Source organism: Mesorhizobium sp. ESP7-2, assembly GCF_020164715.1.
Taxonomy (GTDB): Bacteria; Pseudomonadota; Alphaproteobacteria; order Rhizobiales; family Rhizobiaceae; genus Mesorhizobium.
Genome location: NZ_JAIUGQ010000010.1, coordinates 1 through 112,949, shown reverse-complemented (window position 1 = coordinate 112,949; position 112,949 = coordinate 1). Strand labels below are relative to the sequence as shown.

Here is a 112,949-nt window from a genome sequence, read left to right as displayed (position 1 = left end):
GCGCAGACCTCGGCGATGCCGACCACGTTCAGCCCCTCGTTGGAATGGTAGAAGAAGCCGAGATCGCCGATCTGCATTGCCTTCATGTTGTTGCGGGCGGCGTAGTTGCGCACGCCGTCCCATTGCGTGCCTGCCTTGCCCTTGGCCTTCAACGCCTCGAAGGAGAAGACCGAGGGTTCGGATTTGAACAGCCAGTAGTTCATTTTCTCTCCTCCTTGCGGCCCAGTCGCCGGCGACCGGAAATTAACTAGCCGCCGGCTTGTTGAACGTCCAGTTCCACTGGCGGATTTCGACGCTTTCGAAAAGGCCGGCCTTGGCATAGGGGTCGGCGGCCGACAGAGCCTGCGCGCCCGCCAGATCGGGCGCCTCGACCACCACGAGGCTGCCATCGGACTTGCCGTCGGCGTCGAGGAACGGACCGGCGAAGGCCAATTTCTTGTCGCCGTTCAGCCCGTCGAGAAAGGCGACGTGCTCAGGCCGCGTGTCGAGGCGCACCTGCAGGCTCCCGGGCTTGTCCTTGCAAATCAGAGCAAACAGCATGGTCATTCTCCTCGGGTGGTTGGATCAGAGTGTGGGGATCAATCGTTGGTTTCGGTCTTCAGCGGCCGCGTCATCAGGGCCGTCACTGCCTGGCCGATGGTGATGGTGCCGTCCAGTATGGCGGCCACGGCGGCGATGATCGGCGCATCGATGTTGCGCTCGGCGGCGATGCGGGCGGCGATGGCCGCGGTCGGCACGCCCTCGGCCAGCGGTAGCCCGGAAAGCGCCTTGCCTTGCCCCAGCGCCAGCCCATAGGCGAAGTTGCGCGATTGCGTCGACGAGCAGGTAAGCAGCAGGTCGCCAAGGCCGGAAAGCCCCATCAGGGTCTCAGGCCTGGCGCCGAAGGCGGCACCGATGCGGCGCAATTCGACGAAGCCGCGCGTGACCATGGCGGCCTGGGCGCTGGCGCCGAGGCCGGCGCCGGTAACGGCACCGGCGGCGATGGCGAAGACGTTCTTCAAGGCGCCGCCGATTTCGACGCCGATCAGGTCGTCGCTCGAATAGCAGCGCAGGTTTTCAGCCGAAAAACGGGCGGCAAGGTTGGCCGCACGCGCCTCGTCGCCGGCGGCCACCACCACCGCCGTCGGCAGGCCGCGGGCGACATCGCTGGCGAAGCTCGGCCCGGACAGGGCGGCGACCGGGTTTTGCGGCAGGATTTCCGTAGCGATTGCCGACAGCAAGGCGCCGGTGTCGCGCTCGATCCCCTTGGCGCAGAGCACGAGCGGAATGCCGGCCGGCATATAATCTTTCGCGGCCGCCAGTGTCGCTCGCAACGCCTGCGCCGGCGTCACCGCCAGCACGCAATCGGCCCCAGTGAGCGCTGCCTCGATGTCGCTCGTCGCCGCGATGCCGGGCTCGATTGCGATGCCCGGGAGATAGCGCGGGTTCTCGCCACGACCGATCGAGGCCACGGTTTCAGGGTCGCGCGCGAACAGCCGTACCGAGTGGCCTGCGCGCAGCATGGCCAGCGCCAGGGCCGTGCCCCAGGCGCCACCGCCGAGCACGGCGACATGCCAACCGCTTTTGCCCAGGCCCTCGCTCTTCGTGGCTCGACCGGTCATGCCTTGGCTCCGCGCCGGCCCGAGCCGACCATTGGCGTCGAGACGCTGTCCAGCGGCCAGCGCGAGCGCGGCACGAAATCGAAACCGTTCTCCTGCGCCATGCCTTCGCGCAGCCGCTCGATGCCGGCCCAGGCAATCATCGCGGCATTGTCGGTACACAATTTCAGCGGCGGCGCGACGAAGGTGAAACCAGCCTCGGTGCAGAGTCGCTCCAGCGTCGCCTTGATGGCGCGGTTGGCGGCGACTCCGCCGGCGACGACCAGCGCCGGTTTCTTCGTGCCAGGGAATGTTTGGCTGAATCGTGCCAGCGCGCGCGAAACGCGGTCGGCGAGCGCATCGGCGACCGCCGCCTGGAACGAGGCGCAGATGTCGGCGACATCCTGGTCGCTCAAGGGCTCGATCGCGGTCGCCGCTTGGCGAACGGCGGTTTTCAAACCGGAGAAGGAGAAATCGGGCTGTGCCGAGCCTTTCATCGGCCGCGGGAAGGCAAAGCGAGAGGCATTGCCCGACAGCGCCGCCTTCTCGACGTTGGGACCGCCGGGATAGGGCAGGCCGAGCATCTTGGCCGTCTTGTCGAAGGCTTCGCCGAGCGCGTCGTCGATGGTTGTGGCCCAGCGCTGGTAGTCGCCGACGCCGCGCACGGCGAGAATCTGCGTGTGGCCGCCGGAAACCAGCAGCAAGAGATAGGGGAATTCCAGGCCGTCGGTCAGCCGCGCGGTCAAGGCGTGGCCTTCGAGGTGATTGACGGCGATCAGCGGCTTGCCGGCCGCGGCCGCGATCGCCTTGGCCGTCATCAGGCCGACGATCAGGCCGCCAACGAGGCCTGGCCCGGCAGTGGCGGCGATCGCGTCGATATCGGCAAGAGCCACGCCAGAATCGGCGAGCGCCGCCTCGACGATGCCGTCCAACGCCTCGACATGGGCGCGCGCGGCGATCTCGGGCACGACGCCGCCGAAGGCGGCATGCTCCTCGATCTGGGAGAGCACGATATTGGACAGGATTTTCGGCGCGGCGTCGCCCTCCAGCGCCACGACGCTGGCGGCAGTCTCGTCGCAACTCGTCTCGATGCCCAGAACGCGGATCAATTCGTCGCTATCCCAAGAGATTGTCTATGGGGCTATTCCCCATTAGGAAAAGGCCGGCAAGACCTCGACTTCGCTCGGGGGTTATCACGGACCGCGCGCCATGCAAACTTTGAAAATCGAAACACGGAAAATCGGAACGCGCGGCAGTCCGCTGGCGCTCGCCCAGGCGCATGAGACGCGTGTGCGGCTGATGAAGGCGCATGGCCTTCCCGAGCAGGCGTTCGAAGTGGTGCCCATCTCGACCAGCGGCGACCGTATCCAGGACCGGCCATTGTCGGAGGCCGGCGGCAAGGGCCTGTTCACCAAGGAAATCGAGGAAGCGCTGCTCGACGGGCGTATCGACATCGCCGTGCATTCGTCGAAGGACATGCCGACGGTGCTTCCCGATGGACTGGAGCTCTCCACTTTCCTGCCGCGCGAGGACGCGCGCGACGCTTTCATAGGCAAGGCGGTCAAGCGGATCGCCGATCTGCCGCATGGCGCCAAGGTCGGATCCTCATCGCTCCGCCGCCAGGCGCTGATCCGCCGGATGCGGCCGGATTTCGAGGTGGTGATGTTCCGCGGCAATGTGCAGACGAGGCTGCGCAAGCTGGATGAAGGCATCGCCGAGGGTACCATCCTCGCCCATGCAGGGCTGAAGCGGCTCGGGCTCGAAGGCGTAATCACCGACCTGATGCCGCTGGAGGATTTTCCACCGGCGCCGGGACAAGGCGCGATCGGCATCGAGACGCGGGTCGGCGACCGTGAAATCGAGAACATGCTTGCGGCGATCCATCATGTGCCGACGGGCCAGGCCTTGGCCTGCGAGCGCGCGTTTCTCGCCGCGCTCGACGGTTCGTGCCGCACACCGATCGCCGGCCATGCGACCGTATCGGGCGGCAAACTGTCCTTTGCCGGACTGATCATCTCGCCCGACGGCACGGAATGGCATGACGTCCGGCTGGAAGGCGAGGCCGCGGACGCGGCGGAAATAGGCGCGAACGCCGCGCGGACAGTTCGCGCCAGGGCCGGCGAAAAGTTCTTCGACGGCTGGCTCTGAAAATGCTCCGCGTCCTGGTCACCAGACCGGAGCCCGGTGCGTCGCGCACGGCGCGAAAGCTGGAAGAGATGGGTTTCGAGCCTCTTCTCCTGCCATTGACGGAGACGATGGTACTGCCGGTCGATGCCAAGGCGGTTCCGGACGACGTGGCGGCCGTCGCCATCACCAGCGCCAATGCCGTGCGCCATGCCCCGAGAGATCTGATAGCGGCGCTTTCCAACCTGCCTTGCCATGCTGTCGGCAACAGGACCGCCGCGGCCGCGCGTAAAGCCGGCTTTCTCTCGGTCGTCGAGGGGCCCGGCGATGCCGAGGCGCTGGCCGACCGCATGGCGATCGCGTTTTCCGGTAAAACGATCGTTTACCTCTGTGGGCGCGTGCGGTTTCCCGCCTTCGAACAGAAGCTGGAAGCAGCTCATGTCGGGGTCCATGCCGTCGAGACTTACGACACGCTTGCGGTAAGCCATTCGGACGAAGCGATCCTTTCGCTGATATCAGGCCAAGCCGTCGACGTGGTGCTGCTCTATTCGGCCAAGGCGGCTGCCGCGATGCGGGTCCTGACCAGCCGGCCTGCCCTGCAAAAGGCCTTTGAAGAGACACGGTTTTTTGTCCTTTCCGCGCGCATCGCCGCCGCCTTCGGCGGCAGCGCCGGCAAGGCAATCCGCGTCGCCGCACGACCCGACGAGGAGGCGCTGCTGGCACTTTTGCGGGAACGGCCCTGACCCGCGTCATCACACCGCCCCTTTTCACCGCTTGGTGATGTGCTAGACCCTTCTGAACCATCACGCGCCGCCCGGCGTTGAGACGAAGCGAATTTTGCGGAGCCCATGCATGGTCAAGACGCCGAAGATGCGACACTCGAAGAGCCGCCGCGAGCCGGTGACCATCGATCTCGATCCGGGCGCCGTCTCACGCGTCGTCGACGAGGATGCCGCCAAGGATACCGCCCAGACCGACGAGGCGAAGGCCGAGGAAGCTGCGAACGCCTCGCAGCCGGAGGCTCCGGAAGAGCCGGTGCATGCCGATCAGACCGACCTCGAACCCTGGGAGCATGACGATGCCGCCGCGGGGCAGGTCGGGACAGATGCGCCTGAGGCCAAATCCACTGAGCCGGAAATGCCTTATCCCGGTTCGGATACACCCCCCAACCGCGCCACGGCTTCCGACTACAATTTTGAGGATGCGACCGCCAAAACCGCCGAGACCAAGGCGGCTGCCGGAAAAACCGACGCGAGGAGCGAACCGATGACAGCACAGCCGAAGCGGGGCGGCCTCAACGGCATCGCCGCCGGCATCATCGGCGGCGTCATCGCGCTGGTCGGCGCCGGTGGCCTGCAATTTGCCGGCCTGCTCGGCGCGCCGGGCTCCGCTCCCGGCGCCTCGCTCGATGGCGTCAATGGCGAGATCGCCTCGCTGAAGAGCGAAATCGCGGACATGAGGGAAGCCGGCAACAACAATGGCGCATCGGCCAAGGTAGATGGCCTGTCGTCGGCGCTCGACCAGGTCAAGAGCGATGTCGCGGCGCTGAAATCGGCGGTCGAAAAGGGCGGCGCCGGCGACAATGCCGGGCTCGCCGCACTGGGAGACAAGGTCAAGCAGATCGAAACCACGGTGGCGGCCCTCGGCAAGGCCGGCAGCGCGGCGCCCGTCGATCTCGGGCCGCTCAACGAAAAAATGGCGGCTCTCGATGCGCTGGTGAAGTCGACAGGCGAGGCAGCGAAGGCGCAGGAGGGCCGTCTCTCCGCGCTGGAGCAGTCGGTGTCGCAGCTTTCCGGCAAGGTCGATGCGCAGGCTTCGCAGCCGAAGATCGCGCTCGCCATTGCGGCTTCGGCGCTGAAGTCCGCGCTCGACCGTGGCGCGCCGTTTTCGGCCGAACTCGATACGCTGGCCGCGATTTCGCCTGATGCGCCACAGCTGGCGACATTGCGCCCCTACGCCGAAAAGGGCGTGCCGACCCGCACCGAGATTGCCTCGCAGATGGATGCCGCCGCGAACGCCATGGTGGCAGCGGCCACGCCGGACGACCAGAATGCCGGCTTCCTGCAGAACCTGATGTCGAGCGCCGAATCGCTGGTCAAGGTCCGGCCGATCGGCGCCGTCGAAGGCACTGGGGCACCAGAAACCGTGGCGCGCATGGAGGTTGCGGTCACTCAGGGCGACTATGCCAAGGCGCTCAGCGAATATGACAAGCTGCCGCAAGCCGTGAAGGCCGCGGGCGCCGACTTTGCCGGCAAACTGAAGGCACGCATCGAGGTCGAAACCCAGGTCGACGCGTTGATCTCCGGCGCTATGAAGGCATGAGGACAACACGATGATCCGCCTGCTCGCCTTCCTCATCGTCGTCTTCGCGCTCGGGCTGGGCTTTGCCTGGCTGGCCGACCGGCCCGGCGACATGGTCGTCACCTTCAATGGCTACCAGTACCAAGTCAGCCTGATGGTGGCGGCGGTGGCCGTCGTCGCCGTCGTCGCGGCGGTGATGATCGTCTGGTGGCTCATCAAGTCGCTGTGGAACAGCCCCTACACCATCTCGCGCTATTTCCGCGTGCGGCGCCGCGACCGTGGCTATCAGGCACTGTCGACCGGCATGATCGCCGCCGGCGCCGGCGACGGGGCGCTCGCCCGCAAGAAAACCAAGGAAGCGGCCAAGCTGATCCGTTCCGACCAGGAGCCGCTGATCCATCTGCTCGAAGCGCAGGCATCGCTGCTAGAAGGCGATCATGACGGCGCGCGCCAAAAGTTCGAGAGCATGCTCGACGACCCCGAAATGCGGCTGCTTGGCCTGCGCGGGCTTTATCTGGAAGCCGAGCGGCTGGGCGACCGCAATGCCGCCCGGCACTATGCCGGCCGCGCCGCCGCAGTGGCGCCGCAACTGGCCTGGGCGGCCGAATCGACGCTGGAGGAGCTGACCGCGCGCGGCGACTGGGACGGCGCGCTGAAGCTGGTAGACGCGCAGAAGTCGACGCGGCAGATCGAGCGCGACGCCGCCAACCGCCGCCGCGCGGTGCTGTTGACCGCCAAGGCGCAGTCGCTCGCCGACAGCGATCCCGCGGCCGCCAGGACAGCGGCGGTCGAGGCCAACAGGCTGCAGCCGGACTTCGCCCCCGCCGCAATTGCCGCCGCGGCGGCGCTGTTCAAGCAGAACGACGTGCGCAAGGGCTCGAAGATCCTCGAAGCAGCATGGAAGGCCGAGCCGCATCCCGAAATTGCCGAGCTCTACACCCATGCAAGGCCGGGTGACGCCGTGCTTGATCGGCTCAACCGCGCAAAGAAGCTGCAGGAGATGAAGAAGAACCACGCCGAATCGTCGATGACGGTGGCGCGTGCCGCGCTCGACGCACAGGATTTGTCGACCGCTCGCCGCGAGGCCGAAGCCGCGATCCGCATTGACCGCCGCGAGGGCGCCTATCTGCTCCTGGCCGACATCGAGGAGGCGGAGACCGGCGACCAGGGCAAGGTGCGGCAGCTCCTCTCCAAGGCGGTTCGGGCGCCGCGCGATCCGGCCTGGGTCGCCGACGGGGTCGTCTCCGAGCGCTGGGCGCCGGTCTCGCCGGTCACCGGCCGGCTCGACGCCTTCGAATGGCGCGCGCCGATGGAGCGGCTTGGCCAACTGATCGACAGCCGCGATGAGCTGGATGCCCCGGTAGTGGCCATCGAGGCGCCGGGCAGGCCGGAAAAGCCGGTCGACGTGATCGATCATGCCGCCCCGGGCAACGAGGCGACGAGCAGGGGTGCCGAGAGCCGCGAGGATCATGTCACCCCGGTCACGGCCGCCGCCTTTGCCGCGGTGCCGGCCGATGCCGAGGCCGTCGAGCCGGCGGAAGAACTGGCGCGTCTGCCGGACGATCCAGGCGTCGATCCGGACGACGAGGCGGAAAAGTCGACACGCCGGTTCCGGCTGTTTTGATATGGGCCGGCCATCGGGCCGTTTGGGAATGAATTGATGTTCGAGCGCGTTCTGTCGTTTCTCAGGGATTTGCCGGCCGGCTCCGGCAGCCATGCCAGCACGGACGATCCGCGCGTCGCGGCTTCGGCGCTGCTCTACCATGTGATGAACGCCGACGGCGTGCGTCAGGATGTCGAATGGGAGCGGTTCAAGGCGGTACTGTCGCAGAGCTATTCGATCAACGGTGCCGAACTCGAAGCGCTCGCCGCCGCCGGCGAGCGCGCCGACAACGAGGCGATCGACCTCTACGCCTTCACCAGCGTGCTCAAGCGCCATCTCGACGCGGAGGGGCGCAAGGCCTTCATCGGCCTGATGTGGGAGATCGTCTATGCCGATGGCGAGCTGCATGAGCTCGAGGACAACACGGTGTGGCGGGTCGCCGAACTGATCGGCGTCGAGCGCCGCGACCGGGTCGAGGCGCGCCGCAAGGCTGCGGCCGAGGTACCGGGCGCCACCGGAACATCGAGCGACGAGTAGGATTTTCGCCTTTCCATGCCGCCCAGAACGAGCCCGAAGCCAAAGATCCTGATCATTCTACATCAGGAGAATTCGAGCCCCGGGCGCGTCGGCCACATGCTGCTGGAAGAAGGCTTCGATCTCGACATCCGCCGCCCTCCGCTAGGCGACGCCTTGCCGGAAACGCTGGATGGTCATGCCGGCGCGGTGGTGTTCGGCGGGCCGATGAGCGCCAATGACGAGGACGAGTTCGTCCGCCGCGAGACCAAATGGCTGGAAATTCCGCTCAGGGAAAACCGGCCGCTGCTCGGCATCTGCCTGGGCGCGCAGATGCTGGCCAACCATCTCGGCGGCAAGGTCGAGGGCCATGGTGAAGGACTGGTCGAGATCGGGTGGTATCCGCTGAAGGCGACCGAGGCCGGCAAGAAACTGATGCATTGGCCCGAAATGGTCTACCAGTTCCATCGCGAGGGCTTTTCGCTGCCGGGCGACGCGATGCTGCTGGCCACGAACGAGACCTATCCCAACCAGGCCTTCCGCTATGGCGACAATGCCTGGGGCATCCAGTTCCATGGCGAACTCACCCGGGTGATGATGCAACGCTGGGTGGTGCGCGGCGCCCATCGCTTCGAACTCCCCGGCGCCCAGCCCGGCCGCGACCATCTCGGCGGCCGGTTGATCTGGGATATGCACCTGAAGCGCTGGCTGGACGAATTCTTGCGGATGATTTTTGGCGGGCCGGTGGCGCGGTAGAGTCGGACCAGTGGTCGGAATGGCCAAATCTGGCCGAACGTCGGCTTTCGGAGCGTAAAAACTAGTCCGAAAAGCTCACGCTCACGCCGCGCTGCCGAAAGTAGGCCTGCATCAACTTGCGGCCCGAGCGGTTGTTCTGCGCCAATTTGGTGGGATCGAACACCGCCTGTTTTATCCCCTCTCGTGCCAGCGCTGCCTTGAGCGTCGCGATATGTGCGTCGATGTCGGCATTGTCCGCCCGGAGCGATGCATAGATATTCTCGGTCGCCTCGGCCACGGTCGGTTCGCTCATGAGTGTCGTCCTTGGTTGATTGGGCGGCGGCTTAGCACAGATTCGCGGCTCCGCCGATACCGATGAAGCCGTCAGTTTCGCCCATTGAGGTGGCGAACCCTGCGCAGTTGCGGGAACAGGTAGGCCCACAGGCCGGCAACCGCGATGGCGCCGACGCCGCCGATGACGACCGCCGGAACCGTGCCGATCAGCGCCGCCATGGTGCCGGCGCGGAATTCGCCGACTTCGTTGGAGGCGCCGACGAAGACCTGGTTGACGGCGTTGACGCGGCCGCGCACTTCGTCCGGCGTCCACAACTGGATCAGCGTTTCCCTGATGTAGACGCTGAACATGTCGGTGGCGCCGAGGAAGACCAGAGCAACGATCGACAGCCAGGTGAGGGTCGACAGACCGAACAGCACGGTGAAGGCGCCGAACGCCGCGACGAAGCTCAGCATGATCTTGCCGGCACGGTCGCGGATCGGGTGCCCGGCGAGCCAGACCGCGACGCAGACGGCGCCGATGCCCGGTGCAGAGCGCAGCAGGCCGAGGCCCCAGGGGCCGAGTTGCAGGATGTCGCGCGCATAGACCGGCAGCAGTGCCGAGGCGCCGGACAGGAGCACGGCGAAGAGATCGAGCGAGATGGCGCCGAGCACGATCTTCTCGCTCCAGATGTAGCGGAAGCCGGCAAACAGTGTTTCCATCGTCGGCTTGTCGGTGGCGCTTTGCTGGGCGGGTTTGGGAATGGTGAAGATCAGCAGACCGGCCACCAGCATCAGCACAGAGGCGACAGCGTATGCGGCTTCGGCCGAGACGCCATAGAGCAGGCCGCCCGCGACCGGACCGATGATCGTCGCCGTCTGCCAGGCAGACGAGTTCCACGCAATCGCGTTGCCGAAATCTTCAGGCGGCACCAGATTGGCGAACAGTGACGACGAGGCCGGTCCGTAAAAGGCGCGCGCCATGCCGAACAGCGCCAGAACGGCGAAGATCGGCAGCGGGCTGACGAGGCCGCGCAGCGTGAAGTAGAGGAGAACGAGCGCACAGCCTGCCTCGACCACCGTTGCCAGCGCCATGATCAGGCGGCGGCCGAAGCGGTCGGCGACGACGCCAGTGACCAGCACCAGCAACAGCGAAGGCAGGAACTGGACGATGCCGACAATGCCGAGGTCGAAGGGATCTCGCGTCAGATCATAGATCTGCCAGCCGACGGCGACGGAAACGATCATGGTCGCGAAGGTGGTGAGAAAGCGCGCCGTCCAGTAGCTGAGGAAGGCTTTGTGCCGGAAAGCCGCATAGCGCTGCTCCGGTAAAGTTTGTTCAGGTTTCATGGAGTGAGGCCCCGCTGCTATGCCGGCGGGGCACTTCCCGAATGGGCGCTGGTCCGACCAATGGAACTTGGTAAAGTTCGGCGCGCATATGCTTCAAAATCAGGTCTGGATCAAGGGACTTTCGAGCCGCGCTCTCGGTAGCACGCGGAAGTTACTGCCGCAGCGCGGCCGAAATCGCGTCCAATCCGCCTTTCAACTCGGCCTCCGTCGGCCAGCCGAAGCCGACGCGGAAGAAGCGCTTTTCCATCTCGAACCAGTGGCCAGGCCCGACATAGGTGCCGTGGTCCTCCAGCAGCCTGACATAGAACCGGTCGAGGTCGAAGCCGGGCTCGACATCGAGGCGCGGGAAACCGACGACACCGCCCTCAGGCCGCACCCAGTCGACCAGCGGCTCGCGGTCGATCCAAGCCTGGACGATATCACGGCGCTTGGCCATCTCGGGCAGCAGCTTTGCCAGAAACACGTCCCGGCGCTCCAGCACGCCGCGCGCAATGCCTTCGTCGATGACGCTGCCGCAGATGCCGATCTGCTCCTTGGCGGCGAGGAATTTTTCCTGGAGGGCGGCATCCCTTGCAGTCAGCCAGCCGATGCGGATGCCGGGAATGCCGAAGGCCTTGGACAGCGACGAGACGCTGATGGCCTTTTTGCTCAGCGAGGCCGCCGAAGGCAGGCGCCTGCCATAGGAGAGGTCGCGATAGGTTTCGTCGACCAGCAGATGGCAGCCGCTGGCCTCGGCGAGCGCCACCAGCGCGTCGAGTTCGGCACGGCTCATCATGGTGCCGGTTGGATTGTGCGGGCAAGTGACGCTGATCAACTTCGTATTCGGCCGCATCGCTGCCTTGACGCGCTCAATATCGACGGCAAAGCCTTCCTCGAAGGCGAGGTCGACGAAGCTGATGGCGCAGCCGATCGCCCGCGGCGTTTCGATGTTGGTGGCGTAGTTGGGCCTGATGACGACGAGGTGATCGCTGGCCGACAGCAGCGAGGTCGAGATGATGAACAGCGCACCGGCCGCACCGGCGGTGACCAGCACATCGTCGGGCGAGATGCCGGCATCCTGTGCTGCGATCAGGTCGCGCAGCGCCTTGTCGCCGCGATGTTCGCCGTAAAAGAGCGTCAGGTCCGGCAGCGAGAGGCCGATGTCGGAGAGCTTCTGGTCGGCAATTGAGCTTTCGGAGAGATTGTAGCGGATACGGTCATAGCCGTATTCCTCCGGCGCTTCTTTCTCGATCACCATCCTGGTGTAGTTCATGGCTTCCCCCCCCGGAGCGGTTCACCGTTTCACGGAAACGGCAAACAGCTCCATCCCCTTTGTCTAGGCGCAATTCCGGACGGAAAACCGTTTCACACTTTTCCTGGAATTGCTCAAAGCTTGTCCGGTTCATCCAAGCCACAAAAACATGAAGCCTGCCAAGGCAGTTTCGCCGGCAGGCTTCTGTTCCAGTCGTCCCAAGTATTGGCTCAGGACTGAATTGCTCAGGCCGGGACTTTGGCCTTTCGGCCTTTGCCCTTGGCAGGCGGGGGGGCGACGGCCTTGCGGCCGAGCCCGATCGACTTCGCCAGTTCCGAGCGCGAAGCGGCGTAGTTGGGGGCAACCATCGGATAGTCCGACGGCAGGCCCCATTTGGCGCGGTAGGCATCCGGCGTCAGGCCGAAATGCACGCCGAGGTGACGCTTCAGCGATTTGAACTTCTTGCCATCCTCGAGGCAGATGATGAAATCCGGGGTCACCGACTTCTTCGGGTTGACGGCCGGGACCAGCGGTGCCGCCACCGGGGCGACCGGCTGGCCGAGCCCACTGATCGAGGCGCTGACGCTGGCGATCAGCTCGGGAAGGCCGGACGCGGGCAGGCGATTCTTCTCGACATAGGCCGATACGATGTGGGCTGTCAGTTCGAGAAGGTCGAGGGTCTTGCTGGCGTGGCTGTTTTCGTCGGTCAATCTATTTCCTCCATCCATGGCGCATGACCTCGAAAATGGGGCCGTTTTCAAAAAGGATGATGCGCAAAATTAAAGTGCGTCGTCTTTGTGCGTCGCGCGCGACGCGATGTAGTGGGGCTGACTTCCTAGTCGGCAAACCTGCACAATGCAATCTATCGGCGCGACATCACACGCCATTTTGAACAACTATACTAAACTGTAATAATATCAGACGATCAGGGCCTTGTCGCGCCACAGACGAAATCCGCCTTCGAAAGCGCGTGTGTTGTCACCGCGCCTGCAGTTGGCGGGCAATTCGTCGAGCTTGTCGACATTGCCGCCGCCGATGACGACATAGTCTGGCTGCAGGGCGGCGCGCAGCCGGTTGACGACGTCGAAGACATAGCCGCGCCACTTCTTCTTGCCGCGCTTTTCCAGGCCGCTTTCGCCGACATAGTCCTCGAAACTCTGGCCTTTTCTATAGGGGAGATGGGCGAGTTCCATCGGCTGGCCGACATTATCGAGGATCATCGCCGCACCGAGGCCGGTTCCGAGGCCGAGGAACAGCATGCGCCCGCCCTCATAGCTGCCGAGGGCCTGCATCAGCGCGTCGTTGACCACCTTGACCGGCTTGCCGAACTCAGCGGTGAAATCGAAGCCGACCCAGCCCTTGCCGAGATTCATCGGGTCGAGCACCGGCTTGTTGTGACGCACCGGGCCCGGATAACCCATCGAGATGACGTCATAGGACAGTCCCTCGGCGAGCTTTTTCACCTTGTCGATCATCTGCCGTGGCGTCAGGTCAGGCCCGGAATCCGTCCGGCGCTCGGTGCCACCGTCGCTGGTCAGGATCTTAACGTGCGACCCGCCGATGTCGATCGAAAGGACGACCTGCCCAGTGTTCGACGCAGCCTGCTTATTCACCTTGGCCATCTGGTCCCCTCCGCTCATGTTACCGGGTCGATCCAGCCATTGGGCGGTCCGAAGCCGGCCATGGCGTCCATCGGCCCCCATGTCTTCGGCTCGTAAAGATGCGGCGGCGTGGTATCGCCGAGCACCGGACCGACGATGCGCCAGGCCAGTTCGGCCGCGTCCTGGCGGGTGAAGAGCTGGCCATTGCCGTTCATGGCGTCGCCGATCAGCCGCTCATAGGGCGGCATGTCGCCCTTCGAATCGTCGAGCGCGGCGAGTTCCACCTGCTCGCCGATCATGTCGTCGCCGGGCGCCTTGCGCTGGGCGCCGATGGCGATCATCACCTGCGGGTCGATGCGGAAACGGACGTAATTCTGGTCGGCGGGTTTGATCGGGTCGAAGACGTCCAGCGGCGGCCGCTTCAGCCGCACCACCACCTCGGTGACATGCACCGGCATGTTCTTGCCGGCGCGGATGAAGAACGGCACGTCCTGCCAGCGCCAGGTGTCGACGAAGAAGCGCACCGCCGCGAAGGTCTCGACCGGCGAGTTCGGCGCCACACCGGGCTCGGCCAGATAGCCTGTGAACTGGCCGCGCACGACATCGTTCTTGGTCAAGGTGCGGATGGCGCGCAGCACCTGCACCTTCTCGTCGATCAGGTCGTCGGCGGAGCGGCCGACCGGTGGCTCCATGGCCAGGAGCAGCAGGATGTTGAGCAGATGGTTCTCGATGACGTCCCGGATGCAACCGACATCGTCGTAGAACCGCCCCCGCCCTTCGATGCCGAAATCCTCGGCCATGGTGATCTGCACGCTCTCGACGTAATTGCGGTTCCAGATCGGCTCGAGCAGGGAATTGGCGAAGCGGAAATAAAGCAGGTTCTGGATCGCTTCCTTGCCGAGATAGTGGTCGATGCGGAAGATCGACTGTTCGTCGAACACCAAGTGTAGCACCCGGTTCAGCCAGCGCGCCGATTGCAGATCGTGGCCGAAGGGCTTTTCCACCATCAGCCGCGCGCCATGCGCGGTGCCCGACTGCTCCAGCCCTTGCACGACAGTCTCGAACATGGTCGGCGGCACCGCCATGTAGTGCAGCGGCCGCTGGGCGCTGCCAAGTGCCGTCTTCAGCTTCTCGAAAGTGGCCGGATCGCGGTAGTCGCCGCTGACATAGCGCAGCAGCGACGCCAGCTTGGCGAACACCTTCTCGTCGATCTTGCCGAGCGCGTCGACGATGCCGTCGCGGGCGCGGTCCTGCAATTGCTTCAAATCCCAGGCGTCGAAGGCGACGCCGATCACCGGTTCGGTGAGCGTGCCCTTGGCGACCATCTGGTAAAGGGCTGGAAATATCTTCTTGTGGGCGAGGTCGCCGGTCGCTCCGAAGAGCACCAGCGTGTCGGACCGTTCCTGGCTCATGCGTGCGTCTCCCCTGTCGCCGTCACTTGCCGTCCTTCGGTTTTTCGATGTGGCCGCCGAAGGCATAGCGCATGGCGGACAACAGCTTGTCGGAGAATTCGGATTCGCCTTGCGAGGAGAAGCGGTCGAACAGGGCCGAGGACAGGACCGGCGCCGGCACGCCGGTGTCGATCGCCGCCTTGAGTGTCCAGCGACCCTCGCCGGAATCCGAGACCCGGCCGCCGAATTGCGCCAGGCCCGGATCGCTCTTAAGCGCGCCGGCGGTGAGATCGAGCAGCCAGGAGCCAATGACGCTGCCGTGCCGCCACACCTCGGCCACCTGCGGAAGGTCGACATCGAACTGGTAGTATTGCGGGTTTTCAAGCGGGCTTGTCTCGGCGTCCGCCGTCCGTTGCCGCTTGCCGGCATTGGCCGACTTCAGGATGTTCATGCCTTCGGCATAGGCGGCCATGACGCCGTATTCGATGCCGTTGTGCACCATCTTGACGAAATGGCCGGCGCCGCTCGGTCCGCAATGCAGGTAGCCATAGGGCGCCGTGCCCGCGGTCTTGTCCGGGGTTGGCGCGCCGGTATCGAGACCAGGCGCCAGCGTGGCAAAGACCGAATCGAGGTGCTGCACCGCCACGTCGGGGCCGCCGATCATCAGGCAGTAGCCGCGTTCCAGCCCCCAGACACCGCCGCTGGTGCCGACATCGACAAGATGGATGCCCTTGCCAGCCAGTTTCGCGGCCTCGTCGACGGCGGCGTGATAATAGGAATTGCCGCCGTCGATGACGATGTCGCCGGGCTCCATCAGCGCCGCGACCTGATCGATGATCTTGCCGGTGATCGCCGCCGGCAGCATCAGCCACACGCAGCGCGGCTTGGCGAGCTTGCCGACGAATTCCGCCATCGAAGCCGCCCCCAGCGCGCCGTCGCTCACCAGCGCGGCGACGCTGGCCGGGTTGATGTCGTAGACGACGCATTCGTGGCCGTCGCGCATCAGGCGTCGCACCATGTTGGCGCCCATCCGGCCCAGTCCCATCATTCCGATCTGCATGGTTTCGTCCTGTTTCCTAGAGATTTGCTGGGTTTGTCGAGGAAGGATCTACTGGCTGTCCTGAGCGCCTGACATGACGGAGAAGTCGACATTCTCCCAATCGCCGGTTCCGGGCCAGAAAAAAGTGAAGATCAGCGTGCGTCCGCTGGGGAGGTTGGCCGTGGGCAGATCGACAAGGTGGATGCCGAAAGCGTTTTCCGCCGTCTGGCTATCGTGGGCGGTTGCCCAGTTGTCGGCGCTCCAGTGGACGGTGGCTGCCGCCAGAAGCTCGACGCGCAATGTCTTGCCCTCGGGCAGCGTGCGGATCTTGTTGTTGAAGCGCCATGTCCTGAAGGGCGACACGGTCTTGTCCTCGATGTAGCGCTTCACGCCTTGCGGCGGCATGTCGAAGACGGCGCCGTCGCGCAGGGAGCGCAGCAGCTTGACATGTTCGGAATGCGCCCAGACCAGCGGCATGGCGCTGCCCGACGGCTTGCCATGCAGCAGCTCGCGGCCCGGAATATCGGCGCCGTCCCAGACCTGTTCCGGCAGCAGGCCGCCGGTACCGGCCGAGCGTTCCAGCGTGTCGAGCAGGCTGGCCGCCTTGTCCTTGCGCCCGGCCGCGAGCTCGTAATGGGCGCGTTCGCCGGCGAGCAGGGGCCAGGGCCGGCCCTGACCGGTGCCGTCGAAAGGCGCGCCATCCTCATGCTCGCCATAGCCGTCGCTGTCATAGCGGTACCAGAGCGGCCCTTGCGGCAGCTCGCAGCGCAAATGCGCGTCGATGACTTTGACCGTGTCGACGACGCGCGGATCGTCCGCGGCTCTCAGGCCAAAGCGCACCAGCGCCAGCGCATCCGGGCTGACGATTTCCTCGGCCGACCGGTCCGTGTCGCCGGGTGGGCGGTTCTTGATCGGGACATAGCCGTCCTTCGGCGAGCTGGCATCGGCGCTGTCCGGCGGCGCGATGCGGACGTAGTAGCCGGCGACACCGGCCGCCTTGCAGATGGCGGTGCCGGTGACATAGGTCCAGCGCTCGACTTGGTCGTTCCAGCAGTCGGCGGTCTCGCGCAGATAGCTTGCCGCGGCCGGCTTGCCGCAGGCATCGAGCAGGTCGGCCGCGGCCAGCAGTGCGGCTGTCTCGACGGCCAGCGTGAACGGGCTGTAACCGGCGTCTTCTTCCCAGCGGTCCTCGCCGGTGACGGGTCCATTGCGCACGACATAAGAAGCGGCACTCTCGATCATCTGCAGGAAGGTCTTGAGCCTGGCACTCGGCAAGCGGCCAGCGCGATGCAGGGCATCGGCCAGCAGCAGGGGGAAGGCGCATTCGTCCATCTGGATGCCGGGCCAATAGGCCGTGCCGTCGAGCCAGGCGTTCTGCGGCCAATGGCCGTCCGGCTGCTGAATGGAGCGGAGGTATTCCAGGATCCAAAGGGCCGAAGCGGCATCGCCGGCGGCGAGAAAGCCGCCCGCCGTTTCGACCAGGTCGCGTGGCCAGACCAGGTGATAGCCCCCGAGATCATCGTCGCCCTTGTCGAACCCCCACGGGATCGACAGGCTGGCCACCGCCGCGCCCGGCATGACCGATGACCGGTGGGTGGCCAGCACCGCGGTGGAGACGCGGTAGCCGTTCACTCCCGGCACTCCGGGCGTCCGGTCGCGGTCCAGTGGCAGCAGCCCGGCCTGCCATTCGCGCCATTTTTCGACATAGGATTTCGCCGCCGGTTCAAATCCCCGCTTCAGGCTGGCGAAGGCGTTTTCGGCTGCTTCGTCCGGCGTCGTCCCAAAACCCAGCGCCAGCACGGCTTTTGTGTTGGTGGCGGTGAAGCCGATCTCGCCGGTCAGCGCGACATTGCCGTCCTCGGCGCGACAGCATGCCGGATCGAGCTTGCCGGCATGGTTCAATTGCTGCCAACCATCGGAGACGCCGACATAGCCGGCCGAACAATCCCGCCAGGGCAGCGACGAGGCCAGCGCCAGGCAGGTGCCGCGCCCCGAGGCAAAAAGGACGGGCTTTCCCTGGTATTCGCCGACCCAGGCGGTGTTGCCCATGCCGGCATTGACCAGATGCGGCGCCAGAAGCGCGTAGACGCGGTAATCGGCCGGGACGCCCTCGAGCGGGGTGAAGGTGATCTCCTGCAGCAAGGTCGGGCGAGCCGGATCGGCCAGAATGCGTTTCTCGATCCGGTAGGCGCCGTCATCAGCCGTATTGGCCAGCCTGTAGGCGGGCACGCCGTCCTCGAACGGCTCGATGCCGTGCGTGGCATCGCGTTTTTCCTCGGAGAAATATCCATCCTTGCCGGTGACGATCAGGCCGAGGTCGCGCGTGCAGGCGCTGTCGACGCCGGGATAATAGATCTCATTCAGGATGCCGTGGCTGATCGTGAACCAGACAGGGCCGGCCGACGAGAGAGAAGTTCCGACGCCGCTTTTGGCGCTCGACGTCCAGCGCGCCGGAATTCCCGGGGCTCCAGGGGGAACGATCGGCGTCACCGCCATGCTTTTCAGCCTCATGAGCCATGCCTAGCCCATTCACCGAAGCGCTTTCAATCATTGCACCGCAAGTTGATCGCCGGCCTTTCGCGGATTGCAGTTGACAGCCCGCCGGCCCTGCTGCACTTTTGTCTGATAATAGATAAAAAACAGGTACGCAATCGCGACGCTCATCAGTAGCAGACCAGCAACACTCGGGAGGAGTATGACATGAAGAAACTGTTCGTTCTGGGCACCCTCGCAGCAGTGCTCGCAGCCGGCACGGCACTCGCCGACACCAGCGGCAAGAAAATCGCATTCTCGAACAATTACGCCGGCAATTCGTGGCGGCAGGCGATGCTCGACAGCTACGCCATCGTCACCAAGAAGGCGGTCGACGACAAGATCGTCGCCGCGGCCGATGTCTTCACCACCGCCGACAAGGAGGTGCCGACGCAGGCAGCGCAGGTACAAAACCTAATCCTGCAGGGCTATGACGCCATCGTCATCAACGCCGCCTCGCCGGATGCGCTCAACGGCGCCATCAAGCAGGCCTGCGACGCCGGCATCACCGTCGTTTCCTTCGACGGCACGGTGACCGAGCCTTGCGCCTACCGCGTGGTCGTCGACTTCAAGGACATGGGCAAGCAGGAAGTCGAGCATATGGCCAAGTTCCAGCCCAAGGGCGGCAATCTGCTTGAAATCCGGGGCCTGGCCGGAACCTCGATCGACGACGCCATCCATGCCGGCATCCTCGAGGGTGTGGCCGCGCATCCCGAGTTCAAGATCGTCGGCTCGGTCACCGGCGACTGGGACCAGACCACAGCGCAGAAAGCGGTCGCGACCATCCTGCCGTCGCTGCCCGACGTCGTCGGCGTCGTCGACCAGGGCGGCGACGGCTATGGCGCCGCGCAAGCCTTCGCCGCCGCCAACAAGCCGCGGCCGACCATCATTATGGGCAACCGGCAGGACGAATTGAAGTGGTGGAAGGAACAGAAGGAGAAGGACGGCTACCAGACCTGGTCGGCCTCGATCGCGCCCGGCGTGTCGACGCTCGCCTTCTGGGTGGCGCAGCAGGTGCTCGATGGCCGCAAGGACATCCCGCACGACCTGCTGGTGCCGTATCTCGCCTTCACCCAGGACGATTTCGAGGCGGCCCTGCCGAAGATCAAGGAGGGTGGTGTCGCCACCCACGAATACACGCAGGAAGATGCCATCGCGGCGATCAAAGCCAACATCAAGTGAACGTCGCACACGCGTTGCCCGGGCATCACTGAGCGGATATCGTTGAGCATGGCCGCAGGCAACACGGACATCAGACTTGGCGGCGCCGAAAAACATTTCGGCGCCGCCAATATTGACATCGTAAGACTGAACGGTGCCGAAAAACATTTCGGCGCCGTCCGCGCGCTGGGCGGGGTGGATTTCCATGTCGGACCCGGCGAATGCGTCGGCCTCGTTGGCCATAACGGCGCCGGCAAGTCGACGCTGATGCACATGGTGGCCGGCACCTCGAAGCCCGACAGCGGGACGATCGGCGTGCATGGCGGCATCGAGGACAATTATTCCGTATCGCGGGCACAGCAGCTCGGCATACGCTGCGTGTTCCAGGAACTGTCGCTGTGTCCCAATCTCAGCGTCGCCGAGAACACGCGCATCAACCATGCGTCGCTCTCCGGCTTCGGCTGGCGGCGCAAGGCCGCCGAGCTGATCGCCGCCAAGCTCGATGAGATCTTCCCGGACCATGGCATCTCGGCCTGGGACATTGTCGGCGATCTGTCGATCGGCCGGCGGCAGATGGTCGAGGTGGCGCGCGCCTTTACCGTGACGCAGGACCGGCTCGACCTGGTCATCCTCGACGAGCCGACCTCGTCGCTCGACGCGCACACGGCCGGCCAGCTGCTGGCCTTCGTGCGCCGCTTCGTCGCCGGTGGGAAAAGCTGCATCCTGATCTCACACGTGCTGGGTGAAGTGTTGCGGAACGCTGACCGGATCGTGGTGATGCGCGACGGCAAGATGGTGGCGTCGGACCCGGCTGGTGCCTTCGATCGCGACCGGCTGGTGACGGTGATGGGTGGGGCGGCGGCGCGCGAGAAGACCGCCGCACAGGCCGCTGCCGCCAAGGCAGGCGCCAGACCGCTGCGCGTCCGGGCGCGGCCCGCCGGGCAGACCGACGGCAAGGACCTTGTCGCCTGCGGGGGCGAGATCATCGGCCTTGCCGGGCTGGCCGGCCACGGACAGACCGACTTGCTGCTGCGGATCTTCGACGCCGCCGCACGCGCCAAGGCCGGCATCGAGGTCACGGCGCCGGTGGCGCTGGTGGCGGGGGACCGCCAGTCGGACGGTATTTTCCCGCAATGGTCGATTGCACAGAATATCGGCATCCGTTCGCTGGCGCGTCTGCGTAACGGGTTGCTGATCTCGCCGCGCCGCGAGGCGGAGCTCGCCGATGCCTGGAAGAAGAAGATCGGCATCCGCACGCCCGACATGAACAACAACATCTTCTCGCTATCGGGCGGCAACCAGCAGAAGGCCCTGTTTGCCCGTGCGCTGGGCTCCGATGCCGAAATCGTGCTGATGGACGATCCGATGCGCGGCGTCGACATCGGCACCAAGCTGGAGGTCTACGACCTCGTGCGCGAGGAGGCGGGTCGCGGCCGTACTTTCCTCTGGTACACGACCGAAACCGAAGAGCTCGACAATTGCGACCACATCTATGTCTTCAAGAACGGCCGCATCGTTGCCAATCTGACGCGCGACGAACTGACCGAAGAGAAGATCATCCAATCCTCCTTCGGCGATGCGGCCTGAAATGACGGCGACGCCAATCGACAATGGCTTCAAAGGATCGGCGGCACGCAATGCGGCGGCGCGGGCGCGGCTGTTGCGCGGCCTGCTGCCGGCGCTGTCGCTGGCGCTGGTGTTGGCGGCAATCGCCTGGCTCAATCCGCGCGCCATCAGCTATTTCGGCTTCAGCCTGATGCTGAACCTGGCGATTCCGATCGCGCTGGCGACGATCGCGCAGATGTTCGTCATCGCCGGCAACGAGCTCGACCTCTCGATCGGCACTTTCGTCGGCTTTGTCGGCTGCGTCACCGCGACATGGTTGAAGGACGCGCCGGTCGTCGGCGTCCTCATTCTCGCCGGGTCGATCGGCATCTATGCGCTGCTCGGCGCGCTGATCCATCTGCGCAACCTGCCTTCCATCGTGGTGACGCTCGGCATGAGTTTCGTCTGGCAGGGGCTGGCCATCCTCGTCCTGCCCAAACCCGGCGGCAAGGCGCCCGACTGGCTGCTGGCGATCATGTCGTTTAAGCCGCCCTTCATTCCGTTCCCGATCATCGCCGCGCTGCTGATTGCGGCGGTCGTGCATTTCGGCCTGATGCGCACCTCGTACGGCGTGATCCTGCGCGGCTCCGGCGGCAATCCGGCGGCGCTGCGGCGGGCCGGCTGGTCGCTGCTCAAGACCAAGATCGTGCTGTTTGCGCTTGCCGGCCTCTTCGGCGTGCTGTCGGGCATGGCGCTGATCGGCATCACCACCTCCGCGGATGCCAATATCGGCAATGGTTACACGCTGCTGGCCATCGCCGGCGTCATCCTCGGTGGCGGCGAGTTCGTCGGCGGCCGGGTCTCGCCGATCGGCGCGGTCATTGGCGCGCTGACGCTGGCGCTGGCCGCCTCGCCGTTGCTCACCTTCATGCACATTCCGCCCGACTGGCAGGTGGCGGCCAACGGCGCCATCCTGATCATCGTGCTGGCGGCGCGGGTGCTGATCAGCCGCAGGGAAAGGTGAGCGATGGCTTCGCTGAAAACGCTGCTCACAAAACCCTGGATCTGGTCGTTTGTCGGCGCGCTGCTGGTGTGGCTGGCGACGATCGCCTTCACCGGCGGCTATGGCGGCGGCGGCATGGTCACGGCGGCATTGTCGCTTGCCGTGTTCACCGTCATCGTCGGCGTCGGCCAGATGTTCGTCATCACGCTCGGACCCGGCAATGTCGACTTGTCGCTGCCGGCCAATATCGGCCTGGCAAGCGCGGTTGCGATGAAGGTGATGGGCGGCAGCGATGCCATGATCGTGGTCGGATTGCTGGCGGCGCTCGCCTGCGGTGCCGCGATCGGCGCCATCAACTATTTGCTGATCTGGGCGCTGCGCATCCCGCCAATCATCGCGACGCTGTCGGCGAGCTTCATCATCCAGTCGGTCGATATCAGCTATGGGCGCGGTCTGCAGATCAAGCCGCCGCCGGGCTTCGCCGATTTCACCAACTGGCAGGTGATGGGCATTCCGGTGCTGGCGATCCTCACCGTGCTGTTCACCATCGGCGCGGCCATCGCCCTGCAGCGCATGATCTATGGCCGCTCAGTGCTGGCGATCGGCCAGAACATCCGCGCCGCCTGGCTCGCCGGCGTCAAGGTCGGGCGCATCCGCTTCCTCACCTACACGCTGTCGGGGGCGCTCGGCGGCATCGACGGCGCGCTGCTCGCCGGCTATTTCCGCGGCGCCAATGTCGATATCGGCAATGAATATTTGCTCGCTTCGATCGCCGTCGTCGTCATCGGCGGCACATCGGTGGCCGGCGGCAAGGCCAATGTGCCCGGCGTCTGGGGCGCGGCGCTGTTCCTGGTGCTGCTTTTGACCATGCTCAACACATTCGGCGTCAGCGCCGGCGTGCGGCTTTTGCTGACCGGGCTGATCATCGTAGGGGTGATCACGGCGGCGGGTGGGGAGAAGGCGGTGCGCTGATCGCAACGTCTACGGCGCGACCGCGGCCTGTCGGGCCAACAATTGGACCAGCCGGTTCCCATTTGTAACGTGGCCTAGTAAACCGGTCCGCGATCTCAGTCGGTCTCGGGAGGGCTCCGCTTGTCCAATTCTGTCAGCGTCGCGAATGAGGATGGCGTCGCCATCGTCACCATCGACAATCCGCCGGTCAACGCGCTGGGTTTTCACGTCCGCGAGCCGCTGATGCGGGCGCTGGTCGCTCTGCGCGACGACGCATCGGTCGCGGCAATCGTCATTGCGTGCGCCGGGCGGACCTTTGTCGCGGGCGCCGACATCACCGAATTCGGCAAACCGGTACAACAGCCCGATTTGCGTGCCATCGTGGCGGTGCTGGAAGCCATCGCCAAGCCGACGGTCGCCGCCATCCACGGCACCGCGTTCGGCGGCGGGCTGGAACTGGCGCTTGGCTGCCATTTCCGCGTTGCCGATCAAGGGGCGAAGCTCGGCCTGCCCGAGGTGAAGCTCGGCATCCTGCCCGGTGGCGGCGGAACGGTGCGGCTGCCGCGCCTGGTGGGCGCCGTCAAGGCGCTGAAGATGATCGTTTCAGGCGCACCGATCGGCGCGGATGAGGCGCATGGGGCCGGCCTGGTGGATGCCGTCTTCGAAGGCGATCTGATCACCCACGCCGTGAACTTTGTCTGCGAAATGGCCCGCAAGGGTGGTCCCTTCACGCCGGTGCGTGATCGCGATGAGGGACTTAGGGAAACCGATCTGGCGGCCTTCGATGCCGAGGCGACGGATTTGGCCAGGAAGGCGCGCGGCCTCGACGCGCCGATCGCTTGTGCACAGGCGGTCCGCAATGCCGTCACGCTGCCCTTCGACGAGGCGCTGGCAGCGGAGCGGGCGCTGTTCGTGAAGCTCGTCGCCAGCGACCAGTCGCGCGCGCAGCGGCATCTGTTTTTCGCCGAACGCGAGGCGGCCAAGCTTCCCGGCAAGGATGTCGTCAAGCGCAGGATCGCCCGTGTCGGCGTCATCGGCGCCGGCACGATGGGCGGCGGCATCGCCATGGCTTTCGCCAATGGCGGCTTTCCCGTCACCTTGCTGGAAACCAGCCAGGAAGCGTTGCAGCGGGGGCTGGCGACGATCGAGAAAAATTACACCGTCTCTGTCACACGCGACTCGCTGAGCGAGGATGCCAAGCGGCAGCGGCTCGGCCAATTCAAAGGCTCGATCGACTATGCCGACCTCGCCGATTGCGACCTGATCGTCGAGGCGGCGTTCGAGGACATGGCGGTCAAGAAAGAAATCTTCGGCAGGCTCGACGCGGTGGCGAAACCAGGCGCTATCCTTGCCACCAACACCTCCTATCTCGACATCGACGAGATCGCCGCCTCGACCTCGCGGCCGCAAGATGTGCTCGGCCTGCATTTCTTCTCGCCGGCCAACGTCATGAAATTGCTGGAGATCGTGCGCGCCGAAAAGACGGCGCCGGATGCGCTGGCGACAGTGATCGACCTGGCACGCAGGATCGGCAAGGTGGCCGTCGTCGTCGGCGTCTGCCACGGCTTCGTCGGCAACCGCATGCTGGCCGCGCGCGGCTCTGAACCGGAAGCGTTGCTGCTGGAAGGCGCGACCCCCAGCCAGATCGACAAGGCGTTCACCGATTTCGGCTGGCCGATGGGGCCGTTCCAGATGGGCGACCTGGCCGGCCTCGACATCGGCTGGCGCAACCGCAGGGCGCGCGGCCTGGCGGCCGTCATCGCCGACACGCTGTGCGAACAGGGCCGTTTCGGCCAGAAGACCGGCCGTGGCTTCTATCTCTACGAGAACGGTTCGCGCACGCCGGTACCCGATCCCGAGCTCGAGGCGCTGATCCGCGACAAGGCCGCCGAGAGGGGCATCGCGCCGCGCACCATCGGCGCCGACGAGATCATCGAACGCACACTCTATCCCCTGATCAACGAGGGGGCGAAGATACTGGAGGAAGGGATTGCCGCCCGCGCCTCCGACATCGATGTCGTCTGGGTCAATGGCTACGGTTTTCCCGTCGGCAGGGGCGGTCCGATGTTCTGGGCGGGCCTCGAAGGCGCGGCCAGGATCGTCGAGCGGCTCGAATATTGGTATCGGCGGACCGGCAAGGATGTCTTCAAACCGGCCCCGCTGCTTCGGCGCATGGCCGAAACGGGCTCATGGGAAACCGACGCGACGGGCTGACCGCGCTATCCCCGCTTCCGTTCGAGCATGCAGTCGGCGCAGCGGCCGTTGACCTCTATGCTCGTCGTCTCGATGTCAAAGCGCTCGCGCGTGGCCCATTCGGCGAGCCGGCGATCAGTAATGTCGTCGCTGAATTCGGTGACCCGGCCGCATTGTTCACAGACTGCCAGGATCGTGGTTCTCGGACCATGGGCATGCTGACCGGCGCAGGGCACGAAAGCATTGAGGCTTTCGACCCTGTGAACCGCGCCATTCTCGATGAGCTTCTTGACCGCCCGGTAGACCTGTACCGGTGATTTGATGCCATGCGGCCTGATATCGCTCAGAATGTCGTAGGCGCTGACCGGCCTGCCGGCGCGTGAAATGGCCGCCAGCACCAGCTTCTGGTTCCGGGTGAGTTCAGGTTCTGCCATCGGCGACCGGGCGTCGGGCCATCGAACGTTGCGCGATGCCGCTGACCAGATAGGCTGATGTACCCAGCGCGGTGATCCAGAAACTCGTCGGCCAGTCGGTCAGGTAGGCAAGCGACAGGCTGATCCAGGCGATGGTGACGGCCAATGCCATCGAGACCGTTATGCCGGCGAGTACCCCTTGCGTCAGCCGAAGCGCGGTCGCCGCGGGAGCCACCATCAACGCGAAGACAAGCAGCACGCCGACGATTTGTACAGCTTCCGAAGTGGCGAAGGCGACGAGCACCATGAAAAGGGTCGAGACGAGGTTGAGGGGTACGCCCCTTGCCTCGGCGAGTTCCGGCTGCAGGCTGGCGAACAGAAGCGGCCGGGCGATCAGCACCAAAGCGACCAGGATCGCTACCGCCAGCGCCGCGAGCACGATGACGGTGCGCAGGCTGATACCGAGCACATTTCCGAACAGCACGTTGGTCGCCTGCGACGCGAAGGCGGTATAGAAATGCAGGAACAGAAGGCCGAGGCCGAGCGACAGCGTCAGCACGATGCCGATGGCGACGTCGCGATGCGCGCGCTCGCCAAGCAGCCCGATACCGATGCCGGCGACGACGGTGAACACGGTCAGGCCGAAGAACGGCGACAGACCGATGAGGCCGGCGCCGGTGGCGCCGGGGAAGCCGACATGAGCGAGCGCATGGCCGGCGAAGGTCTGGCCCCTGAGCACCAGGAAATAGCCAACCGCGCCGGCGACGATGCCGACCACCGTGCAGGCATAGAAGGCGTTGCGCATGAATTCATAGTCAAAGATCGTGGACATGCGCCTCGCCCTCCAGTTCTACATCGTCGGCCATCACGAAGATGCGGCCGGCGACCCGCACGACATTGATCGACGTGCCGTAGAGTTCCGACAGCACCGGCCCGCTGATGACCTCGTCGACACTGCCGATCGCGGCCTTGCCGTTGCCGAGGTAGAGCACGCGATCGACGGCGCGCAGCAGCGGGTTGATCTCGTGCGAGCAGAACAGCACGGCGATGCCGAGCCGCTCGCCGATCTCGTGCACGAGGTCGATGATCGTCCGCTGGTGCGCCGCGTCGAGGCTGATCAGCGGCTCGTCGAGCAGCAGGAGCTTGGGGTCACCGATCAGCGCCTGGGCGATCAGGATGCGCTGGCGCTCGCCGCCGGAGAGCTCTGCCAGCGGACGCCGGGCGAGGTCGCTCGCTCCGACGGCTTCGAGCGCTTTCCAGGCGGCTTCCTTCTCGGTGGCGGAAGCAACCGGCCAACCCCAGCGGTGGCCGCCGGCCGCGATGAGGACGAAATCCAGGCCGCTGATCCCCGTCTGGGTCAGGGCACGCCGCGCCTGCGGCATGTAGCCGATATCAGCGTTGCCGCGCGTCGGCGGTTTGCCGAGCACCGAAATGGCGCCGCCGGCCGGCTTGATGAGGCCGAGGATGGCGCGCAGCATCGTCGTCTTGCCGGCGCCATTGGCGCCGAGCAAGCCGACAAAGGCGCCTTGCGGAATCGAAAAGGAGACGTCGGACAAAACCCGGCGTCCCCCATAGGTCAGCGTGACCTTGGCGAACTCAATTGCATTCATTCGGTCACGTTCATTGTGTGCGGGCTGCGAGCGCCTTCTGGACCGCGTCGATCTGGCCGCCGAACCAGCTCTGGATCGTCTTGCCGGCGGGCTCCGTTTCGGTGACGCCGATAACGGTGACCTTGTTCTGCTTGGCGAGGTCGAGAAGCCGGGTCGTCGCCGGATCGGTCACCTGCGAATTGTAGAACAGGATCTTGGCCGAACCATCCTTCAGGCTGTTTTCGAATGCCGCGACCTGTGTCGCGCTTGGCTCGGCGTCGTTCATCACCGTGACCTGGAAATCATAGTTCAGCATCTTGAGGCCGAGCGCCTCGGCCATGTAGCCGAACACAGGCTCGGTGGCGGTCACCTCGGTGCCGGCATAGGCTTTCTTGACGGCTGCGATTTCCTTGTCGATGCCGTCGAGCGAGGCCTGGAATTGCTTGAGATTGGCCTCGTAGTGCGCCGCGTTGGCGGGATCGCGCTTCGACAGCTCGGCGGCGAGCGTCTTGGCGACCGCCGGCAGCGTCGTCGGGTTGTACCAGAGATGCGGGTTGTCGCCTGACTTCTTGCCGATCAGGTCGGCGGCGACGATGGCCGTGCGGTCCGGCTTGCTTGATGCGGCGAGCAGCTTGTCCATCCATGGGTCGTAGTCGGCGCCGTTATAGATGATGACCTTGGCATCGGCGATGGTGCGCGCCGTCGACGGGCTGGTCTCGAAGAGATGCGGATCGTCGTCGGGATTGGACAGGATGCTGGTGACGGCGACATGGCTGCCGCCGATCTGACGAGCAAGATCGCCATAGAAATTCTCGGCGGCAACGATGTTCAGCTTGTCTTCTGCCCGGGCAATGGTGCCGGTCAGCAGCGGCGCCGCAACCAGCAGCGCGGCCAGGAAGGGAAGGGAACGCATCCTTGGTCTCCTTTGGAAAGTCGGGGGCGGACTCAATACACCGCCATGCGTGTCACGTTGTGGCATATCCGTTACAGTATAACGTTTACGGTAGAAATCCGAGACGATCAATGGCACTTTCCGATGCAGCCATGTTTGGCGGACACAAAACCGTGACCTCGGTCAGCATGGCAAAGCCATTCGGGATTGGCCGAAGCGATCGATGTCTCCCGCCCATCGCCGAAGCATGCGGTCCGTCAGCACGGACGCATCCGACCCTTCAATTCCTTATCCGCGCGTCGATGATCTCGACGAAGCGGGCGAAGAGGCCGGCCTGCGACTTGATCTTGAGCTTGCGGTAGATGTTGCGGCGATGGACCTTCACGGTTCCCGGCACGATGCGCATCGCCCTGGCGATCGATTCCGTCGAATGGCCCTGCAGCACCAGGTCGACGACGTGCTTTTCGCGCGGCGTCAGCGACAGGCTTTTCCAGATATGGGCGCGGTCGAATTCGTTGACCGCGGCGATTTCCTCATCCTGCTTCGTCTCGGCCGGTTCGTCGGCTGGAAGGGCAGGCCAGCGCAATCGGATTAAGCTGATCACCGCCGGCGCCATGTCGCGCAGCAGCCTGGCATCGGCGGTGCCGAACGGGCCGGAAGCGCTGAGCCGCATCAGCGACAGCACCAGCGCGTCCTTGCCCGGCAGCGGCACGAAGAAGCCGACCTCCTCGGCCAGCCTGGTCTGGCTGTAGTAGGAGCGAAAATATTCGCTGGCGTAGAAACGATCAGGCGCGAGTTCCCGCATCCGCCAGAACCCTTCCTTGCGCTCGACCGCCGCGTGATGGAACGGGTCGAGCAAGTAAGGCCCTTCCTGGTAGAGCGCGACGAAGACGTGGCTTTCGGCGGGTGTGAAGGTCTCGAACAGCAGTGGCGGTCGTGAGGCGCCGCGATAGCCGAAGATCACGCAGTGGTCGAAGCCGACATGCTGCCGCAGCCAATCGACCATCGCTTGGCCGAAGAGGTCGCCGCTCGTTTCCCGCGTCGCCGCGACAAGGGTGGCGAGCCGGCTGTATTCGTCGCTACGGGATGCGCCCAATCCATACCCCCTTAAACGAGAAAATAGATCAGATATACCACCTGCGAGGTATATACTAGCCGCCATTGGCTCTGGTAGCGTCTTGAAATCGCATCGTCCTGGAGCCCGCAGCCTTGACCGCAGTGCCCGACATCGAATTTCGCGGCGTCACCAAGCGCTATGGCGCGGTGACCGCCGTCAGCAGCATCGACCTTGCCGTGCCGCCCTCAGCCTTCGTTGCCTTGCTTGGACCTTCCGGCTGCGGCAAGACGACCTGCCTGCGCATGATCGGCGGCTTCGAGCAGCCGAGCGAAGGCCAGGTGTTCATCCGCGGCCAGGACATGGCCGGCACGCCGCCCTACCGGCGGCCGGTCAACATGGTGTTCCAGCAATACGCGCTGTTTCCGCATCTCGACGTCGAAGCCAACGTTTCCTACGGGCTGCGCCAGGCAAGGCCACGGCTGTCGTCGCGCGAGATCGGCCGGCGGGCCGGCGAAGCGCTCGAAATGGTGCGGCTCGCCGGCTATGGCGACCGCAAGATCCACGAACTGTCCGGCGGCCAACAGCAGCGTGTGGCGCTGGCGCGGGCGCTGGTCAACAAGCCGGCGGTGTTGTTGCTCGACGAGCCGCTGGCGGCGCTCGACAAGAAGCTGCGCACCGACATGCAGATCGAGCTGCAGAACCTGCAGCGCGAGATCGGCATCACCTTCGTGCTGGTCACCCACGACCAGGAGGAAGCACTGTCGATGAGCGATTTCGTCTGCGTCATGAATGGCGGCCGCATCGTCCAGCTCGGCCAGCCGAGCGAAATCTATGACGAGCCGGCCGATCTGTTCGTGGCCGATTTCGTCGGCAAGACCAATCTGCTTGCCGGCAAGGTCGCGGGGCATACGGGCGAGCTGGTGGACGTGGCGCTGTCGGACGGCACCGTCATTGCGGCGCGCAAACGCACTGCCCTGCAGCAAGGCGAGGTCGTCTCGGTCAGCCTGCGTCCTGAATCACTCAGCCTTGGCGGTCCGACAAGCGGTCCGCTCAAGGGCGTCGTCCGCAATCGGATTTTCCTGGGATCGACGGCGGAATACGCGATCGAGGTCCAGGGCATCGGAACATTACTCGCCAAGGCCGACCATCTGATCGGCAACGGCAATCTCTTCAAGCCGGGTGAACCCGTCGCCATCGGCTATGCCTCCGGAACGCCGCTGGCGTTTCCGGAAACCAAGAACAACGGGACCAACCAGAGGGTAAACAAACATGTCGAAATCATATCGTGACGGACTGCCGATAACCCCCGAGAATTTCGTCGACCAGCTGATGCGCTTGAAGCGCGGATCGATCGGTCGTCGAGACTTCCTCGGCCTCACCGGCCTCGGTATCGCGACGGCGGTGATGGCGCGCGAGATCGGCATCATGCCGACGCCGGCCTTTGCCGCCGAGAACCTTGGCGACCGCATGTCGATCGCCACCTGGCCGAATTATCACGACCCGCTGACCTTCGAGAACTTCAAGAAGGACACCGGTGTCGCCGTCGAGGTCAACGTGTTCGGCTCCAATGAGGAGATGCTGGCCAAGCTGCAGGCCGGCGCCTCGGGTTGGAGCCTGTTCGTGCCGACCAATTATACGATCTCGACCTACAACAAGCTCGGCATCATCGAGCCGCTGGAAATGGCGAAGCTGCCGAATTTCGACGGCACCCAGGAAGATCCGCGCTTCACCTCCGAGGGCACGATCGACAAGGTGATCTACGCCGTGCCGAAGAACTGGGGCACGACAGGCTTTGCCGTCAACACCAAGAAGCTCAGCAAGCCGATGACGAGCTGGAAGGAGTTCTGGGATACCGCCATGGCCGAAGGCGATGGCCGCACCATGGTGCATGATTACCAGCTGACCACGATCGGCAACGCGCTGAAATATTATGGCTATTCGTTCAATTCGCTGAAGCAGGATGAGCTCGCCAAGGCTGAGGAATTGCTGCTGAAGGTCAAGCCGCATCTGTTCGCCGTCTCGTCCGACTACCAGCCGGGCATGCGCGCGGGCGACGCCTGGATGACCATGTGCTGGACCAATGACGGCGCGCAGCTGCATCGCGACATCCCCGAGATCGCCTATGTGCTGGGCAAGGAAGGCGGCGAGATCTGGACCGATTTTTATGCCATCCCGAAGGACGCGCCGAACAAGCCCGCCGGCTATGCCTTGCTCAACTATCTGATGAACCCGCAGGTCGCGGTGAAGGAGCACCTCGCCAACGGCGCGCCTTCGACCGATGCGCGCGTCAACAAGCTGCTGCCCAAGGAAGTGCTCGACAATCCAATCCTCTACCCGGCGGCGGACCTGTTGACGCCACTCGAATTCGGCGCGGCGGCGACGCTGACCGATCCCGGCCGCCCCGAACTGATGGCGCGCTTCAAATCGGCTTGAGACTGGCCTGGACTAAGACAATCGACCGGCGGGCCCATGTCCGCCGGTACCGGGGCGGATTCGATGCACGGCAACAGATTTCGGCGTAATTTCCTGACCGCCTTGCTGCTCGCTCCGGCGACAGTATGGCTGGTGGTGTTCCTGGTGCTGCCGTTCATCGCCATTGCCGTGTTCAGCGTCGGCGAGCGGGCGCCCGAGGGCGGCTACCAGGCGGCCTTCACGCTGGCGCAATACGCCAATCTTCCGGCGCGGGCGACCGCGTTCTGGAACACGATGGTGCTGGCGCCGGTGGGTGCGCTCGCCTGCCTGCTCGTCGCCTATCCGGTCGCTTATTACCTTGCCTTGCGGGCGCCGCAGCGCTGGCGGCTGATCCTGCTCGCGCTGGTCGTCATTCCGTTCTGGACCAGCCTTCTGATGCGCACCTACGCCTGGATGTACATTCTGGGCGGACGCGGCATACCGGCGCTTCTCGCCTTTGTCGGCATCGAGGATGTCAGGCTGATCAACACGCCGGGCGCCGTCCTGCTCGGCATCGTCTACGGCTATTTGCCGCTGATGATCCTGCCGATCTATGTCAGCCTCGAGCGGCTCGACCGAAGGCTGCTGGAAGCCTCCGCCGATCTCGGTGCGACGCCATTGTCAACCTTTCTGGGCGTGACCTTGAAACTGTCGCTGCCGGGCGTGATGACCGGCTTCTCGCTGGTCATGATCCTGCTGCTTGGCGAATATTTGATCCCGACGCTGCTTGGCGGCGGCAAGGTATTCTTCATCGGCAATGCGCTGGTGGATCTGTTCCTGCAGTCGCGCAACTGGCCGTTCGGCTCGGCCATCGCAATCACGCTGGTGCTGGTCTCGGTGGTGGTGCTGATTGTCGCCAACCGCATTTCGAACCGGGTCGCGGGCGCCCGCCGGGTGGACCTGATCTGATGCGCGCCTTCGTCATCGCCGTCTTCGCGTTTCTCTATTTGCCGATCGTGCTGGTCGTGCTGTTCTCCTTCAATGCCGGCCACCATGCCAGCGAGTTCACCGGCTTCTCGGTGCAATGGTACGGCAAGGCGCTGTCCAACCCGTTCCTGGTCGAGGCGCTGAAGAACAGCCTGTTCATTGCCACCACCAGCGCCTTGCTGGCGGCGGTGTTCGGCACCGCGGCGGCCCTTGGCCTGGCGCGTGTCGGCATCAGAACGCGCGCCGTATTCGACGGGTTGCTCGGTGCGGCGATCGTCGTTCCCGGCGTCGTCATCGGCATCTCGACGCTGGTCGCGCTGGTCCAGCTGTTCGCCGTCGTCAATCCGTTCCTCGCCTCGATCTGGCCCGGTGACCAGCCGCCGCGCCTGTCGCTCGGCTACGGTTCGATCATCGCCGCGCATGGCCTGTTCTCGATGGCGCTGGTGACGATGATCGTCGGCACGCGGCTGGGCAGCCTCGATCGCAATCTCGTCGAGGCTTCGAGCGACCTCTACGCCACGCCGCTGACGACGTTCCGCTCGATCGTCCTGCCGCAGATCATGCCGGCGGTGGTCGCCGGCTTCCTGCTCGCCTTCACCTTCTCTTTCGACGACTTCATCGTTGCCTTCTTCGTCGCCGGCGCGCAGACGACGCTGCCGATCTATGTCTTTGCCTCCATCCGGCGCGGCGTGACGCCGGAGATCAACGCCATCGCGACGATCGTGCTCGTTGCTTCCGTCCTGCTCGTGGTGCTTGCCCAATGGCAGCTGCGCCAGCGCAAGCCATCAAACTGAAAGCCGCTCCATGATCCTCAAAGACCGCATCGCCGTGGTGACAGGCGCCGGCTCCGGCATCGGACGTGCCGGCGCCATGATCATGGGTCGGGAAGGCGCGATGGTCGTCATCGCCGACCGGGATGCGGCCGCCGGCGAGGCAACAGCTTCAGAGATCCGGGCATTGGGCGGCCTGGCCGAGGCCATCGCCACCGATGTCGGAGAGGACGCGGCTGTCGAGCAACTCATTACCGGCACGCTCGAGAAGCATGGGCGCATCGACATCCTGCACAATCATGCCGGCATCCAGGTCGGCGGCACGCTGACCGAGGTCGAGACTGCCGGCATGGATGCCTCCTGGCGGGTCAATGTGCGGGCGCAATTCCTGGCGGCGAGGATCGTCATGCCGTCTATGATCGCGCAAGGCGGCGGCGTCATCCTCAACACGGCTTCAAATTCGGGTGTGTTCTATGACCGCGAAATGATCGCCTATGCGACGTCCAAACATGCCGTGGTGGCGATGACCAGGCAGATGTCGCTCGACTATGCCCGGCACAATGTGCGCGTCAACGCACTCTGCCCCGGCTGGGTCGACACGCCGTTCAACGAGCCGTTCATCGCCCAGATGGGCGGACGCGAGGCGATCGAAACCTATGTCCGCACCAAGATCCCGATGGGGCGCTGGGCCGTGGCCGAAGAGATCGCCGAGGCGATCCTGTTCCTGGTCTCGGACCGATCGTCCTTCATGACCGGCCAGGCGTTGGTGATCGACGGCGGCGAAAGTATCGGCTGAGACCGCCGCTTTCATCTATCGACCTTTCCATTTCAGCCCCTTTTTTTGCTGCGGTTTGCGTGGCGCCGGACGGCACAGGACCATGGTCTGGTTGGCATGGGACTTCAGTGCCATGGCAGGGCCAAGGCGGTGATTTCCTTTTCTTTTCAAGTGGATACGAGTTTTAGGCGGCGCCCGCTCTCGCATTGCGACCGAGTTTGTCTAAAGTTTACCGGGTATAATTAGCGATTTCTCATACCCAGATGGTTCAGCGGTGGGCGAGAACGCGATTCCCGAGGAGATTACCATGACAAACCGGAAAACACTGTTCGCGGCGCTGGCCGCATTGGCGCTTCTGGCGTCTCCGGCGCTCGCCGGCAATGGGCACGGCAATGGCGGCGGTAATGGCAATGGCGGGGGCAACGGCAATAGCGGAACTCACGGGAATGGTGGCGGCAACAGCGGCGCTTCGCACGGCAAGTCGTCGGCGGCGCCGGGACATGCGGCCAAGACGGAAACGGACACGGCAACCGACACCACGGTCGATACGACCACAACGGTCTCGTCCGTATCGAAGGAGAAGAACATCCACGCCAAACTCGGCCGGCTGAACTCGCTGCGGCGCAACATCAACGCTTATATGAACTCCAAGAGCAAGAAGTTCGCCGCCGTTCAGGCATTCGTGACACAATCGGCGACGGCCAAAAATGCGCAGGCAGCTGCTGCCGCGGCCGCCGCCACTGCCGCCGCCGCCCAGGCCCAGCTGGATGCACTGAATTCGCAGCTGGCCGCGCTGGCGTCGCTGTCGCAGGCCGAGATCGACGCCCTGCCACCCGAACAGCAACCGGCGGCGCTGCAGGCTGACATCACCGCCCAGCAGGCGGTGGTCGACGCCGATAATGCGACGGCTAAGCAGGCGGCGGACGCTGCAACCGCGGCGGCGGTCGGTACCGACCCGGCAGCGCTCGACGCGGCGCTGACGGACATGGCCAACAAGCCTGTCGACGCCGAGGTCACGGCCTGGGCCCAAGGCGTCCTTGCCGACAAGATAGACCAGACGGCGGCCAAGCTTCAGGCGGGAACGACGCCGTAGCGGCTTGTCACTGAAAAGGCGGTAGCCAGTCAAGGAAGATGCCGCTGGGGTTCACCCGGCGGCATTGTTTTTCCTGTCCTCGCGCCTTGATCGATGTGATAGAGGCGTAGGGGAACAGGCGCGCGGCGCTGCCGCGCGCCATTCTTCACACATGTTTGCGGCCGCCGGTCTCGCGGAACCAGCTGTCGGGATAGGGGTACCACCAGTCCTGGATGGCCGGTCGGTGGTCGATGATCACCATCTTGGACCGGCGGAAGGCATCGAGCCCCTGGCGGCCCAGTTCGCGGCCGAGGCCTGACGCCTTCCAGCCGCCGAACGGCAGGGCGTCATTGTCGATCAGCGGATTGTTGACCCAGACCATGCCGGCCTCGAGCCGTTCGGCCGCCTCATGCGCTTCGGCAAGATTCGTCGTGAACACCGAGGCACCAAGCCCGAACGGGCTGTCATTGGCGAGCTGGATCGCCTCGTCGAAATCCTTCACGCGGCAGATCGCGGCGACCGGGCCGAAACACTCCTCGCGCACGATCGCCATGTCGGGGTTTACGCCGGTCAGGATGGTCGGCTCGTAGAACCATCCAGTGTCGTGCGCCGGCGGGATGCGGCCGCCAGTGACGGCCTTGGCACCATTGGCAATGGCATCGTCGACAAGGCGCATGACCTTGGCGCGAGCCGCCTCGCTGACCAGCGGGCCGATCTCGGTCTTGTCCATGCCGTTGCCGATGCGCAGAGCGCGCGTCCTTTCGGCAAACAATTCGACGAAGCGGTCATGCACGGCATCGACGACGAAGAAGCGCTCGGCCGAGGTGCAAACCTGGCCGGTGAGGTGGAAGGCGGCGGTGACGCTGCCGGCAGCCGCGACCTCCAGCGGGGCGTGCTCGCTGATGATCAGCGGATCGCTGCCGCCGGCCTCGATGACGCAAGGCTTCATGCGTTCGGCGCAGGCGACCGCAACCGCCTTGCCGGCGGCGACCGAGCCGGTGAAGGCAACCGCGTGCGTGCGCTCGGAGGCGATCAGCGCCTGCGCGGTGGCCGCGCCGCCGGGCAGGCAGGAGACCACGCCTTCCGGCAGCGCGCGGAAGACGGTCATGTACTCCAGCGTCGACAGCGTCGTCGCTTCGGCCGGCTTGACGATGCAGGCATTGCCGGCGGCGAGCGAGGCAGCGACGGTCCAGCACATCAGCAGGATCGGGAAATTGTAGGGCATGATATGGACGGAGACGCCGTAGGGCTCGTAGCGCGCATACTGGAACGAACCGGCCTGCGTCGTGCCGGCGACTTTGCCGGCATCGTCGCGCGCCATCTCGGCATAGTAGCGGAAGATCGGCGCGCAATTGGCGATCTCGCCGATGGCTTCGGGATAGGGCTTGCCCATCTCGCGCACCATCAGTTCGGCGCAGCGCGTGAGGTCCGCCGCCTCGATGGCATTGGCGACGGCGTGCAGATGTTTTGCCCGGCTCTTGGCATCGAGCTTTTTCCAGGCAAGCTGCGCCTTGGTCGCGGCAGTGAGCACGGCGTCGATCTCGCCGTCGCTGGCCGCCGCAATCGCGCCGACGGTTTCCAGCGTCGCCGGATCGATGACCGGCCTGTTCGCACCGGTCATCGGGCGGTTGTCCGGGTTGACGAAGAACGTCGGCCGGTCAGGGGAGAAATGCATGGACATCCTCTCAGATCCGCTCAGCGGATCATGTAGACCTTCTTGATGGTCTCATGGACCGTGCAGACGCCTTTCCAGTCCTGCGGAAAGAAGGCCGCCGTGTCCGGCTCGATCTCGATGACCTCGCCGGATTCATGCACATAGGTGCAGCGGCCTTCGAGGAAGTGGCAGAACTCGTCGCGGGTGACGTGGCAGTGCCACTTGCCCGGGGTGCAGACCCAGAGGCCGCATTCGGAACGTCCTTCCGGCCCCTTGTAGAGCAGCTTGCCCGACGTATGGGACTCACCCTCGATCATCGTCGGGATGACGCCCCAGTCGACGAGGTCCGTGACGGCAAGCGGCGATTGCATGATCGGCGTAGTCATTTGGATTTCCCTGGTAAAGTGCTCACCGGCACATGAAGGCCTTGGTCAGCGTTTGCGTGATGATGGAGATGCCGGTCCAGCCGGCGGGGAAGAAGACGAGCGTGCCGGCTCCAACCGGAATGTCTTCGCCATCGTCCCTGACATAACTGCCGCGCCCCGACAGGAAATGACAGAACTCGTCGGCGGCAAAGGTCACCTTGCGGGTGCCCGGCGTGCACGACCACAGCCCGAACTCGCTCGATCCGTCAGGATTTTTCGAGAGGATCTTGCCTGAGGCCCGCGGCGCGCCGGCGAGCGTGTTGGCGCCCGCGCCCCAATCCTCCAGCTCCATGGTCGAGGCATCAGGCCAATGCGGTGTCGACATATCTTGCTCCCATGCGGCTGATTCTTGCTCAGGCCAGCATGTAGACGTTGCGCATGGTCTCATGCACGGTGCATTCGCCCGTCCAGTCGGCGTGAAACATGACCACGCTTCCCCTGGAGACTTCTATCACCTCGCCGACATCCGACCGGTAGGTCGCACGGCCGGCGACGAAGTGGCACAGTTCGTCGCGCGGGATCGAGAGCCGCCAGCGGCCCGGCGAGCAGACCCAGATGCCGGCTTCCGGCTGATTGTTGGGACCTTTGTGCACGAGCTTGCCGGTGGAGTGGGAGGTGCCGGACAGGGCGTCAGGTTGAGTGCCCCAGTCGACGAGATCGGTGCGGGTCGAGGCTTGGCGGAGGTGCGGGGCGGAGGAGGTCATGAGCAGGCTCCCGCGCGATGGTCAGCATTGATATGCCGAGCCCAGGCACCCCCCTCTGGCCTTCCGGCCATCTCCCCCGCAAGGGGGGAGATCGGACGTCGTATCGGCCTTCGCCAATCACCAAGATGGTAAAGAGTGAGCCGGCTGCGAAGCTGCCAATCTCCCCCCTTGCGGGGGAGATGTCCGGCAGGACAGAGAGGGGTGCCTGGGCTCGGCATGTCATACATCGCGCTCACAGCAACCCCTCCAACAAACCCGCCGCCTTCTCAGGCCCATTCTGCGCCTGCATCTGTGCCGACGTCTTCGCCAGCCTCGCCTTCATCTTGGCATCGGTCAGGCAGGCTTCGATCTTGGCAACGAGCTCGGCATCCGTCCAATCATAGCGCGGCATGCCGAAGCCGTGGCCGGTTTCCTCGACGCGGGTGGCGTTGTCGTGGCCGTCCCAGACATAGGGCATGATGATGGCCGGCTTGCCGAAATAGAGGCACTCGGTGAACGAGTTGTTGCCGCCATGGTGGATGACCGCATCGACCTGCGGGATCACGGAAGGCTGCGGGAACCAGCCGTCGACGATGACGTTGCCGGGCACGTCGGTGTACTGATCCTTGTAGGCGCCGACATTGACCAGCGCGCGGTAGCGGGTCTTGCCCAGCGTCGCGATGATGCGCTTCAGCAACTCGACATCGCCAGCGCCGAGGCTGCCAAAGGAAACATAGAGCAGCGGACCGTCATTATTCTGAGTGAAGGTTGGGACGGTGTAGGGCTTTTCCTGCCGCACGCAGCCTTCGAGGTACTGGAATTTCGCCGGGTCGAGCGGGTGGGTGCGCCTGAACTTCGCCGCCTCGGGATAGAGTAGCAGATTCAAATACGGCGAGGGCTCGAAGAACTGGCCGATCGGATAGGCTGCCTCATCGTTGGTGGTGAGGAACGCATTGAAGTCGTCATGGATCGGCTTGATCACCGCGTTGAAATGGTCGCGGTAGCGCCGGTGTCCGGCGTGGTCGTTTTCGCCGCAACCGGAGAGATGCGGCGGGATGCCCTCGTCCTCGATCTCGTTTTCCGAGCAGGAGATGACGCGCACCCAGGGCTTGCCGAACTGCTTGATCGCCGGGAACAGGATGACGTTGTCGACACAGATCACATCCGGCTTTGTGGCGGAAAGCACGCGTGGCAGATCCTTCTGCGCCCATTTGGCGCTGTCGACGATCGCCGTCCAGCAGTCCTTCACGTAATTGTCGACCTGGTCGTAGGGCGATTTGCGGAAGTTCGGGATGTGGCCGTTGATGAAATCCTCCCAGAACTTGGCCATCTGCTCGGGTGGCATCGGTTCGGAGAGGTTCACCGGATGCGCCTCGAAGCCATAGCCCTTGTAGACGCCGATAAAACCGGGGTCGGACAGGAACACCGCTTTGTGCCCGCGCGCCTCGACGGCTTGCGCGATGCCGACGGAATTCAACGCTGGGCCGTAGGCGGCTTCGGGAAAAAACGCGATCGTCTTCTGCGCCATCAGGCTGTTCCTCCAATCATTCTGCGAAAATTCTGACATCGGCGGCGTCCCAGCCGAGTTCGACCTCATCGCCCGACGAGACCGGCCGGCGGTCTGCGGCGTCGGCGGTTACACGCACTAGGAACGGCTTTGGCGACAGCGGCGTTCGGACATGCAGCTGCAGGTCGAGCCCCTGATAGGCCAGTGCCTCGACCGTGCCAGTGGTGCGGTTGGCGGCTTGCGCCTCTGGGAACAGCCGGACGCGTTCGGGCCGCACCGACGCCACTGCCGATGCTCCCGGCGTGAGCGCGGTGGGAACCTTGCCGGCGATGTGCGCGCCATTCACAGCCACGACGCCCTCGGATGACGCCCTGCCCGGGACAAAATTCATCACCCCGATGAAGTCGGCGACGAAACGGTCAGCGGGATGTTCGTAGACCGCATGCGGCGTGTCGCATTGCAGCAGCTTGCCATCCCTGAGCACCGCCATGCGGTCGGCCATGACCAGCGATTCCTCCTGGTCATGGGTGACGATGACGAAGGTGATGCCGACCTCGTGCTGCAGGCGTTTCAGTTCCAGCTGCATGGCGCCGCGCAGTTTCTTGTCGAGCGCGCCGAGCGGCTCGTCGAGCAGCAGCAGGCGGGGGCGCTTGACCAGCGCGCGGGCGAGTGCCACGCGCTGCTTCTGGCCGCCCGACAACTGCTCCGGCTTGCGGTCGGCGAAGGGGACGAGTTCCGTGGTCGCCAGGATGGCATCGACGCGCGCGCGGATCTCGGCCGAGGGCAAGCGCTCCATCTCCAGCCCATAGGAGACATTGGCCCGGACGCTCATATGTGGAAACAGCGCGTAGGACTGGAACATCAGATTGACCGGCCGCTTGTTGGGCGGCGTGCGGGCTATGTCCTTGCCGTCGAGCAGGATGCGCCCGTCGCTCGGCGTCTCGAAACCGGCCAGCATGCGCAACAGCGTGGACTTGCCGCAACCCGAGGGGCCGAGCAGCGCGAAGAACTCGTTTTCCCTGATGTCGAGCGAGATGCCGTCGACGGCGGTGACCCGGCCGAAATTCTTCGACACATGATCTATGGCCAGCAGCGTGCGCGGTTCGCTCATTGGCCGATCATTCCCCGGTTGAGCCGCTGGGACAGGGTCAGAGCGGCGATCGAGACCGTCATGACGATGGTTGCCAGCGCATTGATCTCCGGAGTGATGCCGAAGCGGATCATGGCGTAGATCTGCATCGGCAGCGTCGTCGAGGCACGGCCGGCGCCCGATGTGAAGAAGGCGATGATGAACTCGTCGACCGAAAGCGTGAAGGCGAGTAGCGCGCCGGCGATGACAGCCGGCAGGATCACCGGCAGTGTCACCCGCCGGAAGGTGGTGAACGGGGAGGCGCCGAGGTCGGTGGAGGCCTCGACGATCGACCAGTCGAAGCTTTTCAGCCGCGCACGCACCACCGAGCAGACGAAGGCAAGGTTGAACACGACATGGGCGAGGATGATGGTGTGCAGGCCCATGGTGAGGTTGAGCATCGAAAAGAACGACAAGAGCGCGATCGCCAGCACGATGTCGGGAATGATCATCGGCGCGAAGATCAGCGCTTCGAGTCCCTTGCCATATTGCCGGCGCATCTCGATGCCGATCGCCAACAAGGTGCCGAGCAAGGTCGCGATGGCAGTCGAGACCAGCGCCACGATCAGCGTGTTGAGCGCGGCGGAGAGGATGGCGGAATTGCCGGCCAGCGAGACGTACCATTTCAAGGAAAAGCCGGACCATGCCGTCGGCAATCCGCCTTCGTTGAAGGACAGCGCCACAAGCACCGCGATCGGGATGTAGAGGAAGGCGAAGACGAGGCTCAACACGAGCCAAAGCGTGCGCCGCGTGGCTGGCGAGCGTTCAGCCATTCGCGTTGCCCTCGGCTTCTTCCACATGGCCAGAGGCGCGATTGGCGGCGAGCGCCTGCGCCATCAGTACCAACAACATGATGGCGATCAGCGCCATCGCCAGGGCCGCGCCGAACGGCCAGTCATTGGCGGTCAGGAACTGGTCGTAGACGAGATTGCCGATCATCTGGAAACGGCCGCCGCCGAGCAGCGCCGGGGTGACGAAATTGCCGATCGACAGCACGAAGACGAAGACGGCGCCGGCGGCGATGCCGGGCACGGTCAGCGGCAGAATGACACGACGAAACGTCGTCATGGCCGACGCGCCAAGATCGCGCGAGGCTTCGGCGAGTTCCGGATTGAGCCGCGACAAAGGTGCGTAGCAGGCGAGGATGACGAAGGGCAAATAGTTGTAGACCAGGCCGGCGATGACGGCGCCTTCGGTGTAGAGCATCGAGGGCGGCTCACCGGTATAGCCGAACCAGCGCAGGAGCTGGGTGACAAGCCCTTCGCGGTTGAGCAGCACGATCCAGGCGTAGGTGCGGATCAGATAGTTGGACCAGAACGGCAGCACGGCGAAGAACAGGAACACCGGCTGCCAGCGGCGCGGGGCGGCCGCGATCGCATAGGCGGCGGCATAGCCGATCACCACCGCGATCAGCGTGGCGGTGCCGGCAATGCGCGCCGAGTTGAGGAAGATGCCGGCATAGAGCGGGTCGAAGACCAGCCCGAAATTCTCCAGCGTGAAGGTGTAGTCGATGCCGCCATAGATGCCGCGCCGGAAAAAAGCGAGCGCCAGCACCAGCGCGCACGGCACCACCATCAGCGCGGTCAACCAGACCAGCGCCGGGGCCATCAGCAGGGTGGAGCGGGAGGGTCGCGTCATGCCGCAATCCCGTTGCTGGCCCGCAAGAACCCCCTCACCCGGATTGCCAACCGAATTGCGAAGAGCAATTCGGGGCAATGCGACCTCTCCCCGAGGGGAGAGGAGGTCACCAGCGCTGGCGCCAGCCTCTTCTCCCCGCCGGGGAGAAGGTGGCCGCGCAGCGGCCGGATGAGCGGGCGCTGCGCTGGCGATTGGCGAAAGGCCGCAAGCCGGTGGATCTCCTCATCACAGGGGGAGACAGACGGCAGGCCAGAGGGGGGCGTGAAGGAACGCAAGCTCTAATTCCAGAAGTGCCTACTGCGCGGCCTTGATCTCGCTGACGATCTTGGAATAGTCGCGCTGGGCTTCGCCGACGTCACGCAACTGCTCGAACTTGACGAGGTCGGCCACCGGCATCGCCATGTTGGGGAATTTCGCCAGGAAGTCGGTCGGCAGGCTTTCCATGGCCGGCTTGTTCGGCACCTTGTAGTCGATGTTCTGGGCCGCCCAGGCGTGGTTCTTGGCGTCGAGCATGAAGTTGATGAACTGGAAGGCTGCATCCTTATGCTCGGATGCCTTCATCACCACCATCGTGTCGACCCAGAGATCCGAACCTTCCTTGGGAATGACGTATTTGATCTCGGGCTTGTCGGCGATGCCGTAATTGCACCAGCCGTCCCAGGCCTGCACCATCAGCGCTTCGCCCGAGACCAGCTTCGAATAGAAGGTGGTGTCGTCATAGGCGAGCAGGGTTTTCTTGGCCGAGATCAAGAGGTCCTTGACCTCAGCCATCTTGGCGGGGTCGGTCTCGTTGACGGAGAACCCCTTGTCGAGCTGGCCGGCGGCGAGCAGCCAGCGGTCGGTCGCCAGCATAGTGGTCTTGCCCTTCAGCTCGTCCGACGGCGCCAGCAGGTCGCTCCAGCTTGTCGGCGCGGTCTTGACCAGATCCGAGCGGTAGCAGAGGCCGGTCGTGCCCCAGGTATAAGGCACGGAGAAAGTGTTGCCGACATCATGCGGCAGCTTGGTCGCTTCCGGGTAGAGGTTGGCGAGGTTGGGGATCTTGGCATGGTCCATCGGCTCGGTCAGGCCGAGCTTGTTCAGCACCTCGGCGAAGGGCGAGGAGACGAAGACCACGTCATAGCCCTTGCCGCCGGCGGCAATCAGCTTGCCCATGATCTCTTCATTGGTGGCGTGCACCACGACTTCGCCGGAGACGCCCGTCGCCGTCTTGAAGGCGGCCATGGCATCGGGCGCCATGTAGCCGTCCCAATTGGAGATGACGAGGTCGGCGGCGTCAGCCTGCGCGGACAGCGCCAAGGCAAGGCCGAGAGCGATTGAAGGCATTCTCAGCGCATGGCGCCGCAGGCTGGTTGCACTCATGGCGGACTCCCATTCCGGTTGGTTCGTCGAATTCGTTCTGGACCCGCGCGACATGCGCCGCCGCATCGATCCCGTTCCCTCGGTCTTTTTATCGCCGATTGTGCCGACAGTACTATTGCAGAAAAAAGTACGTCAATCCATAATTTGTCAACCGGCCGAGGAATCTGGCCGATTGCGCTGGAAAGGCCGATCGGTCAAACCAGTGCTGTCACGTCCGTTCACGAGCACAGTCATGCAAACCGCAGCCCGACGACCCCGCACCAATCATCTCGATCTGGCCCAGCGCATCCTGGATGTAGCGCGCCAGCGCGGCTTCGCGCCCGGCACACGCCTGCCGGAGCAGCAGATCGCCTCGCTATGCAGCGTCTCACGCACTCCGGTACGGGCGGCGCTCAGCCTGCTCGCGGAACAGGGTGTCGTGCGCTGGGAGGCCGACACCGGTTATGTCATGGCGATCGACCTCGCCGCGCAGCCGGCGATATCAGCCGAATTGCCCGCCGCCGAGGAAGACGAGCTTGCCGAAGCCATCCTGCGCGACCGGTCGGCTCGGCGCCTGGACCAGACGGTGACCGTCGCCGGGTTGATGCGACGGTACCGTGCCGAGAGAAAGACGGTATTAAAATCGCTTAATAAACTGACGGAAGAAAACCTTCTCGATCGGGCGCCGGGGCAATCCTGGCTATTCCGCCGCGCACCGGACGATCCGGAGGTGCAAGGCGAAAGCTACGAGTTCCGGCTTTTGCTGGAGCCGGCGGCCATCCTGACACCTGGCTTCCAGCTGGATGGGGCGCGCGCCGCGATGTTGCGCCAGGGCATGGAGGCGCTGTCGGCGCTGCCCGACGCCGCGTTCGATACGCGCGAGTTCCAGCGGCTCGACATCGATTTCCACGGCATGATCGCCGAGGGCTGCGTCAACCGCTTCGTCGCCGACGCGCTGGCCGATCATCTCAGGCTGCGGCGGCTTCCCGGCATCTATGCCGGCGTCAACGTCTTCCGGCTGAAGCAATCGTTGCGCGAGCACCTGAACATACTCGACCATCTCGAAAGCCGGCAGTATGAGGTTGCTGCCGATCTGCTTCGCATTCACCTGCGGCTCTCCCGCAGCCAGCGACCGCAGGCGGCCAGCCGCGGCGCCCCCGCGCTGTTCGGCATGATCAGCCGGCCCGAATGAAGAGGATTAATTGACGCGTAAAGCGAGCCCGACCATCGCGCTGTTTCCCGAAGCCAGTTTCGGGGCAGCGTTGAATTGCGTCGGCATCGCACAGGCGCTGCGCGCGAAGGGCGCGCGGCCGGTGTTCATCTGCCATGCCGGGTTTTCCGGCGTCTTTGCCGACTACGGTTTCCAGGAATATCAGTTGCCGACCGAGGAGCCGCTGAGCGACAGCGAGCGCCAGAGCTACTGGCAGGCCTTCATGCGCCGGCATCTGCCGCATTTCAGGCTGAGCCCGATCGATCAGCTAGAAACCTATGTCGCGCCGACCTGGCAGGCAATCGTCGACACGGCGGTCAATGCCGAGGCGCCGCTGCGCCAATTGCTGGCGCGGCTGAAGCCCGATGCCGTGGTGCTCGACAACGTCATCATGTTCCCGGCGATAGCAGCGGCCGGATGCCCGTGGGTGCGCGTCGTCTCCTGCGCCGAGACGGAGCTGCCTGATGCCGAAGTGCCGCCCTATCTGTCCGGGCTTGCCGCCGATGATCCGCAACGCGGGGCGTTCGAAGCCCGCTATCTCGCGGCTTCGGCTCCGGCGCATGACCGCTTCAACCGTTTTCGTGTGGATTGCGGCCTGGCGCCATTGCCGAAAGGCCTGTTCCTCGAAGCCTCGCCCGACCTCAATCTGCTCTTGACGCCGACGATCGTGCGCCGCGAGCGCGCCGAACCGCTCGACCCCGATCGCTTCGTCTATCTCGAAGGTTGCGTGCGCTCGGAAGGGCCGTTCGAGGTGCCGGTTTTTCCACGCAATGGCGGGCCGCTGGTCTATGTCAGCTTCGGCAGTCTCGGCGCCATGGATGTCGGCCTGATCGAGCGCATGCTTGCCGTCTTCGACCGGCTGCCGGCCCGCTTCATCGTCAATGTCGGTGGCCTGCGCGATGCCTACCGCGCGGTGCCCGACAATGTCTATCTCGACGCCTGGTTTCCGCAGCCCTCCGTGGTGGCGAAGTCGGACCTGTTCATCCACCACGGCGGCAACAACAGCTTTTGCGAGGCGCTGCGCTTCGGCGTGCCGTCGCTGATCATGCCCTATTGCTGGGACGGACACGACAATGCGCAACGCGCCGGAGAGACCGGCGTAGGCGACCATATCGGCCGTGACGGCTGGACCGAAGGAGGATTGGAGAGAGCCATTCTCGGCCTGCTGGCCGATGACGCCATGCGCGCCCGCCTCAGGGACAATGCAGCCGAGATGGCGCTGAAACCCGGAACGGACGTGGCCGCGCAAGCCATTCTCTCCCTGATACGGACATGAACGAAATGCTCGACAAGAACACGAATACCGCAATCGCCGACCCCAAGGCCTGGCTCACGCAGCACGGCATCACTGAAGTCGAATGCCTGGTGCCCGACATGAACGGCGTGCTGCGCGGCAAGGCGCTGCCGACCGCCAAATTCCTCAAGGCGCTGGAAGACCGCGCGCTCTATCTGCCGAGCAGCGCCTTCCTGGTCAGCATCGACGGCCGCTATTCCGGGTCTATCGACGAGGGTTTTGCCTATTCGGACCCCGACATGCGCATGCTGCCCGATGTCTCGACGCTGTGCCTGGCGCGGGGTGCGGGGGCAGGCAAGGCTTATGTCTTTGCCGACGCGTTCCACATGGACGGCAGGCCATGGATGGCCTCGCCGCGCCATGTGCTGCGCGCCGTGCTCGATCTCTATCGCCAGCGCGGCTGGCGCGCGGTGGTGGCGCCGGAGCTTGAATTCTATCTCACCGCGCCCAACTCGGATCCGGACAGACCGCTGACCGCACCGGTCGGCGTCAATGGCCGCACTGAAACCGTGCAGCATCCCTATGACATGGCCGCGCTGGAAGAATTCGAGCCGGTGATCCGCCGCGTCTACGAACATGCCGCCGCCGCCGGCCTGCCACTCGACACGCTGATCCATGAATCGGGCACCGCGCAGCTGGAAATCAACCTGCTGCATGGCGACGCGCTGCCGCTGGCCGACCAGGTGCTTTTGTTCAAGCGGTTTACGCGGCAGGCCGCGCAGCAATGCGGCATGCATGCGACCTTCATGGCCAAACCGATCGCGGCCCAGGCCGGCAGCTCGATGCATCTGCACATGTCCGTCGTCGACGAAGCCGGCAACGCGCTTTTCGCCAGCAGCGACGACGCCGACACCGGGATGTTCGGCCATTTCATCGGCGGCCTGCAGAAGTATATTCCCGAAATCATGCCGCTGTTCGCGCCCAACGTGAACTCGTTCCGCCGCATCCGGCCCAACCACAGCGCGCCGGCCAACATCGAGTGGTCGCATGACAACCGCTCCTGCGGCCTGCGCGTACCGGCCGGCGGACGCGCGGCAAGGCGGGTCGAGAACCGGTTGCCGGGCGCCGATTGCAATCCCTATCTGGCGATCGCCGGCTCGCTGCTTGCCGGCTATCTCGGCGTCGAGCAGAAGCTGGCGCGCTCGGACGAAGCGTCGGGCAATGCCTACAAGATCAAGAGCACGCTGCCGAAGACCATGGAGGAAGCGCTCGACCGCTTCACCGCCTGCGGCCCGGTGCGGGAATTGCTGGGCGAGGATTTCTTCCAGACCTATCTGCGCGTCAAGAGCGTCGAGCTCGACCTGTTCCAGAGCGTGGTGACGAGCTGGGAACGCGACCATCTGCTCTTGAAGGTGTGATCATGGCATCTTCGACGGGTTTCAATTCCGGTCTCGATATCGGCAAATCCTATTATGTCGCGACCGCCAATCCGGCGCCGGACCATCTGGCGCTGATCGGCGATGTCGAGGCGGATCTGGTCGTCGTCGGCGGCGGCTGCACCGGCCTGTCGGCCGCCCTTCACGCCGCCGAGCGCGGGCTGAAGGTGGTGCTGCTCGAAGGCGGCAGGATCGGCTGGGGTGCATCGGGCCGCAATGGCGGCCAGATGATCCCCGGCCTGCGCAAGGGCGCCAAGGGTCTGGTCAAGCTCTACGGACCCGAGCAGGCCAAGGTGCTGTTCGACCTCGCCTTCGAGGCGCGCGGGCTGGTGCTCGACATCATCAAGCGTAACGCCATCGATTGCGATCTCAGGCTGACCGGCCATCTGGTCGGCGCGGTCAATGGCTCCGACCTCAAGGATTTGGAAGAAGAAGCCAAGTGCCTCGAGAGCGTGATGAAATTCCGCGAGGTCGAGATTCTCTCGGCGGCAGAGGCTCGGGCCAAGGTCGACACGCCCTATCACGGCGCGATGTATGAGCCGCTCGGCGGCCACATGCATCCGTTGAACTACACGCTCGGGCTTGCCCGCGCGGCTGTCGCTGCCGGCGTCACCATCCACGAGAATTCAGTGGCGGTGAAATTGGAGCGCGAACCCTCGATCCGGATCTCGACGGCAAAGGGATCGGTGCGGGCCAGACATGTCGTGCTGGCCGGCGATGCGCTGCTCAACGGGCTGGAGCCGCGCGTCAACAGCCGCATCATGCCGGTCGGCAACTATATCGTCGCCACCGAGCCGCTGGAGGGCGCTCGCAACGTCATCCCGGCCAATGTCGCGGTGTCCGACACACGCTTCGTCGTCAATTATTACAGGATGTCGGCGGATGGACGCCTGCTGTTCGGCGGCGGCGAGCGCTACACGCCGTCACCGCCGGCCGACATCGCTGGCTTCGTGCGGCCGCACATGGAAGGCACCTTCCCGCAGCTCAAGGGATGCCGCATCGACCATGCCTGGGGCGGACTGGTGTCGGTGACGACGTCGCGGCTGCCGCATGTCGGGCACTATGGCGAGGTCTATTTCGCACATGGCTATTCCGGCAAGGGCGTCATCCTGTCGACACTGTCAGGCAAGCTGCTGGCAGAGGCGATCACCGGCGATGCCTCGCGGCTCGACTTGTTCTCGACACTAAGTCCGATGCCGTTCCCGGGTGGGACGGCCTTGCGCGGGCCGCTCTATGTGCTTGGGATGCTGTGGTACGCGATGCGGGATAGGATCAAGCATTGAGGGGGCGCTTATTTTAGACGCTGACGGGCCAGCGCCCCCCCTCTGCCCTGCCGGGCATCTCCCCCTCGAGGGGGGAGATTGGCAGTTTTGACTTCAGCGCCTCTTCTTCGGAGGTGAAAAATTGGCGAGGCGATCGCGACATCCGATCTCCCCCCTTGAGGGGGAGATGCCCGGCAGGGCAGAGGGGGGCGCCGGCCCGCCGACGCCGGAAAGCATAACAAGGCTTCTCAGACCACAAAAAAGTCCTCGACACGCTGCCTGGCCTCAAGCAGCGCAGGCAAAATCTCCCGCTCCATCTCCGCGACGGAAAACCGTGCCGACTGGGTCGAGACATTGATCGCCGCGACCGTGGGTCCAGCCTTGTCGCGGATCGGCACGGCGATCGAGCGCAGGCCGAGTTCCAGTTCTTCGTCGACGACGGCGAAGCCATCCGTTCCAGCCTTGCCGATGGCCTCTGCGAGCAATGACCTGTCGGTGATCGTCTTCGGCGTCCAGCTTTCGATGGTTGCGCGGCTAAGAAAGGCGTCCAATTCCGCTGGTGTCAGCCCAGCCAGCAGCATCCGCCCCATCGAGGTGCAATAGGCGGGCAGTCTGGTGCCGACGTCGAGCGACACGCTCAAGATGCGCCGCCCGGGAATGCGAGCGACATAGACGACATCCTCGCCCGACAGGATCGCCGCCGAACAGGCCTCGTTCAACTGCGCCGCCACCGCGCGCATGATGGGCGCGGCGAAGGTCCATAGGGAAGTGCCGGCGAGCCAAATTCGGGCAACGCTCAGCAGGCGCGGCGAGAGTGAAAACACACGGGCCGACTGGGTGGCATAGCCGGTGGCAACCAGAGTGAGAAGGAAGCGCCGGGCACCGGCGCGGGTCAGACCCGCTTCCTCGGCCATCTCCGTCAGCGTCATGCCCGAGGGGTGCCGGGCCAGGATCTCCATCACGGCAAGACCGCGCTCGAGCGAGCCGACATGATCACGGGAAACGGTCTCTTCGTCCATCTCGTCCTCTGACAAAGCGATTTCGCCAGCATTGACTCCGCCTGGAAGCAGGCGCAGAAAGTATCACATGCAATACTTATGTTCGCAATGCGAACTTTTTGAATCGTGAGGGTCGCCGCGATGGTCAAGTTCCTGCCGCTCAAACAGGCCGTGGCCGAGAACCTGGGCCATGGCGATACGGTCGCCTTCGAAGGCTTCACCCATCTGATCCCGACAGCCGCGGCGCATGAGGCGATCCGCCAGGGGTTCCGCGACCTGACCCTGATCCGCATGACGCCCGACCTGATCTACGACCAGATGATTGGCATGGGCATGGCGAAGAAAATCGTCTTCTCCTATATCGGCAATCCCGGCGTCGGCCTGCTGCGACGCGCCCGCGATGCGATCGAGAATGGTTTTCCCCGGTCGATCGAGGTCGAAGAGCATAGCCATGCCGGCATGGCCAATGCCTATGAGGCGGGCGCGGCGGGCCTGCCTTGCGCTGTCTTCCGCGGCTATCGCGGCGCCGGGTTGGCTGATGTAAATCCGAACATCAAATCTGTCACCTGTCCGTTCACCGGCGAGGCGCTGGCGGCCGTGCCTTCGATCCGACCCGACGTCACCTTCATCCACGCACAGAAGGCGGATAGAAAAGGCAATGTGCTGGTCGAGGGCATCATCGGCATCCAGAAGGAAGCCGTGCTGGCGGCCAAACGCGCGGTGGTAACGGTCGAGCAGGTGGTCGACAATTTCGACGATCTGCACCCGAACCTGACCGTGCTGCCGCGCTGGACCCTTTCGGCGATCGCGGTGGTGCCCGGCGGCTCGCACCCCTCCTACGCGCATGGCTATTACGCGCGCGACAATGCGGCTTATCTGGAATGGGACGAGATCGCCGCCGACCGGGAAAAATTCCAGGCGTGGATGCAGGCGCACGTCATCGAAAGAACCGCCGACGATTTCGCGGCCCGCGTCGAGCATCTGAGGAAAGCGGCATGAGCGAGCTCGCCTTTACCCCCAACGAGATGATGACGATCGCCGCCAGCCGTGCGTTGAAGAACGACGATGTCTGCTTCGTCGGCATCGGCGCGCCATCGGCCGCCTGCAACGTCGCGCGGCTGACCCATGCGCCCGACATCACGCTGATCTACGAGAGCGGCACGATCGGCACCGCGCCCGACGTGCTGCCGCTGTCGATCGGCGATGGCGAATTGTGCGAAACCGCCATCACCACCGTCGCGGTGCCGGAGATGTTCCGCTACTGGCTGCAGGGCGGCCGCATTTCCATCGGTTTTCTCGGTGCGGCGCAGTTCGACAAGTTCGGCAACATCAACACGACCGTCATCGGCGACTATTTTCATCCCAAGACAAGGTTGCCAGGCGGCGGCGGCGCACCGGAGATCGCGACGTCTTCGAAGGAGGTCTATATCACCATGGCGCAGACCAAGCGCGGCATGGTCGAGAAGATCGATTTCTTCACCTCCTTCGGCCATGGCGAAGGCGGCGATCATCGCAAGCGGCTTGGCATCGACACCGCTGGCCCGACATTGCTGATCACCGATCTCGCTATCTGGAAGCCGGATTTGGTGACCAAGGAATTCACTGTCGTGTCACTGCATCCCGGTGTCACCCGTCAGCAGGTCCAGGAGAGCTGTGGCTGGGTGGTCAAGTTCGCCGAGGCGCTTGACGAAACACCGGCGCCAAGCGAACTCGAACTGAGGACATTGCGCGACCTGCAGGCCCGCACCAAGGCGGCGCATGAGGGGACCGGAAAAGGGAAGGCTGCCTGATATGGCCGAGGCCTATATTTGCGACTACATCCGCACGCCGATCGGCCGCTTCGGCGGTTCGCTGTCTTCGGTGCGTACCGATGACCTTGGCGCCATCCCGCTGAAGGCTTTGCTCGAGCGCAATCCCGGCATCGATTGGCAGGCGGTCGACGACGTCGTCTATGGCTGCGCCAACCAGGCCGGCGAGGACAACCGCAACGTGGCACGCATGGCGCTGCTGCTGGCCGGCCTGCCCAAGGAAGTCCCCGGCTCGACCGTCAATCGCCTGTGCGGCTCAGGCATGGATGCGCTGACCATCGCCGCGCGCACCATCAAGGCCGGCGAAGCGGAACTGATGATCGCGGGCGGTGTCGAATCGATGAGCCGTGCGCCCTTCGTCATGCCCAAGGCCGACACGGCGTTTTCGCGCAATGCAGAGATTTACGACACAACCATCGGCTGGCGCTTCGTCAACCCGCTGATGAAGAAGCAGTATGGCGTCGATTCGATGCCGGAGACAGGCGAGAACGTTGCCGAGGACTTTGGCGTGTCGCGCGCGGACCAGGATGCCTTTGCCGTGCGCAGCCAGGACAAGGCGGTCGCGGCACAAGCCAATGGCCGGCTGGCGAAGGAGATCACTGCGGTGACGATCCCGCAGCGCAAGGGCGATGCGGTCATCGTGTCGAAGGATGAACATCCCCGCGCCGGCACCACGGTCGAGACGTTGGCCAAACTGCCGACGCCGTTCCGGCAAGGCGGCACCGTGACGGCGGGCAATGCTTCCGGCGTCAATGACGGCGCGGCGGCACTGATCGTTGCGTCGGAAGCGGCTGTCAAGAAATACGGGCTGACGCCGATCGCCCGTATCCTTGGCGGTGCGGCCGCCGGGGTGGCGCCGCGCGTCATGGGCATCGGTCCAGCGCCGGCGACGCAAAAACTGTGCGCGCGGCTCGGCCTGACGCCGCAACAATTCGATGTTATCGAACTCAACGAAGCCTTTGCCTCGCAAGGCATCGCCGTGCTGCGCCAGCTCGGCATCGCCGAGGATGCCGAACACGTCAATCCGAATGGCGGCGCCATCGCGCTCGGCCATCCCCTGGGCATGTCGGGCGCCCGCATCTCGGGGACGGCCGCACTTGAGTTGCGCGAGCGCGGCGGCCGCTACGCGCTGGCCACCATGTGCATCGGCGTTGGCCAGGGCATCGCCGTGGCGCTGGAGCGGGCCTAAGCAAATCGCTTCAGGTAACCTTGTCGAAGCCGGCGCCGCCCCTCATCGCCCTGCCGGGCTCTCCCCGTATAGTGACGGAGAGAAGGGGGCTGGCCGCAGGCTGGCGCTTTTTCCTGCAACGCCGACAATTGGCGAAACCATCCATGACAGCACCCTCTCCCCGTCACTATACGGGGAGAGGGTGCCGGCAGGCAGGTGAGGGGCAGCGGAACCTGAAGCGATTGGCCTCTGGTTGCCCCTCCTTGAATAATGGCAGCGGCTCGCTCCGCCAAATTTGACCATGTGGACAAAAGTCCGGACCCGTTCCATAGTTCCCCGTCTGATTTTTGGAACGGCCGGCTCGACACGGCCGTCGAACAGAGGGGCACTTCAATGGAAAACCGGAACAACAAATCTCCTTCGATGCGCGCGGGCCTGTCGCGACGCAATGTGCTGGAGCTGGGCGGGCTTGGCCTGGCGGCGGCGATGCTGCCAGGTGCGGCCTTCGCGGCCGGCAAAAAACTGAAGGTCGCGGCGATCTTCGCCACGCCGATCGAGGAACCCTGGGACAACCAGATTCACGTCGCGCTGCAGAAGGCCGAGAAGGAACTGGGCATCGAATACAAATGGTCCGAGAAGGTGCAGACCGCCGACTTCAGCCGCGTCATGCGCGAATATGCGCAGGGCGGCTATCAACTGGTGCTGGGCGACGCCTTCGCCGCCGAGCGTGAATCGCGCCGCACGGCAAAGCAGTTCCCCAAGACCGCCTGGCTGTTCGGGTCGGGCGCCGGGCCGGCCGAACCCAATTTCGGCGTCTTCGACAACTGGATCCATGAGCCCGCCTATCTCTCCGGCATGATCGCCGGCAAGATGTCGAAGTCGGGCACGGTCGGCGCGGTGGCGGCGATGGGCATTCCGGAAGTGAACCGGCTGGTCAACGCCTTCTTCGCCGGCGCCAAGGAGGTCAATCCGAACGTCAAGAAGAAGGTCGCCTTCATCGGCTCCTTCTTCGATCCGCCGAAGGCCAAGGAAGCCGCGGTGGCACAGATCGATGCCGGCGTCGATGTCATCTATGCCGAACGCTTCGGCGTCATCGAGGCGGCGGTGGAGAAGAAGATCTTCGCCATCTCCAATATGTCCGACCAGTCGAGCCTCGGCCCCGACACGGTCATCACCGGCCCGGTCTGGGACATGTACCCGACGGTCGAGCAGGCGATCAAGCTGGTCAAGGCCGGCGTCTACACCGCGCAGGATTACGGCGATTTCTCGCGCATGGCCAAGGGTGGCTCCTATCTGGCGCCCTTCCACAAGTTCGACAAGACCTTGCCCGCCGAGGTCAAGGATCTGGTCGAGAAGAAGAAGGCCGAGATCCTGGAAGGCAATTTCCGGGTGGATGTGGACGAGAACACGCCGGTTTCGGATTGAGGGTTGTTGGCGAGGGGCGGTGTGTGGCGCCCCCCTCTGCCCTGCCGGGCATCTCCCCCTCGAGGGGGGAGATTGGCAGCGTCTCCGGCGGTTTTTTTGAAGTTTGGAGACTGGCGAAAGCCTACATGACACCCGATCTCCCCCCTTGAGGGAGAGATGGCCGGCAGGCCAGAGGGGGTGCAGCGCATCCCTATCAAGCTGAATCGCAGCCAATTCTTCCCAGGAGCACTCTTGCCCGCCCCACTCATCGAAATGCGCGGCATCACCAAGAGGTTCGGCGCCGTCAAGGCGAACGAGGCTGTGGACCTCAGCGTGGCGCCGGGCGAAATCCTCGGTCTGCTCGGCGAGAATGGCGCCGGCAAGACGACATTGATGAACGTGCTGTTCGGCGCTTACGCGCCGGATGCCGGCGAGATCCTGATCCAGGGCCGGCCGGTGCGGATTACCAGCTCGGCCGACGCGCTGGCCGCCGGCATCGGCATGGTGCATCAGCATTTTCATCTGGCACCACGGCTCACCGTGCTGGAAAATCTGCTCATCGGCATTCCTGGCAAATCGGGGCGGATCGATCGCGCCGGCGGGCTGGCGCGGCTGGCTGAAATCAGCAGCCAGCACGGGCTGACGCTTGATCCGAACCTGCCGGTCTCGGCGCTGTCGGTCGGCGAGCAGCAGCGGCTGGAAATCGTCAAGGCGCTGTTTCGCGGCGCCAGGCTCTTGATCCTCGACGAACCAACGGCGGTGCTGGCGCCGAGCGAGGTCGACGGGCTGTTCTCGGCGCTACGCTCCATGGCGGCGCAAGGGCTGGGCATCATCTTCATCTCGCACAAGCTCAACGAGGTGCGGGCGCTGACGCATCGCTGCACGGTGCTGCGGCATGGCCGTGTCGCCGGGCGGGTAGACGATCCCGCCAACACGACATCGGCCGCAATGGCGCAATTGATGTGCGGCCATGAAATCGTGCCACCGGCGCGCGGGCCATCGAGACCGGGCGAGGCAGTACTCACCCTCGATGGCATTTCGACCTCGAAGCATTCGGGCACGGCGCTGCGCGATGTGTCGCTTGCGGTTCGTGCCGGCGAAATCCTCGGCATTGCCGGCGTCTCCGGCAATGGCCAGCGGGCACTGGCGGAGGTCATCTCGGGCACGCGCGCGCCCGACAGTGGTCAAATGACGATAGCCGGCAAACAGGTCGTGCAATTCTCGCCGCGCGAGGTGCAGGCGCTCGGCCTCGGCCGCATCCCAGAAGACCGCATGACGACGGGGCTGGTCACCAATTTGCCGCTTGCCGATTCCATGGTGCTGCCGCGCATCGGCACATCAGCCTTCTCCGCAAAGGGGCTGCTCAAGCCGGATGCGATCCGCACTTTCGCCGAAGAACAGATCAAGGCCTATGATATCAGATGTCCCGGACCTATGACGCGGGCCGGCGCGCTGTCCGGCGGCAATCTGCAGAAGGCGCTGCTGGCGCGCGAGCTTGCCTTTGACCCGAAGGTTCTGATCGTCTCGCAGCCGACGCGTGGGCTCGACATTGGTGCGGCCCGCTTCATCCACGAAAAATTCCTCGACATGCGCGCCAAGGGCTGCGGCATCGTCGTCATCGGCGAGGATCTGGAGGAGCTGCTGGTGCTCTGCGACCGTATCGCGGTGATGTATGAGGGTCGCATCGCCGGCACGCTCGACAGCGCCGATGCCACAATCGCGCGGCTTGGCCTGCTGATGACCGGCGCTGAGGGGAGCGCTTAGAGTGATTGAATTTTCAGACGCTAGCGCTGCCCCTCACCTGCCTGCCGGCATCCTCTCCCCGTATAGAGACGGGGAGAGGGGCGCTATCATCGATGGTTTCGCCAATTTTCCAGGAGGCGCAGAAAGCCGCGACAGCTCCCTTCTCCCCGTCTCTATACGGGGAGAAGGTGCCGGCAGGCGGATGAGGGGCGGCACTGACATCCGGCAAGCAGAGGGCCACGGCTGATGTTTCGCCTGGAAGCTCGTACCTCCACACCCGCCTGGTTCAATCTGGCGCTACCGCTGCTGGCGATCGCGGCCACTCTTGTCCTGTGCAGCGGCCTGATAGCTCTGGCCGGGGCCGGTGTGCTCGAGTCCTACGGCGGGATGTTCACGGCCTCGCTCGGTGACAGCTACGCCATCACCGAAACGCTGGTGCGGGCCGCACCGATGATCTTCACCGGGCTCGCGGTGGCTGTCGCCTTCCGTGCCAAGTTCTGGAACATCGGCGCCGAGGGGCAGTTGCTGGCCGGCGCGGTGGCGAGCTGCTTCGTCGGCGCCATCCCGATGCCGGGGCCGCTCGCCATGCTGCTGATGGCGCTGGCGGGTGCGGCGGCGGGTGCGGCGGTCGCGCTGGTGCCGGCGACGCTGCGTGTAAAATTCAAGGTCGATGATGTGGTGAGTTCTTTGCTGCTCAACTCGGTTATCTACTATGCGCTAATGGCGCTGATCGAGGGGCCGTGGAAGGACAGCTTCAGCGGCTATCCGATCTCGCCGCCGATCGAGGATTCGGCCAACTTCCCGGTGCTGATCGAAGGCACGCGGCTGCATCTCGGTGTCGTCGCGGCGCTGATCGCGGCACCCCTGATCTGGTTCCTGATCGTGCGCACGACGCTCGGCTTCCGGATCAGGGTCACCGGCGAAAATCCGGAAGCGGCCAGATATGGCGGCATCCATGTCGAGCGGGTGCTGATCTCGACGGCGCTGCTGTCGGGCGCTCTGGCTGGGCTAGCCGGCGTCGGCGAGGTCGGCGGCGTGCATTTCCAGGTGATGAGCGATATCTCGCCGGGCTACGGCTATTCCGGTATCGTCGTCGCCATGCTGGCGCGGCTCAACCCGCTCGGCGTCGTGCCGGCTGCGATCTTCCTTGCCGCCGTGATGACGGGGGCCGAGGCGATGTCGCGCGCGACCGGTGTACCGGCCTTCCTCAGCGATGTCATCCAGGGCACGGCCCTGCTCGCCATGCTGGTGGCGCTGCTGTTCACCGCCTATCGCATCCGCCGCGTCGGAGCCATCGGATGAGCGCGGTATTCGAACAGATTTTTCAGGTTGGCTTTCTCGCCGCCATCATCCGCATCGCCACGCCGCTGGCCTTTGCCACGCTTGGCGAAATGTTCTCCGAACGGGCCGGCGTGCTCAATCTCGGCATCGAAGGCATCATGCTGCTCTGCGCGATGACCGGCTTCACCGCCACCAGCCTCAGCGGCAGCCTGTGGCTCGGCGTGCTGGTTGCGGTGTTGACCGGCATGCTGATGGGCACGCTGCATGCGCTGTTCACGGTGGCGCTCGGCCTCAGCCAGCATGTCTGCGGCATCGGCGTCACGCTGTTCTCGTCGGGGCTTGCCTATTTCCTCTACCGGCTGATCTTCGGCCAGCAATCGGTGCCGCCGAGCATTAAGGGTTTTCAGACACTGCCGATCCCGATTTTCTCAGATATTCCCGTGCTTGGCCCGGCGGTGTTCAACCAATTCGTGCTGGTCTACATGGCGATCCTGGCCATTCCGCTGGCGGCCTTCGTGCTCTACCGCACGCCCTGGGGCCTGTCGGTGCGCATGGTCGGCGAGAATCCGCGCGCCGCCGATTCGGCGGGTGTGAGCGTCATCGCCACGCGCTTCCAGGCTGTCATTCTCGGCGGTGCCTTGATGGGTCTGGCAGGCGCCTTCCTGTCGATGGCGCAATTCAACGCCTTCACCTTCGGCGTGGTGTCCGGACGCGGCTGGGTGGCGATCGCGCTGGTCGTGTTCGGCCGCTGGGATCCGTGGCGCTCGGCGGGTGCGGCGCTGCTGTTCGCCTTCGTCGATGCGCTGCAACTGCGCATGCAGGCGAGCGGTTTGGGGCATATCCCTTACGAGGCATTCCTGATGCTGCCGTTCATCTTCACCATCGTTGCCATGGCCGTCATGTCACGCAACGCGGTGGCACCGTCGGCGCTGCTGAAGCCGTTTCGACGGGAGGAGCGGTAAGGGCGCGAACCCACGCCCACAGCAACTTCACACCAATCTTTGGCGTTTCATGAGAAAATAATTCTGCCAGTGGCCCAAAAATAGCAATCGACAAAGTCTACAAGTTTTATAGATTAATCGGCGAGACGGAGGTCGCGATGTCCTATATCCAGAACGCCCAGACCGACAGCAACGGCCAGAGGCTGGCGAATGCCCAGGGCTTCCGCCCGGCCTATGCCGGCGCTTTCGCCTATCTCGTCTTTGCCCTTGCGTTCGTGTTCACCGGGGCAGTCGTGCTGGGCCTTATCCCCTAAGGGATCGACAGGGGCTGTTGCCCCACAGCTTTCAGGCAATCGGAGTTGAATGAACCGTATCCCGGAGTGCTTTCGCGCGCCTGAGGATTCGCATTTCACAGCATCGGTGATTCCAGCAATGGAGGAGATGACAATGCCGACCGAATTCACACATGTTCCCGGCAAGACCGCCGACGCGGCGGTTCCTTTTTTCTATCACTTCGCCGAGACCGCGACCAAGCTCGGGCTGATCGAGGATAGCGGGTTCCAGAAGATCGTCGTCGACGATTCGGCCGGGCTGCTGACCAACATGGATATTGCGTCCCAGGTGCTCGACCGCACCGCTTCGCTGGAAGTGGTGCTCACCCATTGGGCCGGCGTGATCGAACCGACGGTGGCTGCCCGCCAGCTGGGGTCCATCGACAGGGCGGGCGGCGGACGGCTGGCGCTCAGGATGATCAGCGAGCCGCTGAACGATGACGACGCCGACACACGGCCGGTCGGACATGGCGTCGTCTGGCAGCGCATCGACGAATATCTGGTGCTGTTAAAGCGTCTGTGGTCGAACGATCGGCCCTTCGATCACGAGGGCGCGTTCTACAGCATCAAGGACGGTTATGTGCCGCGCAAGAGCCCGCATGGCGCCGACCTCGTGATCCGTATGGGCGGGCAGTCCGGAACGGCGCTGAAGGTGGCCGGCCGGCATGCCGACGTCTTCGAACTAGCGCCGGGATCGATCAACGATATCAGGCAATTGATGGAGCGGGCGCGTGGCGCCGCAGCCGAACATGGCCGCGCCGGCAAACTACGCTTCGCGCTTCCGGTCAGGATCCACGAAGGTGTTTCCGCCGCCGGCCACAAGGCGGTCGACCTCTCCGGGCCGCCGGCCCAGGTCGCGCTGTCGCTGCTTGCTTATGCGGCTCTCGGCATCGATGAATTCATGATCGTCGGCGTTGATACGCCATGCGAGATCGCGACGGCCGGCCGGGAAACACTAGCGCTGCTGCGCAACTCGCTGGCACGCCGCGAAGTCAGCGAACTCCAGCCTGGAGCTTACGCGCCTCGCCCAGGGTTAGAGACGCGGGCAGCGAGCTGAAACCCATCAATCGTCAGTTGCTTCAGGTCTGTCGCCAAGACGCGACAAGCCAGCGATGACGGCGTCCGAATCGGCCAGCACGCCGAAGACGCCGTCCTCGACCGTCACCATGTGCAACGCCGCTTCATGCGCCCTTTGATCGCCGCTGGCGCAGGCGTCCGAGATCGTCAGGCACTGGAAATTGCGGTCACAGGCCTCGCGCAGCGTGGTGTGGACGCAGACATCCGTCGTGCACCCTGAAAACATCAGATGGGCGATGCCTCGCGCACGCAGCACAAGCTCGAAATCCGTATAGGTGAAAGCGCTGTTGCAGGTCTTGTCGACGATGATGTCGTGCGGCGCGACATCGATCTCCGGAACGATCTGGAACCCTGCGCCCGAGCGCAGCAGGACATCGGTGCCGTCGAGGCCGGCGCGCTTGCGGCGCCATTTCTCATAGGGTGTCATGTCGGCCATGTCGGTACGATAACCCTGCCTCGTGTGGATGACCGTGACGCCGGCTTTGCGCGCGGCCGCGATCAGGCGGTTCACCGTGGGCAGGATCGCCCGCAGCGGCGAGGGGTCATACCCCTTCCTGGCGAAATAGCCCGATGTCGACAGGAAATCCTGTTGCAGGTCGATGACGATCAACGCGGTGCTTTCGGCGACCAGCCTGCCGTCATAGGGGTAGTCGAAAGGTATTGCCTTGATCATCCGGAACTCCTTGCCGCCGGATCACTCTAGCGAGTTCGCATCGATGCGGCGATGCGGCGATGCGGCGATGCGGCGATGCCGGATGCCCGGCATCGTACGGCCTGGGGCGGATATCGCAGACCACCGGCGTCGTGGCGTTTCAGGGATATTACGGCGCATTCCCAAATTCTTGAGAATGAAGTCATCTTTAATGTTGACTAATAGGTTCATGTTTCATAGTCAGCCGGGGCACCTGCCTGCGGTAGCCGGGATTGGAACGCGGCGGCCGCGCTGGAGAAATGCAAGGAAGAAGCTCGTGTCGAGACATGGTTTGTTGGCGGCGTTGGTCGCATCGGTGATCCTGGCGGCGACCGGCGCGATGGCCCAGGAGCAACCGGCTGGTACTGTTCCAGCAGTCGAGGCACCTGCGCCGGCACCCGCTACCCCGGCGGCTGCAGCACCGGCGACATCTGCGCCCGCGCTGCCGGCGGGGGCGACGCCTGCTGGGGCGATAGAGCTGAACTTGCCGCACGATTTGTCGCCATGGGGCATGTTCATGGCCGCCGACATCATCGTGAAGGGGGTGATGATCGGACTGGCCTTCGCGTCGCTCGTCACCTGGACGATATGGCTGGCCAAATCGCTGGAGATTTTCGGCGGCAAGCTGCACGTCCGCCGTGCCGTCCGCGCGATCGGCGATGCCGCGACGTTGAAGCAGGCGAGCCGCGCGCTCGACCGCAGCGGCGGCCCCGGCGCGCTCCTGGTGCGGGCAGTGGAAGAAGAGACCGCGCTTTCGGCCGGTGCGCTCGACCATGTCGGCGGAGACGGGTTGAAGGAACGGGTCAGCTCGCGCCTGTCGCGCATCGAAGCGGCGGCGTCGCGGCGCATGTCGCGCGGCACCGGCCTGCTGGCGACGATCGGTTCCACAGCGCCTTTCGTCGGCCTGTTCGGCACCGTCTGGGGCATCATGAACGCCTTCATCGGCATTTCGCAGGCACAGACCACCAATCTCGCCGTGTCGCGCCAGGCATCGCCGAGGCGCTGCTGGCCACCGCGATGGGCCTGGTGGCGGCAATTCCGGCGGTGGTGATCTACAACGTCTTTGCCCGCTCGATAGCCGGCTACCAGCAGATCCTGGCCGACGCCTCGGCGGGCGTCGAACGGCTGGTCAGCCGGGACCTCGATTTCCGCACCGTCGCACCCGCGACGGCGCTGGCGGCCGAGTAGCGGAGCAAGGCCATGGGCAGCCGGATCCGCCAGACCATGGACGACGATTTCGAGGAGAACCACGAGATCAAGGTCACGCCGTTCATCGATGTCATCCTAGTGCTCCTGATCATCTTCATGGTCGCCGCGCCGCTGGCGACGGTGGATGTCAATGTCGACCTGCCCGGCTCGACGGCAACGCCGGCGCCGCGCCCCGAGACACCGCTTTTCCTGACCTTGAAGGATGATCTCACGCTCGCGATCGGCAATGACGCCGTGCCGCGCCCGGCTTTTGCCGCCACGCTCGACAGCCGCACCAAAGGGGACAAGCAGACGCGGATCTTCCTGCGCGCCGACAAGGCGGTCGCCTATGGCGACCTGATGGAGGCGATGAACCTGCTGCGCGGCGCCGGCTATCTGAGGGTCGCCCTGGTCGGCCTGGAGGCCGCGCCCGCCGGTGATGCCGCCGCATCGGTGCCAGGCGCAACGGCCGCACCATGACACGATCGGCGGCCTCGCCCACGGTGGCGCTGTCGCGCTTCGGCTGGCGCGACCTTGGCCTGTGGGCATGTGCGGCCTTGCTGATGCTTGGCGCGCATGTCGCGGTCGCTTATGTCGTGCAGAAATTCGGTCCAGTCGAACCGTCGGATAGCGGACCGCCGGCCCCCGGTGATCGAAATGGCGCCGATGATGGTGGCACCGGCGGTGCCCGAACAGGCAGCGATGCTCGACGGGGCCATTCCCGACCAGACCGAGCCGTTCGAAGAGACCGAGAAGACCGCCGAGTCCGAGCCCGGCAAGGTGGTCGAGCAAGCGGAGCCTGTTGCCGAGCCGGAAACGGTGCCGCCGGACGGGCCTACGGAGATCGCGAAGGCCGAACCGGTCGACCGGCCGCCGCTGGAGGAGGTCGTCCCCGATACTGTCGAGACCGTCGCGCCGGAGGTTGTCGTTCCGCTGCCGCAGGCAAGGCCGACGGAGCGGCGCAAGGAAAAGAAACCGACCGAAGCCAAGGTCAAAAAGCCTGTCGACAAGCCCAAGCCAAAGCCGAAGAAGGAAAAGGCGGAACCGCCGAAGACGGCAAGTGCCGCGGGCGCCGAGGCCAGGCTCGCCGCGAAGGCGGCGGCGCCGAGATCCGCGCCGGGGTTTTCGGGTCTCAGCCCGGCCAAATGGGAATCGCGGCTGACGGCGTGGATCAACCGCCACAAGCGCTACCCGCGTGCCGCGAGATCCCGGCGCGCGCAGGGCAATGTGAACGTGACTTTCACGATGGACCCGTCCGGCCGGATCCTGTCGGCCCGGGTCGTCCGTTCGTCCGGCGATGCCGAACTCGACCGTGCCGCGCTCGCGGTGCTGCAGGGTGCCACCGCGCCGGCGCCGCCGCCGGAACTCGGCTCGCGCGTCAGCCGTACGGCGCCATTCGTGTTCAGGTTGAATTGAACGGTGTCTATCGCTGGCTCAGCGACTGGCAGAGCGCCTCGACCTGGCAACGCGAAATCGCATCTGGTCATTTTTGGGGGCATTGACGCCGTGTGACGCATCTCGACGTATCGGATGACGTTTGGGCGTTGCCGCGCGGGAAAGGCGGACAATCGATTATTCCGCTGGTGGAGCTGAGGAGGATCGAACTCCTGACCTCGTCATTGCGAACGACGCGCTCTCCCAGCTGAGCTACAGCCCCGTCCAGCGGATGGCGCATTTATCGGGCGACGCGGTTTCCTGTCAAGGCGGCGCTTCACCGAAAACCCGACAGCCGGTCACATGGGTGGAACCTGCCCTTGCCGGTTTGGCGCGTAATGGCTACATGTCGGCAACAATTGGAGACCGGCATGCTCGCCCTCATTCAAACCATCGTCATGGCGCTCGACCTCTATTGGTGGGTCATCATCGCCTCGGCGATCTTTTCCTGGCTCTATGCCTTCAACGTCGTCAACTCGCGCAACCAGTTCGTCGGCAGCATCGGCAACATGCTCTACCGGCTGACCGAGCCGGCGCTGCGGCCGATCCGCCGCTTCATGCCCGACCTTGGCGGCATCGACATCTCGCCGATCATCCTGCTGCTGATCCTGTTCTTCCTCAGGCAGTTCATTCTCACCACGGTGGCGCCGCTGCTGCTGGCCTGACGATCGCATGAGCGCGCCGTTCCGCATCCGCGAGAACGGCGTCGATCTGTTCGTGCGGCTAACGCCGAAGTCTTCCGTGGACCGGCTCGAAGGCGTCGAAACATCGGCGGACGGACGAAGTCACGTGAAGGCGCGGGTCCGCGCCGTGCCGGAAAACGGCGCCGCCAATCAAGCGCTGGAGAAGCTGGTCGCCAAGGCGCTGGGCGTGCCGGTATCGGCCGTTTCGGTCTTTGCCGGCGGCACGGCCCGGCTCAAGACGCTGCGCATTGTGGGTGATCCGGAGGCGCTGGCAAGAAGTGTCGAAGCGCTCTGCGATCAATCCTCTGCCTGAAGTTCAATCTCCCAGCGGCAAACGCGGATCGTCCACCTTCAGCGTGTTCACGCTCTGCTTGATGCGGCGCAGGTTCTCTAGCACCTTCGGGCCGCGCGTCTCGGCGACCGATGTCACGATCATGTCGACGATCGCCAGCAGCGCGTAGCGCGACGATGTCGGCTTGTAGATGTTGCCGTCCTCGAGCGGCTGCAGGTGGATGACCGTGTCGGCGGCCTTGGCCAATGCGGAGTCGGGCGCGGTGACGGCCACCGTGGCGGCGCCATATTGCTGGGCGACCTGCACCGCCTCGATGACCGAGCGCGCGTAGCCGGAGACCGAGAAGGCGACCACGGTGGTGTCCGGCGTGGCGACGGCGGCATACATGCGCTGCAGTTGCCCGTCGATCTGAGCCAGCACCGGCAGGCCGAGCCTGAACAGCCGGTTCTGCATCTCGGTAGCCATCATCGAGGAAATGCCACCCGAACCGATGCACAGCACATTGCCCGATGCCGCAAGGCGCGCGGCGACGTCGACCAGCGTCGTCATGTCGAGATTCTCGCTGGCGCGCTGGATGGCTGTGACAGCCGCTTCGGTGATGGCCGATGCGATGCGCTGCTCGCGGGCGTCGCGGCTCAGCGGTTCCGGCGACAGATACTGGCCGCCGATGGCGATGGCCTGCGCCAGATAGAATTTGAAGTCGCGCAGGCCCTCGCAGCCGAGATTGCGGCAGAAACGGGTGACCGTCGGCTCACTGACGCCGACGCGCGCGGCGATCTCGGAGATCGCGGCCTTGGAGGCGAAGTCGAGATCGGACAGAACGAGGCTCGCCAGCCGGCGATCCGACTTGGTGCCGTCCTGCGACATCAGCTGCAGCCGCGTGATGATGTCGGCAGGCGTCTTCATATCAGCGTTTCCGTCGTCATCTCAGCGGCAGGCCCGTCGCCGTGTCGAACAGATGGATGTTGCCGGGATCGACGGAGACCGGCAGCAGGTCGCCTGGCCGGACCGGCAGCCGGTCGCGGAACACGGCGCGTACCGTATCAGTGCCAATGGCGCCGTAGACATGGGTTTCGGAACCGGTCGGCTCGACGACATCAACCTTGAGCGTCATGGCATCGGTGGCTTCACCGACGATGAAATGCTCGGGCCGGATGCCCGCCTCCACCGCACTGCCTGCCGGCACCGGCTTGCCAGCGAGCGCAAGCCGGCCGCCGCCGACCGACTCGAACCAGGTTTTCTCGGGCGTCGTCTTGAGGGCACCGGACACAAAACTCATCGACGGCGAGCCGAGGAAGCCGGCGACGAACTTGTTGGCCGGCCTGTCGTAGAGCTCCAGCGGCGCCCCGACCTGTTGGATCCTGCCGCGATCCATCACGACGATGCGGTCGGCCATGGTCATGGCCTCGATTTGGTCGTGGGTGACGTAGACGATGGTCGATTTCAGCCGCTGGTGCAGCGCCTTGATCTCGGTGCGCATCTGCACGCGCAGCTGTGCGTCGAGATTGCTGAGCGGCTCGTCGAACAGGAACACCGAGGGTTCGCGCACGATGGCGCGGCCCATGGCGACGCGCTGGCGCTGGCCGCCCGAGAGCTGGCGGGGATAGCGGTCGAGGTAAGAGAACAGGTTGAGGACGCCGGACGCCTTCTTGACCTTCTGGTCGATGGCCGTGCGGTTCTCGCCCCGGATTTTCGGACCGAAGCCGATATTGTCGGAAGCCTTCAGGTGCGGGAACAGCGCATAGGACTGGAACACCATGGCGATGTTGCGCTGTTGCGGCGGCAGGTCGTTGGCGCGCGTGCCGCCGATCAGGAGATCGCCGGAACTGATGGTCTCCAATCCTGCCAGCATGCGCAGCAAGGTCGACTTGCCGCAGCCGGACGGACCGACCAGCACGACGAACTCGCCGCTCTTGATGTCGAGGCTGATCTCCTCGAGAATCTTGTGCTGGCCGAAGGATTTCGACAGGTTGCGAAAATCGACGTCGGTCATGGTCACGCTCCCAATATGTCGTCGATGAACGGCAGGCAGCCGGCCGTCAGCCCCGCATCCACGGGCATCACCACCCCTGTTACGCCCGAGGCCCGGTCGGAAGCAAGGAAAGCCACCGCTTCGGCGACTTCCGAGGCGTTGACGATGCGGCCGAGCGGATAGAGCCGCTGCAGCTTGCCGATTATGTCAGGGTTCTTGGCGAGGCGATGGTCCCAGGCGGCGGTGCGGATCGATCCGGGGCAGACCACATTGGCGCGCACGCCGTTGCGGCCGAGTTCGACGGCGATCGATTTGGCATAGGCGTTGATGCCGGCCTTGGCGGCGGCATAGGCGGGGTTGCCGAAATGCGCGATGGCGTTGACGGAAGAAATGAAGACGACGCTGCCCGAACCGCGCGCGGCCATCGCCTTGACCATGGGATCGGCGAAAATCATCACGCCGGTCAAATTGAGGTCGAGTTCATGCTCGATCCTGTCCGCCGTCAGCGCATCAAGCGTCTCGGCGCGGGTCCAGCCGGCATTGTTGATCAGGATGTCGGGAACGCCGTCCTTTTCGAGCACCGCGGCGATCGCGGCTTCGACTGAATCGCGATCAAGAAGGTCGAAGACATGGCGCGAGGCAAGGTGCGGGCTCGCCAGCGCCTCTTGCGCCCGGTCGCAGCCGACCACCCGCGCGCCCCTGCCGGCCAGCAGTGCGACGATCGCCGAGCCAAGGCCGCCACCGGCGCCGGTGACCACGACGGTCCTGCCTTCGAATTCGGCTCTCGAAACCACGGCGCTTGCTCCTCCCGCAGGTCAGGCAGATGCCGGGAGGCTAAAGAACGAGATGTAATTAAGCAACATATTAATCCGCTTGCGCGCGGCGAATTCATCGATAATGTAGGAAAGTCACATAAATCTTGTGTCAGCACCGGCACAAGGAGCGCGAATGCGCGAAACAAATGGGAGAGATCGGATGAACCTTGCAAAATGGACTGCCGGCCTGATGGCCGGAATGGGCATGCTGGCCTTCGCGGCGCAGGCAGAGGCCGGCGAAGTGCGGGTTACCGTCGCGGAATACAGCGCCAAGACCGGCCCCTACTTCGAGCAGGTGAAGAAGGAGTTCGAGGCGAAGAACCCTGGCATCACGGTCAAATTCGAGGTGGTGCCGTGGGATGTGCTGTTGCAGAAGCTGACCACCGACATCACCGCCGGTACCAATGCGGATCTCTCCATCATCGGCACGCGCTGGCTGATCGACTTCGTCCAGCAGGATGTGGCCGAGCCGCTCGACAGCTATATCACGCCCGAATTCAAGGGCCGCTTCATCGACACCTTCTTGTCGCCCTCGATCATGGGCGGCAAGACCTACGGCCTGCCGATCGCCGCCTCGGCGCGCGCCATGTATTACAACAAGGATCTGTTCGAAAAGGCCGGCATCGCCAAGCCGCCGGCAACCTGGACCGAACTGCAGGAGGATGCGCGCAAGATCAAGGCGCAGGGCGCCTTCGGCTTCGGCCTGCAGGGCAAGGAGATCGAGACCGACGTCTATTACTACTACGCGATGTGGTCGCAGGGCACCGAGATCCTCAACAAGGACGGCACGTCGGGCCTGAGCACGCCGGGCGCGCTGGCAGCCGCCAAGCTCTACAAGTCGATGATCGACGAGGGGCTGACCGAGCCCGGCGTCACCTCCAACAACCGCGAGGACGTGCAGAACCTGTTCAAGCAGGGCAAGGTCGGCATGATGATCACGGCGCCCTTCCTGTCCAACCAGATCAAGGAGGAGGCGCCGAGCCTCAAATACGGCGTGGCCGCCATTCCAGCGGGTCCGACCGGCGCGCGCGGCACCTATGGAGTCACCGACTCCATGATCATGTTCAAGAACTCCAAGAACAAGGACGAGGCCTGGAAGCTGATGGACTTCCTGTTCACCACGGAGCAGCGCGCCAAGTTCACGCAAGGTGAAGGCTTCCTGCCGGTGAACAAGGAAGAGGCCAAGATGGATTATTACGTCAACAACGCCGATCTGGCCGCCTTTACCGCACTGCTACCGGACGCCCGTTTCGCGCCCGTCATCCCGGGCTGGGAAGAAGTCGCCCAGATCACCTCGGATGCCATGCAGAAGATCTATCTCGGCGGCGATCCCGAGACAATCTTGAAGGACGCCGCGGCGAAGGCCAATGCGGTGCTGAAGAAATAGGGGCGGTGCTGAAGAAATAGGGCGTATCTCCCTGCGCCCGTGGCGCGCCCCCGACTCAGGTGGGGCGCGCCACACTTTTAGAAGAAGTATGCAGCGGTGCCTGCGATAAATGGCGAAGACCGACAAGGCAAATCGGAACAAGATCGTCGATGTCGCGCCGCCCCTCATTGCCCTGCCGGGCATTTCTCCCCGTATAGCGACGGGGAGAAAGAGGCTGGCCCCAACCTCGGCGCCCTTCTTGGACGCTGGTGATTGGCGAAATCGGCGACGAAAGCGCCCCTCTCCCCGTCACTATACGGGGAGAGGATGCCGGCAGGCAGGTGAGGGGCAGCGCAGACCGCGTGTAAGGAATTGAAGGCCACCAAGCCCACGGCAATTACGGTACACCCAGCCGATGCAAAATCGCTTCCTGCCCTATCTCCTGACCTTGCCCAGCCTGTTCCTGGCGGCGGTGGTCATCTTCTGGCCGGTCTGGGACCTGATCCAGATCGCGACGCATGACGTCAATCGCTTTGGCCAGCTGCGCGAGTTCAGCGGCCTTGCCAATTTTGCCGTGCTGACCGCCGATCCTGATTTCGTCGCCGCGCTCTGGCGCACCGGGCTTTGGACCGTGCTGGTGGTCGGCGGTGCGCTGCTGGTCTCGATCCCGGTGGCGATGATCCTCAACACCGATTTCTATGGCCGTGGCCTTGCCCGCGTCATCATCATGCTGCCCTGGGCGGTGTCGCTGACCATGACGGCGGTGGTCTGGCGCTGGGCGCTGAGCGGCGAAAGCGGCATGCTGAATTCGGCGCTGATCGGGCTTGGCCTGATCGACCACAACATCCAGTGGCTGGCACAGGCCGGCACCGCCTTTCCGATGCAGGTGCTGATCGGCATATTGGTGACGGTGCCGTTCACCACGACGATCTTCCTCGGCGGCCTGTCGTCGATCCCGGACGATCTCTACGAAGCGGCTGCACTCGAAGGAGCAACGCCGGTGCAGCAGTTCCGCGAGATCACCTTTCCGCTCCTGAAACCCTTCATCAACATCGCCATCGTGCTCAACACCATCTACGTCTTCAACTCGTTCCCGATCATCTGGGTGATGACGCAGGGCGGGCCAGCCAATTCGACCGACATCCTGGTCACCCATCTCTACAAGCTCGCCTTCCGCATCGGCAAACTGGGCGAGGCCTCGGCGGTGTCGCTGGTGATGTTCGCCATATTGCTGATCTTCACCATGATCTATGTGCGCCTCGCCATGCGGGAGCAGCGCGCATGAGCAGCAAGCTGAAGCGGACCGTCATCGCCTGGCTGCTGCTGGCGCCCTTGATCGTGGTGACGATCTTTCCCTTCGCCGTGATGTTCCTGACCGCAGTGAAGCCGCGGACCGAGGTGCTGACACCCACATGGTGGCCGAGCGAGTTCCGCTGGTCGAATTTTTCCGACATGTGGGTGGCGACCGGCTTCGGCCAGGCGCTGGCCAACTCGCTCTATGTCTCCGTGATCGCCACCGTCGGCGCCATCTTGATCTCGGTGCCGGCGGCTTACGCGATGTCGCGCTTTCGCTTCGCCGGTTACGGCGCGTTCCGCCAGTTCCTGCTGATCTCGCAGATGATCTCGCCGATCGTGCTGGTGCTCGGCCTGTTCCGGCTGATGGCCGCCTGGGGGCTGGTCGAATCGACCACCGCGCTCGGCTTCATCTACATGGCCTTCAACGTCGCGTTCACCGTGTGGATGCTGCAGAGCTATTTCGACACCATTCCGCGCGATCTCGAGGAAGCGGCCTGGATGGAAGGCGCCGGCCGCTGGCTGACCTTGCGAAAAGTGTTCTTGCCGCTCTGCCTGCCGGCGATCGCGGTGACGGCGATCTTCACCTTCATCAATGCCTGGAACGAATTCGTCGTGGCGCTCACCATGCTGCGCAGCCAGGAGAGCTACACGCTGCCGATCCAGGTCTTCTCGCTGGTCGCGGGCCGCTACACGATCGAATGGCATCACGTCATGGCGGCGACGCTGCTGGCCACCTTGCCGGTGGCGATCCTGTTCATATGGTTGCAGCGTTATCTCGTCCGGGGCCTCGCGCTCGGGGCGGTCAAGTAGCGATCCCAGCAATTCCAGGAAAAGTGCGCAGCGATTTTCCGTCCGGAATTGCGCCAAACAAGAAGTCTACGGAGCTTTCATGCGCATCTTCACCGCCTCGCTGGCGACCGAAACCAACACCTTCTCGCCGGTGCCGACCGACCGGGCCTCGTTCGAGATGGCGTTCTATGCCGGGCCGGGCAAGCATCCGGAGACGCCGACGCTTTGTTCCTCGCCGATCGTCGCGTTGCGCCGTCGCGCGGCCGCCGAAGGCCTGACCGTGATCGAGGGCACCGCGACCTGGGCCGAGCCCGGCGGCCTGGTGCAGCGGCAGACCTACGAAGCGCTGCGCGACGAGATCCTCGGCCAGCTCAAGGCGGCACTTCCGGTTGATGCCGTCATTTTGGGCCTGCATGGCGCCATGGTGGCGCAGGGTTATGACGACTGCGAGGGCGACCTGCTGGAGCGCGTGCGCGGCATCGTCGGGCCTGAGGTAGTGATCGCCTGCGAGTTCGATCCGCACAGCCATCTGACGCCCAAGCGCGTAGCGGCATCCGACATCATGGCCTATTTCCTCGAATTCCCGCACACCGATTTCTACGAGCGCGGCGAGCACGTCGTCGAGCTTGGCCTTGCCGCGGCGCGCGGCGAGATCAAACCTGTCATCTCGACCTTCGACTGCCGCATGATCCAGGTGCTGCCGACCAGCCGCGAGCCGATGCGTTCTTTCGTCGACCGCATCAAGGCGCTGCACGGCAAGGACGGCGTGCTGTCGGTCTCGGTCATCCACGGCTTCATGGCCGCCGACGTGCCGGACATGGGCACGCGCATCCTGGTCGTCACCGACAATGACAAGGCCGGGGGCGATGCGCTGGCCGAGAGGTTGGGACGTGAGCTCTATGCCATGCGCGAAACGACGGCGATGACCATGCTGAGTACGGCCGACGGCATCGAGCGGGCGCTCGCGGTGCGCGCACAGCGCAAGGACAAGCCGGTGGTCATCGCCGATATCTGGGACAATCCCGGTGGCGGGGTGCCGGGCGACGGCACCATTGTGCTGCGCGACCTCCTGGCGCGCGGCATCACAAGCGTTGGCGTGGCGACGATCTGGGATCCGATCGCGGTGACTTTCTGCCAGGCGGCGGGCGAGGGTGCGGTCATCGACCTGCGCTTCGGCGGCAAGGCCGGGCCACAGGCGGGCGAGCCGATCGACGCGCGCGTCAAGGTGCTGAAGGCTGTCAGCGAAGGCTGGCAGAGTTTCGGACCGAGCCGCGTGACATTGGGACCGTCAGCGGTGGTGCGCATCGAGGGCACTGAGGTCGATGTGATCCTGAACACCAACCGCACGCAGACCTTCGAGCCGGATGTCTTTTCCAACATCGGCGTCGATCCGCTGTCGAAAGACATTTTGCTGATCAAGTCGACGAACCATTTCTACGCCGGCTTCGAGCCGATCGCCGCCGAGATCATCTATGTCGCGGCGCCGAGTTCGTATCCCAGCAATCCGGCGGCGACGAATTATACCAAGCTGACCCGGCCAGTGTGGCCACGGGTGGCTGATCCTTGGGCAGGTGCCGCGGGCGACCCTGCCAATCTCCCCCCTCGTGGGGGAGATGCCCGGCAGGGCAGAGGGGGGCGCGAAGGATCGCGGCGCCGATAGTCTTGGGACAACAAGAAACCAACGAAGGTCGAAATCGCGAATCACAGAAAGGTCGGCGGGACAGCGCCCCTCTGGCCTGCCGGCCATCTCCCCCCTCGAGGGGGGAGATCGGCTAATCACACCAATCCCCGCTTGACCATCATCGCTTCCGGCGAAGGCATCTTTCCGCGAAACGCGGTGTAAAGCTCTTCGGGGTCCTTCGAGCCGCCGGCGGCGTAGATGTTCTTCCTCAGCCGCTCGGCCAGCGCGGGGTTGAAGGGATCGCCCGTCTCCTCGAAGGCAGCGAAGGCGTCGGCGTCGAGCACCTCGGACCACATGTAGGAATAATAGCCGGCCGAGTAACCGTCCCCGGAGAAGACATGGCCGAAATGCGGGGTGCGGTGACGCATGGCGATCGTGTCGGGCATCTCGAGCTTTGCCAATGTTTCGGCCTCGAAACGAAGCGGTGCATCCGGCGCATCGGGTCGTGCATGATAGGCCATGTCGATCAAGGCAGAGGCGGTGAACTCGACGGTGGCGAAGCCGGCGCCGAAAGTGCGCGTGGCCAGCATCTTGTCGAGCAGCGCCTTCGGCATCGGCTTGCCGGTCTTGACATGCAGCGCGTGCTTTTCCAGCACCGCCGGCACCGTCAACCAGTGCTCGTAGAGCTGCGAGGGCAATTCGACGAAGTCGCGGCTGACCGAGGTGCCTGACACCGACGGCCAGGTGACGTCGGTCAGCATGCCGTGCAGCGCATGGCCGAACTCGTGGAACAAGGTCTTCGCCTCGTCGACCGACAGCAGCGCCGGTTCGCCCGCCGGCGGCTTGGCGAAATTCATGATGTTGTAGATCACCGGCTTCGAGCCATGCCCGAGCTTGTAACCGGACTTCAGCGCGCTCATCCAGGCGCCAGAGCGCTTCGAGGGCCGCGCGAAATAGTCGGCCAGGAACAGGCCGCGCTCGCTGCCGTCGGCGTTTTTCACCACGAACACACGCGCGTCCGGATGCCAGGCGGCGATGCCCTTCTTCTCCTCGAAGGTGATGCCGAACAGCCGCGTCGCCACGTCGAAGCAGGCATCGATGACACGGTCGAGCTGCAGATAGGGTTTCAGCTCCGCCTCGTCGAAAGCGAACTTCTCGGCGCGCAGCTTCTCCTGGTAGAAGCGCCAGTCCCAGGCGGCGAATTTTTCGTTGCTGCCGGCTTCCGTCGCCAGACGCTCCAGCTCCTTCTGATCGGCGGCGGCCTTCTCCAACGCCTTTTCCCAGACCGGGTCGAGCAGCGCATGCACCGCCTTCGGCGTCTTGGCCATGGTATCGTCGAGCTTGAGCGCGGCGAAGGAGGCGTAGCCGAGCAGCTTCGCTTTCTCGGCGCGCAGCTTCAGCATGTCGCGCACCACGGTCGTGTTGTCGGACGCACCGCCATTCTGGCCGCGCATGGTGAAGGCGCGATAGGCGATCTCGCGCAGGTCGCGGCGTTCCGAGAAGGTGGTGAACGGCTCATAGATCGAGCGCGACAGGGTGACTGCGTAGCGGCCCTTCTGGCCGCGCATCTCGGCGGCCTCGGCCATCGAGCTTTTCACGAACTCCGGCAGGCCGACGAGGTCGGCCTCGTCGAGGAACAGCGCCCAGTCGCGCTCGTCGGCCAGCACGTTCTGGCCGAAAGTCGTACCGAGCGACGACAGCTCCTCGTTGATCTTGGCCAATCGTATCTTGCCGTCGGCGTCGAGCTTGGCGCCGGAACGGACGAAGCCTTTCCAAGTCTTCTCCAGGACGCGCAGCGTCTCGGGATCGAGTTTCAGGGCTTCGCGGCGCTGGTAGAGATCGTCGACGCGGGCAAACAGTTTTTCGTTCATCGAGATCGCCGAGAAGTGCCTGGACATCTTCGGCGAGATATCGCGCTCCAGCGCCTGGATCGTCTCGTTGGTGTAGGCGCCGGCGCGGCACCAGAAGATCGACGAGACATGATCGAGCGCCTCGCCGCCCAGTTCCAGCGCTGCAAGCGTGTTCTCGATGGTCGGCGCATCCTTGTTGCCTGATATCGCGTCGATCTCGGCCTCATGCGCCTTCAGCGCGGCGTCGAAGACGGGGGAAAAGTCACCGTCGCCAATATGGGCAAAATCGGGCAGGCCGAGCGGGTCTCGCCACGCGGTCAATGGATGGGCGGCGAGATCGACGACTTTCGTGGAGGGCATGGAGGGTCTTTCGCTGGCATCAGGAAGGAGGGTGTCACCGATGTAGGACGCGGTCCGCGGGCCCGCAATATGCCAGTTGGCCGCTCCGCTCAGTAGCCCTCGCAGTTTTCTGCGATCGCGGCCTGCGATCTGGCGGTGATGCGGTTGTCGCTCACCGCGAAGGTTTCCTGCATCAGCATGTCATTGTGGGGGAAATCGTAGCAGGCGATCACGGTGGTGACCCCGCCTTCGCTCTTCTCGATGCGGTGCCGGATAGCGGCCCCGGCAACCGCGCCTTTCCATTCGTCGAGCGAGGCGATGAATTCCTGCTTGCTCTGGACGACGCCGAGATCGTCGAGCTTGATGCGGACGTCGTCGGCGAGCAGGTCCGCCAACTCGGTGCGATCGGCGACCAGCAGAGCCGAATACCAGCGGCTGATGATGGCGCGGTCATCGGCGCCAGCGGCCATGATCGCCAACAGCGATAAGGCTGCCGTGAAAACGACCGGCCTGACGTCCATCAGCGGGCGCGCCGCCCCCTTCATTCCAGCACCGGCCGCTCGAAATCGCCGGTCTCCTTGTTCATCACCCAGAGCTCGCCGGTCGAAATGTCGAACCAGGCGCCGTGCAGCGACAATCGCCCCTTGCCCTCGAGGATCGAGACGCAGGGAAAGGTCCTGAGATTGGCGAGGGAATAACGGATCGAGATGCGCTCGAGTGCCGTCTGGCGTTCCGTCGCCGTCATGAAGGTGCTCGCCGACACCGTCTCGGCGGCCGGCGCGATCAGGCTCATCCACTTGCCGATGAAGTCGCCGGGCGACAGCGGCGCGGCGTTGGTGTCGAGCGCGGCGCGGATACCGCCGCAGCGGCCGTGGCCCATGACGACGATGTTCTTGACCTTGAGGCTCTGCACCGCGAATTCGAGCGCCGCCGAAGTCGAATGGAACTCGCCGTCCGGTTCGTAGGGCGGCACCAGATTGCCGACATTGCGCAGCACGAAGAGCTCGCCGGGGCCGGCGTCGAAGATCGCCTCGGGCGCTGATCGCGAATCGCAACAGGCGACGATCATGGTCTCGGGCGCCTGGCCTTCGCGGGCGAGCTCGCGATAGCGGCCGCTCTCGGTGGGGTAGCGGCCGTTCATGAAATTGCGGTAGCCGGCGAGGAGATGGTCGGGAAGATGAGGCATGGGCGCCTAAGGCCTTTCCGGTTGGAGGCGGCAGCTCGTTGCGATCGACGAATGGCTCTAACGGTAAAAGCCCGCTGCGAGCAATGCAGAATTGCGGGGTCTGGTCATAAATGCCATGCGCCAAAGCGGGACGCCCGCCGACTTTGTCACGCCCAGATGGCGACCGGTATGCCAAAACCGTCAGCGAGCGGCGGGTTGGGAAACGGTTTTGCTTCGCCGCCGGCGATGCGGCCGGCGATCAGCATCATGGCCGCCGCGTCGAGGAAATCGTCGGCGGACGCACCACGTGGCGGCGGCTGGTCGAGGAAGTCCGTGTCATAGCCGTGCCGGCAAAGCAGCGCTTTGCGTTCAGCCATGCCGGCCGGATTGACTTTTCCTTTGATCTTCTTCGGCAACAGCATGGCCTGATCGCCGTTCAGACGGCAGAAGGCGACTTCCGGATGCGATTCGAAGACGCGACCGCGCAGCTCGGGCCGCGCGATCAGCAAGGCGTCGATCTCGCGGATTTTCGAGAAGATGCCGAAGGCCTGAATGGAAACGCCGCGCGGTGGATCGGATGTGGTCCTGGCCACGTCGCTTGCTCTGATATGTGCCGCGTACCAGGCTTCGGTCGTGGTGAAGCCGCTGGTGTCGGCATAGAGCGCGGCGCGGGACGGGATCGAAAAGACGCTGGACTGGCGCGCGCCGAGCAGCGGCCGCACCAGCGCCTCCGGTCCGCGTCCGCCCTTTTGCGAAAATTCCGGTAAACCGATCGGCATGTCGACGGCGACGATCGCGTCATCGGGGACCGCCGCCAGCAGGGCAGCGAAGGTGGGGAAGACGTCGACCGAAGGCGCGGCGTCGGGGTTACGAGGTGTCGAACCGAATTCGCGCAGCACGGCGATCCAGCCGGCCTTGCAGCCATCGACGCCGACGAGCACGACTTTGGCCGGGGTCACGCCCGGCGGTCCCGCCCCGGATGCGTGAGGTGGCGCAGCTGGACCATGGCCATCGGGTGCGACAGGCTCTGCGCATCGGTTTCGAGCTGCAATTCGTCGCCGCCGCGTTTTGCCGTGCGCGCCAGGATCTCGTAGACCGCCGCCGTCGTCGACTGCAGCGCCTTGATCGCCGGCTGGCCGGACAGGATGCGCGCCAGGTAGACCGCTGCGGTCAGGTCGCCCAGGCCGTTCGGTGGCTTGTCGATCAGGCGGTGCTCGGCCAGCAGCGCCTGGGTGCCGTCGAGCAGCAGATTGCCGGTGCCGCCTGAAATCATGGATGGCGCCGAGGTGACCAGCATGGTCGGCGGTCCGGCATGGAGTGCCGCCGAGATCACCGATTTCAGGTCGGGCAGCGGCGCGCCGGCCATCCATTCCAGCTCATAGCGGTTGGGGGTGGCGATGTCGGCGATCGGCATCAGCCGGTCGCGCATGGCGGCGGCGGTGGGCTCGGGCACATAAAGGCCGCCGGAATCGCCCATCACCGGATCGCAGATATAGATGGCATCGGGCGTCCTCGCCTTGACCGCGGCGACCAGCGAGGCGACCGCCTCGGCCTGGCCGGGCTCGCCGAGATAGCCCGACAGCACGGCGCCGACCTCACCCAGCCACGGCGCGCGCTCCAGATCGGCCATCAGCGCCTTGAACTGGTCGAGCGGCGGCACGATGCGGGTCGCCCGGCCATGGCCGGGATGCCAGGGCAGAATGATTGTCGGCACGGCCCAGACCGGAAAGCCCAACGTCTCCAGCGCGAAGACGGCGGCGCGGTTGCCGACGGAGCCACGGGCGACATGGCTGGAAATGACGATGACCGCGCGCGGCGCGTCGGTTTTTTCGGCGCTCATTGTTTTTTGATTCCTAGCGGCCCCGGGTGAGGAAAAGCACGAGCCAGACCATCAGGCCCAGCGCCAGAAGCAGGCCTAGTATCCTGCCAACGCGCGTGCCCCAGACTTCGATCGGGTCCGTGCGGTCGGCATCGGCCGCCGAGACATGGTCGCGCATGCCTTTCGTCGTCCGTGCCACGAAAGAGTTGCCGGCCGGATCGGTCTCCTGCGCGACGCGCTGGAGGATACGGCGCGATTCGCTGTCACTGTCCTGGCGTCGCGCCATGATGATGTCCCGTTCTGATCGGACCTTATCGCGTTCGCGCGGCCAATCACAGGGCCTTGCGCGGCACGATATACGCCGAGCCTGCTGCAGGGGTCGGGGCCGTTTTCTTGCGCGCCGATTGTGGTAATGCTTCGCCTGCAACTTCTATCGAGGGACCCCCATCATGCTTGCCCAGCGCCTTGCTCGACCATCGCCATTCCGCACGCTGCCCGCCTTCCTGATGATGGCAATCGTGCTGCCGCTGCTTGCCGGCTGCGGCTACAACACGATCCCGACGGCGGAAGAAAACGCCAGGGCGGCATGGAGCGAGGTGTTGAACCAGTATCAACGCCGCGCCGACCTCATCCCCAATCTGGTCGAGACGGTCAAAGGCTATGCTTCGCACGAAAAGGACACGCTCGACGCCGTTGTCCAGGCGCGCGCCAAGGCGACACAGATCACGGTGACGCCGGAAACGCTGAAGGATCCGGAAGCGCTCAAGAAGTTCCAGGATGCCCAGGCGGGGCTGACCAGCGCGCTGTCGCGGCTGATCGCGGTGTCGGAGGCCTATCCCGACCTCAAGGCCAACCAGAATTTCCTGGCGCTGCAGGCGCAGCTCGAAGGCACGGAGAACCGCATCGCGGTGGCGCGGCGCGACTATATCCAGGCCGTCAGGGACTACAATCTGACGCTGAGGACGTTCCCCTCGGTGCTGTGGGCGACGCTCTGGTTCCGCGGCAATCAACCTTTCGCGAACTTCACCGTCGACGAAGACAAGATGCAGGTGCCGAAGGTCGATTTCGGCACGAAGCAGGGCGGGTGAACGGCGAAAAGTCATCGGAATAAATTCCGCGAAAAGACGGATCGCTGGCATGCAAACACCCCCCTCTGTCCTGCCGGACATCTCCCCCTCAAGGGGGGAGATTGGCAGCTTTGCGGTCGGCTCCCAGTCTCAAACCTTGACGATTGGCGAAACCCTGGATGACATCCAATCTCCCCCCTTGAGGGGGAGATGTCCGGCAGGACAGAGGGGGGCGCTACGGAACACCTACCTTTCCTTTCTTGGCCTTCTTGCCAGCATACTCTTCCTCCCCCTAACCGCCTTCGCCGCCGATCTACCGGCGCTCACGGGCCGCGTCGTCGACAATGCCGGCATCATCGATGCCGCGACCAAGGCGGCGCTGACGCAGCAGCTGGCGGACTTCGAAACCAAGGGCTCCGACCAGATCGTCGTCGCCACCATCCCCAGCCTCGGCGGCGAGGAGATCGAACCCTACGCCAACCGGCTGTTCCGCTTCTGGAAGCTCGGCCAGGCCAAGAAGAACAACGGCGTCCTGCTGCTGGTTGCGCCCAACGACCGCAAGATGCGCATCGAGGTCGGCTATGGGCTGGAAGGCACGCTGACCGACCTGCACACCAAGCTGATCATCGAGAATGACATGGTGCCGGCCTTCCGCGCCGGCGATTTCTCCGGCGGCATCTCGAAGGCCGTCGACGACATGATCATGGTGCTGGAGGGCAATCCGGAGGAGCTGGAGGCGCGCGGCAAGCGCAACGAGCAGGCGCCGTTCAATTCCGACGACCTGTTCTTTGCCGTCTTCATCAGCATCTGGGCGATCATTTTCTTCGGCAGCATCGCGGCCTCGGTCCTGCCGCCGATCTTCGGCCAGAAGCTCGGCCCCGGACGTTATCGCTGGCTCGGCATGACCTTCGAGCCGCACCGGCGGTCGTCCGGTGGATGGTCGTCGGGTGGTGGTGGCTGGTCGTCCGGCGGGGGCGGGTTTTCAGGTGGCGGAGGCTTCTCCGGTGGCGGCGGCTCGTCCGGCGGTGGCGGTTCTTCGGGAAGCTGGTGAGACAAGATCATGGCAACACGACCGATCAGCCCGCAGGATCATGAGCGCATCGCCGCTGCGATCCGGTCGGCGGAATCCAGGACCGACGGCGAGATCTATTGCGTCGTGGCGCATGCAAGCGATGGCTATTTCGCCCCTGCGGCCTTGATGGCGACGCTCGGCATGCTGGTCGTCAGCCTCGCGGTTGCCTATGGGCTGGAGGCCTGGTGGCTCGCCATCCGCCTGCCGCATTTCGTCATCGCTGAGTTGCTGGCGCTGGCCTGCGTGCTTGCCTTGCTGTGGACGCTGCCCGGCCTGCGCATCCATATGGTGCCGCGGCGGCTGCGCTATCAGGCCGCGCACGCCAATGCGGTCAAACAGTTCCTCGCCCGCAACGTCCACCGCACCACGGCGCGCACTGGCGTGCTGATCTTCGTCTCGATCGCCGAGCGCTATGCCGAGGTGGTCGCCGATTCAGGCATCGACGCCAAGGTCGGCCAGCATGTCTGGGACGGCGTGGTGCGCGATCTGACCGCGCATGCCGGCGACGACCGGCTTGCCGACGGTTTCGTCAAGGCGATCGAGCAGGTCGGGGCGGTGCTGGCCGAGCACTTCCCGGTCACGCCGGGCGATACCAACGAGCTTGACGACCATCTGGTCGAAATCTGAAAGCTCGCCTGCAACCGCTCCTCAGCCGGATTCCTGACAGGCTTTACCGGATGTCGCCAGCGTCATGATCGTCTGTGCGTAAGCGGACCATCGGTCGCCCCGACTCTTGCAATCGGGCAACGCGGGTTTATGGTTAACAAATCATGAATACGCTGACGATCGACATTCGGAAGGCAGACCCGCGCGATGCCGGCGCCATTGCCGAGGTGCACCTGGAAGCCTGGCGCGGCGCCTATTCCGGTATCATTCCGCACCGTACTCTGACGTCGATGATCAACCGCCGGGGAGCCGATTGGTGGGCGAATGCCATCCGCCGCGCCGCCACCGTGCTGGTCGTCGAGATCGGCGGCAAGATCGCCGGCTATGCGACGATCGGCAAGAACCGCGCCAAGGAGCTCAAGCAGCAGGGCGAAATCTACGAATTGTACCTGCGCCCGGAATATCAGGGCATCGGGCTCGGCAGGCGGCTGTTTTCGGCAGCCAGGGCACGGCTTGCCGACCATGGGCTGAAAGGCATGGTGGTGTGGGCGCTGGAAGACAACCAGAACGCACTGGCCTTCTATGCCGGGGCTGGCGGCCGCGACATCGCCGAAGGCGTCGAGATTTTCGAGCAGAAGGCGCTGAAGAAGGTCGCTTTCGTCTGGGAGTGACCGCCGGGGGATGATCGGGGAAGGCGAAGCCCCCGACTCACGCAAAATCACGGCGCTGAAACATCTTGTGCCGATGATTGAACGCGTCGAACGCCATCGCATCTCGCGGGATGCATTTAAGCACCATTCGCCGCATTGCACCATTTTGCGCCGCCCGCTATCTCCTGCCGATCGAGAGAGGGACAAAAGCCATGCGCATCGAAGCCATAGCCACTGGAAAGAATCCGCCTGACGACGTCAACGTCATCATCGAGGTGCCGATTGGCGGCGAGCCGATCAAGTACGAGATGGACAAGGAGGCCGGCACGCTGTTCGTCGACCGCTTCCTGCACACCTCGATGCGTTATCCCGGCAATTACGGCTTCGTGCCGCACACGCTGTCGGGCGATGGCGACCCGATCGACGTGCTTGTCTGCAACACGCGCGCTTTGGTGCCGGGCTGCGTCATCAACGTGCGGCCTATCGGCGTGCTGATCATGGAAGACAATGCCGGCCAGGACGAGAAGATCATCGCGGTGCCGTCGCCAAAATTGACGCTGCGCTACGAAAACGTCACCGAATACACGCAGCTGCCCGACATCACGCGCCAGCAGGTGCAGCACTTCTTCGAGCACTACAAGGATCTCGAGCCCGGCAAATGGGTCAAGATCGAGGGCTGGCACGATTCCAAATACGCCAAGAAGATGATCATGGACGCGATCGACCGGGCAAAGGCGAGCAAGTAGCTCGAGCGGTCAGTTGTCGACCCGGCCGAAAGCCGGCACGTTGCCGACCACCACGCGCTTGTCCTTGCCGCAGGCAAAGCCTTTCGCCTTTTCATCGGCGATCTTGCGCGCTTGGTCGTTGGCAATGGGGTTGCCGGTGGCCAGCACCAGGCCGACGGTGCAGCCGTCACGGACGTCCATCTGGGCGACCTTGGCGACGAGCAGCACCTCGGTCTTCTTGGTCTCGTCCTCGGGATTGCTGATCGAGCGGCGGTGGATGACCGCGAATGGCACGGCCTTGTCGCCATTGGTTTCGATGCGCCACTCGACCTTGGCCCCGGACGAATTGAAGGCCGAAAAACTCTCCCAGGCGGACGTCATGTCGCCGCCGGGCGGAAAACCGTAGAACAGCGATTCGCGGGCATCGTCATATCCGATCAGCACGGAATAGCCGCGATAGCCGGAGCAGGCGAGGTCGGCCCAGTCGCCGTCGCCCTGCTCGGCCTGCGCATAGGTCACACAGTCCTTCTTCCAGTCGAGGTCGGTGTAGGCGCTGGATATCTCGCCGGCTTGTGCCGCCTGGCAAAGGCCGGCGAAGGTGAGCGGGATCAACAGGCTTCGCATCGCGGAGATCTCCGTTGGAGGTCGTCCCAGCGTATCGCCAATGGCTATTTCTTCAAGCTCGCTTCGATCAGCAGGTCGGCGTTGCGGGCAACCGACTGTGCCGGTCCGCCGAGGCCGAACAGCTGGCCGCTGATATAGGCGCCTTCGATGAGCAGCAGCAGCCCGTCGCCCAGCGTGTCAGGGTCCTGCGCGCCCATCGCAGCCGCCATGGCGCGCAGGCGGCGGCGCAATTCCTGCTTGTTGGCCTCGCTGACGACGCGGGCCGGATGGCTGTGATCGGGATATTCGACCGCCGCATTGGTCATGCCGCAGCCGCGATAGTCCGCCACTTGCGTTCGCTTGCCGATGCGGGTCAGGAAAGCCTTGATCTGCGCGCGCGGGTCGCCGGGATTGGCGGCAACGGCCTCATCGAAACGCTCCCAGTATTCAAGATCGTATTGCCTGAGGTAGGAGGCGGCCAGTTCGTCCTTGGAGGGAAAGCTGCGATAGAGGCTCGGCTTGGTGACGCCGGCGCGCTTGACGATCTCGTCGACGCCGATCGCCCTGATACCTCGCCGGTAGAACAGGTCATAGGCCACATCGAGGATTTTCTTGGCAGCCTTGGGTGGTGCCGATGCATGACCGTCGCTGATGGCCAGTTCAATATTTTTGTCGGTTGGCATCACGGGACTCGATTGACAATGTTACCGATCGGTACGTATACATTCCCATCCTGCAACGTACCGGTCAGTAACATGATAGCTCAATCCCGTCCATTTGGCCAGCGCTACGCTTTCGTCGTGGTCGGTGTCATCTTCCTCTGCCTGCTGATCGCGGCCGGCCTGCGTTCCGCGCCTTCCGTCATGATGCTGCCGCTGGAAAACAGTTTCGGCTGGCGGCGCGACATCATTTCGCTGGCCGCGGGCGTCGGCATCCTGCTCTATGGGCTGACCGGTCCGTTCGCCGCGGCGCTGATGGAGCGCATCGGGCTGCGCCGCACGCTGCTTGCATCGCTGGTGGTGATGTCGGGTTCGACCGCGCTCAGCCTGATGATGACCAAGCCCTGGCATCTGTTCATCACCTGGGGTGTTTTTTCCGGTATCGGATCCGGCGCCGTCGCCAGTGTGCTCGGCGCCACGATCGTCAACCGCTGGTTCAAGACCAATCGCGGCCTTGTCATGGGGCTGATGTCGGCCTCCAGCGCCACAGGCATGCTGGTCTTCCTGCCGCTGATCGCTTCGCTTGCCCAGGCTGGCGGCTGGCAGCCTGTCGTCATCGCCGTCGCGATCGCCACAGCGGCGCTGATCCCTCTGGTCTGGCTGCTGGTGCCGGAGCGCCCGGCCTCGATCGGCATGGTGCGCTATGGCGCCGAGGCGGATGATGTGCCGCCGGTGTCGCCGGCCTCGCAAGGCAATTTCCTTGCGCATACGCTCAACACGCTGCGCCGCGCCGCCGGCACGCGGGTGTTCTGGTACCTGTTCGCCACCTTCTTCGTCTGCGGCTTCACCACCAACGGACTGGTCGGCACGCATCTGATCGCGTTCTGTGGCGACATGGGCATTGGCGAGGTGCAGGCGGCAGGCCTGCTGTCGATGATGGGCATTTTCGACCTGATCGGCACTACGCTGTCGGGCTGGCTCACCGACCGCTACGACCCGCGCAAGCTGCTCGGCGTCTACTATGCCATCCGTGGCCTGTCGCTGATCTACCTGCCCTATTCCGGCTTTTCGGCAACCAGCCTGATCATCTTCGCCGTGCTCTACGGCCTCGACTGGATCGCCACCGTGCCGCCGACGCTGCGGCTGGCCAACGAAGCCTTCGGCGACCGCAGCGGGCCGATCGTGTTCGGCTGGATCGTCGCCGGCCACCAGGTGGGTGCCGCCACCGCCGCGGCCTTCGGCGGCACCATGCGTGAACTGCAGGGCAATTACGAACTGGCGTTCCTGATTGCCGGCATGACCGCGATCGCCGCCGCCTGTATTTCGCTCCTGATCAACACCAGCCGGCCGGCCTTCGATCCGGAACCGCAGGCCGCTTGAGGCGCGGCAGGCGAATTTGGCGATCTCCCCACTTGTGGGGGAGATGCCCGGCAGGGCAGAGGGGGGCGCTGTCCCGCCGACCTTTCTCAACAAACCGCTGGATCGGCTCAGCGTCTTGTAGCGTAACCGAGCCGACCGAATTTCCTGCTGCTACACGATTTTCCTGCAAATGTTCCGAAGGGCGCCGACGCAGGTTTTCAGCGCCGGCAAAACTCAAAGGGTGGTGCTCTACGGCGCCCCCCCCTCTGTCCTGCCGGACATCCCCCCCACGAGGGGGGAGATTGGCAGCGGCGCGGGCAGCGCGAGGCGTCTCAGTCGGGGTAGCAGACCATTGGAATGTGGGGCCAGACCGCTGTGTCGCAGCTCGCGCTGGCCTGTCTCTGCTTGAAGGCGGCGCTGACCGGGCCGGTCACCATCGGGTCGACGCCGTCGGGCGCGTCGGCAAAGGCCTGCTGCGCGGAAGGCGCATCAGCCGGCAGGACGGACCGCGCCTCCTTCAGCGTCGCGGCCGATTGCGCGGCGTTGGCCGCCAGCAGGACGGCAAAGGCTGCGGACGCGATCAGCGGCCAAAATCGGTTGAGTTTATCGGTCATGACGTTCGAACTGTCCGGGCCCTGAAAAGGTTCCCGCCTTGGTTAACAAAATCATTTCACACGCAGATGCTTAAGATTTGATGAGTATTTGGTATCGCGCGTCCCCTTTCGCAACTGCGAAAAACCCTGTATGAGCCGCGCAACCGAAAGAGGCAGCGCCTTTGGCCTGCTGCCTGCAACGCTTCCGAGACCAGAATCATGAACCTCCGTAATATCGCGATCATCGCGCACGTCGACCATGGAAAGACCACCCTGGTCGACCAGCTTTTGAAACAGTCCGGCTCCTTCCGCGACAACCAGCGCGTCGCCGAGCGCGCCATGGATTCCAACGATCTCGAAAAGGAACGCGGCATCACCATCCTGGCCAAGGCGACGTCGGTCGACTGGAAGGACACCCGCATCAACATCGTCGACACCCCCGGCCACGCCGATTTCGGCGGTGAGGTCGAGCGCATCCTGTCGATGGTGGATTCGGCCATCGTGCTGGTCGACGCCGCAGAAGGCCCGATGCCGCAGACCAAGTTCGTCGTCGGCAAAGCGCTCAAGGTCGGCCTGAAGCCGATCGTCGTCATAAACAAGATCGACCGTCCCGACGCGCGCCATGTCGAGGTGGTCAACGAGGTGTTCGACCTGTTCGCCGCGCTCGACGCCACCGACGAGCAGCTCGATTTCCCGATCCTCTATGGTTCGGGCCGCGACGGCTGGGTGTCGGAAAACCCGGAAGGCCCCAAGGACCAGCAGCTTGCGCCGCTGTTCGACCTCGTCATCAAGCATGTGCCGGCGCCGACCGTCCATCCCGGCCCGTTCCGCATGATCGGCACCATCCTGGAAGCCAATCCCTTCCTCGGCCGCATCATCACCGGCCGCATCGAGAGCGGCACGCTGAAGTCCAACCAGGCGGTCAAGGTGTTGCACAATGACGGCACCCAGATCGAAACCGGCCGCATCTCCAAGATCCTCGCTTTCCGTGGCCTCGAGCGCCAGCCGATCGAAGAGGCGCAGGCGGGTGACATCGTTGCCATTGCCGGCCTGTCCAAGGGCACCGTCGCCGACACGTTCTGCGACCTGGCGGTGACCGAGGCGCTGCATGCGCAGCCGATCGACCCGCCGACCGTGACCATGTCCTTCCTGGTCAACGACAGCCCGCTTGCCGGCACCGAAGGCGACAAGGTGACCAGCCGCGTCATCCGCGACCGGTTGCTGCGCGAGGCCGAAGGCAATGTGGCGCTGAAAATCGAGGAATCGCCCGACAAGGATTCGTTCTTCGTCTCCGGCCGCGGCGAATTGCAGCTCGCCGTGCTGATCGAGACGATGCGCCGCGAAGGTTTCGAGATCGCCGTCTCGCGTCCGCGCGTCGTCATGCAGAAGGGTGAGAACGGCGAATTGCTGGAGCCGGTCGAGGAAGTCGTCATCGACGTCGACGAGGAGCATGCCGGCGTCGTCGTGCAGAAGATGTCGGAGCGCAAGGCCGAAATGGTCGAGCTGCGGCCCTCCGGCGGCAACCGCCAGCGCATCGTCTTCCACGCGCCGACACGCGGCCTGATCGGCTACCAGTCGGAGCTTTTGACCGACACGCGCGGCACCGCCGTGATGAACCGGTTGTTCCATGCCTACGAGCCCTACAAGGGCGAATTGCCCGGCCGCACCAACGGCGTGCTGATCTCCAACGAGCAGGGCGAGTCGGTCGCCTACGCCATGTGGAACCTGGAAGATCGTGGCCCGATGGTCATCGATCCGGGCGTCAAGGTCTATCAGGGCATGATCATCGGCATCCACAGCCGGGACAACGACCTTGAAGTGAACGTGCTGAAGGGCAAGAAGCTGACCAACATCCGCGCCGCCGGCAAGGATGAAGCGGTCAAGCTCACGCCGCCGATCCGCATGACGCTGGAGCGCGCGCTGGCCTGGATCCAGGACGACGAGCTGGTCGAGGTAACGCCGAAGACCATTCGCCTGCGCAAGCTCTATCTCGACCCGAACGAGCGCAAGCGCTTCGAGAAGTCGTCCAAGGCGGTCGGCGCGGCGTAGGGGCCTACCGTGCAAATGAGCGGCAAACTCGTCACGGCTGTCGTATTCGACAATCAACCGGAGGCCGAAGTTTGCGTGTCGATGCTCAGCGCGTATGGGATCTATGCTCTCGCGAATCGCATTCTCGACACGAGTAAGCAAGGCCTGGTCCATGTGCAGGTCGTCGATAGCGATCTCGAAGCGGCCAAGGGGTTGATCAGCCCGGTTCCAAAAGCGAGCGACTGACCCCTAGCCGCTGTCGCTTCATCCGCCGGCAGCCGAGATGATGGCCTGTCGATCGGATTCGCCGGCGAGATCGATGCGGATTGTCTCTCCCTCTCGGACCGGTTTGCGCAGGGCCTTTGCTCCACCCGGCACGACGGTCAGCAACCTCCGTTCGTCCAGCGCCTGAAGCCGCGACCGCGAGATGCCGAGTTCGTTGGTAAGCAGCCGGTCGAGCCTCAGCGATACCGGTATTTCCAGACCGAGCCGGAGTTCCAGCGCCGTCGCGTCTTCCTTCATCTCGCCGATCACCTGCTTGCGCACGGCGGCGTCAGGGAACTCTTCGACGCGTCCCACCTGGTTGCGCAGGGCAACGATATCGAAGGCATGGCTCCAGACCAGCTCCGGATCATTGCTTTCGAGCGCCGCCAACAGTGCCGGCGCGATATCGCGGCGGTTGCAGCGCTCGAAAATGCCGAAATTCCAGGAATTGTCGCAATCGACGCAACGATAGATCAGCCACACGTCGATGCGCTTGCCGTTGGCGTTGACGCGGAATTTCCCGCTGCAACGATAGGCCTTCACGAAGCCGCAGCGATTGCAGTTGATCAGTGGGCGCGGTGCGATTTCAGGCGCGATCGTCCAGTGGATGCGCAGGGCCGAAGACATGCCGGTAGGTCCTTCCCGTTGGGAAGTTCATCCGGTCGGCGATGTCGAGATGCCCATGCGGGCGCGGCGTGGCGGGTGGCTGCGGAGATTGTGAAGTCGGGTGTCGCTGGCGGAAAGCGCGCGACAGCGGTTCAGCAGTGCCAAACCGGTCTCGAACCGCCGCCCAGAGGAACACATGAAAAATGCAACAGGCACTGCGGATACGGCGCCATGCAGGTGTGTCGGGGGGAGTTGACGAGACCGGCGGTTACTGAGGCAAAGTGAAGCTCGAAATTGTTTCGCGGCGGCCCTTCTAGCGGCGTGACGCTGGACCGGCAAGCGTCTTTTCGTCGGCGCTACCGAAGCTCGACCGCTTGCGCTACTATCAGCCTTCAAAGGTTGTCAGACAGAGACCCTCGCCATGCACCTCACCTCGCTGCTGATCTTCGCCGCCGCTCTTTTCGTGGCTGCCGGTTCGCCCGGCCCATCGATCGCGGCGCTTGTCGCGCGCGTCATCTCGAAGGGGTTTCGGGATGTGTTTCCGTTCCTGCTTGCCATGTGGATCGGCGAAGGCATCTGGCTTTCGCTGGCCGTGTTTGGGCTCGCCGTGGTGGCGCAGACCTTCCATCTCGCTTTCGTCATCGTGAAATGGGTTGGCGTCGCCTATCTCGCCTACCTCGCCTGGAAGATGTGGACGGCGCCCGTCGACGCCAGGGAGGGCGAGATGCCGCGAGAAGATTCGGCCGGCAAGCTGTTCTTCGCCGGCATGGCCGTCACGCTCGGCAATCCCAAGATCATGATGTTCTACCTGGCGCTGTTGCCGACCATCATCGACCTGGCTTCGGTCAGCGTCGTCGGCTGGGTCGAACTGACGGCGACGATGGCGGTGGTGCTGATCGCCATCGATCTCACCTGGGTGCTCGCCGCCTCTCAGGCGCGCAAGCTGCTCAGGAGCAAGCGCGCCATGAAGATCGCCAACCGCGTCAGCGCCACGACGATGGCCGGTGCCGCGGCGGCCATCGCGGCGCGATCCTAAAGCAGCGGCGTCAGCCCATCATATTGATGATCGGCGCGATCTCGACGTTGCAGTTCGGGTCCATCAGGATCGGACACTCCCTGGCCTTGCTGGCCGCGTCATCGATGTCCTTCGCCTCGATGATCGAATAGCCCCCGGTCGGGTTGCTGCCGCCATTGTTCTCGACCTTGCCGCCAGGCAGCACGGTCTTCGACATGCCGACAGGATTGCCGCGCTCGACCACGGCCGAGCCGAGCTTTCCGAACCAACCTGTCCAGGCGTCGGTCATTGCTTTGCGGTCCGCCTCGTTCGCCGGCATCTTGCCCGAGCCATGATAGATGTAGAGAAACTTTGTCATGCTCACCTCCCTGATCAGCGGCATCGAACCGACATGCGGTCATGCCGCCCGCGGATCATCGGACCAAAATGACGAGCAGGCAATGAAAATGCGCGAGCGCTAATATTCGAGCTTCCGCGAGGGATGGCCATACGCCACCCAACCGCCTGAAGGATGGCGCGACGGTTCCTGGATACTTGCGTTGCGGCAAGCTTCATCACTTGGGCAGAACGCCGGCCATCGGAAGTGCCGCACTCTTCGGCGCCTGCGGCCCGCCGGAATAGAATTTCGAGGCCGGGTTCTCCTGCATGAAATCGTAGGCGACCATGCCGAGCGGCCGCTTTTGCCGTTCCGACGCCGCCTGGTGCCAGGGGATCACCTGGCGCAGCGCCTCGAGTGCCGCGGTTGGCGCCTCGCCGAATTTCCGCTGCGGGTTCTGCGCCTTGCGGATTTCCATCCAATAGCTTGCCGTCAACAGGTCCTGCGCCAGCAGATGGAACGACACGTCGACCGCCTCGCGGGCGCGCTGCGTCTTGATGCGGGTCTGCGCTTCCAGGTCCTCGACGGTGGCGACGATTGCTTGGCCATTCGGTGTCACCGGCGTGCCGAGGTCGGCCAGTTCCTGCCAGAGATCGGTCGGCAGATAGCCGTCGAAGGTCGGGATATCCTTACGATCTTCGGGCTTCAGCACATCGGCCGGTTTGATCACGGTGAAGAAGGAGTTGCGGAAACGCTCGATGCGCTGCGCAACCGCGACGCCGAGATTGGTGAGAGAGATGGTGAAAGCCTCGACCTGATTGGCCATGGGATAAGGATCCCAGTTGGCATTGGAGAAGATATAGCCGGACTTACCCTTACTCAGCGGCCCGCCCTTGATGTAATATTTCATGAATTGCGGCGTGCTCAGCTCCGGCGAACTCTGCGGCGTCAGGCCTGGCAGCACGGCCGGATTGTGATCCGACGAATTGATGGAGAGCAGCACGGATTGGCGCAGATCCGCCCAGGCCTGCCAGGCCGAGCCCTGGCGCTGGCTGGACGCGCGCATGCTTTCCGGGTCCTGGATGATACGGGCCGCATCGTCATCGAAGAGATAGCTGCCCTTGATCATGTCCATGATCCTCGCGGCATCCCATGTCAGCCACGGGTAAGGCCGCATGGATTGCACCGGCACCGATATCGGCGTGACGCTGGAGTTCATGCCGTTCAGTCCCATGGCGAAGCTGAGGTCGGTCCATTCCAGCAGTTTTCGCGCGTCCTCCAGCAAAAGCACCGCCTGTGCCTGTGCATAGGCATTGGTGCTGATCAGCGCGGCCTGGTCGGCGGCAAAAGGCTCGAGCGGCTTCAGGCCGGCCTGCGAAAGGGCCTGTGTGGCCGGCATGCGAACGCCGTCGAGATAGGCCTCGCCTTCGCCGACCATGGCCGCGCCGATATTGCCGAGTGTCGCGAGGTCGCCTTCGCCGAGCGTACCGCGCGATTGCACGACCGGCGTCACCCGCTTGTTCAGCATGTCGATCAGCATATGCGTCAGCTGCGGGCTGGCCGCTTCATACGACATGGTATTGGCGCGGATCGCCATGATCGCGCGCACCAGCGCCTCTTCCTGCAGCTCCGGCCCGTAGCCTCTGTTGACGCCGCCCTCGAAGCGGGCGAGCTGCTGCTCCTTCAGCAGCTTGGTGTTTTCCGGGGTGGTCGGATCGCCGGAGAAGATCACCGTTTCGCGCTGGTCGCCGGCGCCACGGTTGAACCAGTAGATCGTGACACCTTCGGCAGCTCCTTCCAGCAGCAGGCCATAGGCATCGGCCGAACGCTGCAGCGCCTCGGGGCTGAGCTCGACCTTGGCGCCGTTGCGGGCGATGTCGATGACCTGTTCGACGGTCAGGTCATGACCGGTCAGCGTTACAGTCTTTCCGGCGGCAGTTTCGAAAATGGGCTGGTAGGCGGTCGACGCCTCGAAGGCATGGGCGGGTGGAGCGGCGAGCGCCAGCGTCATGACCAGGGCGCAGACAAAAACCCTGGGTCTGATGATTCGATCAAGCATAAGGGCTCCCATTCTCGAAGCTTCTGGCTTCGGGCACCAAGTTCACCCCTCGGAATTTTGTTTCAAGGAAAACTAGCTGGCTGCATGCGCCTGTCAACGTTTGATGAAAACCAGGACCGATGGCGGAACGCGCGTGTCCCTATCGCGCCATGGCGTGGTATTCGTCGTTCGGCCGCATGTCGATCGCGGCCGCGACGCGGTTCGACATGTTGAAGAAGGCCGCAGTCGAGGCGATGTCCCAGATGTCGCGGTCGCTGAATCCGGCCTGGCGCAGGGCCGCACGATCGGCCTCGACGATCCTGGCCGGCGCTTCGGTCAGCTTGACGGCGAATTCGAGCATCGCCGTCTGCTTCGGGGAAAGGTCGGCGGCGCGGAAATTCATCACCATCATCTCGCCGAGCAAGGGATCGCCCGAGAGCTGGCGCACCGCCGCGCCATGCGCCGTCAGGCAATAATAGCAGTGGTTGATGGAGGAGACGGCGACCGCGATCATCTCGCGTTCCAGCTTCGATAGGCCGGATTCGCCCAGCATCAAATCATTGTACATGTCGGTGAAGGCGCGCAGCTTCTTGTCGTCGAAGGCATAGGCCCTGAGCACGTTGGGCACGAGGCCGAGCTTTTCCTCGCATTTGGCGAAATAGGCTTTTGTCGGCTCGCTCAGCTCACCCGAGGCCAGGTCAAGCGCGGTGATTTTGCCGGTCATGGATCATTTCTCCTCGTCGGGATGCCTTGCCGCCGAATTCCGATAATTCTTGGCAAGCCGTCAAACCTTTGTCGCCAAACAGCGGTCATCTGCTACCATAGTCGCAAAAGCATACGACGGGAGGGAAGAAGCGTCATGGCCAGCGTGAAGTCCGCAGTCAAGTCGAAGAAGAAGCAACCTGCGGCGAAGACCGAGGACAGACCGGCAAGGCTCGCCGACTACCTGCTCGCCCGCGCTCCGGCGGAGGATATCGCCTCCTATGACGTGGCCGACCTCGAGCGCGCCGCCGATCTCGCCGGCCGGGCGGTTGCCGGCCACAAAAAGGGTGAGTGCGTCGTCGCCGTCGAAGCCGATTCGGGCGTCGTTCGCGAAGGCCGCCCGGTGACCGTCATCACGGTCGTCAACGACAACATGCCGTTCCTGTTCGATTCCATCCTCGCCGAGGTCACCGAGACCGCAGGTGAACCGACCCTGGTCACCCATCCGGTGATCACGGTTCGCCATGGCAAGACGGGTGTCGACGAAATCCTCGGCGACGGCAATTTCGCCAGGGATGACGGCAGCCACGACCGGCTGAGCGTAATCCATGTGCACATTCCCCGGCTGACGCCGGAGCAGGCAACCGCCCTGACCGAGCGGCTGCGCAAGATGCTTGGCCAGGTCCACGCCGCGGTCAACGACTGGCGGCCGATGCTGGCCCGGCTCGATCAGGCCATCTCCGAGTTCCGCTATTCGGCGGTGCCGCTCGACAAGAAGAGCGTCGCCGAGGCCATCGCCTTTCTGGAGTGGCTGCGCGACGACAATTTCACCTTCCTCGGCATGCGTGAATTCAAGTACACCGGCGGCGAGGAAAGCGGCAATCTGGAGCGCTCCGAAAAACCCGGCCTCGGCATCCTGACCGACCCCGACGTGCTGGTGCTGAGGCGCGGTACCGAGGCGGTGACGACGACGCCGGAAATCCGTGCTTTCCTGCACGGACCGGAGCCGCTGATCGTCACCAAGGCCAATGCAAAGTCGCTGGTGCACCGGCGCATCTATCTCGACTACATCGGCGTCAAGACCTACACCGCCAAGGGCGCGTTGGCGGGCGAACTGCGCATCGTCGGCCTGTTCACCTCGACCGCCTACACGCGCTCGGTGATGAAGATCCCGTATCTCAGGTCCAAGGCCGAAACCATCATCGCCAAGTCGGGCTTCGACCGGCACGACCACTCCGGCAAGGCGCTGATCAACGTGCTGGAAAGCTATCCGCGCGACGAGCTGTTCCAGGTGCCGGTGCCGATCCTGCGCAAGCATGCCGCTGCCATTCTCGGCCTGGTCGAGCGGCCGCGCGTGCGGGCGCTGGTGCGCGCCGACCAGTTCGACCGTTTCGTCTCGATCCTCGTCTTCGTCCCGCGCGATCGCTACGACAGCGTCGTGCGCGAGAAGATCGCCACCTATCTGAAAACCGTGTTCGAGGGCCGGCTGTCGGCCTACTACCCGGCCTTCCCCGAAGGCGGGCTGGCGCGCGTGCACTTCATCATCGGCCGCTCCGGCGGCAAGACGCCGAAGGTCGAGCAGGCGACGATCGAGGCGGCGATCCGCGACATCGTGCGCACCTGGGAAGATGCGCTTGCCGATGCGGCCGAAGCCAGCGGCAGCGACCCGGCGTTGAAAGCGATCGCCGCGCGGCTACCGGAGAGCTACCGGGACACGTTCAGCGCGGCGGTGGCGCTGGCCGATGCCGGACGTATCGCCAAGATCAGCGCCGGCAATCCGATCGCCATCGACTACTATCGCCATGCCGACCAGAAGACGCACCAGGCGGCGCTGAAGATCTATCACCATGGCAGCCCGGTGGCATTGTCGCGGCGCGTTCCGGTGCTGGAGAACATCGGCTTCCGTGTCATCAGCGAGCGCACCTTCGAGGTCGGCGACGACCAGTCGGGCCTGGTCTTCATCCACGACATGGAACTGGAGAACAGCTACGGCAAGCCGATCGACCTCGCCGATGGCGGGGCGCTGTTCGAGGACGCATTCCTGTCGGTGTGGCGCGGCGACGTCGACAATGACGGCTATAACGGCCTCGCCCAGACCGCCGGCCTGTGGTCGGGCGAGATCACCATCCTGCGCGCCTATGGCCGCTATTTGCAGCAGGTCGGCATTCCGCAAAGCCAGGATTTCATCGCCGCGGCGCTCAACCGCTATCCCGAGATCGCGCGCGGCCTGCATGACCTGTTCATAGCGCGGCTCGGCCCGACGGCGGAAACGGAAGGCGCGGTGGCGGCCAAGCACCTCAAGGCCAAGATCAAGGATGCGCTGGAAGATGTGCCCAACATCGACGACGATACCATCATCCGCCGTTATCTCAATCTGATCGAAGCCTCGCTGCGCACCAATCATTTCGTTGCCGATACGAAAGAGAAAGGCCAATCGCTGGCGATCAAGCTCGAGTCGCGGGCGGTCGAGGGATTGCCGGCGCCGCGGCCATGGCGGGAAATCTTCGTCTACGGCTCCGAGGTCGAAGGCCTGCATCTGCGCTTCGGTCCGGTGGCGCGTGGCGGCCTGCGCTGGTCGGACCGCGCACAGGACTATCGCACCGAGGTGCTCGGCCTGGTCAAGGCACAGCAGGTCAAGAACGCCGTCATCGTGCCGGTTGGCGCCAAGGGCGGCTTCTATCCCAAGAAGCTGCCGATGAGCGCCGGACGCGACGCCATCTTCGAGGCCGGCACGTCTGCCTACAAGAACTTCGTCTCCAGCCTGCTGTCGATCACCGACAATATCGGGCTGGACGGCGTCATTCCGCCGGCAGGCGTGGTGCGCCGCGACCAGGACGATCCTTATTTCGTCGTCGCCGCCGATAAGGGCACGGCGACCTTCTCCGACACCGCCAACGCCATCTCGGAGAAGCACGGCTTCTGGCTCGACGATGCCTTCGCCAGCGGTGGTTCGGCCGGCTACGACCACAAGAAGATGGGCATCACCGCCAAGGGTGCGTGGGAAGCGGTCAAGCGGCATTTCCGCGAGATGAACCGTGACATCCAGACCTCGCCTTTCTCCGTTGTCGGTGTCGGCGACATGTCGGGTGACGTGTTCGGCAACGGCATGCTGTTGTCGCCGAAGACCCGGCTGATCGCCGCTTTCGACCACCGCGACATCTTCATCGATCCCGATCCCGACATGGCGGCCTCGATGGCCGAGCGCGAGCGCATGTTCGCGTTGCCGCGTTCGAGCTGGCAGGACTATGACAAGAGCAAGCTGTCGGAAGGTGGCGTCATCGTCTCGCGCAGCCAGAAGTCGATCACCTTGCCGGCTGCCGCCGCGGCGGCGATCGGCCTCGCCAAGACGACCGCCACGCCGGTCGAGATCATGACCGCCATCCTCAAGGCGCCGGTCGACTTGCTTTGGTTCGGCGGCATCGGCACGTATCTCAGGGCGTCGACCGAAACCAATGCCGAGGTCGGCGACCGCGCCAACGATGCCGTCCGCATCACCGCGCTCGACGTGCGCGCCAAGGTGATCGGCGAAGGCGCCAATCTCGGTGTGACGCAGCGGGCGCGCATCGAGTTTGGCATGAATGGCGGCCGCTGCAATTCCGACGCCATCGACAATTCGGGCGGCGTCAACTGCTCCGACGTCGAGGTCAACATCAAGATCGCGCTGGCGTCCGCCATGCGCAAGGGATCTCTGACGCGCCCAGCACGCAACAAGCTGCTGGCCGAGATGACCGACGAGGTCGGCGGCCTGGTGCTGTCCAACAACTACCAGCAGACGCTGGCGCTTTCGATCGCCCGCAAGCGCGGCCTCGCCGACATCGCGCATCAAAGCCGCTTCATGACGGCGCTGGAGGCACGTGGCCTGCTCGATCGCGGGGTCGAGACGCTGCCGTCGCCGGCAGCCCTTGCCGAACGCGAGGCGCGCGGCGAGCCGCTAACCCGGGCCGAGCTCGGCGTGCTGCTCGCCTATGCCAAGATCGTGCTGTTTTCCGATATCGTCGCCAGCGACGTGCCGGACGATGCGCATTTCGACCGCGACCTGATGGGTTATTTCCCGGACCGGATGGCGAAGAAATACGCCTCCGAGATCCACGGCCACCGGCTGCGCCGCGAGATCATCGCCCGTGTCGTCGCCAACGATCTGGTCAATCGCGGCGGCCCGTCCTTCGTCAATCGGCTGCAGGAAGCCACGGGGCGCACCGCGGCCGATGTGGTGCGCACCTTCGCCGTGGTGCGCGACGGCTTTGCGCTGCCGGCGCTCTATCGCGAGATCGACGCGCTCGACAACCAGATAGACGGCCAGGTGCAACTCGATCTCTATCAGATGGTGAGCCGGCTCATCTATATGAGCAGCGGCTGGTATCTGAAGAACGATGCCGGCACGGCACCGCTCGGGCAGCGCATCGCCGAACTGCAGGATGCGCGCAAGGCGCTGGAGCCCAAGCTGGCGTCGCTGCTGCCGGCCTTTTCGCGCGAGCGGATCGAGGAGAAGCGGCACGGGCTGTTCAAGGCGGGCGCCCCGGAGACGCTGGCCGAGCAACTGGCGATGAGCGAGGCGGCGGAGCTCATCCCCGACATCGCGCTGACGGCGCGCACCGCCGGTGCCGACATCGTGGCGGCCGCCAGGGCGTTCTTCGCCGCCAGCGATGCCTTCCGCATCCCGCGCGTCGAGGATGCGGCGCGCTCGATCACGCCTTCGGACTATTATGACCAGCTCGCTTTGTCCCGCGCCACCGATACGATCGGCGCGGCGCGGCGCGGCATCGCGGTCGCCGCACTCACCAGCCATGCCAAGGCAGCCGATCCGGTGGCGGCCTGGCTGGAAGCCGGCGGCGAGCGGGTGGCGCGCATCCGCGATCGGCTGCAGGCGCTGACCGAAGGCGGCGACATCACCGTGTCGCGGCTGTCGGTGGCGTCGGGGCTGATGAGCGATCTGACGGGGATGTGAGGCGGGTCATCTCAAAGATTGGCGCTGCCCCTCAACCGGCTGCCGCCACCTTCTTCCCGTATAGTGACGGGGAGAAGGGAACTGGCCGCAAAGCAGGCGCCAATTCTGTAACGTCGACAATTCGCGAAATCCCCCGCCAAAGCGTCTTTCTCCTCGTCCTGCACGGGGAGAAATGTCCGGCAGGACAATGAGGGGCGGCGCGACGCTTGTCATTTGCATGAGTATCGGAAAACGTGCAGACATGCCGCCGACACGGGCGGAGCGGGTGCCGGGGGAGTCATTATGGCGGTAGAGACAATGCAGCGGGCGTCCGGGCGCGGCATCTGGGGGTGGATGTTCTTCGACTGGGCGGCGCAGCCGTTCTTCACGGTCGTCACCACCTTCATTTTCGGCCCTTATTTCGTTTCGCGCATGGCGGGCGACCCAACCACCGGCCAGGCCGTCTGGGGCTATGGCATCGCCGCCGCCGGGCTGGTCATCGCCGTACTGTCGCCGATCCTCGGTTCGATCGCCGACCAGACCGGACCGCGCAAGCCATGGATCGCCTTCTTCGCGGCGATCAAGGTCACCAGCCTTACCTTGCTCTGGTTCGCCGCGCCAGGTTCCAACCTGTTCCTGATAGTGGCGCTGTTCTCGCTGGCGTCGGTGGCGGCGGAATTCTCCACCGTCTTCAACGATTCCATGATGCCGCGCCTGGTGCCGAAGAGCGAGATCGGCCGCATCTCCAACATGGCCTGGGGCCTCGGTTATCTCGGCGGCATGATCGCACTGATCTTCGTCGTCACTTGCCTCGCCGGCTCGCCGGAGACCGGCAAGACGATCATCGGCATCACCCCGCTGTTCGGTCTTGACCCGCAGTTGGGCGAGGATGCCCGCGCCACCGGGCCGCTGTCGGCCGGCTGGTATTTCCTGTTCATCCTGCCGATGTTCTTCTTCACGCCCGACGCCATCAAGGGCATCCCGATCGGGCCGGCGGTGCGCGAAGGCCTGTCGGAGCTGAAATCGACGCTGGCCGAGGTGCGCAAGCGTGGCGGCATCTTCCGCTTCCTCGTCGCCCGCATGATCTACCAGGATGGCGTCAATGCGCTGCTGGCGCTGGGCGGCACGTTCGCAGCGGGCATGTTCCAATGGTCGATCACCGAGATCGGCATGTTCGGCATCATCCTCAACATCGTCGCCATCTTCGGCTGCTGGATCGCGGCGCGGCTCGACACCGCGCTCGGCTCCAAGGCGGTGGTGATGATTTCGCTGGTCATGCTGTCCGTCGCCACCATCGGCGTCATCTCGACCGGGCCCGGCTTCACGCTGCTCGGCCTGATCCAGCTTTCCACCACCGATTCCGGCGGCCTGTTCGGCACGGCAGCTGAGAAGGCCTACATCATGTATGGCTTGCTGATCGGCCTGGCTTTCGGGCCGGTGCAGGCCTCGTCACGCTCCTACATGGCGCGCAGCGTGACCGCCGTCGAATCCGGCCGCTATTTCGGCATCTATGCGCTGGCCGGGCGGGCAACCAGTTTCCTGGCGCCGTTCATGGTGGCGACGATCACCGCCACCAGCGGCTCGGCCCGGCTTGGCATGGCGGCCATCATCCTATTCCTGGCGGTCGGCATGGCGATCCTGGTTCGCACACCCTATCCGGCGGATCGGCCGGTTGAGTAGCAGCGCCGCTTCCTTCTTCCACAAGAGGAGAAGGAAGTCGCGCTCAATGCCGAAAATGGCGCACGCCTGTGAACACCATGGCGATGCCGTGTTCGTCGGCGGCGGCGATGACGTCGTCGTCGCGCATCGAGCCGCCCGGCTGGATCACGGCGGTGGCACCGGCCTCGATGGCCGACAGCAGGCCGTCGGCGAAGGGGAAGAAGGCGTCCGAAGCGACGACCGAGCCCTTGGTCAACGGCTCCGCCATGCCCGCCGTCTCCGCCGCGTCGACGGCCTTGCGCGCGGCGATGCGTGAGGAATCGACCCGGCTCATCTGGCCGGCGCCGATGCCGACGGTGGCGCCGTCCTTGGCATAGACGATGGCGTTCGACTTGACGTGCTTGGCGACGCGGAAGGCGAATTTGAGGTCGGCCATTTCGGCTGGCGTCGGCGCGCGCTTCGTCACCACCTTCAGCTCGAGGTCGTCGACCACGGCATTGTCGCGGCCCTGGACGAGCAAGCCGCCGGAAACCGACTTGACGGTCGTGCCTGCCGTGCGCGGGTCGGGCAGGCCGCTGGTGATCAGCAGGCGCAAATTCTTCTTGGCAGCTATGATTGCCGTGGCCTCGTCGGTGGCGTCGGGAGCGATGATCACCTCGGTGAAGGTTTTCACGATCTCCTCGGCCGCCTCGGCGTCGAGGGTGCGGTTCAAGGCGACGATGCCGCCGAAGGCCGAGACCGGGTCGCAGGCGAGCGCTTTGGCGTAGGCCGCTTTCAACGACGTACCTTCGGCGACGCCACATGGATTGGCGTGCTTGATGATGGCGACGGCGGCCGAGCGGTTCGGATCGAACTCGCCGGCCAGCTCGAAGGCGGCATCTGTATCGTTGATGTTGTTGTAGGATAGCTGCTTGCCCTGCAGCTGCCGCGCCGTGGCGACGCCCGGCCGCTTGTCGCCATTGACGTAGAAGCCGGCATCCTGATGCGGGTTCTCGCCATAGCGCATGACCTCGGCCAGCCTGCCGCCAAAGGCGCGCCAGGTCGGATGCTCGATCTCCAGCGCCTCGGCGAACCAGCCCGAGATCGCCGCATCGTAGGTGGCGGTGCGGGCGAAGGCCTTGGCCGCCAGCTTCTTGCGGAAATCCAGCGACAGCGAGCCGATGTTCATCTCCAGCGCGTTCAACACCGCGGCGTAGTCGCCGGGATCGGTGACGATGGCGACATAGGCATGGTTCTTGGCCGAGGCGCGGATCATCGCCGGGCCGCCAATGTCGATATTCTCGACGATCGCCGCGTAGTCGGCGCCGGAGCGGCGGACCTCCTCGAACGGATAAAGATTGGAGACGACGAGATCGATCGGCTGAATGCCATATTTGCGCATCGCCAATGCATGGTCGGGATCATCGCGCACGCCAAGCAGCGCGCCATGCACGGATGGGTGCAGCGTCTTGACGCGGCCGTCCATGATCTCGGGAAAGCCGGTGAGCTCGGAGACGTCGCGCACCGCCATGCCGGCTTCGGCGATCGCTTTTGCCGTGCCGCCGGTGGAGACGAGCTCGACGCCGGCCGCGGCCAGTGCCCTGGCGAAATCGATCAACCCGGTCTTGTCGAAGACGGAGAGCAAGGCACGGCGAACCGGAACGAGGTCGGGGGCTGGGATGTTCTTGGCAGGAACGGCCATGGGCTGGCGGCCTTTCACGGCTGGAGGGGCAAGCCCGCGCCGTAGCATATGGCATCAGGAAATCAAGCGGCAAGGTCGGCGCTGGAAGCCAGGGTCAGTTGTTTTCGGGATAACCGACGATCTTTGTCCGCGTCAGCTGCCACTGGACTTCGGCAATTTCGGACGCCTTGAAGGCGAGCACGATCTGGCGGCTGCGGCGCGGACCGCCCAGACCGGCGAAATAGATCGATTCCTCAACTTCGGGCGTCACTTCGCCCGAGGTGAACACCCAGGTATCGGCCTGATCGGCGGTCAGTACCAGCCGTTCCTGTTCGTCCTGCAGCAGATTGATGTCAGGATGGACGTGAAAGCGCACGGTGATGAAATCGCGGCCGCTGTTGCGGATCGCTGCGTTGCCGGGCCGCTGGAACCGGTCCCGACCCGCCAGCACATTGCCGTCCGCGGAGAGTTTCAGCTCACGCTCATGCAGGAAGCCGAAACGCTGGAGATAGCCGTCATGACGGGCGATGAAGCCGTGGATGCCCTTCTGGTCGATGCGCTTGCACTGCACTTGCTGCGGGCCGCCGATCAACGGTGAACCCAACTGGTCGTTGACCCGCAGCGCGTGGGTGAAACGCGCCGAAGACGTGTCGTTGATGGTGGCTGTCGAATGCGCGGCGGTGGCGCGAGCCAGCGGCCGGAACTCGGCGGCGCCGTAGGTGTCGATGCCGGCATTGACGATATAGTGCTGGCGTCCCGACGAGAGTTCGAAGGCGAGGCAGCCGGCATGCGCTGCATTGGAGACGTCGACCGGCGGCGGCGGGCCGGTATCGGCGATGACGGTGGTGCCGCCGATCGCCAGCCGCTCATAGCCCGAATGCGGCGCATGCAGCAGCGGCGAGCCGGCGGTGTCGTCATGGCGCAGGATGGTGGCGATGCGGTCATGGATTGTGGCGCCCATGCCGTTGAAACGGGCGAGGCTGCCATCCTGATGGCGGAAGAAGCGCAGCGCCGGCAGCATGCGGTCGATGGCGCCGATCAGCGCCTGCGGCGGCGCTTCGGCCTGGTTGGCATAGGTCTGGCGCAGCGGCAGGAGGTCGGCGAGGATTTCCAGCACCACCATTGGATTGCGCGAGATATGGCCGCCGTCGGCAAGGATCTGGCGATTGAGTTCCTCTGCGAGGTTGCGGGTAGCGCGGCGCAACGCCGAGGCCGGCGCCGGCAGGGACAGTGCCGCGAAGGCCAGCGCGATGCGGGCGCGCAGCCGGTCCTTGCCGTCGGGCATTTCGCGCGCCATCGACCTGAGATAACGGATCTGCATGGCCAGCGATTTCAGGAAAGCACGGTAGAAGGGGAACTCGGCGCCCTGCAGCACGACGGAAGAATGCTGCAACCAGGCGATGATGCGTTTGGCCGTCGTGCCTGGTTCCCAGGCAATGCCCGAAATATGGTTGCCATGCATGGCGATCCAGTCAGAGACGAGCGCGCGGGCATTTGCTGCGGCGAGCTCCGTGCCGGCGGCACGCATATGGCGCAGCCAGCGAAAGCCATGCAGCGTCTTCTGCCAACCATGATTGGGGACATTGATCTGGAAAGGGGATTTGCCACCAGTCTCGACCAGATGGCCAGACAGTGGATAACGGCCGTAATAGATCTCGAGCGCGATCTGTGGATCGGCGAGGCGCAGGTCCGGCGGCGCGATCAGGACGCGTTCGGGTGTACGTCCGGAATAGCGCCAACGATAGATCGGGCCGGCACGCAGGCGCCGGCGCGTCTTGCGCCAGAGCTCCTTCGCGACCAGCGTCCACAGACGCGTCGTGTTGCTGGCAGCCAGTGCCAAAACCCCTCCTGGTCGTCCTTACCCAAGCACAAGCTTATATGATTCAAGAACTTATGCGAAGGCGAATTCCATAGGACGGCGCCGGGTCCCCTGCTCTTGGACCGGGTGCATCCAAAAAAAATCTGCAAATCCCAGTGGTTAAGCCGGGGTTCGACGCATGCGTGCGGCGAAGAAACCGTCCAGTCCCGAACGCTCCGGGGCGCCGAGGTCGAGATCGGCGGGTGTGGTGCGCAACGTGCCTTGCGGCGTTAGGAACGAATCGATGCCGGCGATCTCGCCTTGCCGCAGCGGATCGTCAATGACCGTAGCCGTGTCCTCGAGAAAGGAACGATGCAGTTCCTCGCCTTCGAGCGGGTCGAGCGAACAATTGGAAAAGACGATCCTGCCGCCGGGCCTGACCAGCATAACGGCGCGGGCGAGCAGCCTGCGTTGCAGGTCTGCGAGCTTTTCGACGTCCGCCGCCGTCTTGGTCCATGGCACGTCGGGATGCCGGCGCACCGTACCGGTCGAGGAACATGGCGCGTCGAGCAGCACGGCGTCGAACAATTCGCTGGGCTCGAATTTGAGCAGGTCGGCCTGGACGATGTCGGCCGACAGGCCAAGACGGCCAAGATTCTGCGCCAGCCGCGCCAGGCGGTTCTTCGAGGTGTCTACCGCTGTGACCCTGGCGCCAGCGAGAATGAGCTGTGCGGTCTTGCCGCCGGGCGCTGCACAAAGATCGGCGACGCGCAGGCCGGTGACATCGCCGAACAGCCGGGCGGGAAGGCTGGCGGCGGCATCCTGGACCCACCATGCGCCCTCCGCGAAGCCAGGCAATTCGGTGACGGCGCCGGCAAGCTTCTCCACCCGAGCCGTTCCCGTGGGCAGGACGATCCCGCCGAGCTTTTCGGCCCAGAGTTCGGCATCGGCCTTGACCGAGAAATCGACCGGCGCCTCGTGGCGATGGGCGGCCAGGATCTGCCGGGCCTTCTCGGCGCCATAGGCGGCCTTCAGCCGGTCGGAAAACCATTTTGGCGCTTCGTCGGTGGCGGCAAGCGCGGCCGGAAGCTCGGCTTCCTTGGCTCGCGCCAGCGTGCGCAGCACGCCGTTGACCAGGCCGGAAAAACGCTGCGTGCGGGGATCGGACTTGGCGTGGGTCACGGCGAGGTCGACCGCGGCGCTGTCGGGGATGTCGAGGAACAGGATCTGCGCCGCCGCCACATGCAATATGTGCGACAAGGCGGTCGCGTTGGGCGGCAGCGGCTTTTCCAGGCGCCGCGCCAGCAGTCCCGCTATGGTCATGCGGTAGCGCAGCGCGGTGACCAGTATGGCGCGCACCAGGCCGCGGTCGCGCAAATCGAGCGCCCTGTATTGCGGATGGCCGTTCTCGTGGTCGGTCAGGCCGTCAAGCGGCGTGCGTGCATCGATCACGGCGGCCAGCAGCCGCGCCGCCGCCTTGCGCGCGGCAAGGCCGGCAACGAACTCGCCGCCGGCATCGTGGTCCTGATCGCCTGAAACCGTGCGCCGAGGTGCTCTGCCCGCCACGCTCACGACCACCGGCCTTTGGGCCCGGTCGGGTTGCGACCCCATGGATTGGGCTTCGGGCTGGCCGGTTCGGCCGTCTGTTCCGGTTCGGCCGGCTTGCCCCACGGTCCGGCCGATTGCGGCTCGTCCGCCTGCGGTGGTGTCGGTGCCTGGCGCTGCGTGGCCCGCGATGCACCGTCGCCCATTTGCCGCGCCATCGCCTGCAGGGCGGCGATGCGGTTGTCGGTGCTCGGATGGGTGGAGAACAGACTGTCCATGCGCTCGCCATGCAGGGGGTTGATGATGAAGAGATGCGCCATCGCGGGATTGCGCTCGGCATCGGGGTTGGGGATGCGTTCGGCCCCGCGGGCGATCTTGTCAAGCGCGGAGGCCAGCCACAGCGGGTGTCCACAGATTTCGGCGCCACGCCGGTCAGCCTCATATTCGCGGGTGCGGCTGACCGCCATCTGCACGATCATGGCCGCGAAGGGCGCCACGATCATCGCCGCCAGCACGCCGACAAAGCCGAACGGGCTGTTGTCGCGGTTGCCGCCGAGGAAAAAGGCGAAATTGCCGAGCATCGAGATGGCACCGGCAAAGGTGGCGACGATGGTCATGGTCAGCGTGTCGCGGTGCTGGACGTGGGCGAGCTCATGCGCCATTACGGCGGCGACCTCTTCATGGGTCAGCCGCTGCAGCAGGCCGGTGGAGGCGGCGACCGCCGCGTTCTGCGGGTTGCGGCCGGTGGCGAAGGCATTCGGCTGCGGATTGTCGATCAGATAGGTTTTCGGCATCGGCAGGCCGGCCTGCTTGGCCAGTGCCTGGACGATGGCGTAATATTCGGGCGCGTTCTTCTCGTCGACCTCGACGGCGTGGTTCATCGACAGCACCATCTTGTCGGCGTTCCAATAGCTGAACAAATTGGTGCCGGCGGCGATCACCAACGCGATCATCATGCCGCCTGAACCGCCGATCAAAAAGCCGACGCCCATGAACAGCGCAGTCATGGTGGCGAGAAGCATGGCGGTGCGAATGGTGTTCATCGTCTGCTCCTGTCCGGATGGCGGTGAAAAAGGGTCGATCCTCGTGAGGCCATCGCTATATGATGGGAAACACCTGCTCCTGTTTCAATCCGCTCGAGATATCGCATGAACGACGAAACCAGTAAAACGCCGGCCGGCCCCGATGACGGCACGGCGCCAAAAGAGCTGACGCCCGCCGCCCGCCGCGCGCTGCAGGAAGCAGAGGCAAGGCGGCAAGATTATGCCCGGAAGGAAGCCGCGCTGCCCCGCGAGATCGGCGGCCGTGGCGGCAAGGAACCCGGCCGCTATGGCGACTGGGAAGTGAAGGGCCTGACAAGCGACTTTTAGAACGCTTCAGGTTTCTTGAAGCCAACCCTCCTTTAACAGTCTTCCAGCCGCTTGTTTGCCGTTACTCTGTGGGGCGGTCTGGCGCGTTCTTGACCGGGAACAGTTGCAATACACGCCGGCAGCCAGCGAGAGTCACGACCAGACAGCTTTGGTCAACCGTAAAGACAAAATGATGTGACTGGAAAAGGTGATCGGGCGTGATATCGACGATGACCTCGATCTGCCCCAATAAGCCGCAGGTTACCTTCGCACGGAGCGCGGGCTCGATGCACTTTAGCTCAGCGCTCCCACGTAAGTCCCGGTAAAGCGTCGCCAGTTGGTCGTGAAAAACTCCAAGTTCGTCGCTGCGGACATATGGTCCCTGTACTTCAATCCGGGCTCCGGAGGCATCCACGCGTGCCAGGATGTTAATCCAGTTGCCGTCCCAATAATCGTCGCTGTCTGGGAACTCACGCGACATGGCCCAAAGTGAAAGACCGGCTAGTAGGATGTCCGGTTCGTCAGCTCTAGGAGGCCGTTTATCCATATCGGTTCTTCAAGCAGCGTTGCGCTGCGGCTCGAGCGCAACCCAGCCGCGTTCGTCGACGGTGATGTCGATCTCATCATAACCGGCGATCGCGGCATGCTGTGTTGCCAGGGGATGCTGGTGCGTGGCATTGATCACCATGACCGACGCGCCCGCCGCCTCCGCCGCCGCAATGCCGGCCGGGGCATCCTCGAACACCAGACAATCGCGTGCGTCGAAGCCAAGCCGTCTTGCGCCGAGCTGGAAGCAATCGGGCGCCGGCTTACCGCGGGAAACGTCCTCCGCCGCGACGAGGACGGCAGGGACAGGAATGCCGGCGACCTTCATGCGCGCAAGCGCCAACGAGCGCGGCGCCGAGGTTACGATCGCCCAGCGTTCCGGCGGCAGCGCGTTGAGAAATGACACGGCGCCGGCGATCTGGAGGATGCCATCGAGATCGTCGGCCTCGGCCTTCAGCAGCAAATCCGCTTCGTGTCTCGGGTCGACGCCCGGGAGCGCCAGGGCGGTGATGGTCTCGATCGCCCGAACGCCGTGGATCGTCGGCAGGAAGGCCGCGACGTCGAGGCCGTGGCGCCGCGCCCAATCGCTCCAGACCCGCTCCGCCGAGGCGATGGAATTGATGAGCGTGCCGTCCATGTCGAAGAGGAAGGCGGCGAATTTTCTGCCAGCAAACATGATTTTCCTTGAAGTCCGGGGGAGGGTGTCGAGGGAGGACGCAACCGTAACGCCAAGGCGCCGGCATGGAAAGGCGCGCGAGCGCATTTGATCCAGGGAACCACCGTCACCTTGCAACGTTTGAAACCGTACAATTCCCATCACGCGAACCAGGGGACGACGCCCATGCTGATACGCCTCGGCTACGAGATCGCCATTGAATGCGCCGAGGCAACTCCGGTGATTTCGCTGCTCGAGATTCACAAGGACAGGCAGGGCGACATCAAGCGGCAGACACGTGTGCTCATCTCGCCATCGGTGCCGACCAGGCGCTATCACGACCTGCATGGCAATGCCTGCCGCCGTTTTACCGCGCCCGCCGGCGGCTTTCGCATCCTCTACGACGCGGTCGTCGAGGACAGTGGCGAGACGGACGAGGTCAACACGCTGGCCCGGGAAATGCCGGTCGCCGAGTTGCCCGACGAAGTGCTCTTCTATCTCCTGGGTAGCCGTTATTGCGAGACAGATCATCTGAGCGATCTCGCCTGGCAGCTTTTCGGCCATCTTCCGTCCGGCTGGGCGCGGGTGCAGGCAATCGTCGACTATGTCCACAACCGCCTGTCCTTCGGCTATGGCTATGCGCGTTCGACCCGCACCGCCGCACAGGCGCACGAGGAACGCGTCGGAGTGTGCCGCGACTTCGCCCATCTGGCGATCACGCTTTGCCGTTGCATGAACATTCCGGCCCGCTACGTGAACGGCTATCTCGGCGACATCGGCGTCCCGGCCGATCCGGCGCCGATGGATTTTTCGGCCTGGATGGAAGCGTTCCTCGACGGCAAGTGGTACACGTTCGACCCGCGCCACAACCGGCCCAGGATCGGCCGCGTCGTCATCGCGCGCGGGCGCGACGCCATCGACGTTCCCTTGCTGCACAGTTTCGGCCCGCACCGGCTCACCCTGTTCAAGGTATGGACCTACGAACAGCAAGGCAGGCTGTTCAATCCACCCCACCGCGGCATCGACAGGACGGTCAGCGCACAGATGCTGGCCTAGCTATGTTGATATTCAGGTGAGGCCGGCCTGACCTGAATATCAACACACCTGGGCAGGTTTCTGCCTCGGCATGCCTCGCAATCCTGGGACAGTTGCTCCCGCTTCGGCACAGAAGGCCTGTGCCGCAACAGGACGTCGCCAAGGCTTCGGCAATTGCCTCGTGTCGAGCATGGTAAGCGCCTGGTAAACGCGGCGACGATCGTGCTTTTTCGTTTACCAGCCGTTCACCTTCACGAAGGACGAAAGCAAGAAAAAACAACAGCTTGATGTCTGGCCGAGGATGTCCCGGCGTGAGGCGATGTCATCCGGCTGGAATCCTGCATTGCCCTGTTCGCGGCGACGAGGCCGAGGCAAGCGGAGGCTGTTGGATGCGGAATTACGGGGGTCTTGTTCACGCGGTCGGCGGGTTCGCCAGAGATCGCGGTGGAAATTTCGCGGTCCTGTTCGGCTTTGCTGCCTCGGTCTTGGCGCTGGTCGCGGGCTTTTCGGTCAATGTCGCGCAGCTCTACAATGCCAGATCGAGCCTGCAGGGCGTGGTCGATGCGGCGGTGACATCGACGGCGCGTGACCTGACCACCGGCGCCACCAAGGAAGCCGACGCCGACAAATCCGTGCAGGCCTTTCTCGACGCCAACGCTACCGCCGGAATTCTGCAGGCCGGCCAAGTCATCCTTGACCGGCTGATCGTCGACAAGATCGCAAAAACGGTCCAGGTGGACGCCCATGTCGATGTTGCCCTGTTCTTCCCGATTTTCGGCACGGACGATGCGAGGCGGGTCACTGCTTCGACAACATCGCTTTATTCGGACAAGACCATCGAAGTGGCGATGATGCTCGATGTAACCGGATCGATGGCCGGTCAGAAAATTAAGGACCTGAAAACCGCCGCCGCCAATGCGGTGGACAGCTTTCTGGGCAGTCAGGACCCGAACAAGCCGCGCGTTCGCCTCTCCATCGTGCCCTACGCCAATTCGGTCAATACCGGCCAACTTGCGGCCAGTAGCGTCTATGTGGAAGCCAATGCCAGTCAGCGCAAGCAGGCGCCCGGCAATGCGAGCGCTCAATCTGCTTCGGCGTCCCCGCGCCCGGACAATTGCGCCACCGAACGCAAAGGGGCCGATCAATATTCGGACGCGGGTCCTGTCTCCAGCATGGTCAACCGCGACTATCTGTTGTCGAGCTTTGCCGCAAACACAAACACAGCGGCTTGCCCGGCCGCCGCGCTCGTCCCTTTGACGGCTGACGTCGCCACGCTCAAGAATGTCATCAAGAATCTTGTCGCCTCGGGAGGCACCGCCGGCCACATCGGCGTTCAATGGACCTGGTATATGCTGTCGGAAAGCTGGGGCAGCGTGCTCAATGCCTCTCAGCGGCCAGCCAAACTCGATCCCAAGAAAGTTGGCAAGTACGCGATCCTTATGACGGACGGCGAATTCAACCTGTCCTATTTCGACGCGACCAGCGTTGGCGGGGTCTATAACGATGCCGGCAAGGAAACGACCCGCACGGCCGCGACAAAACTCTGCTCCGCCATGCGCGACAAAGGCATAGAGATCTTCACGATCGGCTTCAAACTCGATGAGACGAATGCCGCTTCGACGCTCCAGAATTGTGCCAGCCCCGATACCGGTTCGATCAAGCACTTTTACCAGGCCGCCGACGGCGCCGAATTGGATTCGGCCTTTCAGACAATCGCCCGCAACATCGAAACCCTTGCTTTGACGAAGTAGGACCCGGCCCAAAAAGGAAAAGGCCGCCGCTTCTTTCGAAGCCGGCGGCCTTCCGTGTTTCCGTCCATGGCGCGGCTCAATGGCGGTGACGTTCACGTCACCCGCCGCGCATCTCGCGCCTTAACGGGAAGACTGCTTCCCGAAAGTGCAATCCGCTGAGGCCACGTTCTGGAAAACGAAATCACTCGACATCGGATCACCTCCTTTCGATTTGTTGAACACGCCCTCATGATGGGGTGCGTTGCAGCAAATGACAAGTGCCATGCTGAAAAAGGCATCCTTGCCCGAAGATGGCGCCGCATGCTTTGGCTTGCGATCCAGGTCTCAAACGGACAAGATCGAGCCATCGACCGCGGGGAAGGGCATGGACGCCACCGAAAGAGCTGCGCGCATCGTTCGAACGGTAGTCGAGGCGGTGAAGCCCGGCTTCGCGGTCAGGCTGTGGACCGGCGAGCGGATCGGCCCCGCCACCGGCCCTGTGCTGGTCATCAACGACCACGACATTGTCTGGCAGATCGTTCGCCGACCCTCCCTGTCGACCCTCATCGAGATGTGGATTTCCAAGGCAGTCGACATCGAGGATGGATCGCTGTTCGATTTCTACGCCCTGCCTTCAACGGGCAAGCTGCGCTCGAAGCTGAAGGCATTGCCGAAACGGGCGCTTCTGCGTGACTTGCCGGCGGTGCTGTTTTCGAGAAAGCAGATGGCGTCGCGGGTCGATCTCGCTGGTCGCAACCCGTTCGTCAGCGGCTCGAGCAAGGAGGCGATCCAGCATCACTATGATATCTCGAATGCCTTCTACCGGCTCTTTCTCGACGAGCGCATGGTCTATAGCTGCGGGTATTTCCAGGATTTCGCAAACGGCATCGACGAGGCGCAGGTCGACAAGCTCGACCATATCTGCCGCAAGCTTCGGCTGAAACCCGGTGAAAGATTGCTCGACATCGGCTGCGGCTGGGGCGCGATGCTGATCCACGCCGCGAAAAATTACGGTGTCGTCGGACACGGCGTCTCGCTGTCGCAAGCCCAGACCTCACTAGCCCGCGAGCGCATTCGCGCCGAGGGTCTGGAGGACAGGATCACCATCGAGATAAAGTCCTACGCAGAGCTCACCGGCACCTTCGACAAGATATCGTCCATCGGTATGTTCGAGCATCTGGGCCTGGCAAACCATGTCGCCTACTTCTCCGCTGTCCATCGGCTGCTGAAACCGGGCGGCATCTATCTGCATCACGCCATCACGAGGCGCAGCAAAGGCGACATCAAGAAGACCCTGCGCAAGGGGCCGGAATACAAGGCGCTGATCAAATACATCTTCCCGGGTGGCGAGCTCGACACGATCGGCATGACGCTAGGCAATCTCGAAGCACACGGCTTCCTCGTCTACGATGTCGAGAATTTGCGCGAGCACTATGCCCGCACCTGCAGGCTTTGGGCCGAGCGTCTGCAGGCGCGGTTCGGCGAGGCGATCGCCGAGGTCGGCGAAGCCAAGGCGCGGCTGTGGCTGCTTTACCTGAGCGGCTGCTCCATCACCTTCGAACGCGCCTCGGCGCAGATTTTCCAGACCGTCGCCACCAAACGCGCGCGAGGCCCGAGCGGCCTGCCACCGACGCGGGCGGACCTTTATCGATAGGCTTGGATCGGGTCAGACGAACCGCATCAGCGCGCCGATCTCGACACGGCCGGGCTGGTCGACGGTGCAATAGACCCCGAGATTGTGGGCGTTGTGGCGGACCAGATTGCGCAGGATCCCTGGATCATTGTCGAAACCGTCCTGAGCAATGATAGTGAAGCCGCAGCGGCGGCACGGCTCGGAGATGGTCAGGACGAGGTCGCCGATGGCGAGCTTGCGGCCGATCCATTCCGTTTCGGGAAACGAGCCGTCGACCGGAGCCATGTCGACGACGATGTTGGGGCGGAAGCGGCGGGGATCGGCGGCACCTTGCGGATGCAGCGCCTTCAGCCGCGACAGGGATGCCGTGGTCAGGAGATGGACCGGCGCCTTGCGGTAGCGTTCCGCGGTCAGCGGACCGGCATAGCCTGCCGCATTCTCCCTGCGGAACGGCCGGATCGAGGCGCCGAAGCCGAGATAGGCCGACACGGCGCGGTCGCATTCGGCGCCGGGTGCGGCGAGCCAGTCGCCATCGGGGATGGCGATTTCCAATTCGCCGCTACGGCTCAACCGGGTCCGGATGCGCGGCACCTTGTACCACTTGGCGTCACGGTCGGGCCGGGCGATTTCATTGTCCGAGATATCGACGAGGCCGAACATACGGTCGCCCTGGATGCTGTCGGTGCCGACCAGGATGGCGTCCTGGCGCTCGCCGGCGAGCGAACTCGCCGGATAGCGCCACAACTGGGTGACGGTGCCCAATGCCGCGTGCTGCCGCATCAGCCCTTCTTGTTCTGCCGGTTGGCTATGAGGTCATCGACCACGGCCGGATCGGCAAGCGTCGAGGTGTCGCCGAGCGCGGAAAAATCGTCCTCGGCGATCTTGCGCAGGATGCGGCGCATGATCTTGCCCGAACGTGTCTTGGGCAGGCCGGGCGCGAACTGGATCTTGTCGGGCGTGGCGATGGCGCCGATCTCCTTGCGGACGTGGGCGACGAGCTCCTTGCGCAGCTCTTCGGTGGCCTCCATGCCCCTCATCAAGGTCACGTAGCTGTAGATGCCCTGGCCCTTGATGTCATGGGGATAGCCGACGACGGCGGCTTCCGAGACCTTCTCATGGCTGACCAGCGCCGATTCGACCTCGGCCGTGCCCATGCGATGGCCGGAAACGTTGATGACGTCGTCCACACGGCCGGTGATCCAGTAGTATCCGTCGGCGTCGCGGCGGCACCCGTCGCCGGTGAAGTATTTGCCCTTGTAGGTCGAAAAATAGGTCTGCACGAAGCGATCGTGATCGCCATAGACGGTGCGCATCTGGCCGGGCCAGGAATCGGTGATGCAGAGATTGCCGTCGGCGGCCCCTTCGAGCACCTTACCTTCGCCGTCGACCAACTGCGGCTTGATGCCGAAGAAGGGCCGCGTCGCCGAGCCTGGCTTGAGGTCGGTGGCGCCCGGCAGCGGCGTGATCAGGATGCCGCCGGTCTCGGTCTGCCACCAGGTGTCGACGATCGGCACCTTGCCGTTGCCGACGACGTTGAAATACCACTCCCAGGCTTCCGGATTGATCGGCTCGCCGACCGAGCCCAGCACGCGCAATGACTTGCGCGAGGTCTTCTTCACCGGGTCGTCGCCGGCGCCCATCAGCGCGCGCAACGCCGTCGGCGCGGTGTAGAAGATGTTGACCTTGTGCTTGTCGATGACTTCCCAGAAGCGCGACTGCGAGGGATAGTTCGGCACGCCCTCGAACATCAACGTGGTGGCGCCGTTGGCGAGCGGTCCGTAGACGATGTAGCTGTGTCCGGTCACCCAGCCGACATCGGCCGTGCACCAGTAGATGTCGCCGTCATGGTAGTCGAAGACATATTGGTGCGTCATCGAGGCATAGACGAGATAGCCGGCGGTGGTGTGCAGCACGCCCTTCGGCTGGCCGGTCGAGCCCGACGTGTAGAGGATGAACAGCGGATCCTCCGCCTTCATCTTCTCCGGCTTGCACTCAGGCCTGACCGTTGCGACTTCGTCGTGATACCAGACATCGCGCCCCGGCGCCCAGCCGATCTTGCCGCCCGTGCGGCGCACTACCACGACGGTCTTGACCTTGACATGGTGCTTGGCGGCAACCTCGATCGCCTTGTCGGTGTTGTCCTTGAGAGGAATGGGCTTGCCGCCGCGCAGACCCTCATCCGATGTGATGACGAAGGTCGATTCGCAGTCGACGATGCGGCCGGCCAGCGCATCGGGCGAAAAGCCGCCGAAGACGACCGAATGGATGGCGCCGATACGCGTGCAGGCCAACATCGCGTAGGCCGCCTCCGGAATCATCGGCATGTAGATGGTGACGCGGTCGCCTTTCTTGACGCCGTGCTTCTTCATCACATTGGCGAGCCGGCAGACATGCTCGTAGAGCTCGTTATAGGTGACTTTCCTGTCGTCGTAGGGGTTGTCGCCTTCCCAGATGATGGCGGTCTGGTCGCCGCGCTTCTTCAGGTGGCGGTCGATGCAATTGTACGAGACATTGGTCTGGCCGTCTTCGAACCACTTGATCGAGACCTTGCCGTCGAAGGAGGTGTTCTTGACCTTGGAAAAGGGCTTGAACCAGTCGATGCGCTTGCCGTGCTTGCCCCAGAACTTGTCCGGGTTCTTCACACTGTCGGCGTACCATTTGAGGTAGGTGTCATTGTCGATCAGGGCGTTCTTCTTCCACGCCGGCTGGACGCGATGGACATGAACCTCGGACATTTCTGGCTTTCCTCCCGAACCCAATCCGCCGGCTTGAAACGCCCGCGTGATCGCGGCGACGCAGCCGCGAATTCGGCGGCATTATTACCAGTTCCGCCGCGACGGCAACATTAGACGTTGGATTCGCGCGGCGGGATGCCGCAGGGGTGCTTTTCGAGACTGTCAGCACTCGACGCGGTTCGCTGCTAACTGCATGTTTTTGTGGGAAAAGTTCGTTTTGCGATCAAGAAAAATCAATAGACAGTTAAGTAACGGCGCGCACAATTGGTGCTTGGGGGATGGAGAATCAACCTTGGGGACCGCAATGCGCGACCATCTTGAAATGGACCTGATGCTCAAAGGCTACGGGCTGACCACGGCCAAGATTCTTTATCATTTCCCCGACCACCCGCATCTCCTGCAGAGCTTCGTCTGGCAGGACTACGACATCGCTCCGAAGTTTCCGGTGCTGGTCAGGTTCATCGAATTCTGGAAGGCCAAGCTCGACGGGCCGCTGCATTCGGTGGTCTATACGCACCAGAAGCTGATCGCGCCGAACGAGTGGCGCAAAGTCGATGGGGAATTCGTGCTGCATTGAACGATGGTAACGCGATGATGGCTGTTGAGGTCGGCACCCTACGGCGCCCCCCTCTGTCCTGCCGGACATCTCCCCCTCTTGGGGGGAGATGGGATGCCGCGATGGCTTTCGCCAATCTCGAACGTTGACGGAGCGGCGGCATC

The 112,949-nt window shown here is 64.3% G+C and carries 105 protein-coding genes, 1 tRNA gene and 3 pseudogenes (1 of these 109 running past the window's edge); 56 read left to right on the top strand and 53 right to left on the bottom strand.

The genetic code is table 11. From position 1 onward, the window contains the following. The 4 genes in view from LB543_RS12580 to tsaD are tightly spaced (at most 40 nt apart) and all read right to left on the bottom strand, a layout consistent with a single transcriptional unit that may run on beyond the window. Nucleotides 1–203: the 5' portion of an EVE domain-containing protein gene (locus LB543_RS12580; RefSeq protein ID WP_140811175.1), read on the bottom strand. 223 nt of this gene lie to the left of the window's left edge; only the first 203 of its 426 coding nucleotides appear in the window; its start codon is at nucleotides 201–203; the stop codon falls past the left edge of the window. A 40-nt stretch (nucleotides 204–243) separates the two neighbouring features. Further along, nucleotides 244–540, bottom strand: coding sequence for a YciI-like protein (locus LB543_RS12575; RefSeq protein WP_140811174.1), 297 nt, complete (start codon nucleotides 538–540; stop codon nucleotides 244–246). A gap of 38 nt (nucleotides 541–578) precedes the next feature. After that, a complete protein-coding gene (locus tag LB543_RS12570; RefSeq protein WP_224614316.1) occupies nucleotides 579–1,601 on the bottom strand; it encodes an NAD(P)H-dependent glycerol-3-phosphate dehydrogenase in 1,023 nt (340 codons plus the stop codon). After that, complete coding sequence (gene tsaD, locus LB543_RS12565; RefSeq protein WP_224614362.1) at nucleotides 1,598–2,683, bottom strand: tRNA (adenosine(37)-N6)-threonylcarbamoyltransferase complex transferase subunit TsaD; 1,086 nt, start codon at nucleotides 2,681–2,683, stop codon at nucleotides 1,598–1,600. The genes LB543_RS12570 and tsaD overlap by 4 nt, the downstream gene beginning before the upstream one ends. 103 nt (nucleotides 2,684–2,786) lie before the next feature. Here tsaD and hemC point away from each other — a divergent pair, with 103 nt between their 5' ends. From hemC to LB543_RS12535, 6 genes are all read left to right on the top strand, one after another. Beyond that, on the top strand, nucleotides 2,787–3,725 hold the full coding sequence (gene hemC / locus LB543_RS12560) for a hydroxymethylbilane synthase (RefSeq protein WP_140811172.1): 939 nt from the start codon (nucleotides 2,787–2,789) through the stop codon (nucleotides 3,723–3,725). A 2-nt stretch (nucleotides 3,726–3,727) separates the two neighbouring features. Next, complete coding sequence (locus LB543_RS12555; protein ID WP_224614315.1) at nucleotides 3,728–4,444, top strand: uroporphyrinogen-III synthase; 717 nt, start codon at nucleotides 3,728–3,730, stop codon at nucleotides 4,442–4,444. A gap of 109 nt (nucleotides 4,445–4,553) precedes the next feature. Then, nucleotides 4,554–6,023 carry a COG4223 family protein gene (locus LB543_RS12550; protein WP_224614314.1) on the top strand — a complete coding sequence of 490 codons (1,470 nt, stop codon included), beginning with the start codon at nucleotides 4,554–4,556 and terminating at the stop codon, nucleotides 6,021–6,023. A gap of 10 nt (nucleotides 6,024–6,033) precedes the next feature. Beyond that, nucleotides 6,034–7,626 carry a heme biosynthesis protein HemY gene (locus tag LB543_RS12545; protein ID WP_224614313.1) on the top strand — a complete coding sequence of 531 codons (1,593 nt, stop codon included), beginning with the start codon at nucleotides 6,034–6,036 and terminating at the stop codon, nucleotides 7,624–7,626. Nucleotides 7,627–7,662: 36 nt separating this feature from the next. Continuing rightward, on the top strand, nucleotides 7,663–8,142 hold the full coding sequence (locus tag LB543_RS12540; RefSeq protein ID WP_224614312.1) for a TerB family tellurite resistance protein: 480 nt from the start codon (nucleotides 7,663–7,665) through the stop codon (nucleotides 8,140–8,142). A gap of 15 nt (nucleotides 8,143–8,157) precedes the next feature. Beyond that, nucleotides 8,158–8,874, top strand: coding sequence for a glutamine amidotransferase (locus tag LB543_RS12535; protein ID WP_140763352.1), 717 nt, complete (start codon nucleotides 8,158–8,160; stop codon nucleotides 8,872–8,874). Nucleotides 8,875–8,935: 61 nt separating this feature from the next. On the opposite strand, the gene LB543_RS12530 is transcribed toward LB543_RS12535, so the two are convergent. The 8 genes from LB543_RS12530 to LB543_RS12495 form a co-directional block, all read right to left on the bottom strand. Continuing rightward, on the bottom strand, nucleotides 8,936–9,166 hold the full coding sequence (locus LB543_RS12530) for a hypothetical protein (RefSeq protein ID WP_140811165.1): 231 nt from the start codon (nucleotides 9,164–9,166) through the stop codon (nucleotides 8,936–8,938). 71 nt (nucleotides 9,167–9,237) lie between these two features. Further along, the gene (locus tag LB543_RS12525; protein ID WP_140811163.1) at nucleotides 9,238–10,476 is read right to left on the bottom strand and encodes an MFS transporter; all 1,239 of its coding nucleotides are present in this window, start codon (nucleotides 10,474–10,476) and stop codon (nucleotides 9,238–9,240) included. A 151-nt stretch (nucleotides 10,477–10,627) separates the two neighbouring features. Continuing rightward, nucleotides 10,628–11,728, bottom strand: a complete 1,101-nt coding sequence (locus LB543_RS12520) for an aminotransferase class I/II-fold pyridoxal phosphate-dependent enzyme (RefSeq protein WP_224614311.1) — start codon at nucleotides 11,726–11,728, stop codon at nucleotides 10,628–10,630. A gap of 224 nt (nucleotides 11,729–11,952) precedes the next feature. Next, complete coding sequence (locus tag LB543_RS12515) at nucleotides 11,953–12,435, bottom strand: MucR family transcriptional regulator (RefSeq protein WP_224594767.1); 483 nt, start codon at nucleotides 12,433–12,435, stop codon at nucleotides 11,953–11,955. Between the two features lie 189 nt (nucleotides 12,436–12,624). Further along, nucleotides 12,625–13,329: an ROK family protein gene (locus LB543_RS12510; protein WP_224614310.1), complete on the bottom strand. Its 705-nt coding sequence runs from the start codon at nucleotides 13,327–13,329 to the stop codon at nucleotides 12,625–12,627. Nucleotides 13,330–13,343: 14 nt separating this feature from the next. Then, nucleotides 13,344–14,720 (bottom strand): glucose-6-phosphate dehydrogenase, encoded by a 1,377-nt coding sequence (gene zwf, locus LB543_RS12505; RefSeq protein ID WP_224614309.1) that lies wholly within the window; start codon nucleotides 14,718–14,720, stop codon nucleotides 13,344–13,346. A gap of 22 nt (nucleotides 14,721–14,742) precedes the next feature. Beyond that, a complete protein-coding gene (gene gnd / locus LB543_RS12500; protein ID WP_140761524.1) occupies nucleotides 14,743–15,759 on the bottom strand; it encodes a phosphogluconate dehydrogenase (NAD(+)-dependent, decarboxylating) in 1,017 nt (338 codons plus the stop codon). Between the two features lie 48 nt (nucleotides 15,760–15,807). After that, complete coding sequence (locus LB543_RS12495) at nucleotides 15,808–18,234, bottom strand: glucan 1,4-alpha-glucosidase (RefSeq protein WP_224614361.1); 2,427 nt, start codon at nucleotides 18,232–18,234, stop codon at nucleotides 15,808–15,810. 204 nt (nucleotides 18,235–18,438) lie between these two features. Between LB543_RS12495 and LB543_RS12490 the strand changes: the two genes are divergently transcribed. The 5 genes from LB543_RS12490 (at nucleotide 18,439) to LB543_RS12470 (ending at nucleotide 25,144) form a co-directional block, all read left to right on the top strand. Continuing rightward, the gene (locus tag LB543_RS12490) at nucleotides 18,439–19,452 is read left to right on the top strand and encodes an ABC transporter substrate-binding protein (protein WP_140761526.1); all 1,014 of its coding nucleotides are present in this window, start codon (nucleotides 18,439–18,441) and stop codon (nucleotides 19,450–19,452) included. Between the two features lie 48 nt (nucleotides 19,453–19,500). Continuing rightward, a complete protein-coding gene (locus tag LB543_RS12485) occupies nucleotides 19,501–21,018 on the top strand; it encodes a sugar ABC transporter ATP-binding protein (RefSeq protein WP_224614308.1) in 1,518 nt (505 codons plus the stop codon). 1 nt (nucleotide 21,019) lies between these two features. Further along, nucleotides 21,020–22,000: an ABC transporter permease gene (locus LB543_RS12480; RefSeq protein WP_224614307.1), complete on the top strand. Its 981-nt coding sequence runs from the start codon at nucleotides 21,020–21,022 to the stop codon at nucleotides 21,998–22,000. 3 nt (nucleotides 22,001–22,003) lie between these two features. Then, nucleotides 22,004–22,951, top strand: a complete 948-nt coding sequence (locus LB543_RS12475; protein WP_224614306.1) for an ABC transporter permease — start codon at nucleotides 22,004–22,006, stop codon at nucleotides 22,949–22,951. 120 nt (nucleotides 22,952–23,071) lie between these two features. Next, nucleotides 23,072–25,144, top strand: a complete 2,073-nt coding sequence (locus LB543_RS12470; RefSeq protein WP_224614305.1) for a 3-hydroxyacyl-CoA dehydrogenase NAD-binding domain-containing protein — start codon at nucleotides 23,072–23,074, stop codon at nucleotides 25,142–25,144. A 5-nt stretch (nucleotides 25,145–25,149) separates the two neighbouring features. On the opposite strand, the gene LB543_RS12465 is transcribed toward LB543_RS12470, so the two are convergent. The 5 genes from LB543_RS12465 to LB543_RS12445 all read right to left on the bottom strand — a co-directional run bounded on the left by LB543_RS12465 (nucleotide 25,150) and on the right by LB543_RS12445 (nucleotide 29,113). After that, on the bottom strand, nucleotides 25,150–25,557 hold the full coding sequence (locus LB543_RS12465) for a Fur family transcriptional regulator (RefSeq protein ID WP_224614304.1): 408 nt from the start codon (nucleotides 25,555–25,557) through the stop codon (nucleotides 25,150–25,152). Further along, a complete protein-coding gene (locus LB543_RS12460) occupies nucleotides 25,544–26,368 on the bottom strand; it encodes a metal ABC transporter permease (protein WP_224614303.1) in 825 nt (274 codons plus the stop codon). The genes LB543_RS12465 and LB543_RS12460 overlap by 14 nt, the downstream gene beginning before the upstream one ends. Further along, nucleotides 26,352–27,146 carry a metal ABC transporter ATP-binding protein gene (locus LB543_RS12455; RefSeq protein ID WP_224614302.1) on the bottom strand — a complete coding sequence of 265 codons (795 nt, stop codon included), beginning with the start codon at nucleotides 27,144–27,146 and terminating at the stop codon, nucleotides 26,352–26,354. The genes LB543_RS12460 and LB543_RS12455 overlap by 17 nt, the downstream gene beginning before the upstream one ends. A 10-nt stretch (nucleotides 27,147–27,156) precedes the next feature. After that, a complete protein-coding gene (locus LB543_RS12450) occupies nucleotides 27,157–28,038 on the bottom strand; it encodes a metal ABC transporter solute-binding protein, Zn/Mn family (protein WP_140761542.1) in 882 nt (293 codons plus the stop codon). 259 nt (nucleotides 28,039–28,297) lie between these two features. Continuing rightward, the gene (locus LB543_RS12445; protein WP_224614301.1) at nucleotides 28,298–29,113 is read right to left on the bottom strand and encodes a response regulator transcription factor; all 816 of its coding nucleotides are present in this window, start codon (nucleotides 29,111–29,113) and stop codon (nucleotides 28,298–28,300) included. A 113-nt stretch (nucleotides 29,114–29,226) separates the two neighbouring features. Here LB543_RS12445 and LB543_RS12440 point away from each other — a divergent pair, with 113 nt between their 5' ends. From LB543_RS12440 to LB543_RS12415, 6 genes are all read left to right on the top strand, one after another. Continuing rightward, entirely contained in the window at nucleotides 29,227–30,363 is a 1,137-nt protein-coding gene (locus tag LB543_RS12440) for an ABC transporter ATP-binding protein (protein WP_224614300.1), read from the top strand. Then, a complete protein-coding gene (locus LB543_RS12435) occupies nucleotides 30,344–31,507 on the top strand; it encodes a PotD/PotF family extracellular solute-binding protein (protein WP_224614299.1) in 1,164 nt (387 codons plus the stop codon). Before LB543_RS12440 ends, LB543_RS12435 begins: the two co-directional genes overlap by 20 nt. Nucleotides 31,508–31,570: 63 nt before the next feature. Beyond that, nucleotides 31,571–32,434, top strand: coding sequence for an ABC transporter permease (locus LB543_RS12430; protein WP_224594821.1), 864 nt, complete (start codon nucleotides 31,571–31,573; stop codon nucleotides 32,432–32,434). After that, on the top strand, nucleotides 32,434–33,246 hold the full coding sequence (locus LB543_RS12425) for an ABC transporter permease (protein ID WP_127872863.1): 813 nt from the start codon (nucleotides 32,434–32,436) through the stop codon (nucleotides 33,244–33,246). Before LB543_RS12430 ends, LB543_RS12425 begins: the two co-directional genes overlap by 1 nt. 10 nt (nucleotides 33,247–33,256) lie before the next feature. Continuing rightward, nucleotides 33,257–34,018, top strand: a complete 762-nt coding sequence (locus tag LB543_RS12420; RefSeq protein WP_224614298.1) for an SDR family NAD(P)-dependent oxidoreductase — start codon at nucleotides 33,257–33,259, stop codon at nucleotides 34,016–34,018. A 286-nt stretch (nucleotides 34,019–34,304) separates the two neighbouring features. Continuing rightward, a complete protein-coding gene (locus LB543_RS12415; protein WP_224614360.1) occupies nucleotides 34,305–35,090 on the top strand; it encodes a hypothetical protein in 786 nt (261 codons plus the stop codon). Nucleotides 35,091–35,235: 145 nt separating this feature from the next. Here the strand turns inward: LB543_RS12415 and LB543_RS12410 are convergent, their stop codons facing one another. From LB543_RS12410 to LB543_RS12370, 9 genes are all read right to left on the bottom strand, one after another. Continuing rightward, a complete protein-coding gene (locus LB543_RS12410; RefSeq protein WP_224614359.1) occupies nucleotides 35,236–36,744 on the bottom strand; it encodes an aldehyde dehydrogenase family protein in 1,509 nt (502 codons plus the stop codon). A gap of 20 nt (nucleotides 36,745–36,764) precedes the next feature. Beyond that, a complete protein-coding gene (locus LB543_RS12405; protein WP_140811142.1) occupies nucleotides 36,765–37,109 on the bottom strand; it encodes a cupin domain-containing protein in 345 nt (114 codons plus the stop codon). A gap of 22 nt (nucleotides 37,110–37,131) precedes the next feature. Next, nucleotides 37,132–37,473: a cupin domain-containing protein gene (locus tag LB543_RS12400; RefSeq protein WP_224614297.1), complete on the bottom strand. Its 342-nt coding sequence runs from the start codon at nucleotides 37,471–37,473 to the stop codon at nucleotides 37,132–37,134. 28 nt (nucleotides 37,474–37,501) lie between these two features. Next, nucleotides 37,502–37,852: a cupin domain-containing protein gene (locus LB543_RS12395; protein ID WP_224614296.1), complete on the bottom strand. Its 351-nt coding sequence runs from the start codon at nucleotides 37,850–37,852 to the stop codon at nucleotides 37,502–37,504. Between the two features lie 232 nt (nucleotides 37,853–38,084). Then, nucleotides 38,085–39,359, bottom strand: a complete 1,275-nt coding sequence (locus tag LB543_RS12390; RefSeq protein ID WP_224614295.1) for a glycosyltransferase — start codon at nucleotides 39,357–39,359, stop codon at nucleotides 38,085–38,087. A gap of 16 nt (nucleotides 39,360–39,375) precedes the next feature. Next, complete coding sequence (locus LB543_RS12385) at nucleotides 39,376–40,449, bottom strand: ABC transporter ATP-binding protein (RefSeq protein WP_224614294.1); 1,074 nt, start codon at nucleotides 40,447–40,449, stop codon at nucleotides 39,376–39,378. Then, the gene (locus LB543_RS12380; protein WP_224614293.1) at nucleotides 40,446–41,240 is read right to left on the bottom strand and encodes an ABC transporter permease; all 795 of its coding nucleotides are present in this window, start codon (nucleotides 41,238–41,240) and stop codon (nucleotides 40,446–40,448) included. The genes LB543_RS12385 and LB543_RS12380 overlap by 4 nt, the downstream gene beginning before the upstream one ends. Beyond that, nucleotides 41,233–42,075, bottom strand: a complete 843-nt coding sequence (locus LB543_RS12375; protein ID WP_140761686.1) for an ABC transporter permease — start codon at nucleotides 42,073–42,075, stop codon at nucleotides 41,233–41,235. Before LB543_RS12375 ends, LB543_RS12380 begins: the two co-directional genes overlap by 8 nt. Nucleotides 42,076–42,399: 324 nt before the next feature. Beyond that, nucleotides 42,400–43,464, bottom strand: a complete 1,065-nt coding sequence (locus tag LB543_RS12370) for a spermidine/putrescine ABC transporter substrate-binding protein (RefSeq protein ID WP_224614292.1) — start codon at nucleotides 43,462–43,464, stop codon at nucleotides 42,400–42,402. Between the two features lie 52 nt (nucleotides 43,465–43,516). Between LB543_RS12370 and LB543_RS12365 the strand changes: the two genes are divergently transcribed. Genes LB543_RS12365 through LB543_RS12350 form a run of 4 tightly spaced genes read left to right on the top strand, consistent with a single transcriptional unit; the run spans nucleotide 43,517 to nucleotide 48,606 of the window. Continuing rightward, nucleotides 43,517–44,635 carry a GntR family transcriptional regulator gene (locus LB543_RS12365; RefSeq protein WP_224614291.1) on the top strand — a complete coding sequence of 373 codons (1,119 nt, stop codon included), beginning with the start codon at nucleotides 43,517–43,519 and terminating at the stop codon, nucleotides 44,633–44,635. 10 nt (nucleotides 44,636–44,645) lie between these two features. Next, a complete protein-coding gene (locus LB543_RS12360) occupies nucleotides 44,646–45,929 on the top strand; it encodes a nucleotide disphospho-sugar-binding domain-containing protein (RefSeq protein ID WP_224614290.1) in 1,284 nt (427 codons plus the stop codon). A 5-nt stretch (nucleotides 45,930–45,934) separates the two neighbouring features. Further along, complete coding sequence (locus tag LB543_RS12355) at nucleotides 45,935–47,305, top strand: glutamine synthetase family protein (RefSeq protein WP_318012963.1); 1,371 nt, start codon at nucleotides 45,935–45,937, stop codon at nucleotides 47,303–47,305. A gap of 2 nt (nucleotides 47,306–47,307) precedes the next feature. Next, nucleotides 47,308–48,606 (top strand): NAD(P)/FAD-dependent oxidoreductase, encoded by a 1,299-nt coding sequence (locus tag LB543_RS12350; RefSeq protein WP_181182920.1) that lies wholly within the window; start codon nucleotides 47,308–47,310, stop codon nucleotides 48,604–48,606. A gap of 227 nt (nucleotides 48,607–48,833) precedes the next feature. Here the strand turns inward: LB543_RS12350 and LB543_RS12345 are convergent, their stop codons facing one another. Next, nucleotides 48,834–49,604: an IclR family transcriptional regulator C-terminal domain-containing protein gene (locus LB543_RS12345; protein ID WP_224614288.1), complete on the bottom strand. Its 771-nt coding sequence runs from the start codon at nucleotides 49,602–49,604 to the stop codon at nucleotides 48,834–48,836. Between the two features lie 120 nt (nucleotides 49,605–49,724). Between LB543_RS12345 and LB543_RS12340 the strand changes: the two genes are divergently transcribed. From LB543_RS12340 to LB543_RS12295, 9 genes and pseudogenes are all read left to right on the top strand, one after another. Beyond that, a complete protein-coding gene (locus tag LB543_RS12340; RefSeq protein WP_224614287.1) occupies nucleotides 49,725–50,582 on the top strand; it encodes a CoA transferase subunit A in 858 nt (285 codons plus the stop codon). Beyond that, nucleotides 50,579–51,373, top strand: a complete 795-nt coding sequence (locus LB543_RS12335; RefSeq protein ID WP_224614286.1) for a CoA-transferase subunit beta — start codon at nucleotides 50,579–50,581, stop codon at nucleotides 51,371–51,373. Before LB543_RS12340 ends, LB543_RS12335 begins: the two co-directional genes overlap by 4 nt. 1 nt (nucleotide 51,374) lies before the next feature. After that, complete coding sequence (gene pcaF / locus LB543_RS12330; protein WP_224614285.1) at nucleotides 51,375–52,580, top strand: 3-oxoadipyl-CoA thiolase; 1,206 nt, start codon at nucleotides 51,375–51,377, stop codon at nucleotides 52,578–52,580. Nucleotides 52,581–52,952: 372 nt separating this feature from the next. Next, complete coding sequence (locus LB543_RS12325) at nucleotides 52,953–53,984, top strand: BMP family protein (protein ID WP_140761585.1); 1,032 nt, start codon at nucleotides 52,953–52,955, stop codon at nucleotides 53,982–53,984. Nucleotides 53,985–54,140: 156 nt separating this feature from the next. Continuing rightward, a pseudogene (locus LB543_RS12320) lies at nucleotides 54,141–55,487 on the top strand (ABC transporter ATP-binding protein); the annotation flags it as partial. A gap of 465 nt (nucleotides 55,488–55,952) precedes the next feature. Beyond that, nucleotides 55,953–57,008 (top strand): ABC transporter permease, encoded by a 1,056-nt coding sequence (locus LB543_RS12310; protein ID WP_224614284.1) that lies wholly within the window; start codon nucleotides 55,953–55,955, stop codon nucleotides 57,006–57,008. Next, nucleotides 57,005–57,949 (top strand): ABC transporter permease, encoded by a 945-nt coding sequence (locus LB543_RS12305; protein ID WP_224614283.1) that lies wholly within the window; start codon nucleotides 57,005–57,007, stop codon nucleotides 57,947–57,949. The genes LB543_RS12310 and LB543_RS12305 overlap by 4 nt, the downstream gene beginning before the upstream one ends. A gap of 137 nt (nucleotides 57,950–58,086) precedes the next feature. Next, complete coding sequence (locus LB543_RS12300; RefSeq protein WP_140751827.1) at nucleotides 58,087–58,242, top strand: hypothetical protein; 156 nt, start codon at nucleotides 58,087–58,089, stop codon at nucleotides 58,240–58,242. Between the two features lie 133 nt (nucleotides 58,243–58,375). Beyond that, nucleotides 58,376–59,317 (top strand): LLM class flavin-dependent oxidoreductase, encoded by a 942-nt coding sequence (locus tag LB543_RS12295; protein ID WP_224614282.1) that lies wholly within the window; start codon nucleotides 58,376–58,378, stop codon nucleotides 59,315–59,317. Between the two features lie 6 nt (nucleotides 59,318–59,323). Here the strand turns inward: LB543_RS12295 and LB543_RS12290 are convergent, their stop codons facing one another. Continuing rightward, on the bottom strand, nucleotides 59,324–60,010 hold the full coding sequence (locus tag LB543_RS12290; RefSeq protein WP_140761598.1) for a cysteine hydrolase family protein: 687 nt from the start codon (nucleotides 60,008–60,010) through the stop codon (nucleotides 59,324–59,326). A 295-nt stretch (nucleotides 60,011–60,305) separates the two neighbouring features. Between LB543_RS12290 and exbB the strand changes: the two are divergent. From exbB to LB543_RS12275, 3 genes and pseudogenes are all read left to right on the top strand, one after another. Further along, a pseudogene (gene exbB, locus LB543_RS12285) lies at nucleotides 60,306–61,216 on the top strand (tonB-system energizer ExbB). Nucleotides 61,217–61,228: 12 nt separating this feature from the next. Beyond that, nucleotides 61,229–61,696: a TonB system transport protein ExbD gene (exbD, locus tag LB543_RS12280; RefSeq protein WP_224614281.1), complete on the top strand. Its 468-nt coding sequence runs from the start codon at nucleotides 61,229–61,231 to the stop codon at nucleotides 61,694–61,696. 177 nt (nucleotides 61,697–61,873) lie between these two features. Then, nucleotides 61,874–62,632, top strand: coding sequence for an energy transducer TonB (locus LB543_RS12275; protein ID WP_224614280.1), 759 nt, complete (start codon nucleotides 61,874–61,876; stop codon nucleotides 62,630–62,632). 165 nt (nucleotides 62,633–62,797) lie between these two features. On the opposite strand, the gene LB543_RS12270 is transcribed toward LB543_RS12275, so the two are convergent. Then, a tRNA-Ala gene (locus tag LB543_RS12270) sits at nucleotides 62,798–62,873 on the bottom strand. Between the two features lie 148 nt (nucleotides 62,874–63,021). Here LB543_RS12270 and LB543_RS12265 point away from each other — a divergent pair. Further along, nucleotides 63,022–63,315, top strand: coding sequence for a YggT family protein (locus tag LB543_RS12265; RefSeq protein ID WP_015315112.1), 294 nt, complete (start codon nucleotides 63,022–63,024; stop codon nucleotides 63,313–63,315). Between the two features lie 7 nt (nucleotides 63,316–63,322). After that, complete coding sequence (locus LB543_RS12260; protein ID WP_224614279.1) at nucleotides 63,323–63,646, top strand: DUF167 domain-containing protein; 324 nt, start codon at nucleotides 63,323–63,325, stop codon at nucleotides 63,644–63,646. 3 nt (nucleotides 63,647–63,649) lie between these two features. Here the strand turns inward: LB543_RS12260 and LB543_RS12255 are convergent, their stop codons facing one another. The 3 genes from LB543_RS12255 to LB543_RS12245 are packed head-to-tail and all read right to left on the bottom strand — an operon-like array spanning nucleotide 63,650 to nucleotide 66,391. Continuing rightward, the gene (locus tag LB543_RS12255) at nucleotides 63,650–64,531 is read right to left on the bottom strand and encodes a MurR/RpiR family transcriptional regulator (protein WP_140811118.1); all 882 of its coding nucleotides are present in this window, start codon (nucleotides 64,529–64,531) and stop codon (nucleotides 63,650–63,652) included. Between the two features lie 16 nt (nucleotides 64,532–64,547). Further along, nucleotides 64,548–65,618 carry an ABC transporter ATP-binding protein gene (locus LB543_RS12250; RefSeq protein ID WP_224614278.1) on the bottom strand — a complete coding sequence of 357 codons (1,071 nt, stop codon included), beginning with the start codon at nucleotides 65,616–65,618 and terminating at the stop codon, nucleotides 64,548–64,550. Nucleotides 65,619–65,620: 2 nt separating this feature from the next. Continuing rightward, a complete protein-coding gene (locus LB543_RS12245; RefSeq protein WP_224614277.1) occupies nucleotides 65,621–66,391 on the bottom strand; it encodes an SDR family NAD(P)-dependent oxidoreductase in 771 nt (256 codons plus the stop codon). A 181-nt stretch (nucleotides 66,392–66,572) separates the two neighbouring features. Between LB543_RS12245 and LB543_RS12240 the strand changes: the two genes are divergently transcribed. The 4 genes from LB543_RS12240 to LB543_RS12225 all read left to right on the top strand — a co-directional run bounded on the left by LB543_RS12240 (nucleotide 66,573) and on the right by LB543_RS12225 (nucleotide 71,523). After that, nucleotides 66,573–67,799, top strand: a complete 1,227-nt coding sequence (locus LB543_RS12240; RefSeq protein ID WP_224591855.1) for an ABC transporter substrate-binding protein — start codon at nucleotides 66,573–66,575, stop codon at nucleotides 67,797–67,799. Between the two features lie 394 nt (nucleotides 67,800–68,193). Continuing rightward, complete coding sequence (locus LB543_RS12235) at nucleotides 68,194–69,063, top strand: carbohydrate ABC transporter permease (protein WP_224614276.1); 870 nt, start codon at nucleotides 68,194–68,196, stop codon at nucleotides 69,061–69,063. Continuing rightward, entirely contained in the window at nucleotides 69,060–69,884 is an 825-nt protein-coding gene (locus tag LB543_RS12230) for a carbohydrate ABC transporter permease (RefSeq protein ID WP_224614275.1), read from the top strand. The genes LB543_RS12235 and LB543_RS12230 overlap by 4 nt, the downstream gene beginning before the upstream one ends. A 79-nt stretch (nucleotides 69,885–69,963) precedes the next feature. Then, entirely contained in the window at nucleotides 69,964–71,523 is a 1,560-nt protein-coding gene (locus tag LB543_RS12225) for a M81 family metallopeptidase (protein ID WP_224614274.1), read from the top strand. Between the two features lie 116 nt (nucleotides 71,524–71,639). Here LB543_RS12225 and LB543_RS12220 read toward each other — a convergent pair whose 3' ends face one another. The 6 genes from LB543_RS12220 to LB543_RS12195 form a co-directional block, all read right to left on the bottom strand. Beyond that, on the bottom strand, nucleotides 71,640–73,694 hold the full coding sequence (locus LB543_RS12220; RefSeq protein WP_224614273.1) for a M3 family metallopeptidase: 2,055 nt from the start codon (nucleotides 73,692–73,694) through the stop codon (nucleotides 71,640–71,642). Between the two features lie 89 nt (nucleotides 73,695–73,783). Then, the gene (locus LB543_RS12215) at nucleotides 73,784–74,218 is read right to left on the bottom strand and encodes a nuclear transport factor 2 family protein (RefSeq protein WP_224614272.1); all 435 of its coding nucleotides are present in this window, start codon (nucleotides 74,216–74,218) and stop codon (nucleotides 73,784–73,786) included. Further along, nucleotides 74,215–74,859 carry a carbonic anhydrase gene (locus tag LB543_RS12210; protein WP_224614271.1) on the bottom strand — a complete coding sequence of 215 codons (645 nt, stop codon included), beginning with the start codon at nucleotides 74,857–74,859 and terminating at the stop codon, nucleotides 74,215–74,217. Before LB543_RS12210 ends, LB543_RS12215 begins: the two co-directional genes overlap by 4 nt. Before the next feature lie 146 nt (nucleotides 74,860–75,005). Next, on the bottom strand, nucleotides 75,006–75,797 hold the full coding sequence (locus LB543_RS12205; protein WP_224614270.1) for a DUF429 domain-containing protein: 792 nt from the start codon (nucleotides 75,795–75,797) through the stop codon (nucleotides 75,006–75,008). After that, nucleotides 75,794–76,678, bottom strand: a complete 885-nt coding sequence (gene pdxY / locus LB543_RS12200) for a pyridoxal kinase PdxY (protein ID WP_140761637.1) — start codon at nucleotides 76,676–76,678, stop codon at nucleotides 75,794–75,796. Before pdxY ends, LB543_RS12205 begins: the two co-directional genes overlap by 4 nt. Nucleotides 76,679–76,691: 13 nt before the next feature. Then, complete coding sequence (locus tag LB543_RS12195; protein WP_224614269.1) at nucleotides 76,692–76,943, bottom strand: hypothetical protein; 252 nt, start codon at nucleotides 76,941–76,943, stop codon at nucleotides 76,692–76,694. A gap of 163 nt (nucleotides 76,944–77,106) precedes the next feature. On the opposite strand from LB543_RS12195, the gene LB543_RS12190 reads away from it, so the two are divergent. From LB543_RS12190 to ppa, 5 genes are all read left to right on the top strand, one after another. Next, nucleotides 77,107–77,745: a LemA family protein gene (locus tag LB543_RS12190; RefSeq protein WP_140761642.1), complete on the top strand. Its 639-nt coding sequence runs from the start codon at nucleotides 77,107–77,109 to the stop codon at nucleotides 77,743–77,745. A 178-nt stretch (nucleotides 77,746–77,923) separates the two neighbouring features. Further along, a complete protein-coding gene (locus LB543_RS12185; protein WP_224614268.1) occupies nucleotides 77,924–78,775 on the top strand; it encodes a TPM domain-containing protein in 852 nt (283 codons plus the stop codon). A 9-nt stretch (nucleotides 78,776–78,784) separates the two neighbouring features. Next, entirely contained in the window at nucleotides 78,785–79,423 is a 639-nt protein-coding gene (locus LB543_RS12180) for a TPM domain-containing protein (RefSeq protein WP_224614267.1), read from the top strand. Between the two features lie 143 nt (nucleotides 79,424–79,566). Next, nucleotides 79,567–80,073 (top strand): GNAT family N-acetyltransferase, encoded by a 507-nt coding sequence (locus tag LB543_RS12175; protein WP_027146749.1) that lies wholly within the window; start codon nucleotides 79,567–79,569, stop codon nucleotides 80,071–80,073. 191 nt (nucleotides 80,074–80,264) lie between these two features. Further along, nucleotides 80,265–80,798: an inorganic diphosphatase gene (ppa, locus tag LB543_RS12170; protein ID WP_140503932.1), complete on the top strand. Its 534-nt coding sequence runs from the start codon at nucleotides 80,265–80,267 to the stop codon at nucleotides 80,796–80,798. Nucleotides 80,799–80,807: 9 nt separating this feature from the next. On the opposite strand, the gene LB543_RS12165 is transcribed toward ppa, so the two are convergent. Then, nucleotides 80,808–81,401 carry a hypothetical protein gene (locus LB543_RS12165; RefSeq protein ID WP_224614266.1) on the bottom strand — a complete coding sequence of 198 codons (594 nt, stop codon included), beginning with the start codon at nucleotides 81,399–81,401 and terminating at the stop codon, nucleotides 80,808–80,810. A 44-nt stretch (nucleotides 81,402–81,445) separates the two neighbouring features. Further along, the gene (locus tag LB543_RS12160) at nucleotides 81,446–82,063 is read right to left on the bottom strand and encodes a TetR/AcrR family transcriptional regulator (protein WP_224614265.1); all 618 of its coding nucleotides are present in this window, start codon (nucleotides 82,061–82,063) and stop codon (nucleotides 81,446–81,448) included. Between the two features lie 72 nt (nucleotides 82,064–82,135). Here LB543_RS12160 and LB543_RS12155 point away from each other — a divergent pair, with 72 nt between their 5' ends. Further along, the gene (locus tag LB543_RS12155) at nucleotides 82,136–83,419 is read left to right on the top strand and encodes an MFS transporter (protein ID WP_224614264.1); all 1,284 of its coding nucleotides are present in this window, start codon (nucleotides 82,136–82,138) and stop codon (nucleotides 83,417–83,419) included. A gap of 311 nt (nucleotides 83,420–83,730) precedes the next feature. Here LB543_RS12155 and LB543_RS12150 read toward each other — a convergent pair whose 3' ends face one another. Then, nucleotides 83,731–84,012: a hypothetical protein gene (locus tag LB543_RS12150; protein WP_140761663.1), complete on the bottom strand. Its 282-nt coding sequence runs from the start codon at nucleotides 84,010–84,012 to the stop codon at nucleotides 83,731–83,733. A 198-nt stretch (nucleotides 84,013–84,210) separates the two neighbouring features. Here LB543_RS12150 and typA point away from each other — a divergent pair, with 198 nt between their 5' ends. Both typA and LB543_RS12140 read left to right on the top strand, forming a co-directional pair. Beyond that, complete coding sequence (typA, locus tag LB543_RS12145; RefSeq protein ID WP_027145159.1) at nucleotides 84,211–86,040, top strand: translational GTPase TypA; 1,830 nt, start codon at nucleotides 84,211–84,213, stop codon at nucleotides 86,038–86,040. A 15-nt stretch (nucleotides 86,041–86,055) separates the two neighbouring features. Beyond that, a complete protein-coding gene (locus LB543_RS12140) occupies nucleotides 86,056–86,265 on the top strand; it encodes a hypothetical protein (RefSeq protein WP_140761666.1) in 210 nt (69 codons plus the stop codon). 18 nt (nucleotides 86,266–86,283) lie between these two features. On the opposite strand, the gene LB543_RS12135 is transcribed toward LB543_RS12140, so the two are convergent. Continuing rightward, nucleotides 86,284–86,910 (bottom strand): DUF1062 domain-containing protein, encoded by a 627-nt coding sequence (locus LB543_RS12135; RefSeq protein ID WP_224614263.1) that lies wholly within the window; start codon nucleotides 86,908–86,910, stop codon nucleotides 86,284–86,286. A 400-nt stretch (nucleotides 86,911–87,310) separates the two neighbouring features. Here LB543_RS12135 and LB543_RS12130 point away from each other — a divergent pair, with 400 nt between their 5' ends. After that, nucleotides 87,311–87,925: a LysE family translocator gene (locus LB543_RS12130; protein WP_224614262.1), complete on the top strand. Its 615-nt coding sequence runs from the start codon at nucleotides 87,311–87,313 to the stop codon at nucleotides 87,923–87,925. A 10-nt stretch (nucleotides 87,926–87,935) separates the two neighbouring features. Here LB543_RS12130 and LB543_RS12125 read toward each other — a convergent pair whose 3' ends face one another. The 3 genes from LB543_RS12125 to LB543_RS12115 form a co-directional block, all read right to left on the bottom strand. Beyond that, nucleotides 87,936–88,262 carry a hypothetical protein gene (locus tag LB543_RS12125; protein ID WP_224614261.1) on the bottom strand — a complete coding sequence of 109 codons (327 nt, stop codon included), beginning with the start codon at nucleotides 88,260–88,262 and terminating at the stop codon, nucleotides 87,936–87,938. 196 nt (nucleotides 88,263–88,458) lie between these two features. Continuing rightward, on the bottom strand, nucleotides 88,459–90,279 hold the full coding sequence (locus tag LB543_RS12120; RefSeq protein ID WP_224614260.1) for an aromatic amino acid ammonia-lyase: 1,821 nt from the start codon (nucleotides 90,277–90,279) through the stop codon (nucleotides 88,459–88,461). A 139-nt stretch (nucleotides 90,280–90,418) separates the two neighbouring features. Then, nucleotides 90,419–90,982, bottom strand: coding sequence for a peroxidase-related enzyme (locus tag LB543_RS12115; RefSeq protein WP_140811090.1), 564 nt, complete (start codon nucleotides 90,980–90,982; stop codon nucleotides 90,419–90,421). A gap of 135 nt (nucleotides 90,983–91,117) precedes the next feature. On the opposite strand from LB543_RS12115, the gene LB543_RS12110 reads away from it, so the two are divergent. After that, nucleotides 91,118–95,905, top strand: a complete 4,788-nt coding sequence (locus LB543_RS12110; protein ID WP_224614259.1) for an NAD-glutamate dehydrogenase — start codon at nucleotides 91,118–91,120, stop codon at nucleotides 95,903–95,905. A gap of 282 nt (nucleotides 95,906–96,187) precedes the next feature. Further along, nucleotides 96,188–97,564, top strand: a complete 1,377-nt coding sequence (locus LB543_RS12105; protein WP_224614258.1) for an MFS transporter — start codon at nucleotides 96,188–96,190, stop codon at nucleotides 97,562–97,564. A 43-nt stretch (nucleotides 97,565–97,607) separates the two neighbouring features. On the opposite strand, the gene purH is transcribed toward LB543_RS12105, so the two are convergent. The 4 genes from purH to htpX form a co-directional block, all read right to left on the bottom strand. Continuing rightward, complete coding sequence (purH, locus tag LB543_RS12100; protein ID WP_224614257.1) at nucleotides 97,608–99,224, bottom strand: bifunctional phosphoribosylaminoimidazolecarboxamide formyltransferase/IMP cyclohydrolase; 1,617 nt, start codon at nucleotides 99,222–99,224, stop codon at nucleotides 97,608–97,610. A gap of 94 nt (nucleotides 99,225–99,318) precedes the next feature. Further along, a complete protein-coding gene (locus LB543_RS12095) occupies nucleotides 99,319–101,043 on the bottom strand; it encodes a heparinase II/III family protein (RefSeq protein WP_224614256.1) in 1,725 nt (574 codons plus the stop codon). Between the two features lie 138 nt (nucleotides 101,044–101,181). After that, nucleotides 101,182–102,612 (bottom strand): RsmB/NOP family class I SAM-dependent RNA methyltransferase, encoded by a 1,431-nt coding sequence (locus tag LB543_RS12090; RefSeq protein ID WP_263498684.1) that lies wholly within the window; start codon nucleotides 102,610–102,612, stop codon nucleotides 101,182–101,184. Further along, nucleotides 102,570–103,589: a zinc metalloprotease HtpX gene (htpX, locus tag LB543_RS12085; protein ID WP_224614254.1), complete on the bottom strand. Its 1,020-nt coding sequence runs from the start codon at nucleotides 103,587–103,589 to the stop codon at nucleotides 102,570–102,572. Before htpX ends, LB543_RS12090 begins: the two co-directional genes overlap by 43 nt. A 105-nt stretch (nucleotides 103,590–103,694) precedes the next feature. Here htpX and LB543_RS12080 point away from each other — a divergent pair, with 105 nt between their 5' ends. Next, a complete protein-coding gene (locus LB543_RS12080; protein ID WP_140810630.1) occupies nucleotides 103,695–103,916 on the top strand; it encodes a DUF1674 domain-containing protein in 222 nt (73 codons plus the stop codon). A 61-nt stretch (nucleotides 103,917–103,977) separates the two neighbouring features. On the opposite strand, the gene LB543_RS12075 is transcribed toward LB543_RS12080, so the two are convergent. Both LB543_RS12075 and LB543_RS12070 read right to left on the bottom strand, forming a co-directional pair. After that, nucleotides 103,978–104,442, bottom strand: a complete 465-nt coding sequence (locus LB543_RS12075; RefSeq protein WP_224614253.1) for a hypothetical protein — start codon at nucleotides 104,440–104,442, stop codon at nucleotides 103,978–103,980. 9 nt (nucleotides 104,443–104,451) lie between these two features. After that, nucleotides 104,452–105,117: an HAD-IA family hydrolase gene (locus tag LB543_RS12070; protein WP_224614252.1), complete on the bottom strand. Its 666-nt coding sequence runs from the start codon at nucleotides 105,115–105,117 to the stop codon at nucleotides 104,452–104,454. A 165-nt stretch (nucleotides 105,118–105,282) separates the two neighbouring features. On the opposite strand from LB543_RS12070, the gene LB543_RS12065 reads away from it, so the two are divergent. The 4 genes and pseudogenes from LB543_RS12065 to LB543_RS12055 all read left to right on the top strand — a co-directional run bounded on the left by LB543_RS12065 (nucleotide 105,283) and on the right by LB543_RS12055 (nucleotide 109,515). Continuing rightward, a complete protein-coding gene (locus LB543_RS12065) occupies nucleotides 105,283–106,152 on the top strand; it encodes a transglutaminase-like domain-containing protein (protein ID WP_224614251.1) in 870 nt (289 codons plus the stop codon). Nucleotides 106,153–106,418: 266 nt separating this feature from the next. Continuing rightward, nucleotides 106,419–106,658 (top strand): annotated as a pseudogene (locus LB543_RS34060) (hypothetical protein); the annotation flags it as partial. Nucleotides 106,659–106,865: 207 nt separating this feature from the next. Further along, nucleotides 106,866–107,882 carry a hypothetical protein gene (locus LB543_RS12060; protein WP_318012964.1) on the top strand — a complete coding sequence of 339 codons (1,017 nt, stop codon included), beginning with the start codon at nucleotides 106,866–106,868 and terminating at the stop codon, nucleotides 107,880–107,882. A gap of 364 nt (nucleotides 107,883–108,246) precedes the next feature. Further along, a complete protein-coding gene (locus LB543_RS12055; RefSeq protein ID WP_224591782.1) occupies nucleotides 108,247–109,515 on the top strand; it encodes an SAM-dependent methyltransferase in 1,269 nt (422 codons plus the stop codon). Between the two features lie 12 nt (nucleotides 109,516–109,527). Here LB543_RS12055 and LB543_RS12050 read toward each other — a convergent pair whose 3' ends face one another. Then, on the bottom strand, nucleotides 109,528–110,274 hold the full coding sequence (locus LB543_RS12050; protein ID WP_224614249.1) for an MOSC domain-containing protein: 747 nt from the start codon (nucleotides 110,272–110,274) through the stop codon (nucleotides 109,528–109,530). Next, a complete protein-coding gene (gene acs / locus LB543_RS12045) occupies nucleotides 110,274–112,229 on the bottom strand; it encodes an acetate--CoA ligase (RefSeq protein ID WP_224591775.1) in 1,956 nt (651 codons plus the stop codon). Before acs ends, LB543_RS12050 begins: the two co-directional genes overlap by 1 nt. Nucleotides 112,230–112,533: 304 nt before the next feature. Between acs and LB543_RS12040 the strand changes: the two genes are divergently transcribed. Then, nucleotides 112,534–112,806: an usg protein gene (locus LB543_RS12040; protein ID WP_140810638.1), complete on the top strand. Its 273-nt coding sequence runs from the start codon at nucleotides 112,534–112,536 to the stop codon at nucleotides 112,804–112,806. Nucleotides 112,807–112,949 lie beyond the last annotated feature (143 nt).

Bases quoted from the DNA above. Each gene is read 5' to 3' on its own strand.
- LB543_RS12575 (WP_140811174.1), bottom strand. From the start codon at position 540: ATGCTGTTTGCTCTGATTTGCAAGGACAAGCCCGGGAGCCTGCAGGTG.
- LB543_RS12570 (WP_224614316.1), bottom strand. From the start codon at position 1,601: ATGACCGGTCGAGCCACGAAGAGCGAGGGCCTGGGCAAAAGCGGTTGG.
- hemC (WP_140811172.1), top strand. From the start codon at position 2,787: ATGCAAACTTTGAAAATCGAAACACGGAAAATCGGAACGCGCGGCAGT.
- LB543_RS12555 (WP_224614315.1), top strand. From the start codon at position 3,728: ATGCTCCGCGTCCTGGTCACCAGACCGGAGCCCGGTGCGTCGCGCACG.
- LB543_RS12550 (WP_224614314.1), top strand. From the start codon at position 4,554: ATGGTCAAGACGCCGAAGATGCGACACTCGAAGAGCCGCCGCGAGCCG.
- LB543_RS12545 (WP_224614313.1), top strand. From the start codon at position 6,034: ATGATCCGCCTGCTCGCCTTCCTCATCGTCGTCTTCGCGCTCGGGCTG.
- LB543_RS12540 (WP_224614312.1), top strand. From the start codon at position 7,663: ATGTTCGAGCGCGTTCTGTCGTTTCTCAGGGATTTGCCGGCCGGCTCC.
- LB543_RS12535 (WP_140763352.1), top strand. From the start codon at position 8,158: ATGCCGCCCAGAACGAGCCCGAAGCCAAAGATCCTGATCATTCTACAT.
- LB543_RS12530 (WP_140811165.1), bottom strand. From the start codon at position 9,166: ATGAGCGAACCGACCGTGGCCGAGGCGACCGAGAATATCTATGCATCG.
- LB543_RS12525 (WP_140811163.1), bottom strand. From the start codon at position 10,476: ATGAAACCTGAACAAACTTTACCGGAGCAGCGCTATGCGGCTTTCCGG.
- LB543_RS12520 (WP_224614311.1), bottom strand. From the start codon at position 11,728: ATGAACTACACCAGGATGGTGATCGAGAAAGAAGCGCCGGAGGAATAC.
- LB543_RS12515 (WP_224594767.1), bottom strand. From the start codon at position 12,435: ATGGATGGAGGAAATAGATTGACCGACGAAAACAGCCACGCCAGCAAG.
- LB543_RS12510 (WP_224614310.1), bottom strand. From the start codon at position 13,329: ATGGCCAAGGTGAATAAGCAGGCTGCGTCGAACACTGGGCAGGTCGTC.
- zwf (WP_224614309.1), bottom strand. From the start codon at position 14,720: ATGAGCCAGGAACGGTCCGACACGCTGGTGCTCTTCGGAGCGACCGGC.
- gnd (WP_140761524.1), bottom strand. From the start codon at position 15,759: ATGCAGATCGGAATGATGGGACTGGGCCGGATGGGCGCCAACATGGTG.
- LB543_RS12495 (WP_224614361.1), bottom strand. From the start codon at position 18,234: ATGGCGGTGACGCCGATCGTTCCCCCTGGAGCCCCGGGAATTCCGGCG.
- LB543_RS12490 (WP_140761526.1), top strand. From the start codon at position 18,439: ATGAAGAAACTGTTCGTTCTGGGCACCCTCGCAGCAGTGCTCGCAGCC.
- LB543_RS12485 (WP_224614308.1), top strand. From the start codon at position 19,501: ATGGCCGCAGGCAACACGGACATCAGACTTGGCGGCGCCGAAAAACAT.
- LB543_RS12480 (WP_224614307.1), top strand. From the start codon at position 21,020: ATGACGGCGACGCCAATCGACAATGGCTTCAAAGGATCGGCGGCACGC.
- LB543_RS12475 (WP_224614306.1), top strand. From the start codon at position 22,004: ATGGCTTCGCTGAAAACGCTGCTCACAAAACCCTGGATCTGGTCGTTT.
- LB543_RS12465 (WP_224614304.1), bottom strand. From the start codon at position 25,557: ATGGCAGAACCTGAACTCACCCGGAACCAGAAGCTGGTGCTGGCGGCC.
- LB543_RS12460 (WP_224614303.1), bottom strand. From the start codon at position 26,368: ATGTCCACGATCTTTGACTATGAATTCATGCGCAACGCCTTCTATGCC.
- LB543_RS12455 (WP_224614302.1), bottom strand. From the start codon at position 27,146: ATGAATGCAATTGAGTTCGCCAAGGTCACGCTGACCTATGGGGGACGC.
- LB543_RS12450 (WP_140761542.1), bottom strand. From the start codon at position 28,038: ATGCGTTCCCTTCCCTTCCTGGCCGCGCTGCTGGTTGCGGCGCCGCTG.
- LB543_RS12435 (WP_224614299.1), top strand. From the start codon at position 30,344: ATGTCGAAATCATATCGTGACGGACTGCCGATAACCCCCGAGAATTTC.
- LB543_RS12430 (WP_224594821.1), top strand. From the start codon at position 31,571: ATGCACGGCAACAGATTTCGGCGTAATTTCCTGACCGCCTTGCTGCTC.
- LB543_RS12425 (WP_127872863.1), top strand. From the start codon at position 32,434: ATGCGCGCCTTCGTCATCGCCGTCTTCGCGTTTCTCTATTTGCCGATC.
- LB543_RS12420 (WP_224614298.1), top strand. From the start codon at position 33,257: ATGATCCTCAAAGACCGCATCGCCGTGGTGACAGGCGCCGGCTCCGGC.
- LB543_RS12415 (WP_224614360.1), top strand. From the start codon at position 34,305: ATGACAAACCGGAAAACACTGTTCGCGGCGCTGGCCGCATTGGCGCTT.
- LB543_RS12410 (WP_224614359.1), bottom strand. From the start codon at position 36,744: ATGCATTTCTCCCCTGACCGGCCGACGTTCTTCGTCAACCCGGACAAC.
- LB543_RS12405 (WP_140811142.1), bottom strand. From the start codon at position 37,109: ATGACTACGCCGATCATGCAATCGCCGCTTGCCGTCACGGACCTCGTC.
- LB543_RS12400 (WP_224614297.1), bottom strand. From the start codon at position 37,473: ATGTCGACACCGCATTGGCCTGATGCCTCGACCATGGAGCTGGAGGAT.
- LB543_RS12395 (WP_224614296.1), bottom strand. From the start codon at position 37,852: ATGACCTCCTCCGCCCCGCACCTCCGCCAAGCCTCGACCCGCACCGAT.
- LB543_RS12390 (WP_224614295.1), bottom strand. From the start codon at position 39,359: ATGGCGCAGAAGACGATCGCGTTTTTTCCCGAAGCCGCCTACGGCCCA.
- LB543_RS12385 (WP_224614294.1), bottom strand. From the start codon at position 40,449: ATGAGCGAACCGCGCACGCTGCTGGCCATAGATCATGTGTCGAAGAAT.
- LB543_RS12380 (WP_224614293.1), bottom strand. From the start codon at position 41,240: ATGGCTGAACGCTCGCCAGCCACGCGGCGCACGCTTTGGCTCGTGTTG.
- LB543_RS12375 (WP_140761686.1), bottom strand. From the start codon at position 42,075: ATGGCCCCGGCGCTGGTCTGGTTGACCGCGCTGATGGTGGTGCCGTGC.
- LB543_RS12370 (WP_224614292.1), bottom strand. From the start codon at position 43,464: ATGAGTGCAACCAGCCTGCGGCGCCATGCGCTGAGAATGCCTTCAATC.
- LB543_RS12365 (WP_224614291.1), top strand. From the start codon at position 43,517: ATGCGCCGCCGCATCGATCCCGTTCCCTCGGTCTTTTTATCGCCGATT.
- LB543_RS12355 (WP_318012963.1), top strand. From the start codon at position 45,935: ATGCTCGACAAGAACACGAATACCGCAATCGCCGACCCCAAGGCCTGG.
- LB543_RS12350 (WP_181182920.1), top strand. From the start codon at position 47,308: ATGGCATCTTCGACGGGTTTCAATTCCGGTCTCGATATCGGCAAATCC.
- LB543_RS12345 (WP_224614288.1), bottom strand. From the start codon at position 49,604: ATGGACGAAGAGACCGTTTCCCGTGATCATGTCGGCTCGCTCGAGCGC.
- LB543_RS12340 (WP_224614287.1), top strand. From the start codon at position 49,725: ATGGTCAAGTTCCTGCCGCTCAAACAGGCCGTGGCCGAGAACCTGGGC.
- LB543_RS12335 (WP_224614286.1), top strand. From the start codon at position 50,579: ATGAGCGAGCTCGCCTTTACCCCCAACGAGATGATGACGATCGCCGCC.
- pcaF (WP_224614285.1), top strand. From the start codon at position 51,375: ATGGCCGAGGCCTATATTTGCGACTACATCCGCACGCCGATCGGCCGC.
- LB543_RS12325 (WP_140761585.1), top strand. From the start codon at position 52,953: ATGGAAAACCGGAACAACAAATCTCCTTCGATGCGCGCGGGCCTGTCG.
- LB543_RS12310 (WP_224614284.1), top strand. From the start codon at position 55,953: ATGTTTCGCCTGGAAGCTCGTACCTCCACACCCGCCTGGTTCAATCTG.
- LB543_RS12305 (WP_224614283.1), top strand. From the start codon at position 57,005: ATGAGCGCGGTATTCGAACAGATTTTTCAGGTTGGCTTTCTCGCCGCC.
- LB543_RS12300 (WP_140751827.1), top strand. From the start codon at position 58,087: ATGTCCTATATCCAGAACGCCCAGACCGACAGCAACGGCCAGAGGCTG.
- LB543_RS12295 (WP_224614282.1), top strand. From the start codon at position 58,376: ATGCCGACCGAATTCACACATGTTCCCGGCAAGACCGCCGACGCGGCG.
- LB543_RS12290 (WP_140761598.1), bottom strand. From the start codon at position 60,010: ATGATCAAGGCAATACCTTTCGACTACCCCTATGACGGCAGGCTGGTC.
- exbD (WP_224614281.1), top strand. From the start codon at position 61,229: ATGGGCAGCCGGATCCGCCAGACCATGGACGACGATTTCGAGGAGAAC.
- LB543_RS12275 (WP_224614280.1), top strand. From the start codon at position 61,874: ATGGCGCCGATGATGGTGGCACCGGCGGTGCCCGAACAGGCAGCGATG.
- LB543_RS12265 (WP_015315112.1), top strand. From the start codon at position 63,022: ATGCTCGCCCTCATTCAAACCATCGTCATGGCGCTCGACCTCTATTGG.
- LB543_RS12260 (WP_224614279.1), top strand. From the start codon at position 63,323: ATGAGCGCGCCGTTCCGCATCCGCGAGAACGGCGTCGATCTGTTCGTG.
- LB543_RS12255 (WP_140811118.1), bottom strand. From the start codon at position 64,531: ATGAAGACGCCTGCCGACATCATCACGCGGCTGCAGCTGATGTCGCAG.
- LB543_RS12250 (WP_224614278.1), bottom strand. From the start codon at position 65,618: ATGACCGACGTCGATTTTCGCAACCTGTCGAAATCCTTCGGCCAGCAC.
- LB543_RS12240 (WP_224591855.1), top strand. From the start codon at position 66,573: ATGAACCTTGCAAAATGGACTGCCGGCCTGATGGCCGGAATGGGCATG.
- LB543_RS12235 (WP_224614276.1), top strand. From the start codon at position 68,194: ATGCAAAATCGCTTCCTGCCCTATCTCCTGACCTTGCCCAGCCTGTTC.
- LB543_RS12230 (WP_224614275.1), top strand. From the start codon at position 69,060: ATGAGCAGCAAGCTGAAGCGGACCGTCATCGCCTGGCTGCTGCTGGCG.
- LB543_RS12225 (WP_224614274.1), top strand. From the start codon at position 69,964: ATGCGCATCTTCACCGCCTCGCTGGCGACCGAAACCAACACCTTCTCG.
- LB543_RS12220 (WP_224614273.1), bottom strand. From the start codon at position 73,694: ATGCCCTCCACGAAAGTCGTCGATCTCGCCGCCCATCCATTGACCGCG.
- LB543_RS12215 (WP_224614272.1), bottom strand. From the start codon at position 74,218: ATGAAGGGGGCGGCGCGCCCGCTGATGGACGTCAGGCCGGTCGTTTTC.
- LB543_RS12210 (WP_224614271.1), bottom strand. From the start codon at position 74,859: ATGCCTCATCTTCCCGACCATCTCCTCGCCGGCTACCGCAATTTCATG.
- pdxY (WP_140761637.1), bottom strand. From the start codon at position 76,678: ATGAGCGCCGAAAAAACCGACGCGCCGCGCGCGGTCATCGTCATTTCC.
- LB543_RS12195 (WP_224614269.1), bottom strand. From the start codon at position 76,943: ATGGCGCGACGCCAGGACAGTGACAGCGAATCGCGCCGTATCCTCCAG.
- LB543_RS12190 (WP_140761642.1), top strand. From the start codon at position 77,107: ATGCTTGCCCAGCGCCTTGCTCGACCATCGCCATTCCGCACGCTGCCC.
- LB543_RS12180 (WP_224614267.1), top strand. From the start codon at position 78,785: ATGGCAACACGACCGATCAGCCCGCAGGATCATGAGCGCATCGCCGCT.
- LB543_RS12175 (WP_027146749.1), top strand. From the start codon at position 79,567: ATGAATACGCTGACGATCGACATTCGGAAGGCAGACCCGCGCGATGCC.
- ppa (WP_140503932.1), top strand. From the start codon at position 80,265: ATGCGCATCGAAGCCATAGCCACTGGAAAGAATCCGCCTGACGACGTC.
- LB543_RS12165 (WP_224614266.1), bottom strand. From the start codon at position 81,401: ATGCGAAGCCTGTTGATCCCGCTCACCTTCGCCGGCCTTTGCCAGGCG.
- LB543_RS12160 (WP_224614265.1), bottom strand. From the start codon at position 82,063: ATGCCAACCGACAAAAATATTGAACTGGCCATCAGCGACGGTCATGCA.
- LB543_RS12155 (WP_224614264.1), top strand. From the start codon at position 82,136: ATGATAGCTCAATCCCGTCCATTTGGCCAGCGCTACGCTTTCGTCGTG.
- LB543_RS12150 (WP_140761663.1), bottom strand. From the start codon at position 84,012: ATGACCGATAAACTCAACCGATTTTGGCCGCTGATCGCGTCCGCAGCC.
- typA (WP_027145159.1), top strand. From the start codon at position 84,211: ATGAACCTCCGTAATATCGCGATCATCGCGCACGTCGACCATGGAAAG.
- LB543_RS12140 (WP_140761666.1), top strand. From the start codon at position 86,056: ATGAGCGGCAAACTCGTCACGGCTGTCGTATTCGACAATCAACCGGAG.
- LB543_RS12135 (WP_224614263.1), bottom strand. From the start codon at position 86,910: ATGTCTTCGGCCCTGCGCATCCACTGGACGATCGCGCCTGAAATCGCA.
- LB543_RS12130 (WP_224614262.1), top strand. From the start codon at position 87,311: ATGCACCTCACCTCGCTGCTGATCTTCGCCGCCGCTCTTTTCGTGGCT.
- LB543_RS12125 (WP_224614261.1), bottom strand. From the start codon at position 88,262: ATGACAAAGTTTCTCTACATCTATCATGGCTCGGGCAAGATGCCGGCG.
- LB543_RS12120 (WP_224614260.1), bottom strand. From the start codon at position 90,279: ATGCTTGATCGAATCATCAGACCCAGGGTTTTTGTCTGCGCCCTGGTC.
- LB543_RS12115 (WP_140811090.1), bottom strand. From the start codon at position 90,982: ATGACCGGCAAAATCACCGCGCTTGACCTGGCCTCGGGTGAGCTGAGC.
- LB543_RS12110 (WP_224614259.1), top strand. From the start codon at position 91,118: ATGGCCAGCGTGAAGTCCGCAGTCAAGTCGAAGAAGAAGCAACCTGCG.
- LB543_RS12105 (WP_224614258.1), top strand. From the start codon at position 96,188: ATGGCGGTAGAGACAATGCAGCGGGCGTCCGGGCGCGGCATCTGGGGG.
- purH (WP_224614257.1), bottom strand. From the start codon at position 99,224: ATGGCCGTTCCTGCCAAGAACATCCCAGCCCCCGACCTCGTTCCGGTT.
- LB543_RS12090 (WP_263498684.1), bottom strand. From the start codon at position 102,612: ATGGGGTCGCAACCCGACCGGGCCCAAAGGCCGGTGGTCGTGAGCGTG.
- htpX (WP_224614254.1), bottom strand. From the start codon at position 103,589: ATGAACACCATTCGCACCGCCATGCTTCTCGCCACCATGACTGCGCTG.
- LB543_RS12080 (WP_140810630.1), top strand. From the start codon at position 103,695: ATGAACGACGAAACCAGTAAAACGCCGGCCGGCCCCGATGACGGCACG.
- LB543_RS12075 (WP_224614253.1), bottom strand. From the start codon at position 104,442: ATGGATAAACGGCCTCCTAGAGCTGACGAACCGGACATCCTACTAGCC.
- LB543_RS12070 (WP_224614252.1), bottom strand. From the start codon at position 105,117: ATGTTTGCTGGCAGAAAATTCGCCGCCTTCCTCTTCGACATGGACGGC.
- LB543_RS12065 (WP_224614251.1), top strand. From the start codon at position 105,283: ATGCTGATACGCCTCGGCTACGAGATCGCCATTGAATGCGCCGAGGCA.
- LB543_RS12055 (WP_224591782.1), top strand. From the start codon at position 108,247: ATGGACGCCACCGAAAGAGCTGCGCGCATCGTTCGAACGGTAGTCGAG.
- LB543_RS12050 (WP_224614249.1), bottom strand. From the start codon at position 110,274: ATGCGGCAGCACGCGGCATTGGGCACCGTCACCCAGTTGTGGCGCTAT.
- acs (WP_224591775.1), bottom strand. From the start codon at position 112,229: ATGTCCGAGGTTCATGTCCATCGCGTCCAGCCGGCGTGGAAGAAGAAC.
- LB543_RS12040 (WP_140810638.1), top strand. From the start codon at position 112,534: ATGCGCGACCATCTTGAAATGGACCTGATGCTCAAAGGCTACGGGCTG.